The organism is Pseudarthrobacter chlorophenolicus (genome assembly GCF_000962805.1).
Lineage (GTDB): Bacteria > Actinomycetota > Actinomycetes > Actinomycetales > Micrococcaceae > Arthrobacter > Arthrobacter chlorophenolicus_A.
In genome coordinates this window covers 1-114,238 of record NZ_JZTW01000012.1, presented here as the reverse complement: position 1 = coordinate 114,238, position 114,238 = coordinate 1, and the positions used below count along the sequence as shown (strand labels likewise).

General features: G+C 65.5%; 106 protein-coding genes, 7 tRNA genes, 1 other RNA gene and 1 riboswitch (1 of these 115 cut by a window edge). Of the genes, 38 read left to right on the top strand and 76 right to left on the bottom strand.

Features of this window, described 5'->3' with window-relative positions; genetic code table 11:
- The 3 genes from UC32_RS13335 to UC32_RS13325 all read right to left on the bottom strand — a co-directional run.
- Positions 1-893: the 5' portion of a flotillin family protein gene (locus UC32_RS13335; RefSeq protein WP_045731679.1), read on the bottom strand. It extends 658 nt beyond the left edge of the window; 893 of the gene's 1,551 nt are visible here — the first part of the coding sequence; it begins with the start codon at positions 891-893; its stop codon lies off the left edge, out of view.
- A gap of 132 nt (positions 894-1,025) precedes the next feature.
- Entirely contained in the window at positions 1,026-1,838 is an 813-nt protein-coding gene (locus UC32_RS13330) for an IclR family transcriptional regulator (RefSeq protein WP_045731678.1), read from the bottom strand.
- A gap of 40 nt (positions 1,839-1,878) precedes the next feature.
- On the bottom strand, positions 1,879-2,712 hold the full coding sequence (locus UC32_RS13325) for an NAD-dependent epimerase/dehydratase family protein (protein ID WP_082072115.1): 834 nt from the start codon (positions 2,710-2,712) through the stop codon (positions 1,879-1,881).
- A gap of 100 nt (positions 2,713-2,812) precedes the next feature.
- Here UC32_RS13325 and UC32_RS13320 point away from each other — a divergent pair, with 100 nt between their 5' ends.
- From UC32_RS13320 to UC32_RS13270, 11 genes are all read left to right on the top strand, one after another.
- Positions 2,813-4,138, top strand: a complete 1,326-nt coding sequence (locus UC32_RS13320) for an ABC transporter substrate-binding protein (RefSeq protein WP_045731677.1) — start codon at positions 2,813-2,815, stop codon at positions 4,136-4,138.
- Positions 4,135-5,085 (top strand): carbohydrate ABC transporter permease, encoded by a 951-nt coding sequence (locus tag UC32_RS13315; RefSeq protein WP_045731676.1) that lies wholly within the window; start codon positions 4,135-4,137, stop codon positions 5,083-5,085. Before UC32_RS13320 ends, UC32_RS13315 begins: the two co-directional genes overlap by 4 nt.
- Positions 5,082-5,993, top strand: coding sequence for a carbohydrate ABC transporter permease (locus UC32_RS13310; RefSeq protein ID WP_045731675.1), 912 nt, complete (start codon positions 5,082-5,084; stop codon positions 5,991-5,993). The genes UC32_RS13315 and UC32_RS13310 overlap by 4 nt, the downstream gene beginning before the upstream one ends.
- Positions 5,994-6,028: 35 nt before the next feature.
- Complete coding sequence (locus UC32_RS13305) at positions 6,029-7,318, top strand: glucarate dehydratase family protein (protein ID WP_045731674.1); 1,290 nt, start codon at positions 6,029-6,031, stop codon at positions 7,316-7,318.
- Positions 7,312-8,499 carry a hypothetical protein gene (locus UC32_RS13300; RefSeq protein ID WP_045731673.1) on the top strand — a complete coding sequence of 396 codons (1,188 nt, stop codon included), beginning with the start codon at positions 7,312-7,314 and terminating at the stop codon, positions 8,497-8,499. Before UC32_RS13305 ends, UC32_RS13300 begins: the two co-directional genes overlap by 7 nt.
- Before the next feature lie 79 nt (positions 8,500-8,578).
- Positions 8,579-9,610 (top strand): NADPH:quinone reductase, encoded by a 1,032-nt coding sequence (locus UC32_RS13295; RefSeq protein ID WP_045731672.1) that lies wholly within the window; start codon positions 8,579-8,581, stop codon positions 9,608-9,610.
- Positions 9,611-9,772: 162 nt separating this feature from the next.
- Complete coding sequence (locus UC32_RS13290) at positions 9,773-11,479, top strand: peptidoglycan D,D-transpeptidase FtsI family protein (protein ID WP_235423666.1); 1,707 nt, start codon at positions 9,773-9,775, stop codon at positions 11,477-11,479.
- A 46-nt stretch (positions 11,480-11,525) separates the two neighbouring features.
- Positions 11,526-12,218 (top strand): histidine phosphatase family protein, encoded by a 693-nt coding sequence (locus tag UC32_RS13285; RefSeq protein ID WP_045731670.1) that lies wholly within the window; start codon positions 11,526-11,528, stop codon positions 12,216-12,218.
- Between the two features lie 23 nt (positions 12,219-12,241).
- Positions 12,242-12,793: a DUF3090 domain-containing protein gene (locus UC32_RS13280; protein ID WP_045731669.1), complete on the top strand. Its 552-nt coding sequence runs from the start codon at positions 12,242-12,244 to the stop codon at positions 12,791-12,793.
- The gene (locus UC32_RS13275; protein ID WP_045731668.1) at positions 12,793-13,557 is read left to right on the top strand and encodes an SCO1664 family protein; all 765 of its coding nucleotides are present in this window, start codon (positions 12,793-12,795) and stop codon (positions 13,555-13,557) included. The genes UC32_RS13280 and UC32_RS13275 overlap by 1 nt, the downstream gene beginning before the upstream one ends.
- A gap of 300 nt (positions 13,558-13,857) precedes the next feature.
- Positions 13,858-14,394 carry a hypothetical protein gene (locus UC32_RS13270; protein ID WP_235423662.1) on the top strand — a complete coding sequence of 179 codons (537 nt, stop codon included), beginning with the start codon at positions 13,858-13,860 and terminating at the stop codon, positions 14,392-14,394.
- 401 nt (positions 14,395-14,795) lie between these two features.
- Here the strand turns inward: UC32_RS13270 and UC32_RS13265 are convergent, their stop codons facing one another.
- The 11 genes from UC32_RS13265 to UC32_RS13215 form a co-directional block, all read right to left on the bottom strand.
- Entirely contained in the window at positions 14,796-15,194 is a 399-nt protein-coding gene (locus tag UC32_RS13265) for a hypothetical protein (protein ID WP_045731666.1), read from the bottom strand.
- Between the two features lie 60 nt (positions 15,195-15,254).
- Positions 15,255-16,001 carry a PspA/IM30 family protein gene (locus UC32_RS13260; protein WP_045731665.1) on the bottom strand — a complete coding sequence of 249 codons (747 nt, stop codon included), beginning with the start codon at positions 15,999-16,001 and terminating at the stop codon, positions 15,255-15,257.
- Positions 16,002-16,123: 122 nt separating this feature from the next.
- Complete coding sequence (locus UC32_RS13255; protein ID WP_045731664.1) at positions 16,124-16,702, bottom strand: hypothetical protein; 579 nt, start codon at positions 16,700-16,702, stop codon at positions 16,124-16,126.
- Between the two features lie 270 nt (positions 16,703-16,972).
- The gene (nrdF, locus tag UC32_RS13250) at positions 16,973-17,947 is read right to left on the bottom strand and encodes a class 1b ribonucleoside-diphosphate reductase subunit beta (RefSeq protein WP_015937302.1); all 975 of its coding nucleotides are present in this window, start codon (positions 17,945-17,947) and stop codon (positions 16,973-16,975) included.
- A complete protein-coding gene (locus UC32_RS13245) occupies positions 17,944-18,735 on the bottom strand; it encodes an NUMOD3 domain-containing DNA-binding protein (RefSeq protein ID WP_045731663.1) in 792 nt (263 codons plus the stop codon). Before UC32_RS13245 ends, nrdF begins: the two co-directional genes overlap by 4 nt.
- Before the next feature lie 32 nt (positions 18,736-18,767).
- Entirely contained in the window at positions 18,768-20,888 is a 2,121-nt protein-coding gene (gene nrdE, locus UC32_RS13240) for a class 1b ribonucleoside-diphosphate reductase subunit alpha (RefSeq protein ID WP_045731708.1), read from the bottom strand.
- A gap of 20 nt (positions 20,889-20,908) precedes the next feature.
- Positions 20,909-21,379, bottom strand: a complete 471-nt coding sequence (gene nrdI / locus UC32_RS13235) for a class Ib ribonucleoside-diphosphate reductase assembly flavoprotein NrdI (protein WP_045731707.1) — start codon at positions 21,377-21,379, stop codon at positions 20,909-20,911.
- Between the two features lie 103 nt (positions 21,380-21,482).
- Positions 21,483-21,728, bottom strand: coding sequence for a glutaredoxin-like protein NrdH (gene nrdH, locus UC32_RS13230; RefSeq protein WP_015937305.1), 246 nt, complete (start codon positions 21,726-21,728; stop codon positions 21,483-21,485).
- Positions 21,729-22,127: 399 nt separating this feature from the next.
- Positions 22,128-23,498, bottom strand: coding sequence for a class I SAM-dependent methyltransferase (locus tag UC32_RS13225; RefSeq protein ID WP_200896384.1), 1,371 nt, complete (start codon positions 23,496-23,498; stop codon positions 22,128-22,130).
- The gene (locus UC32_RS13220; protein WP_045731705.1) at positions 23,495-24,259 is read right to left on the bottom strand and encodes a DUF1365 domain-containing protein; all 765 of its coding nucleotides are present in this window, start codon (positions 24,257-24,259) and stop codon (positions 23,495-23,497) included. Before UC32_RS13220 ends, UC32_RS13225 begins: the two co-directional genes overlap by 4 nt.
- Before the next feature lie 14 nt (positions 24,260-24,273).
- Positions 24,274-25,671, bottom strand: a complete 1,398-nt coding sequence (locus UC32_RS13215; protein WP_045731662.1) for an NAD(P)/FAD-dependent oxidoreductase — start codon at positions 25,669-25,671, stop codon at positions 24,274-24,276.
- Between the two features lie 158 nt (positions 25,672-25,829).
- Between UC32_RS13215 and UC32_RS13210 the strand changes: the two genes are divergently transcribed.
- Both UC32_RS13210 and UC32_RS13205 read left to right on the top strand, forming a co-directional pair.
- On the top strand, positions 25,830-26,747 hold the full coding sequence (locus UC32_RS13210; RefSeq protein ID WP_045731661.1) for a LysR family transcriptional regulator: 918 nt from the start codon (positions 25,830-25,832) through the stop codon (positions 26,745-26,747).
- A 45-nt stretch (positions 26,748-26,792) separates the two neighbouring features.
- Entirely contained in the window at positions 26,793-27,299 is a 507-nt protein-coding gene (locus UC32_RS13205) for a DUF2004 domain-containing protein (protein WP_015937310.1), read from the top strand.
- Between the two features lie 63 nt (positions 27,300-27,362).
- Here UC32_RS13205 and UC32_RS13200 read toward each other — a convergent pair whose 3' ends face one another.
- The 7 genes from UC32_RS13200 to UC32_RS13170 form a co-directional block, all read right to left on the bottom strand.
- A complete protein-coding gene (locus UC32_RS13200; protein ID WP_045731660.1) occupies positions 27,363-28,325 on the bottom strand; it encodes a methylenetetrahydrofolate reductase in 963 nt (320 codons plus the stop codon).
- 342 nt (positions 28,326-28,667) lie between these two features.
- On the bottom strand, positions 28,668-29,510 hold the full coding sequence (locus UC32_RS13195; RefSeq protein WP_052690586.1) for a hypothetical protein: 843 nt from the start codon (positions 29,508-29,510) through the stop codon (positions 28,668-28,670).
- Positions 29,507-30,457: a vWA domain-containing protein gene (locus UC32_RS13190; protein ID WP_045731659.1), complete on the bottom strand. Its 951-nt coding sequence runs from the start codon at positions 30,455-30,457 to the stop codon at positions 29,507-29,509. The genes UC32_RS13195 and UC32_RS13190 overlap by 4 nt, the downstream gene beginning before the upstream one ends.
- Positions 30,454-31,464, bottom strand: coding sequence for a vWA domain-containing protein (locus tag UC32_RS13185; protein WP_045731658.1), 1,011 nt, complete (start codon positions 31,462-31,464; stop codon positions 30,454-30,456). Before UC32_RS13185 ends, UC32_RS13190 begins: the two co-directional genes overlap by 4 nt.
- Positions 31,455-31,925, bottom strand: a complete 471-nt coding sequence (locus UC32_RS13180) for a hypothetical protein (RefSeq protein ID WP_045731657.1) — start codon at positions 31,923-31,925, stop codon at positions 31,455-31,457. The genes UC32_RS13185 and UC32_RS13180 overlap by 10 nt, the downstream gene beginning before the upstream one ends.
- On the bottom strand, positions 31,915-32,808 hold the full coding sequence (locus tag UC32_RS13175; RefSeq protein ID WP_045731656.1) for a DUF58 domain-containing protein: 894 nt from the start codon (positions 32,806-32,808) through the stop codon (positions 31,915-31,917). The genes UC32_RS13180 and UC32_RS13175 overlap by 11 nt, the downstream gene beginning before the upstream one ends.
- 10 nt (positions 32,809-32,818) lie before the next feature.
- Positions 32,819-33,826 carry an AAA family ATPase gene (locus UC32_RS13170; RefSeq protein WP_045731655.1) on the bottom strand — a complete coding sequence of 336 codons (1,008 nt, stop codon included), beginning with the start codon at positions 33,824-33,826 and terminating at the stop codon, positions 32,819-32,821.
- Positions 33,827-33,976: 150 nt separating this feature from the next.
- Here UC32_RS13170 and UC32_RS13165 point away from each other — a divergent pair, with 150 nt between their 5' ends.
- Positions 33,977-34,180: a hypothetical protein gene (locus tag UC32_RS13165; RefSeq protein ID WP_015937318.1), complete on the top strand. Its 204-nt coding sequence runs from the start codon at positions 33,977-33,979 to the stop codon at positions 34,178-34,180.
- 29 nt (positions 34,181-34,209) lie between these two features.
- On the opposite strand, the gene UC32_RS13160 is transcribed toward UC32_RS13165, so the two are convergent.
- The 3 genes from UC32_RS13160 to UC32_RS13150 all read right to left on the bottom strand — a co-directional run bounded on the left by UC32_RS13160 (position 34,210) and on the right by UC32_RS13150 (position 37,906).
- Positions 34,210-35,412, bottom strand: coding sequence for an ROK family transcriptional regulator (locus UC32_RS13160; RefSeq protein WP_045731654.1), 1,203 nt, complete (start codon positions 35,410-35,412; stop codon positions 34,210-34,212).
- Between the two features lie 164 nt (positions 35,413-35,576).
- Positions 35,577-36,749: a class I SAM-dependent methyltransferase gene (locus tag UC32_RS13155; protein ID WP_045731703.1), complete on the bottom strand. Its 1,173-nt coding sequence runs from the start codon at positions 36,747-36,749 to the stop codon at positions 35,577-35,579.
- Between the two features lie 74 nt (positions 36,750-36,823).
- Positions 36,824-37,906: an FAD-dependent oxidoreductase gene (locus UC32_RS13150; protein ID WP_045731653.1), complete on the bottom strand. Its 1,083-nt coding sequence runs from the start codon at positions 37,904-37,906 to the stop codon at positions 36,824-36,826.
- A gap of 80 nt (positions 37,907-37,986) precedes the next feature.
- Here UC32_RS13150 and UC32_RS13145 point away from each other — a divergent pair, with 80 nt between their 5' ends.
- The gene (locus UC32_RS13145) at positions 37,987-39,339 is read left to right on the top strand and encodes an SAM-dependent methyltransferase (RefSeq protein ID WP_045731652.1); all 1,353 of its coding nucleotides are present in this window, start codon (positions 37,987-37,989) and stop codon (positions 39,337-39,339) included.
- Positions 39,340-39,397: 58 nt separating this feature from the next.
- On the opposite strand, the gene UC32_RS13140 is transcribed toward UC32_RS13145, so the two are convergent.
- From UC32_RS13140 to UC32_RS13080, 13 genes are all read right to left on the bottom strand, one after another.
- Positions 39,398-39,470: transfer RNA gene (locus UC32_RS13140), tRNA-Ala, on the bottom strand.
- A 210-nt stretch (positions 39,471-39,680) separates the two neighbouring features.
- Positions 39,681-39,753, bottom strand: a tRNA-Ala gene (locus UC32_RS13135).
- Positions 39,754-39,867: 114 nt separating this feature from the next.
- Positions 39,868-40,257 (bottom strand): ribosome silencing factor, encoded by a 390-nt coding sequence (gene rsfS / locus UC32_RS13130; RefSeq protein WP_045731651.1) that lies wholly within the window; start codon positions 40,255-40,257, stop codon positions 39,868-39,870.
- A 37-nt stretch (positions 40,258-40,294) separates the two neighbouring features.
- Positions 40,295-41,746, bottom strand: a complete 1,452-nt coding sequence (locus UC32_RS13125; RefSeq protein ID WP_045731650.1) for a hypothetical protein — start codon at positions 41,744-41,746, stop codon at positions 40,295-40,297.
- Positions 41,747-41,753: 7 nt separating this feature from the next.
- A complete protein-coding gene (gene nadD / locus UC32_RS13120; RefSeq protein WP_268157358.1) occupies positions 41,754-42,404 on the bottom strand; it encodes a nicotinate-nucleotide adenylyltransferase in 651 nt (216 codons plus the stop codon).
- 13 nt (positions 42,405-42,417) lie between these two features.
- Complete coding sequence (locus tag UC32_RS13115; RefSeq protein WP_045731649.1) at positions 42,418-42,657, bottom strand: hypothetical protein; 240 nt, start codon at positions 42,655-42,657, stop codon at positions 42,418-42,420.
- Between the two features lie 79 nt (positions 42,658-42,736).
- Entirely contained in the window at positions 42,737-44,113 is a 1,377-nt protein-coding gene (locus UC32_RS13110) for a glutamate-5-semialdehyde dehydrogenase (protein WP_045731648.1), read from the bottom strand.
- Between the two features lie 26 nt (positions 44,114-44,139).
- Positions 44,140-45,291: a glutamate 5-kinase gene (gene proB / locus UC32_RS13105; RefSeq protein ID WP_045731647.1), complete on the bottom strand. Its 1,152-nt coding sequence runs from the start codon at positions 45,289-45,291 to the stop codon at positions 44,140-44,142.
- Entirely contained in the window at positions 45,281-46,870 is a 1,590-nt protein-coding gene (gene obgE, locus UC32_RS13100; protein ID WP_045731646.1) for a GTPase ObgE, read from the bottom strand. The genes proB and obgE overlap by 11 nt, the downstream gene beginning before the upstream one ends.
- A gap of 113 nt (positions 46,871-46,983) precedes the next feature.
- Positions 46,984-47,247 carry a 50S ribosomal protein L27 gene (gene rpmA / locus UC32_RS13095; protein ID WP_009372867.1) on the bottom strand — a complete coding sequence of 88 codons (264 nt, stop codon included), beginning with the start codon at positions 47,245-47,247 and terminating at the stop codon, positions 46,984-46,986.
- A gap of 60 nt (positions 47,248-47,307) precedes the next feature.
- The gene (gene rplU / locus UC32_RS13090; protein ID WP_015937330.1) at positions 47,308-47,616 is read right to left on the bottom strand and encodes a 50S ribosomal protein L21; all 309 of its coding nucleotides are present in this window, start codon (positions 47,614-47,616) and stop codon (positions 47,308-47,310) included.
- A 333-nt stretch (positions 47,617-47,949) separates the two neighbouring features.
- Positions 47,950-49,506 (bottom strand): bifunctional hydroxymethylpyrimidine kinase/phosphomethylpyrimidine kinase, encoded by a 1,557-nt coding sequence (gene thiD, locus UC32_RS13085; protein ID WP_152642616.1) that lies wholly within the window; start codon positions 49,504-49,506, stop codon positions 47,950-47,952.
- Positions 49,489-49,587, bottom strand: a riboswitch (TPP riboswitch). It overlaps the preceding gene by 18 nt.
- 115 nt (positions 49,588-49,702) lie before the next feature.
- A complete protein-coding gene (locus UC32_RS13080) occupies positions 49,703-53,128 on the bottom strand; it encodes an Rne/Rng family ribonuclease (protein WP_045731645.1) in 3,426 nt (1,141 codons plus the stop codon).
- Between the two features lie 438 nt (positions 53,129-53,566).
- Here UC32_RS13080 and UC32_RS13075 point away from each other — a divergent pair, with 438 nt between their 5' ends.
- Positions 53,567-54,238: a vitamin K epoxide reductase family protein gene (locus tag UC32_RS13075; protein ID WP_045731644.1), complete on the top strand. Its 672-nt coding sequence runs from the start codon at positions 53,567-53,569 to the stop codon at positions 54,236-54,238.
- A 98-nt stretch (positions 54,239-54,336) separates the two neighbouring features.
- On the opposite strand, the gene ndk is transcribed toward UC32_RS13075, so the two are convergent.
- From ndk to ileS, 4 genes are read right to left on the bottom strand one after another with little or no spacing between them, the layout of a single operon-like run.
- Complete coding sequence (gene ndk / locus UC32_RS13070) at positions 54,337-54,750, bottom strand: nucleoside-diphosphate kinase (RefSeq protein ID WP_015937334.1); 414 nt, start codon at positions 54,748-54,750, stop codon at positions 54,337-54,339.
- A 51-nt stretch (positions 54,751-54,801) separates the two neighbouring features.
- Entirely contained in the window at positions 54,802-55,260 is a 459-nt protein-coding gene (locus UC32_RS13065; RefSeq protein ID WP_045731643.1) for a DUF4233 domain-containing protein, read from the bottom strand.
- Between the two features lie 3 nt (positions 55,261-55,263).
- The gene (locus UC32_RS13060; protein WP_045731642.1) at positions 55,264-56,622 is read right to left on the bottom strand and encodes a bifunctional folylpolyglutamate synthase/dihydrofolate synthase; all 1,359 of its coding nucleotides are present in this window, start codon (positions 56,620-56,622) and stop codon (positions 55,264-55,266) included.
- 3 nt (positions 56,623-56,625) lie between these two features.
- Entirely contained in the window at positions 56,626-59,967 is a 3,342-nt protein-coding gene (ileS, locus tag UC32_RS13055; RefSeq protein ID WP_045731641.1) for an isoleucine--tRNA ligase, read from the bottom strand.
- Between the two features lie 378 nt (positions 59,968-60,345).
- On the opposite strand from ileS, the gene UC32_RS13050 reads away from it, so the two are divergent.
- On the top strand, positions 60,346-61,392 hold the full coding sequence (locus UC32_RS13050) for an endonuclease/exonuclease/phosphatase family protein (protein ID WP_045731640.1): 1,047 nt from the start codon (positions 60,346-60,348) through the stop codon (positions 61,390-61,392).
- A 48-nt stretch (positions 61,393-61,440) separates the two neighbouring features.
- On the opposite strand, the gene UC32_RS13045 is transcribed toward UC32_RS13050, so the two are convergent.
- Positions 61,441-62,202, bottom strand: coding sequence for an SDR family oxidoreductase (locus UC32_RS13045; protein ID WP_045731639.1), 762 nt, complete (start codon positions 62,200-62,202; stop codon positions 61,441-61,443).
- A 149-nt stretch (positions 62,203-62,351) separates the two neighbouring features.
- On the opposite strand from UC32_RS13045, the gene valS reads away from it, so the two are divergent.
- A complete protein-coding gene (gene valS, locus UC32_RS13040) occupies positions 62,352-64,970 on the top strand; it encodes a valine--tRNA ligase (RefSeq protein WP_045731638.1) in 2,619 nt (872 codons plus the stop codon).
- Positions 64,971-65,315: 345 nt separating this feature from the next.
- Here valS and UC32_RS13035 read toward each other — a convergent pair whose 3' ends face one another.
- The 6 genes from UC32_RS13035 to UC32_RS13010 all read right to left on the bottom strand — a co-directional run bounded on the left by UC32_RS13035 (position 65,316) and on the right by UC32_RS13010 (position 70,581).
- A complete protein-coding gene (locus tag UC32_RS13035) occupies positions 65,316-65,930 on the bottom strand; it encodes a mycothiol-dependent nitroreductase Rv2466c family protein (RefSeq protein ID WP_045731637.1) in 615 nt (204 codons plus the stop codon).
- Between the two features lie 72 nt (positions 65,931-66,002).
- Positions 66,003-67,283: an ATP-dependent Clp protease ATP-binding subunit ClpX gene (clpX, locus tag UC32_RS13030; protein ID WP_045731636.1), complete on the bottom strand. Its 1,281-nt coding sequence runs from the start codon at positions 67,281-67,283 to the stop codon at positions 66,003-66,005.
- A gap of 177 nt (positions 67,284-67,460) precedes the next feature.
- Positions 67,461-68,120, bottom strand: a complete 660-nt coding sequence (locus UC32_RS13025) for an ATP-dependent Clp protease proteolytic subunit (RefSeq protein WP_015937343.1) — start codon at positions 68,118-68,120, stop codon at positions 67,461-67,463.
- A 40-nt stretch (positions 68,121-68,160) separates the two neighbouring features.
- Positions 68,161-68,781, bottom strand: coding sequence for an ATP-dependent Clp protease proteolytic subunit (locus UC32_RS13020; RefSeq protein ID WP_045731635.1), 621 nt, complete (start codon positions 68,779-68,781; stop codon positions 68,161-68,163).
- A gap of 247 nt (positions 68,782-69,028) precedes the next feature.
- Positions 69,029-70,423, bottom strand: coding sequence for a trigger factor (gene tig / locus UC32_RS13015; protein ID WP_045731634.1), 1,395 nt, complete (start codon positions 70,421-70,423; stop codon positions 69,029-69,031).
- Between the two features lie 83 nt (positions 70,424-70,506).
- Positions 70,507-70,581 (bottom strand) — tRNA-Pro (locus tag UC32_RS13010).
- 131 nt (positions 70,582-70,712) lie between these two features.
- Here UC32_RS13010 and UC32_RS13005 point away from each other — a divergent pair.
- Positions 70,713-70,786: transfer RNA gene (locus UC32_RS13005), tRNA-Gly, on the top strand.
- 76 nt (positions 70,787-70,862) lie between these two features.
- Here UC32_RS13005 and UC32_RS13000 read toward each other — a convergent pair.
- The 3 genes from UC32_RS13000 to UC32_RS12990 form a co-directional block, all read right to left on the bottom strand.
- Positions 70,863-71,816 (bottom strand): Fpg/Nei family DNA glycosylase, encoded by a 954-nt coding sequence (locus UC32_RS13000; protein WP_045731633.1) that lies wholly within the window; start codon positions 71,814-71,816, stop codon positions 70,863-70,865.
- On the bottom strand, positions 71,816-72,310 hold the full coding sequence (locus UC32_RS12995) for a ribose-5-phosphate isomerase (RefSeq protein ID WP_045731632.1): 495 nt from the start codon (positions 72,308-72,310) through the stop codon (positions 71,816-71,818). The genes UC32_RS13000 and UC32_RS12995 overlap by 1 nt, the downstream gene beginning before the upstream one ends.
- 79 nt (positions 72,311-72,389) lie before the next feature.
- On the bottom strand, positions 72,390-73,409 hold the full coding sequence (locus UC32_RS12990) for a hypothetical protein (protein WP_045731631.1): 1,020 nt from the start codon (positions 73,407-73,409) through the stop codon (positions 72,390-72,392).
- 176 nt (positions 73,410-73,585) lie between these two features.
- On the opposite strand from UC32_RS12990, the gene pepN reads away from it, so the two are divergent.
- Positions 73,586-76,138: an aminopeptidase N gene (pepN, locus tag UC32_RS12985; protein WP_045731630.1), complete on the top strand. Its 2,553-nt coding sequence runs from the start codon at positions 73,586-73,588 to the stop codon at positions 76,136-76,138.
- Between the two features lie 18 nt (positions 76,139-76,156).
- Positions 76,157-76,630: an OsmC family protein gene (locus UC32_RS12980; protein ID WP_045731629.1), complete on the top strand. Its 474-nt coding sequence runs from the start codon at positions 76,157-76,159 to the stop codon at positions 76,628-76,630.
- Here the strand turns inward: UC32_RS12980 and UC32_RS12975 are convergent.
- Positions 76,627-77,643 carry an NAD-dependent epimerase/dehydratase family protein gene (locus UC32_RS12975; RefSeq protein ID WP_045731628.1) on the bottom strand — a complete coding sequence of 339 codons (1,017 nt, stop codon included), beginning with the start codon at positions 77,641-77,643 and terminating at the stop codon, positions 76,627-76,629. The two genes, UC32_RS12980 and UC32_RS12975, sit on opposite strands and share 4 nt — an antisense overlap.
- A gap of 66 nt (positions 77,644-77,709) precedes the next feature.
- Here UC32_RS12975 and UC32_RS12970 point away from each other — a divergent pair, with 66 nt between their 5' ends.
- Positions 77,710-78,396, top strand: coding sequence for a mechanosensitive ion channel family protein (locus UC32_RS12970; RefSeq protein WP_045731627.1), 687 nt, complete (start codon positions 77,710-77,712; stop codon positions 78,394-78,396).
- Between the two features lie 2 nt (positions 78,397-78,398).
- On the top strand, positions 78,399-78,848 hold the full coding sequence (locus tag UC32_RS12965; RefSeq protein WP_045731626.1) for a globin: 450 nt from the start codon (positions 78,399-78,401) through the stop codon (positions 78,846-78,848).
- Between the two features lie 4 nt (positions 78,849-78,852).
- On the opposite strand, the gene UC32_RS12960 is transcribed toward UC32_RS12965, so the two are convergent.
- Positions 78,853-79,512: a hypothetical protein gene (locus tag UC32_RS12960; protein WP_045731625.1), complete on the bottom strand. Its 660-nt coding sequence runs from the start codon at positions 79,510-79,512 to the stop codon at positions 78,853-78,855.
- Between the two features lie 63 nt (positions 79,513-79,575).
- Between UC32_RS12960 and UC32_RS12955 the strand changes: the two genes are divergently transcribed.
- Complete coding sequence (locus UC32_RS12955) at positions 79,576-80,556, top strand: acyl-CoA thioesterase (protein WP_045731624.1); 981 nt, start codon at positions 79,576-79,578, stop codon at positions 80,554-80,556.
- Between the two features lie 123 nt (positions 80,557-80,679).
- On the opposite strand, the gene ettA is transcribed toward UC32_RS12955, so the two are convergent.
- From ettA to UC32_RS12940, 3 genes are all read right to left on the bottom strand, one after another.
- Entirely contained in the window at positions 80,680-82,362 is a 1,683-nt protein-coding gene (ettA, locus tag UC32_RS12950; protein WP_015937356.1) for an energy-dependent translational throttle protein EttA, read from the bottom strand.
- 61 nt (positions 82,363-82,423) lie between these two features.
- Positions 82,424-82,843, bottom strand: coding sequence for a DUF6993 domain-containing protein (locus tag UC32_RS12945; RefSeq protein ID WP_045731623.1), 420 nt, complete (start codon positions 82,841-82,843; stop codon positions 82,424-82,426).
- Positions 82,844-83,167: 324 nt separating this feature from the next.
- Positions 83,168-83,722, bottom strand: a complete 555-nt coding sequence (locus UC32_RS12940) for a single-stranded DNA-binding protein (protein ID WP_045731622.1) — start codon at positions 83,720-83,722, stop codon at positions 83,168-83,170.
- Positions 83,723-83,929: 207 nt separating this feature from the next.
- On the opposite strand from UC32_RS12940, the gene UC32_RS12935 reads away from it, so the two are divergent.
- A tRNA-Arg gene (locus UC32_RS12935) sits at positions 83,930-84,002 on the top strand.
- A gap of 117 nt (positions 84,003-84,119) precedes the next feature.
- On the opposite strand, the gene UC32_RS20080 is transcribed toward UC32_RS12935, so the two are convergent.
- Positions 84,120-85,154 carry a TM2 domain-containing protein gene (locus tag UC32_RS20080; protein ID WP_052690584.1) on the bottom strand — a complete coding sequence of 345 codons (1,035 nt, stop codon included), beginning with the start codon at positions 85,152-85,154 and terminating at the stop codon, positions 84,120-84,122.
- A 165-nt stretch (positions 85,155-85,319) separates the two neighbouring features.
- Positions 85,320-86,495 carry an ROK family protein gene (locus tag UC32_RS12925; RefSeq protein WP_235423665.1) on the bottom strand — a complete coding sequence of 392 codons (1,176 nt, stop codon included), beginning with the start codon at positions 86,493-86,495 and terminating at the stop codon, positions 85,320-85,322.
- Between the two features lie 197 nt (positions 86,496-86,692).
- On the opposite strand from UC32_RS12925, the gene xylA reads away from it, so the two are divergent.
- Together xylA and xylB are read left to right on the top strand one after the other, a co-directional pair.
- Positions 86,693-87,880: a xylose isomerase gene (gene xylA / locus UC32_RS12920; RefSeq protein ID WP_045731620.1), complete on the top strand. Its 1,188-nt coding sequence runs from the start codon at positions 86,693-86,695 to the stop codon at positions 87,878-87,880.
- Between the two features lie 93 nt (positions 87,881-87,973).
- Complete coding sequence (gene xylB, locus UC32_RS12915) at positions 87,974-89,392, top strand: xylulokinase (RefSeq protein ID WP_045731619.1); 1,419 nt, start codon at positions 87,974-87,976, stop codon at positions 89,390-89,392.
- A 112-nt stretch (positions 89,393-89,504) separates the two neighbouring features.
- Here the strand turns inward: xylB and UC32_RS12910 are convergent, their stop codons facing one another.
- Genes UC32_RS12910 through UC32_RS12900 form a run of 3 tightly spaced genes read right to left on the bottom strand, consistent with a single transcriptional unit; the run spans position 89,505 to position 92,724 of the window.
- Entirely contained in the window at positions 89,505-90,344 is an 840-nt protein-coding gene (locus UC32_RS12910; RefSeq protein ID WP_045731618.1) for a sugar phosphate isomerase/epimerase family protein, read from the bottom strand.
- Complete coding sequence (locus UC32_RS12905; protein WP_045731617.1) at positions 90,341-91,555, bottom strand: dihydrodipicolinate synthase family protein; 1,215 nt, start codon at positions 91,553-91,555, stop codon at positions 90,341-90,343. Before UC32_RS12905 ends, UC32_RS12910 begins: the two co-directional genes overlap by 4 nt.
- Positions 91,555-92,724, bottom strand: a complete 1,170-nt coding sequence (locus UC32_RS12900; protein WP_015937364.1) for a Gfo/Idh/MocA family protein — start codon at positions 92,722-92,724, stop codon at positions 91,555-91,557. The genes UC32_RS12905 and UC32_RS12900 overlap by 1 nt, the downstream gene beginning before the upstream one ends.
- Before the next feature lie 170 nt (positions 92,725-92,894).
- Between UC32_RS12900 and UC32_RS12895 the strand changes: the two genes are divergently transcribed.
- Positions 92,895-93,983, top strand: coding sequence for a LacI family DNA-binding transcriptional regulator (locus UC32_RS12895; RefSeq protein WP_045731616.1), 1,089 nt, complete (start codon positions 92,895-92,897; stop codon positions 93,981-93,983).
- Positions 93,983-94,759 (top strand): alpha/beta hydrolase, encoded by a 777-nt coding sequence (locus UC32_RS12890; protein WP_045731615.1) that lies wholly within the window; start codon positions 93,983-93,985, stop codon positions 94,757-94,759. Before UC32_RS12895 ends, UC32_RS12890 begins: the two co-directional genes overlap by 1 nt.
- Positions 94,760-94,821: 62 nt before the next feature.
- Here the strand turns inward: UC32_RS12890 and UC32_RS12885 are convergent, their stop codons facing one another.
- Entirely contained in the window at positions 94,822-95,721 is a 900-nt protein-coding gene (locus UC32_RS12885; RefSeq protein WP_045731614.1) for an aldose 1-epimerase family protein, read from the bottom strand.
- A gap of 114 nt (positions 95,722-95,835) precedes the next feature.
- Between UC32_RS12885 and UC32_RS12880 the strand changes: the two genes are divergently transcribed.
- Positions 95,836-96,549 carry a DNA alkylation repair protein gene (locus UC32_RS12880; protein WP_045731613.1) on the top strand — a complete coding sequence of 238 codons (714 nt, stop codon included), beginning with the start codon at positions 95,836-95,838 and terminating at the stop codon, positions 96,547-96,549.
- Here the strand turns inward: UC32_RS12880 and mptB are convergent.
- Positions 96,546-98,102, bottom strand: a complete 1,557-nt coding sequence (gene mptB / locus UC32_RS12875; protein WP_200896383.1) for a polyprenol phosphomannose-dependent alpha 1,6 mannosyltransferase MptB — start codon at positions 98,100-98,102, stop codon at positions 96,546-96,548. The genes UC32_RS12880 and mptB overlap by 4 nt on opposite strands.
- A 156-nt stretch (positions 98,103-98,258) precedes the next feature.
- On the opposite strand from mptB, the gene orn reads away from it, so the two are divergent.
- From orn to def, 3 genes are all read left to right on the top strand, one after another.
- Positions 98,259-98,885, top strand: coding sequence for an oligoribonuclease (orn, locus tag UC32_RS12870; protein WP_082072112.1), 627 nt, complete (start codon positions 98,259-98,261; stop codon positions 98,883-98,885).
- A gap of 129 nt (positions 98,886-99,014) precedes the next feature.
- Positions 99,015-99,087 (top strand) — tRNA-His (locus UC32_RS12865).
- A 136-nt stretch (positions 99,088-99,223) separates the two neighbouring features.
- Positions 99,224-99,796, top strand: a complete 573-nt coding sequence (def, locus tag UC32_RS12860; protein ID WP_045731610.1) for a peptide deformylase — start codon at positions 99,224-99,226, stop codon at positions 99,794-99,796.
- A 17-nt stretch (positions 99,797-99,813) separates the two neighbouring features.
- Here def and UC32_RS12855 read toward each other — a convergent pair whose 3' ends face one another.
- The 5 genes from UC32_RS12855 to rnpB all read right to left on the bottom strand — a co-directional run bounded on the left by UC32_RS12855 (position 99,814) and on the right by rnpB (position 103,700).
- Positions 99,814-100,611, bottom strand: a complete 798-nt coding sequence (locus UC32_RS12855; protein WP_045731609.1) for an HNH endonuclease family protein — start codon at positions 100,609-100,611, stop codon at positions 99,814-99,816.
- Positions 100,612-100,724: 113 nt separating this feature from the next.
- A complete protein-coding gene (locus UC32_RS12850) occupies positions 100,725-100,934 on the bottom strand; it encodes a hypothetical protein (RefSeq protein ID WP_045731608.1) in 210 nt (69 codons plus the stop codon).
- A gap of 75 nt (positions 100,935-101,009) precedes the next feature.
- Positions 101,010-102,488 (bottom strand): glyceraldehyde-3-phosphate dehydrogenase, encoded by a 1,479-nt coding sequence (locus UC32_RS12845; protein ID WP_082072111.1) that lies wholly within the window; start codon positions 102,486-102,488, stop codon positions 101,010-101,012.
- Positions 102,489-102,727: 239 nt separating this feature from the next.
- Positions 102,728-103,270 (bottom strand): TspO/MBR family protein, encoded by a 543-nt coding sequence (locus UC32_RS12840; RefSeq protein ID WP_045731606.1) that lies wholly within the window; start codon positions 103,268-103,270, stop codon positions 102,728-102,730.
- 44 nt (positions 103,271-103,314) lie between these two features.
- Positions 103,315-103,700: RNase P RNA component class A (rnpB, locus tag UC32_RS20085), an RNA gene on the bottom strand.
- A gap of 56 nt (positions 103,701-103,756) precedes the next feature.
- On the opposite strand from rnpB, the gene UC32_RS12835 reads away from it, so the two are divergent.
- Complete coding sequence (locus tag UC32_RS12835) at positions 103,757-104,521, top strand: YaaA family protein (RefSeq protein ID WP_045731605.1); 765 nt, start codon at positions 103,757-103,759, stop codon at positions 104,519-104,521.
- An 81-nt stretch (positions 104,522-104,602) separates the two neighbouring features.
- Here the strand turns inward: UC32_RS12835 and UC32_RS12830 are convergent, their stop codons facing one another.
- On the bottom strand, positions 104,603-105,340 hold the full coding sequence (locus UC32_RS12830; protein ID WP_045731700.1) for a zinc ribbon domain-containing protein: 738 nt from the start codon (positions 105,338-105,340) through the stop codon (positions 104,603-104,605).
- A gap of 114 nt (positions 105,341-105,454) precedes the next feature.
- Positions 105,455-106,378, bottom strand: coding sequence for a Nif3-like dinuclear metal center hexameric protein (locus UC32_RS12825; RefSeq protein WP_200896382.1), 924 nt, complete (start codon positions 106,376-106,378; stop codon positions 105,455-105,457).
- Between the two features lie 101 nt (positions 106,379-106,479).
- Between UC32_RS12825 and msrA the strand changes: the two genes are divergently transcribed.
- The 3 genes from msrA to epsC all read left to right on the top strand — a co-directional run bounded on the left by msrA (position 106,480) and on the right by epsC (position 108,629).
- Positions 106,480-107,004 (top strand): peptide-methionine (S)-S-oxide reductase MsrA, encoded by a 525-nt coding sequence (gene msrA, locus UC32_RS12820; protein WP_045731603.1) that lies wholly within the window; start codon positions 106,480-106,482, stop codon positions 107,002-107,004.
- A gap of 64 nt (positions 107,005-107,068) precedes the next feature.
- A complete protein-coding gene (gene cysK / locus UC32_RS12815; RefSeq protein WP_045731699.1) occupies positions 107,069-108,004 on the top strand; it encodes a cysteine synthase A in 936 nt (311 codons plus the stop codon).
- A 40-nt stretch (positions 108,005-108,044) separates the two neighbouring features.
- Positions 108,045-108,629 (top strand): serine O-acetyltransferase EpsC, encoded by a 585-nt coding sequence (gene epsC, locus UC32_RS12810; RefSeq protein WP_043793992.1) that lies wholly within the window; start codon positions 108,045-108,047, stop codon positions 108,627-108,629.
- 107 nt (positions 108,630-108,736) lie between these two features.
- Here the strand turns inward: epsC and gndA are convergent, their stop codons facing one another.
- A complete protein-coding gene (gene gndA, locus UC32_RS12805; RefSeq protein ID WP_045731602.1) occupies positions 108,737-110,173 on the bottom strand; it encodes an NADP-dependent phosphogluconate dehydrogenase in 1,437 nt (478 codons plus the stop codon).
- Positions 110,174-110,376: 203 nt separating this feature from the next.
- Between gndA and UC32_RS12800 the strand changes: the two genes are divergently transcribed.
- Positions 110,377-111,102 carry a FadR/GntR family transcriptional regulator gene (locus tag UC32_RS12800; protein ID WP_045731601.1) on the top strand — a complete coding sequence of 242 codons (726 nt, stop codon included), beginning with the start codon at positions 110,377-110,379 and terminating at the stop codon, positions 111,100-111,102.
- A gap of 186 nt (positions 111,103-111,288) precedes the next feature.
- Here the strand turns inward: UC32_RS12800 and UC32_RS12795 are convergent, their stop codons facing one another.
- The 5 genes from UC32_RS12795 to UC32_RS12775 all read right to left on the bottom strand — a co-directional run bounded on the left by UC32_RS12795 (position 111,289) and on the right by UC32_RS12775 (position 113,727).
- Positions 111,289-111,579 carry a hypothetical protein gene (locus UC32_RS12795; protein WP_045731600.1) on the bottom strand — a complete coding sequence of 97 codons (291 nt, stop codon included), beginning with the start codon at positions 111,577-111,579 and terminating at the stop codon, positions 111,289-111,291.
- Positions 111,580-111,702: 123 nt separating this feature from the next.
- Positions 111,703-111,775 (bottom strand) — tRNA-Val (locus tag UC32_RS12790).
- A gap of 115 nt (positions 111,776-111,890) precedes the next feature.
- Positions 111,891-112,766: a Sir2 family NAD-dependent protein deacetylase gene (locus UC32_RS12785; protein ID WP_045731698.1), complete on the bottom strand. Its 876-nt coding sequence runs from the start codon at positions 112,764-112,766 to the stop codon at positions 111,891-111,893.
- Positions 112,767-112,816: 50 nt separating this feature from the next.
- A complete protein-coding gene (locus tag UC32_RS12780) occupies positions 112,817-113,311 on the bottom strand; it encodes a peroxiredoxin (RefSeq protein WP_045731599.1) in 495 nt (164 codons plus the stop codon).
- On the bottom strand, positions 113,308-113,727 hold the full coding sequence (locus UC32_RS12775) for a DUF3052 domain-containing protein (RefSeq protein WP_045731598.1): 420 nt from the start codon (positions 113,725-113,727) through the stop codon (positions 113,308-113,310). The genes UC32_RS12780 and UC32_RS12775 overlap by 4 nt, the downstream gene beginning before the upstream one ends.
- Between the last annotated feature and the right edge of the window lie 511 nt (positions 113,728-114,238).

Here is a 114,238-nt window from a genome sequence, read left to right as displayed (position 1 = left end):
CGGACCTCGATGTCGAGTTCCTTCTCACGGAGTTCCGCCTGGCGCGCCACTACCTGCTGGTTCTTCAGGATGATCGCTTCCTGCTGGTCAGCCTGTGCCAGCGGGCCGGCAGCATCGGCCTCAGCCTGGCGGGCATCGGTTTCCTGCTTGAGTTCAGCACGGCGGAGCGCCAGCTTCTGCTCCGCCTCGGCCGTCTTCTGGTCCGCGAGGGCTTTCGCCTCAGCTGCCTCGCGCTGTGAATTGGCCTCGGCGATGCTCGCATTCCTGGCCACCAGCGCAGCTTCGGGGCGCCCCAGGTTCTTCAGGTAGCCGCCGGTATCGTCCACGGACTTGATCTGGAAGGTGTCGATCACCAGGCCCTGGTTGGTCATGGAGTGTTCAGCTTCCTCCTTGACCGAGGCCGCGAACTGGGCGCGGTCCTTGATGATCGCGTCAACGCTCAGTGTGCCAACAATCGAGCGCAGCGAACCGGAGAGGGTTTCCTGCGTGTAGTGGTCAATGGCGTCCTGCTGGTCCAGGAACCGCTGGGCGGCTTTGCGGACCGAGACCTTGTCGCCTCCGACCTTGACCTGGGCGACACCTGTCAGCTTGAGCTGGATGCCGTTGTTGGAAATCGCTTCGATGGTCACCTCAACCTGGCGCGAGGACAGCGAGATGTGGCTGACCCGCTCGGTGATGGGATTGACGAATGCCCTGTTGTTGATGATGACCCGCGACTGGTCATCGGAGGTTTCGTTCGTCGTGTTCGGATCGCTCTTGCCGGTAATCAGCATCGCCTCGTTGGGCTTGGCGAACCTGATGCTCTTGGTATAGAAAATGAATCCCGCGATGAGCAGCACCACCACTGCTGCGGCGGCGATCAGGACGATCACCATGGTTCCCCCAATAATCATGTCTCCCCTTATTCACATGTTGAATTTCTCCAGTCACTTTACGTGGCAAAGCCTGCCACGGGAATCCTGCCGGTGCGGTGGCGGGTTTAGGGCACCGCAACGGGACTGCCAGGACGTACGACGGCGGGCGGACTAGCGGATGCCGGCGGCACGCAGGGTGCGCGCCAGTTCCGCAGCCGCGGACTGGAGCGTCGCCACGGTCTCGGCGAGGACATCCTCAGTGGCCAGTTCAACCGGAATCGAACAGCTCATGGCGTCCGTTCCCGGAATGCGGTACGGGACCACGACGCTGACGCAGCAGAGCCCCACGGTATTCTGCTCCCATTCCACCGCGTGCCCCGACTTCCGGAATTCAGCCAGTTCGGTTTGCAGGGCGTCGAAGCCGGACACTGTCTTGGGCGTCAACTGGGCGTAGGGGCCCGGTCCAAGCCGCTGCCGCACTTCATCGTCGGTGTACTCGGAGAGGATCGCCTTGCCCAGCGCCGTCACCTGCGCAGGAAGCTTACGGCCAACGCGCGATGAGAGCCGGCGGCGGTCTACCGCCTGGCGAGTCGCCAGGTAGATCACGTCCGAGCGGTCCAGCCGGGCATAGTGGGTGGTGAAGGTGGTTGCATTGCGCACTTTTTCGAGGATGCCGGAGACGTGCTCCATGACGGGATCCCGGTCAAGGTAGGCCGTGCCGCACAGCAGCGCGTGCGTACCGATCCGGTAGGCGCCTTCGGGAGTCTGCTCTATCCAGTTCAGTTCAAGCAGAGTCAGCAGGAGCCAGTGAAGGCTGGACCGGGGGTACCCGGTCAGCTTGAAGATCTCCGCCGTGGTCAGCGGCTGTGGCGCTGCCGCCACGAGTTCGAGGATCGCTATGGTCCGCTCGGCGGACTTGACCAGCTTCACGTCGCCGCCGGAAGTCTCCGCCCGCGCGCCGTCCTGTACATCGAGCGACGCCATCAGCGCTCCCCCTTCCGCCGCGATCCGGGCCTGGCGAACATCATTTGGCTGCCAGGGCCGGGTAGTTGTCCATTCCTACCTTATGGCCGCTGCCGGCCCATGCCCCGCCAAGAAGCGCGGCGAACCCGTCTTCCGTGGCAGTGTCGATGCCGCCAGCGAACACCTCGGCATCGTCCTGCGGCTCGAAGCCAATGGCGCGGCCAGCTTCCAGGTTGGCCCATCCGCGCGTGTTCGCCGATACCGCCCAGACCACATGATGGCCCGGCGCGCCCCTGTCACTGAGGGTGGCCTGCACCAGGCGGAACGAATCCGCAGGGGACAGCCACGAACCCAGCGTCCGCACGTTGCCCGGCCGTTCACCGCCGGTACCAATCCGGGCACTGACCACTTTCATGCCGAACTTGTCTGCGTAGAGGCTCCCCAGCGCCTCCACCGCCGCCTTGCTGACGCCATAGTAGGTGTCCGGACGCGGGGTAAGCACCACGTCCGGAGCCGCGGCCGCGGTCGGATGGAACCCCACGGCGTGCGTGGAGCTCGCCAGGAGGACGCGTTCGACGCCGTTGCGCCGTGCCGCTTCGAGGGTCACCTGGGTGCCGGTGATGTTCGTCAGCACGATCTCCTCCCAGGTTTTTTCACGGTGCAGTCCGCCCAGGTGCACCACGGCCGTGGTTCCCTCCAGCGCGGCGTTCATGAAGGTGGGGTCAGTTACCGAGCCGACGTGCATCGTTTCGTTCTGCAGCAGCCGGGGGGCTTCGGCCAGGTCCAGGAGCCGGACGGCGTAGCCGGCTTCCGCGAGGTAGGGCCGCAGCAGCGTGGCCATCATTCCGGCGCCGCCGGTAATCGCGATGCGGGCGCCCGTGGATTCTGCGGACAAGATTCCTCCAGTTGTTGACAGCCTGTGATCCTAATCATACTCTCGTGAAGTACGTTTCACATAGTAACAGGCATTCATATATGTAAAAAGGAGAATCAGAGTGGATTCGAAAGTGAAGACCCGTTCCCGCACTGCCGTGGCCCTGACAGTGGCGTCCGCAGCGCTACTGACCGGATGTGCCGGCGGCAGCGCGGCACCGGCGGCAAAGGACGACGGGCAGCCCATTGAAGTCTGGGCACGCGCCGGGACCGACGCCGCCACCACCTACGCGGCGATGTTCAAGGAGTTCACTGACAAGACCGGCGTGCAGGTCAACTTCCAGGGTGTCCCCGACCTTGACCAGCAGCTGCAGACCAGGGCCGCTTCCAAGAAGTTGCCGGATATCGTCATCAACGACTCCGCGGCCCTGGGCAACTACACCTCGCAGGGCTACCTCCAGAAGATCGACAAGTCTTCGGTGGCGGGCAACGACACCATCGCCGACTCCCTGTGGAACGAAACCACGGGCCTGGACGGCGCCACCTACGGCGTGCCGTTCTCCCGCCAAACCATGGTGACCATGATCCGCAAGGACTGGCGCGAGAAGCTCGGCCTGCCCATCCCCACCACCCAGGAAGAACTGGCAAAGCTCGCCACCGCCTTTGCCACGCAGGACCCGGACGGCAACGGCCAGGCAGACACCTACGGCATGACCGTTCCGGGCTCCACCGAACGCGGCTACCTCGGCTGGTGGGCCTCTTCCTACCTGTGGCAGGACGGCGGCTCCTACCTCAAGGACGAGGGCAGCGGAAAGTTCTCCGCCTCCGCATCCTCGGCGAAGGACGGCGTCACCTGGATCAAGCAGCAGTTCTGCACACCCGGCAACACCCAGCCCGGCGCACTGACCGCGGCCACCAGCGTCGCCTCCCCCTTCTTCCAGACAGGTAAGGCCGGAATCATCCTCACCGGACCTTACAACTTCTCCTCGTTTGATACCGCGCTTGGGAAAGACGCCTACGAAGTCATCGAAAGCCCCAAGGGCACCGAGGACAATACGGTCCTCGCGGAGGGTGAAAACATCTACGTCACGGCCAGCAACGGCAAACCGGACCAGACCAAGAAGGTCATCGACTTCCTGGTATCGGCCGATGGCCAGAAGTCAGGCATGACAGCCGGCAAGCAGCCGGTGGTCCGGGTTCCGGTGAACTCCGGCGTCGACGCCGCCGCCGTCTACAACGATCCGCGGTGGGCCGTTGTCCAGGACGCCCTCAAGAATTCATCCAAGGCATTCCCCTCCGCCATCAACTTCGTACCCATCAAGCAGGCCGCCGCCGAGGCCCTGAACAAGATCGTCTCAGACTGCGGAGCGGACAACATCACGTCCGGACTCAAGGATCTGGATGCTGCCATCGACAACGAGCTCGAAAGCCAGAACGCCAAGTCATGACCACCACACCGACAAGGCCGGCGAGCCTTCCGGCCCCGGCCCGGCGTAACGGCCCGGCTCCGCAAAGCAAGGTGCGCCGCAACGCTAAACAGGCGCTGGCCATCTGGCTCTTCCTGGTGCCGGCCGCCGTGCTGGGGCTGTACTTCAAGTTCATCCCGATGGCGGAGGGCATCAGGCTGAGCTTCTTCAAGGTCCAGCCGTTCCTGGGCGATGTGTTCGTGGGATTCGACAACTACCTTTCCGTGCTGACCGATGCCCGGTTCATGGAAGCACTGGGACACACTGTGGTACTCGGCGCCACCCAAACGCTGGGCGCGCTGGTAGTGGGCTTTGTGCTGGCACTGCTCCTGGAGGGCCAAGCCCGCTCCCTGTGGATCCTGCGCACCACCATCTTCCTTCCGGTGGTGACGGCGCTGGCCGTGGTCGGCGAAATCTGGCGCATCCTCTACTTCCCCACCGCTGACGGGCCGCTGAACAGCATCCTCGGCTGGGTGGGACTCGGACCCCTCCAGTTCCTCAATGGGACGGACACCGCGCTCTGGTCCATCGCCGTCGTGGGTATCTGGTCCGGTGCGCCATACAACATGGTGATTATCCTCGCCGGCCTCACCGGCGTCGACCGCTCACTCTACGAGTCCGCCGGAGTGGATGGCGCCACGATCTGGCAACGCCTGCGGTACATCACCCTCCCGGCGCTTCGCCCCTCGCTGGTCATCGTCCTGACCCTCGCCGCTATCCGCAGCCTCCGCAGCTTTACCGAGGTCTACGTGCTCACGGGCGGCGGCCCCGCCGGCTCAACGGAAGTCTGGATGACACGCATGTACTCACTCGGATTCCAGCGCAATGACATCGGTGTGGCATCCGCGGCCGCGGTGCTCCTGCTGGTGGTCACCCTGCTGCTGACCGTCGGCACCCAACTCCTGGCCAAGAGGAAGGCAGCACGATGAGCCAGACTGCTGTGAAAACCACACAACGCACCCCAAAACCGTCCGCCGGCGCCCGCTTCGATACCGCACTGGGCTGGTCGCCCCGGTTCGGGCCGAACATGGCCCTCCGGATAGTCCTGTGCGCCCTGGTGTTCTGCATCTTCGCGCTGCCCTTCGTGGCCATCATCTCGGGCGCCTTTGACCGCAATTCCAGCCCCACGGACATTTCCCTGCTGCCCAAAACCTTCACGCTGCAGAACTTTGAAGCCGCCCGGCAACAGGGCCTGTGGGGCTACCTGCTCAACTCCCTGGTAGTGGCAGGAGGCGGGCTCCTCCTGCAAATGACCGTCTCCGTCTTTGCGGCCTACAGCCTGAGCCGGAAGAAATTCCGGGGCCAGGCACTGGTACTGCTCCTTGTCCTCATGACGATGATGCTCCCGGAAGAAATCATCGGCATCCCGCTGTCGCTGGTGCTGGGCGATCTCCCGCTCCTCGGAATCAGCCTGCGGGGCACGGTGCTGGCTGTCATCCTCCCCGTCGGGATCTGGGGATTCTCCATCTTCATCATGAGCGAGTTCATGAAGGACATCCCGGCCGAGATCGAGGAAGCAGCCCGCCTGGACGGCGTCGGCGAATTCAGGATGCTGTTCGCCATCATCCTGCCGCTGTGCAAACCCGCCCTCGGCGTAATTGGAATCTTTGGCTTCATGATGGTGTGGGACCAGTACCTCCTCCCCCTGATCGCCGCCAACGATCCCAGCGACTACACCCTGACCGTGGCGCTCGCGGTCCTCCGCAATGACACCACGGTGGGCCCGGGCGTCCTGCTCGCCGGCGCACTGATGGCCATGATCCCCAGCCTCCTTGTCTACCTCTTCCTGCAACGGTCCATGATCCGTGGCATCACCTCAGGCGCCACCAAGGGCTAGGGCCTGTACCGCCTCCCACATACGAAAGAAGCTCAATGACCGCCAGCACCACCGTTACGGCACCTTCGACGCCCACGGCTACCGACCTCGCAATCACAGACATCACCATCACCCCCATCGCCTTCTCCGATCCGCCGCTGCTGAACGCCGTAGGAGTCCACGAACCCCTGGTCCACCGGGTGGTCATCGAAGTGCGGACCGCCAACGGCCTCCTCGGCCTGGGTGAATGCTCGGGAGGCAGCAACCGCCTTATAAACCTGGCGGCGGGAGCCAACGCCATCAAAGGTGTCAGCATTTTCGAAACCACCAGGATGGAACAACTCATCAACCAGGCCCTGGACCCGGGGCTCGGCGCATTTGAACGCGCCGCAGTGTTCTCCGCCTTCGAGGTAGCCGCACTGGACATCCAGGGGCACGCCACAGGCCGGACCGTCAGTGAACTGCTCGGCGGCACCGTCCGCGACGAGGTCCCCTTCAGCGCCTACCTCTTCTACAAATGGGCAGAACATCCCGCGCTGGACGGCAAGCCCGCCATCACCGATGGATGGGGCGAAGCCCTGGACCCGGCAGGGATCGTCCGGCAGGCAAAGAAAATGATCTCCGAGTACGGCTTCAAATCCATCAAGCTCAAGGGCGGAGTCTTCCCTCCCGCGCAGGAAATCGAAGCCATCCGGGCACTGCGGGAGGCGTTCCCCGAAATGCCGCTGCGCCTTGATCCGAACACCGCCTGGACAGTGGAAACATCCCGGTGGGTTGCCCGCGAAACGGATGGCCTGCTCGAGTACCTGGAGGATCCCACCCCGGGCCTTGAAGGGATGGGCGAGGTAGCGGCCACGGCGGCAATGCCCCTGGCCACCAACATGTGCGTGGTGGCTTTCGAGCACATCCGCCGCAGCGTCGAACTCGGCTCCGTCCAGGTCATTCTCGGTGACCACCACTACTGGGGCGGCCTCCGCCATACACGGGAACTGGGCGCCATCTGCGAAACGTTCGGGCTGGGACTGTCCATGCATTCAAACTCCCACCTGGGCATCAGCCTCGCGGCGATGGTCCACGTGGCCGCCGCCACCCCAGCCCTCACCTACGCCTGCGACACCCACTACCCGTGGAACGGGCACAACGACGTGGTCAAGCCCGGCACGTTGCGTTTCGTGGACGGCAGCGTCCGCGTCCCCACCGGCACCGGATTGGGCATTGAACTGGACCGTCAAAAGCTCGCCGAACTGCACCAGCAGTATTTGGACGCCCGCATGACGGCCAGGGACGACACCGGGTACATGCAGCGGTTCGTCCCCGAATACACCGCGGAACTGCCGCGGTGGTAGGCGCCGAAACTCCACACGTCACGGGCTACCTCTATCCCTGGGACGTACTCGGCGACCCGCAGGCGGCCGGCTGGGTCAAAAATACGGGTGTGGACCGGGTGGCGCTGGCCGCCGCCTACCATTCGGTACGGGCGGGGACGCCGCGGCACCCTGCCCGGCGGGTGGTGGACGCCCGTTCCGCAGCCCTTTACGTTCCTGCGGGCGAGGCATTCCGGGACGACGCCCTGATCCCGGGCAGTGCGGCAGGGTGGACGGGGAGAGAAAACTCCTTCGGGGCCGCCGCCGCGCAGTTGCGGAAGGCCGGACTTCCCGTGGATGCGTGGACGGTCCTGACCCATTCGAGTGCTGTCGGCAGCCGGAATCCCGGGCTGTGCGTGCAGAATGCCTTCGGCGACGTGTATACGTATGCGCTGTGCCCGTCCCAGCCACGGGTCCGCAGATACGCCGCGTCGCTGGTGGAACAGGTCCTTATGGAAGGAAAGCCTGACGGACTGGTCCTGGAAGCTGTGGGAGCCTTGGGATTCGGCCATCAGAACCGGCATGAAAAGACTGAAGGGGCCGAGTACTCGCCCTGGGTGCAGGCGCTGCTTTCCCTCTGCTTCTGCGATGCCTGCACCGAAACCTGTAGGTCGCGCGGCCTGGACGTGGCCGGGCTCCGCTCCCGTGTGCAGGAGCTGGTCCTTGCCGCAGACGATCCGAACATGACACCGGCTGGGGCCCGCGAGGCCGCAGAATTCGTGCCGCTGCTGCAGGTCCGGTGGGACGCCGCTGCAACCCTGCTGGACGGGTGTCTTGGTGCAGTGGAATCAAGCGGCTTGAGCCTGCGCCTGTCCATTCATGCCACGCCCGACCCCTGGGCCACGGGCCCCTTCGTGCCGGCGGAGGTGCTGCGCCGGAGCCGGCTCTGGCCAGCGGCCGGTGACCTCACCGCCGTCGTGCCCTGCTGGGGAGAAGCCGCTCAGTGCTCCGAATGGCTGGAAGCCATGGCGGACACGGGCGTACGCACGGGAGCCTACGTCCTGGCTCTACCGCCGAAGACGTACGACGGCGGCGGGCTGGCTTCGGAGTGGCGCGCCCTTGCGGAGGCGGGAGCCGGCGAACTCCACGTCTATCACCTGGGGCTGGCCTCGAACCGCCGGCTTGGCGCCATCGGCGGAGCGGTCACCATGCTCCGCCAATGACGGAGCAGTGCGGCGCACTGGTGTTCGGTAGGTTGGTGCCGTACGGCAGGGCCAGATTTCGTCGAGGCATGGAGAACAAGTGAAAGCGATCGTATACGAAGAGACCGGCGCGTCGTCGGTGCTGCAACTGCAGGACAAGCCACTAAGCGATCCGGGTCCCGGCGAGGTCCGGGTCCGGCTGGTTGTTTCCGGGGTGAATCCCACGGATTGGAAGTCCCGCGCCGGCAGCGGGCAGGGCAGCACGAAGCTGAAGGCGCCAAAGGTTCCGAACCAGGACGGCGCGGGAATTGTAGACGCCGTCGGTCCCGGGGTGACGGGCTTCAGCGCCGGTGACCGCGTCTGGCTTTGGGACGTGGCCTGGGGCAGCGACGAAGGTACGGCCCAGGAGTATGCCGTTGTTCCCTCGGCAAAAGTGGTTGCCCTTCCCGCTGGTGAATCCTTTGACACCGGTGCCTCCCTGGGCATCCCGGCCCTGACAGCGCACAGGGCCCTGACCTCCAGTGAACATGGACCCGGCCGTCTCTCCCCCGGATCGTTGACCGGACGGACCGTCCTCGTCACCGGCGGTGCAGGAGCCGTAAGCCACGCCGCAATCCAGCTGGCCCGCTGGGCCGGAGCTACCGTGATAACCACCGTCAGCGACGACCGGAAAGCCGGCCTCGCACGCCTCGCAGGAGCGCATCATGTGCTCAACTACCGCACCGAAGACGTAGTTGGCGCTGTCAACGCCTTGGTTCCGGAGGGCGTGGACACCATCGTGGACGTCAACGCACCGGCGAACCTGGCATCCGACGTCGAGATCCTCAAGCCGTGCGGGACCATCGCCATCTACGCGGCGAATCCCGGCGAATCGGTGGCAGTGCCCGTCAGGGAAAGCATGGGCAAGAACATCCGGTACCAGTTCATCCTGACCTACACCGTCACTGATGGGCAGAAGCAGGATGCGGTGGCTTCCGTGGCCGAGGCGCTCGCGGCAGGCGCGCTTCGCGTCGGTGAGGACCACGGCCTGCCGCTGACACGTTTCCCGCTTGCGGAAACCGCATCGGCGCACGACGCCGTCGAGCAAGGGGCCATCGGGAAGGTGCTCATCGACGTCGCGCCGCTTCCCTGACGGACGGTTCCGCGGCGGCCGGGCGTGCCAAATCTCACATTCCCGGCCACGCCGGACCGCCGGGGGCCGCCGTGCGGGGACCGCGGCTAACGTGGACGGGTGCGAATCCATGACGTGTCCAGCCCGCGATCCACCGCCCGCGTCCGCTTGGGATTCTGCTTCATGGTGGCGCTGCTCCTGGTGGTCGCCGGCCGGGTGTTCGTGGTCCAGGGCTTTGATCCCGAGAGTTACGCGTCCAAGGCTGCGGACCGGCGGACCCAGGTATCCGCGCTCGCCTCCGAGCGTGGCGCCATCCTGGACATGAACGGCACGGTCCTGGCCCAAAGCACCGTCCGCTACGACATCGTGGGCACACCAAAGGTCAACACCACCACGGAGACTTTTCGTCAGGTCGACGATTCCGGCACGGTACGCACGGTCACCCGGGACCAGGGCCTCCAGGAACTGGCCAACCTCCTGGAGATGCCTGAGCCCGAAGTCCGTGAACTCATGACCGGCGATGCCCTGTTCACCTATCTCGCCAAAGCAGTGGACCCCGGCGTCGAACGGGCGGTTATGGACCTGGGCGTTCCTGGCGTGGAGTCGAGGCCGGTCAAGAAGCGTGCGTACCCGCAAGGGGCGGTGGCCGGCAGCATAGTTGGCTTCACCAATGACCAAGGCGGCGCCGCCGGCCTCGAACTGACCCTGGACGAACAGCTGACGGGCCGGGATGGCGAACGGACCTACCAGACCGGCGCCGACGGGATCATCATCCCCACCGCTCCCCTGGAGGTGGTGCCTGCCACCAACGGACAGTCGGTCAAGCTCACCATCGACACCGATCTGCAGTACGCGGCGCAGGAAGCGCTGGAAGCCCAGGCCGGAAAGCTCAGCGCCGACTGGGCAAACCTGATCGTGGTCGAAGCCAAGACCGGCAAGATCCGGGCCATGGCGGAAACCAATTCGGTCGACCCCAACGACCCCGGAGCCACCGCACCGGAAGACCGCGGGGCGCGGTCCGTGCAGGCCGCCATTGAGCCAGGGTCAACCGAAAAGGCCATCACCGCAGCGGCCGCCATCGAAGAAGGGCTCGTTAGCCCCGATTCCCGCCTCGTCATTCCGTCCGGGTACACAGTGAACGGGCAGTTCTTCAAGGATTCCTTCGAGCACGGCACGGAGAAACGGACCTTTGCAGGCGTCATCGGTTCCTCGATGAACACGGGCACCGTCATGGTTGGCCAGGACCTGAGCCGGGAACAGCGCTATGACTACCTCAAAAAGTTCGGCGTCGGCTCCAGCACGGGAATTCCCCTCCCCGGCGAATCCGCGGGGCTCCTGGCCAAGCCGGACCAGTGGGACGGCCGGCAGGAATTCGCCGTCCTCTTCGGCCAGGGCGTATCGCAGACTCCCCTGCAAACCACCATGGCGTTCCAGGCAATCGCCAACGACGGCGTCCTGCTCAAGCCGCGGCTGATCGAGTCCTACCTCGACCCGGACGGCACCGAACACCCGGTAGAAGCGGAGTCCGGCAGCAGGGCGGTCAGCGAAGCGACGGCACGGCAAACACGCGACATCCTCGAGAGTGTCGTTACCGCTGGTGGCGCCAAGGACATCAAGGTTCCGGGGTACCGGGTTGGCGGCAAGACCGGCACTGCCGAAGCCGTGGCCGATTCGGGCAAGGGCCTGGACGGCTATACAGCTTCGTTTGTGGGCATGGCACCGATGGATGATCCGCAGTACGTCGTCATGGTCAATGTCCAGCGGCCGGCCGGGAACATCTACGGAATTTCCACGGCGCCGGTATTCAACAACATCATGACCAGGGTCCTCAGCAAATTCGATGTCCCCCCGTCCAGGACCCCGTCAGTCAGCCTGCCCCAGAAGTACTGAAGCATGTGCAGCCGGTTGGACGGGCCAGTCTGGTTAGGCTGGGTGGATGGCAACAGTTATCCTTGTGCGGCACGGCCGCACCACCGCCAACGCGTCCGGGATCCTGGCCGGGCGGGCTGCCGGCGTGGGCCTGGACCAGACCGGACTTGGGCAGGCGGCTCTTGCCGGAGACCGCCTGGCCGTATTGCCCCTGGCGGGGGTGGTGTCCAGTCCGCTTGAGCGCTGCCGGGAAACCGCCCAGTTCATCCTTGGGCGCCAGGCAGGCAGTCCCGCCGCGCCGGTCGAAGCCGACCTCACGGAATGTGACTACGGGCAGTGGCAGGGCCGCAAACTCAGTGACCTCGCCACCGAAGACCTGTGGAGTGCAGTGCAGTCTCAACCGTCCACTGTTATCTTCCCGGGCGGTGAATCAATGGCTGGGATGCAGGCCCGGTCAGTGGCAGCAATCAGGCGCCATGACGCGGCCTTTGAAGCCAGTCACGGCCCGGGAGCCGTGTGGGTGGCAGTGAGCCACGGCGACATCATCAAATCAATCCTGGCCGACGCGCTTGGCATGCATCTGGACCTCTTCCAGCGCATCAACGTGGGTCCTGCCTCCATCTCGATAGTGCACTACGGTCCGGCGCGGCCAAGCGTCCACGCCACCAACACCGATGCAGGGGATCTCGGGTGGCTCGCCCACGGGATCACTTCCGGCGATACGCCGGTGGGCGGCGGCGCGGGACAGGCTGCCACGTAGGCCCATGTGCCTAAAATACTGATATGCCCACACTTTTTCACGAATTTGCCTGGCCTGACCGGGTGGTCATCGGCACCATCGGCGTCCCGGGGGCACGCACGTTCTATCTGCAGGTCCGCATGGGTAAACAGATAGTCAGTATCGCGTTGGAGAAGCAGCAGTCAGCCGAGCTGGCGGAAAAGATCGACGACATCCTCGATCAGCTCGGCACCATCGAGGGCAATCCGTTCAGCGTTCCCGCAGGTACACCCGTGGAACTGGTTGACAATGACCAGCTCGAGACGGTCGAGGAGCAGTTCCGGACGGGCGCCATGAGCCTGGGCTGGGACCCGGCAACCGCGCAGATCGTCATTGAGGCCTACCCCATTATCGAGATCGATGCTGATGCCGGCGAGATACCCGACGTGGACGACGCCGAAGTCCCCGAGATGCTGCTGGTACGGATGCCGGTGGGTACCGCACGCGCATTCGCCAAGCGCACGCGTGAGATCGTGGGCGCCGGGCGCCCCGCCTGCCCGCTCTGCGGCTACCCCGTAGACCCCGAAGGGCACGTCTGCACCCTGCCCGAGGCCTGATGCCCGCCGACCTGTCCGCCGGCGCACTGACCCTCACCGGGAGAATCACGACGGCGTCGAATGCCACCTTCGTGGGGAGCATCGGCGACACGACCGTTGTCTACAAGCCGATCGCCGGAGAGAAACCGCTGTGGGACTTTCCCGACGGTTTCCTCGCCCACCGGGAGGTCGCCGCTTACCTGGTCTCGGAGGCATTCGGCTGGAACATCGTGCCGCGCACCTGGCTGCGGGACGGTCCGCTGGGTGAGGGGATGGTGCAGCTGTGGCAGGAGCCGGACCCCGACCAGAAGGCGGTGGACATCTTCTCTCCGGAGGACGCGCCCGGGACCGGTTGGCGCCACGTCCTCGAAGGCGAGGATGAGACCGGACGGGAAGTCGCCCTCCTCCACGAGGACTCTTTGGCGCTGAGGCGCATGGCCGTGTTCGACGTCGTGGTGAATAATGCCGACCGCAAGGGCGGCCACATCCTCGCCATCGCCGGCGGGCACCGGCACGGCGTGGACCACGGGCTGACCTTCCACACGGACCACAAGTTGCGCACGGTGCTGTGGGGCTGGCTGGGCGATGACCTGAGCAACGAGGAGCTGCAGGGAATTGAGCGGGTCGCCAAGGGCCTGGACGGGGACCTGGGCCGGGACCTCGCGGACCTGCTCAGCGACGATGAAATCGCATCCCTTGCCATGCGCTGTACCCGGTTGCGCTCCGCGGGCCGGTTTCCGGCTCCGAGGGGCGGCATGCCCGCGGTCCCGTGGCCGCTGTTCTAGGGCGATACATCACTTCGCCGGCGCGTGCGGCTGCTTCCACCAGGTCTTCTTGAGGTGAGCAAGGACCTGGGTAGTCCGACGTGGCCACCGACGGGCGCGTGGCTAGACTGGGTGGGTTAGGACGGATTGGGGGATCCACGGCGGTTCGCCGCTTCCGCTGGTCAGTCACAGCCAGCGCAGCAAAGGACTCGGATGACCTTCTTCCAGGATTTGCCCGTACCCGAACCGCCCCGCCGTGGCCGCACCGTCCGATACGTTCCACCCGAATGGGCTGGCGCCCCACGACATGAGCTGCCAGATGTGGTCCATCTTGGCCGGTTCCTGCACCGGTCCCCGGCCTTCATTATGGCGGTCGAGTCGGTCAAGGTGTACTCCACCGGCTGCCTTTTCGATCTGTCGTGGAAGTTGCGCCGGCGGAACGAGAGCGACGAGCAGTGGGACGAACTGAACGCATCGTTCTTCTCCCAACCGCACGCCAGATGGGCCAGGCCCCGTCAGCCCCTGGCAACACTGCTCTGCGGGGTCCAGCTTGCTGACGGATCCAAAGCCTCTTCCGGGGCGATGCTCAACAGGCCTCATCCAGCGCCGAACGCACCTAGTCCGGACCCTCCGGTGCTCCTCTTCCAGGGACAGGGCGGTAACGGTGGAGACGACGAGATGTCCTCCAGCGGAACGCTCTGGCTGTGGCCGCTGCCGCCAGCCGGGGACCTGCGACTGGTCACCCAGTGGACCGACATGGGTATGCCCGAGACCTCCATCACCCTCGACGGCGGGCACCTCCGGGACGCCGCCGCACGCGTTCAGCCGTACTGGCCCGAGGAGGACCAGCAGCAATGAACCCACTCGACAACCCGGTCCTGTTCGCGGTCTTCGCATGGGGACATGGCCGCCGGAGATCCCAGAAGGCGGTTACCGAACTGCCCGGGCAAGGACAGTAGCGTGAAGCGAAGGAGGTCACCGTCCTGGCCTTTAACCGAGGTGTGGGCCTGGCTTGTTGCCATTCTCGTCGTCCTGATATTTCTCCTGCCATGGTCCCTCCTCTGGGTGGGACGCTGTGTTGACTACGCGCCAGGCTACGGAGAAAGCTTCTGTGAAAGTGGCCCAGTGATTGGCGTCCCGGCAGCGACTGTCATAGCAGTCCTGTCTCTTCTTCTGATCCTGTACTGCCTGTACCGGATAGTCCGCATCCTGATTCAACGCAAGAGAAACTGACACTCGCCAATGCAACCATGAAAGGCTTAGGAGGCTGCGGACTCCACGGTTTCCCGGATTCTCCGAAGCGTTTGCGGCCTTGCTGCGATCTCGATAGACCCGCCATCTGATTCGGCACTGACGACCTGGAAACCGGGCGGCACATTATGCCGGTTGTCGTCGCGATCCGCATACCGCGGCGCTGAAAAGGCGGTAAGTCCGGTCAGAGCCTTCATGCGGCCAATATGTACAAGGTCTTCGTATATGGCTGGCTGGAAATCGATCCGGCCCGGCGCCGGATCGGCGATGCCCATCTGCCAGATGGTGCTGAGCGAACCGGGCCTCGCGTCGGGATACCGCAGGAACATGAGCGCCTGTCCCCGGTCGTCGAGTCGGGCGTCGGTCTTCCGGAACCGCCTCTGCGCGAACAACGTAAGTGCGGCCACCGCCAGTCCCTAGAGGATGCCGTTGGCGACTGCGGTGCAGGATAGAGTGCCCGAGAACCTTCAGTTACCCGGTGCTGTCCCCTGGCCGTCGATGGCTTTCCGGTCCATCGATTTGAGGGCAGCGAGGCGGGCTTCCACTTCGGTCTGCTCCCCGAGGTCTTCAAGGGAGGCGAACTGGGCGTCCAGGGAAGAGGCAGCGAGTTCCTGCTGGCCGCGGACAGTTGCTTCCTGGCGACGGATGCTTTCCTCGTACCGGCCAATGGCCGACGTCGGGTCTCCGGTGTCGAGGGCTTTGAGGGCGTCGCTGACCTGGGACTGGGTGGCGGCGACCCTGGCCCGGTTGACCAGCTCGTTGCGCTTGGCGGTCAGTTCGCCGAGCTTGCCGCGCATCTGGTCCAGGCCGTTCTTCAGCTTGTCGACCACCTCGTTTTGAGCCGCCAGGCCCGGCGCCTGGGCCTTGGCGGTGGTCTCGGCGGACATCTGTCGCTGAAGCGCAAGCCGGGCGAGGGCGTCGAACTTGTCCGCGTCGCTGTTGCCGGCGGCCCGGAACTCGTCTGCCTTGCGGGAGGCTGCGATGGCCTTATTGCCCCAGGAGTTCGCGTCCTCAATTGCCCGTTTGTGGTCGTTCTCGGCCATCCGGAGGTTACCGATGGTCTGTGCGATGGCGGCCTCGGCTTCACGGATGTTGTTCGAGTAGTCGCGGACCATCTGGTCCAGCATCTTCTGCGGGTCCTCCGCGGAGTCCAGGACGGCATTCAGGTTGGCTTTGGCGAGCTGGGCAACGCGGGCGAAAATACTCTGCTTCACAGGGGTCTTTCTCTTGGGGACGGCATTCGCATCCTACGTGTCCGGCGGCGGCCGCGGCCAATGCCCTCCACAGCAGTAACGGATGGAGGTAGGTCTCACCATCCGCGATGTTCATGTAGCGCCTACTGGCCAATGGCCACTTTCTGGGCCCCGCACGTGAGCTGCAGGCCGGTGGCATCACTGTGCAGCTGGCAGTCCTGGTCCTTCACCCGGGGCCAGCCACCCAGCTCGTCAGCGCGGCGTGCCCACTGGTAATGGAGATCGTCGTGCAGGGTGTAGATGTCGACGGTGTCCCCGTCGAAACCGTCCTGGACCAGGAGAACGGACTGGCCGTCAGCAGCCGCGACTTTCACATCATCGCCGATACCTACTGCGCCGAGGATCGCGAAGATGAGGACGATGCCGAGGAAGGGCAGTGCCGCGGCGGCGGCCAGTCCCGTCATCCAGCCAACCGTGCGCCGCAGGATCTTCTTAGGGATGCGGCCGATCAGTGAAGGGACCACGAGTAGCAGCCCCGCGGCGGCCAGAAAGGAAGCCACGATCATTAGCCCGTAGACAACGTTGGACGCCCGCACTCCGATGTACAGGAGCAAGCCTTGGTCAGCAGCGGCGCGGTCCGCAACGTGCAGCCCCAGGCCACCTCCGGTCACAACGGCGGCAGCCAACAGCAAGGCAACACCCCAGATCTCGCGGCGTTTCACGGGCCGCCTGGACTGGCAACTGTCGGCACGTCAGCCCGATTCCGCACATCCTCCATCGACCGTGCCATCGCGACGTGGAGCGCATGAAAAATTGCACGGCTCATGGACTGAAGCCTATCTGGCTCCAACCACTCACTGAGTCAACTCCAAAGAGGGCACCGGAATCAGGGCATCATCTCAGACCTTCGCCCGTCGTCGAATAGAAGCAGATGGCCCCCGGAGTATCCCGGGGGCCATCAGCTTATGTCTGTGCTGTTGAAGACGAAGAGACTAGAAGTCCCAGTCCTCGTCCTCGGTGTTCACGGCCTTGCCGATCACATAGGAGGAACCGGACCCGGAGAAGAAGTCGTGGTTCTCGTCCGCGTTCGGGGACAGGGCCGAGAGGATGGCCGGGTTCACGTCGGTGACGGAAGCCGGGAACATGGCCTCGTAGCCCAGGTTCATCAGCGCCTTGTTGGCGTTGTAGTGCAGGAACTTCTTGACGTCCTCGGCCAGCCCGACGCCGTCGTACAGGTCATGCGTGTACTGGACCTCGTTCTCGTACAGCTCGAAGAGCAGTTCGAACGTGTAGTCCTTGATTTCCTGGCGGCGTTCCTCGGAGACGGTCTCCAGCGCGCGCTGGAACTTGTAGCCGATGTAGTAGCCGTGCACGGCTTCGTCGCGGATGATCAGGCGGATCAGGTCGGCGGTGTTCGTCAGCTTGGCCCGTGAGGACCAGTACATGGGCAGGTAGAAGCCCGAGTAGAACAGGAAGCTCTCCAGCAGGGTGGAGGCCACCTTGCGCTTCAGGGGGTCGTCACCCTGGTAGTAGTCCATGACGATCTGGGCCTTCTTCTGAAGGTTCTCGTTCTCGGTGGACCAGCGGAACGCCTCGTCGATCTCCTTGGTGGAGGCCAGCGTGGAGAAGATCGAGGAGTAGCTCTTGGCGTGCACGGACTCCATGAACGCGATGTTCGTGTAGACGGCTTCCTCATGCGGTGTGAGGGCGTCCGGGATCAGGGAGACGGCGCCGACGGTGCCCTGGATGGTGTCCAGCAGGGTCAGGCCGGTGAACACGCGCATGGTCAGCTGCTGCTCGACAGGGGTCAGCGTGTTCCACGACTGGACGTCGTTGGACAGCGGCACCTTCTCCGGCAGCCAGAAGTTGTTCACCAGGCGGTTCCAGACGTCCACGTCCTTATCGTCCTGGATGCGGTTCCAGTTGATGGCCTCGACGTGGCTAAGGAGCTTTACTTTCTCGGTCATGACTCCGACTCGCTTTCTGAAGAGAGACTTGGTTTGGCTGAGTCCTCGACGCAGTACTTGCAGTCGGCTTTCTCGATGCCTTTGTTGATGTGATGTCTGGTGTGTGCGTTTCGCTGGCTGGAAGGCATTGGCCGGCCCTTCCGTACTGCCGACATTTTCGCACGGGTTTCGGCGCTGGCCTTCTTCCCGAAGTTCGGGTTCCCGGCGCCCTTCTTGGCCTCGGAAAGCAACTGTCGGGTTTCGGCTGAAACCGTATGCCGAAAGCTTGGATGCTCCGCTCCGAACCTGCCATAATTCGGGTTGGCCGTGCCGGAATTCGTGCCTTTGCGGTCCTGGGACCACCTGTTGCGCTGCTCTAGGCTGTGCTTTCCGCCGTAGAAGGGGTTCGCTGCGCCCGGCCGGCTCGACCCCTTACGACCGGTGCCGCGGACACTGGCAGCTTCCCGCATCTCCTCAGTCCACACAACTCCCGTGGGACCAAGGCCGCCATCGGAAAGATTCAGCAGGCGATCGCCCTCGCGGCGCAGGTAGCTGATCCAGTCCATCTCGGCCTGGCCCAGATCCTGCAAGCCCTCGATCCAATCCACTTCGTCCGCGATCAGGTCGGCGGGATCGTGCTTGCGGACCCAATCGTAAAACGGCATTTTTCGGCCCTCCGCTGCTGCCCGGAGGTGTTGATGGAAACGACGACTGGCCGTCTTGGTAGTGATACCGACGTAGCGGTACTCGACCTCCCGCCGAAGCCGGATGCCGTAGACCAAGCCGCCTGTCGCCGTCGTCGTTTCCATTTCTCCCCTAGAAGAAAATCAACTTATTATGGTTACAACATGCAGGAAACGCAGTTTTCCACTTCCGTTCCCTCCAGCGCGAGCTGGCGGAGACGGATGTAGTAGATGGTCTTGATGCCCTTCTTCCAGGCGTAGATCTGGGCCTTGTTGATGTCGCGGGTGGTGGCGGTGTCCTTGAAGAACAGCGTCAGCGACAGGCCCTGGTCCACGTGCTGGGTGGCAGCTGCGTAGGTGTCGATGACCTTCTCGTAGCCGATCTCGTACGCGTCCTGGTAGTACTCCAGGTTGTCGTTGGTGAGGTAGGGCGCCGGGTAGTACACGCGGCCCAGCTTGCCTTCCTTGCGGATCTCAATCTTGGACGCCACCGGGTGGATGGAGGAGGTGGAGTTGTTGATGTAAGAGATCGAGCCGGTGGGCGGAACAGCCTGCAGGTTCTGGTTGTAGATGCCGTGCTCCATGACGGAAGCCTTCAGCGCCAGCCAGTCAGCCTGCGTGGGGATGTGCACGTCCTTGAAGAGCTCGCGGACCTTTTCGGTCTGCGGCACCCATTCCTGCTCCGTGTACTTGTCGAAGAACTCACCCGAGGCGTACTTGGACTTCTCGAAGCCGCCGAACGTCTGGCCGGTCTCGATGGCCAGCAGGTTGGAGGCGCGGACAGCGTGGAACACCACCGAGTAGAAGTAGATGTTGGTGAAGTCCAGGCCCTCTTCCGAACCGTAGTGGACCCGTTCGCGGGCCAGGTAGCCGTGCAGGTTCATCTGGCCGAGGCCGATGGCGTGGCTCTGGTCGTTGCCCTTGGCGATGGACGGCACCGAGGTGATGTTGGACATGTCGGACACTGCGGACAGTGAACGGATGGCCGTCTCGATGGTCAGGCCAAAGTCCGGCGAATCCATGGTCTTCGCGATGTTCAGCGAGCCCAGGTTGCAGGAGATGTCCTTGCCGGTGTCATCGTAGGACAGGTCATCGTGGTACGTGGTGGGCTGGGAAACCTGGAGGATCTCCGAGCACAGGTTGGACATGATGATCTTGCCGTCAATCGGGTTGGCCCGGTTCACGGTGTCCTCGAACATGATGTACGGGTAGCCGGACTCGAACTGGATCTCGGCAAGGGTCTGGAAGAACTCGCGGGCCTTGATCTTGGTCTTCTTGATCCGGGAGTCGTCCACCATCTCGTAGTACTTCTCGGTGACCGAGACGTCGGAGAACGGCATGCCGTAGACCTTTTCGACGTCGTAGGGCGAGAACAGGTACATGTCCTCGTCCTTCTTGGCCAGCTCGAACGTGATGTCCGGGATGACGACGCCCAGCGAGAGGGTCTTGATGCGGATCTTCTCATCCGCATTCTCGCGCTTGGTGTCCAGGAACCGGTAGATGTCCGGGTGGTGCGCGTGCAGGTACACGGCACCGGCACCCTGGCGGGCACCGAGCTGGTTGGCGTAGGAGAAGCTGTCCTCGAGGAGCTTCATCACGGGGATGACGCCGGAGGACTGGTTCTCGATCTGCTTGATGGGCGCGCCCACCTCACGGATGTTGGTCAGCGCAAACGCCACACCGCCGCCACGCTTGGACAGCTGCAGGGCGGAGTTGATGGACCGGCCGATCGATTCCATGTTGTCTTCGATGCGCAGCAGGAAGCAGGAGACCAGCTCTCCGCGCTGCTTCTTGCCGGCGTTCAGGAACGTGGGCGTGGCCGGCTGGAAGCGGCCGTCGATGATCTCGTCCACCATCTGGAGGGCAAGCTGCTCGTTGCCGCGGGCCAGGTGCAGGGCCACCATGCACACGCGGTCTTCATAGCGCTCCAGGAAACGCTTGCCGTCGAACGTCTTCAGCGTGTAGGACGTGTAGAACTTGAACGCGCCCAGGAAGGTCTCGAAGCGGAACTTCTTCTTGTACGCGCGGTTGAAGAGATCGCGGATGAAGTTCATCGTGTACTGGTCGAGCGTCTCGCGCTCGTAGTAGTCGTTCTTGACCAGGTACTCGAGCTTCTCTTCCAGGTCGTGGAAGAACACGGTGTTGTTGTTAACGTGCTGCAGGAAGTACTGGTGCGCAGCCTCGCGGTCGGCGCCGAACTGGATCTCTCCGTTCGGGCCGTACAGGTTCAGCATCGCGTTCAGCTCGTGATAGCCCAAACCCTTGTAGGCGGCAGGCATCTCAGGCTTCTGGGCCATGGTTACTTCTGTGTCTGCGACAGTCGTGTCCAAAACGTGTCCAATCCTTGGTTGACCCGGGTGACGTCTTCCGGCGTTCCCATAAGTTCGAATCGATAAAGGTGGGGTACCTGGCATTTGGCGGCAATGATGTCTGCCGCCAGGCAGTAGTTGTCCCCGAAGTTTGTGTTTCCGGCGCCGATCACCCCGCGGAGCAGCTGCCTGTTCTGCGGGTTGTTCAGGAACCGGATGACCTGCTTGGGGACGGACCCCTCTCCCCCGGTGCCACCGTAGGTGGGCACCACCAGCACAAACGGCCGGGTGGCGAGAAGGGGTGCGTCCTTCGCATAAAGCGGGATCCGGGCCACTTCCCGGCCGAGCTTCACAACAAAGCGGCCGGTGTTCTCGGAAGTCGAGGAAAAGTAGATGAGCTGGCTGTCGGTCCGGACTGCGTCGGTTTCATCCGAGGCCCGGACCGGAGGGGACACCTCCACGCGCTGAGCCGCGTGGTTGTGCAGGGCCCTGCGTCCCTGCTGGGCTGCTGGTGCTGCGATGGAAGTCACCTCAGCTGGCTGGTTTGAAGGAAAAGCGGATTCCCTAGGCCACGGAAGAAACTGCGGAGAGCGCCAGTTCCTCGATCTTGTCCGGGCGGAAGCCGGACCAGTGGTCCTGGTCGGTGACTACAACGGGAGCCTGCATGTAGCCCAGCGCCTTCAGGCGGTCGAGCGCCTCGGCGTCCTGGGAGATGTCAACGCTCTGGTAGGTGATGCCCTTTTTATCAAGAGCGCGGTAGGTGGCGTTGCACTGAACACAAGCAGGCTTCGTGTAAACCGTTACGGTCATTGTCCCTGTCCCCTTAGTCGAAATCTTCGCTGGTCCGGTGTCCCCGTCCAAGCTGTATGTCGATACTACATGTAGTGCAGACGCCTCTTAGGAACCCCTAGATGATGTATTACAAGTATGTCATTTAATGCACCGTTAATCCACAGGCGGGCCCCTTCAAAATGTCCGGAATCCCGGCGATTTCGTGGACACCATCCACACCCTGTGGAGTACTTAGCCACATTTAAAGCCCAGCGTGTCGGGGAAAAGACGGCGTGTCGCGGCCGCCGGCGCGACCGTTCCGGACAGACAAAAGGGGGTCCCGAAGTGACCTTCGGAACCCCCTTGGGTGAGCAAACGCACGACGGCGGCAGGCCGGCGTCGTGCGCCCCCCCCAGCTTTCACCCGGGGAAGGTAGCGTTAGAGCTGCGCCTCCCGCCGGTCCAGCACGATCTGCTGGACATCCAGGTAGCCGGACTGGAACCCGGCACGCGAGTAGCAGAGGTAGAACAGCCACATCCGCTGGAACACCGCGTCGAAACCAAGCCCGCCCACCTCGGCGGACCTGGCCAGGAAGCGTTCCTCCCACAGCCGGAGGGTGGCAGCGTAGTGGTCACCCATCCCCATGCGCTCCCGCACGCGGAGGGTGGTGTGCTGCTGCGTGACCCCTTCGATGGCCCGCACGGACGGCAGGAACCCGCCCGGGAAGATGTACTTGTGCACCCAGGTGTAGGCGTTTCGCGTTGCCAGCATCCGGCCGTGGGGCATGGTGATCGCCTGGATGGCCACCTTCCCGCCCGGAGCCAGGACACGGTCGATGGTCTGGAAGTAGATGGGCCAGTACTCGTAGCCCACTGCCTCGATCATCTCCACGGACACCACGGCGTCGTACTCGCCTTCCACCGCACGGTAGTCCTGCAGCGCCACAGTCACCTGGTCGGAGAAACCGGCCTCGGCGATGCGGGCCTGGGCCAGCTCCTGCTGCTCGCTGGAGAGCGTCACGCTGTAAACGGTGGCACCGCGGGCTGCGGCCCGCAGGGCAAGTTCGCCCCACCCGGTGCCGATTTCCAGGAGCCTGGTTCCCTGGCCCACGCCTGCCTTGTCCAGCAGCCTGTCGATCTTCACCTGCTGCGCCTCCGCCAGCACTCCGAAGTCCACTGTCTCCAGCGGTCCCGCAGCCGGGGGGAACAGCGCCGACGAGTAGCTCATGGTGGTGTCAAGGAAGTTGGCGAACAGCTCGTTGGACAGGTCATAGTGCCGTGAGATGTTGCTTCGCGTGTTCTGCTCGGCATTCCGTTCCTGCCGGGGCGTGCGAGGCAGGTACAGGGAGCGGAGCTTCTGCAGCGGCATGGGGATCAGGCTGTCCACGGACGCTGCGAAGACCTCCAGGACGGCGGCCAAATCGCTGGCTTCCCAGTCGCCGGCCATGAAGGATTCGCCCAGTCCGATCAGTCCGTTGTCACCGATCCGGACCTCGAACGCTTCCGGCCGGACCATGGTCATCACCGGCGCGTCGGGTCCGCCAGTGCCCAGGACAGTTCCGTCCGGGTAGGCCACGCGGAGGGGAAGCCGTTTGGCGGCTCCTTTGAACAGCAGGCCTGCCGCCTTGCCTGCCACGGCAGCTTTGGCGCCCGACGGCGGCTGCGCAACTCCCGGCCAGATCTCCGGATCGATGGTGGCGGGCGATGCCGGCACTCCGGTGGGCGTCCAGGCCGCGGGGCCGTTGCCCCCGGCCGGTGCGCCTGCCTTGGGGTGGGCTGCGGCGGTGCCGTTGTCGTCCGTCATTGTCATTGAACTGCCTCCTGTGAGGTGTGGTGTGGCTTGGTGACGACGGGCAGGCGTCTTGCCCAGAGTTTAATGCCCTGCACCCTGATCAGGGCGGATACCAGCAGCGGCGCGGCCGGTACCTGGATGGCGGCAGCGATGATGTTCCTGGCGGTGGCGGGACGCCGCCGCCCGTCCATGGTGGCCACGAAAGGCCGCTGGCCTTCGCGCTCCAGCACGATCGAGACCGCCAGCCGCTCCCCCGGCGCCGGCAGTTTCATCCGGTACTGCCCGTCAATGTCGTTGAAGGGTGAAACGTAGAACGCTTTGGGCACGGACGCCCGGCCCGCCTCATCCGTCCGGAGCAGGTAGCAGTGGCGCTCACCGTACGTGTTGTGCACTTCGGCAATCACGCATTGGAGGCCGCCGTCGCTCCGGTAGCACCAGAACAGGGACAGCGGGTTGAAGACGTAGCCAAAAACCCGGGCGCTGGTAAGCATGTGGATGGCACCGCCGTCCGGCTCGATGCCCTGGGTCCGCAGGTAGCGTTCCACGTTGGCGCGGATGCTGTCTTCAGGGTTGCCCAGGTGGTCGCCGGCGTGGAACCCGGCCAGCGGCCGCAGCAACGCGGGCATGCGGGGCAATCGGTCGACGTCGACGAACCAGCTGTAGCTCCGGTAGGTGAACGCGTTTTTCAGCGGGCTTTGCCGGACGTGTGAAATCGAGGTCCGGTAGATGGCCGGCGCAGGGGCCGCGGCACCATGCGTGGTGGCTGGGGCGGCGTTCATGGCTACACCGTAGCTCACGACGGTTCCGCCGCCCGTGCGAACTCGCGCTCCCCCTCATCGGCAGCATCCGTGGGGCCGGCGTTGACGGGAGCCCACCGGCGGCCCAGCTTTTCCGCGGCGCGGACTCCGGCAAGGGCTCCGTCTTCGTGGAAACCCCACCCAAGGTAGGCGCCGGCAAAGGCGACTTTGCCGTCGCTCAGGGCGGAAATCGCCTCCTGTGCCTTCAGGGATTCGGGCGTGTACTGGGGGTGCTCGTACACCATCCGTTCCAGCACGGTGCCGTCTTCGATGAGATCGGACTCGCCGAGGCTGACGAGGTAGGGGCGGCCGTCCTGCGGTTCAAGACGCTGCAGGCGGGTGAGGTCGTAACTGACCAGGACCCTGTCCGGCCGGGCATCACAGGACGGCAAGCGGTAGTTCCAGGAAGCCCTCGCGTTGTCCGCGGACGGCAGCACGGCCGGGTCGCGGTGGAAGACCGTATGGTTCACGGAGTAGGGCATGCCGCCCAGCGCTTCCTTCTCCTCCGGGGTGGCGTCGGCGAGGAACCCGAGGGCCTGCGCCGGGTGGGTGGCGATCACGACGGCGTCAAAGTCTTCCAGCGTGTCTCCAGCTGTGAGCTCCACGCCTGCGTCGTGGCGCCGGATGGCGGTAACAGGCGTGTTGAGCCGGATATCCGGCAGCGTCGCCGCCAGTTTTTCCACGTACCGCGCCGAGCCGCCGGTAACCGTCCGCCACTGCGGCGAGCCCTTGAGGCCGAGCAGTCCGTGGTGGCCAAGGAAGGTAAACAGGTAGCGGGCAGGGTAGTTCAGTGCCGTGGTGGGATCGCAGGACCACACCGCACTGACCACAGGGGTCATGAAGTGTGAGATGAAGTACTGGCTGAATTTTTCGCGGGCCAGGAAGTCGCCGAGCGTGGGTTCCGGGGTGTGGGCGTGACCGCTGACGGCCGAAACCGGGGCAGTCTTCAGCAATGCGCGGGCTCTGCGGTAGAACCGGGTCACTTCCAGCAGCATCAGCAGGTAGCGTCCCCGCAGCAGGCTTGAAGGCTTGGCTATGATGCCGCGGGCTCCGTCACGTGCCCCCGCGTATTCCAGGCCACAGCCGTCACATCGGATGGACATGCTCATCTCGGAGTCCTGGGTTTCGACCCCGAGCTCTGCGAACAGCCGCAGGAGGGTGGGATAGGTGCGTTCGTTGTGGACGATGAACCCCGTGTCCACACCCATCAGGGAGCCGTCCGGCTGGGGCATGTCGTGGGTGTGGGCGTGCCCGCCAAGGCGGGAATCGGCCTCGAACAAGGTGACGTCGTCCTGCCGGTTGAGGACGTAGGCGGCGGTCAGGCCTGCCACTCCGCTGCCGATGACGGCGACACGCCGCCTCTCGCCCCCACTCGCTGCTGGGTTAGGTGACAATCCACGCTCCTCTGCTGAACATCTGCCGCTGGACGGCTATACAAACGGCAATTCGGCGCCGGACCTGGAGCGGATGGGCGGATTACCGCCCTTTTTGTCCAACCCTACGGGCGCGGCACCCGGACTTAAGGGCACGGCACTCGGAGTACTGTTGGCTGGTGGTCAATCCGGTACACCTGAAGACACTGATGGAGGTCACCCGCCTGGGCTCGTTCGCAGCAGCCGCGGCGACCCTGGGCTATACGGCTTCGGCCGTGTCCCAGCAGATGTCTGCCCTGGAGCGGGACACGGGCACCATCCTTTTCCAGCGTTCGGCGCGCAGCGTGGTGCCTACGGAGGCCGCCGTCGTCATGACCCGGCACGCGGCCAAGGTGCTCACCGACATCGAGGCCCTGATGGCCGCCGCGTCGAAGACCCAGGATGCCGCGAGCCAGGAGCTCCGGCTGGGCATTTTCCCCAGCCTTGCCACCTACGTGCTCCCCCGGATCCTGAAGAATCCGGCCTGGAAGAATCTCGGCATCGATCTCCGCGTCTCCGTGGCTGAACCGGGACAGACCATCCAGGGGCTGCGGGCGGGAGGAGACCTGGACCTCGCAGTGGTTTTCCAGGTGGGGCAGACGGGGGTGGCGTGGCCCGCCACTATTAACAGGCAATGGATTGGCGACGACGACTTCCGGGTGGTCCTTCCGCGCGACTGGGGCTTCCGGCCGGATGCAGGGGTGGCAGCCGAACACCTGTCCGAACTGCCGTGGATCATGCACCATCCGGGCACCAGTGACGCAATGGTGATCGAACGGCTGTTTGCCGGCTGCAACCTCCACCCCCGCGTAGTGGCGCACAGCGACGACTTCCATGCCAGCCTCGAGATGGCGGCCGCCGGGCTGGGTGCAGCGCTGGTCCCCGAACTGGCGCTGCGGAACAAGCCCACCGGCGTCGTGGTGCTCGACGTCCCTGAAATCCGGCTTGCGCGCAACGTTTTCGCGCTCCTGATCAATGACCGGAAAACAGCCAGGGTGCAGCTGTTTGTCGACCTGCTGGCGGAGACGTTGGCCGGGATGCGCACGGCCGTGAATTAGGCCTGAACGCTGGAATGCGCTGCGCCGGGGGGCTATGTTGAATCTATGAACAAGGTAGCCAGCCAGCATTTTGGCGAGATTGAGCTCAATCACGGCAGGGATCACCTCTTCGCCGCCAAACATGAGCTGCGCGGCCACCCGCTCAAGATCGACCTGAATGTCACCGCGCACGACCACTTCGATGAAGCGGCCCTGCGCAAGGTGGACTACCGGCTCCGCTTCCTGCCGGAACTTGTTGACGAGGTGCGCGAGATGATCGCGGAGGAACTCGACCAGGAAGGCACCAGCCCGCAGGAGTACCTGCACTTCCACTGCAACGCCCTCAAGGATGAGCACCTGCAGAAGGTGTTCGGCGTGGAGGAACGCAGCCAGCTCACCAATGACGTCTTCCTCAAGGCCCTGAAGCTGGGCCATCTGGCCATCTACCCCGGGCAGCCTGAGCGCTACTTTGTCCTGGACTTCACCCTGGGCGAGCACTTTACGGACGAGGTGCTGGTCGCCTCGGCCGACGAAGACGGCGTGGTTGACGACGAAATCGTCTGGGAATCCTGACTTATTTTTCTGCGGGTTTCGACGGGCTCAACCACCGGTGGTTGAGCCCGTCAGGCCCGGGGCTCAGCTGGCGAGCTCCGTCCGGACGGCGGCGTTGCGGCTGCCCGCACGGCTGTGCCGGGGAAGGGACAGCTTGTCCAGCACCTCCAGCGCGCTCTGGTGCTCATTGAAGGTGTAGAGGTGGATTCCGGGAGCACCGGCATCCAGTGCGGCGTTGGCCAGGTCCACGGTGGCATCGACGCCGACGCGGACGCGCTCAATGTCCGTATCGGCCGCGGCCAGACGCTCAATGAGTTCCGCCGACGGTTCCACGCCGGCAAGTTCACCCAGCCGCTCTACCCGGCGAAGGCTGGTGAACGGCATGACACCCGGGATGATCGGGATGGTCACTCCGGCGCGGCGTGCCCGGGTAAGGAGGTCCGAATACTGCGAAGAGTGGAAGAACACCTGGCTGATGGCGAAATCCGCACCAGAGCGCTGCTTCGCCAGCAGGACCTCGACATCGTGTTCCTCGCTGGGTGATTCAGGATGCCGGGCGGGGTACGCCGCGACTCCCACTGCAACCTTGCCCGCACACAGCAGGGCCGACCGGCGCTGCTCCACTCGGCGGATCAGTTCGATCAGGTCCTGGGCGTAGCGCAGGGAGCCGTTGACGGGCTGGCTTGCATCGTTGGGAAGGTCGCCGCGGAGGGCGAGGATCCCGCGCACGCCGGTGTCCAGCAGCTGGCCGATGACGCCGGCGAGCTGCTCGGGGGTGTTGCCCACGCAGGTGAGGTGCGCCAGCGGCCGGAGGGTGGTTTCCTGGAGGAGCCGGTCTATCAGCTCGATGGCCGTGTTCCGGTTCGACCCGCTGGCACCGTACGTGACGGAGACGTAGTCCGGTTCCGTGGTTTCCAGTTCCCGGATGGTGGTCCACAGCGTCTCGGCAGCGGCCGGCGAACGGGGTGGAAACAGTTCGTAGGAGAGCGCCACCGGGGCTGCGTCTGGAAGGTTTGGCTGTGCGTCAGTAAGGCTTGGCGGTGACATTTGCGTCCTCAGCTTTGGGCCATTGGAGCTCCCTGCGGATGAAGCTGCAGTGAAACGGCAATGGATTTGAGTTTGGGAAACACGGAAGAACTCCACAGGGACGCAGCCGCGAAGGCCACGCCTGTGCTGAAGTTGTCCGTGAGCAAATGTCAGGCCCACATGGGGGCACCCACACCCTCCGAACGGAGGATCGCTGACACATTACCAAGGTAACTTGCCTACGACTCTATGAGCGGGCCGGCGGCCCGATCAAGCAGGCTCCGAATTAAGACTCACTTTTACGCCCTGTTCCGGTGCCCCGCTGAAGATTGTTCGCTCCGGCTGACCCACGCCGCCGCTGGTCTACCAGGGCCGGTCCGGACCCTGGTTGTACCCGGTGTCGTTGAGGTAGTCCTCCCGTTCCCGTCCGCTGTTGCGTTCGCGCTGGGACTGCCTGGCGCTTTCCTCGAGTTGTTCCAGCTGGCTTTGCTGCGGCGGGTCCGCCTCTTTTTCAGCGGGGCCAGGATCCTCTGTGGGCTGTTGTGCAGCGCTGCCATCATTGCCGGCGGCTTCCAGTTTCCCGGCCAGGCGGCCGCCGGCTTCGTCCAGCCGCTCCCCTGCGGAACCATCACCTGTCCCCGAGGCACCGGTAAAGCAGCCGTCGGGTGCCGCTTTGACGACGCCCAGCGCGTCGGAAAAAAGCGCCGCGGCCGACGCCGGATCATCCGCGCGCAGCTTGTCGTCGCCCAGGCGTTCGGTCGCCAACACAAGGTTCACCCTGATGATGCAGGAATCGGAGTCCCCGGCTGCGGCTCCGGGAACCAGCTCCAGGGCTTCCGCGAAACGCTGCCGGGCAGCGTCGAAGTTCCCGCCGAGGACTTCGGCGTCCCCGGCGGCGAACGGGGCCTTATGTGGCTCAGGAATATTGAGGGGCTGCAGCCAGCTGGCAGCGGACCCGGCAGCAGCGGCATCCCTGGCGTCAAACGCCGCGGCTGCCTGTCCGCCGAGGACGCCCAGGCTCAGGAGCTTGGCGGCGATGCTTAGTACCAGGATGACCGGAACGGCCGAGCCCACCAGCAGCAGGCGCCGCCTGCGCAGCCGCCCAGTGCCCTGGCGCTGCTCCTTTCCGTTGCCCCGGTCCACGCCGGCCACTCCCGTGGTGTGGTGCTGGGGCCCGTTGGGCGGCAAGGTTTTGGTGGCGGTCATGGGACGCGTTCCCCGCGTTCCGCTGCCTTGGCCGGGGCGGGAGGCGCTGCACGGGGCAGTTCCCGGTACCGGCGGATGATCATTACCGCATCCGGAAGGGCGAGGGCGAAGGCTCCTGCCGCAAACAGCCAGTACAGCTCCGTCCGGCCTTCCAGGGAATCGCCGCTTCGCTCGAGGCTTCCTGTTCGGGCCTCCTGCATCATGGGGCCAGCGGGGTCTCCGGCTTGCCGGTGGACGTACGGTACGCCCAGTTGCCCGGCAACGTCCTGCAGCCGCGGCTCATCGATGCGGGACAGTGCGTCCGCCCCGCCACCGTCACGAACGTAGGGCGCGTCCGTGGTTTCACCCGGATCACCGGAGTTTTCCTTCATGCGGGCACCGGCGGCGGTGCCGTACCCCAAAACCGCTCCCCCGGCCACCAGGCTGCCGTCCAGGTTGAAGCGTTCCGGCTCCTTGCCGCTGGTCTGCTCGCCGTCACCCAGGTAGAACACCAGCCGCGGGCGTTCCGGGTGGCTCTCACGCGCAGCGTCGAGGCGCTCGGAAAGGACCTGGCGGGCGGCCGTGATGCTGCTGCCCTTGGCGAAGGAGGTTACCTGCGGCTCAAGGACGGTGACCATTGTCTGCAGTGCCAGGGTGTCGGTGGTCAGGGGCATGCGGACGAAGGCTTTCGTGTCGAAGGTGATCAGCGAAAACCGTGCCCCGGGCAGTTCCTTGGCAATGGCCATGATGTCCTGCCGGACACCATCCATCCGCGGGGCTGAGGTCCCGTAATCTTCGGCCACCATGCTGGTGGTGGTGTCCACCACGAAAAAGACATTCAGGTCCGCGGTGGCGGCCTGCGAGGTACCGCCGGGCAGGGCGGGGCGGCACAACGCCGCGGCCAGGAACACCGCCAGCAGGCCGCGGCGCAGCCAGTGGCGGCTACCCGTGAGCCGGATCCGGGTCATAGCCGCATCCTCCACAGGGCCGCGCCGAGCGTTATTCCGGAAAGGACGGCCACCCCCAACGGCAGGACCGGCTGGTCCGAGACCACCGCCCTGGGGGCGCCTTTCAGTGCGGTGGCTTCTGTTTCCTGCACAGCGGTGACGATTCCCGGCACCGCTCCCGGATTGTCCAGTGCATAGTACGAACCGCCCGTGGATTCCGCTGCCGTCCGCAGCTGCGCCCCCGGCTGTCCGGGATCAGAACCGTAGTCCAGGTCCCCCGGGTTCAGTGCGTACACGCGCACCGTTCTGTCCTGGGCCAGTGCCGCAGCCTGCGGAAGCGTCAGGATCGGGTTGCCGGATACATAGTTGTCAGTGGCCAGGACCACCGACCGGGAGCGCTTCGCTTCGGGGCTGTCCGCCCTTGTGTCGCTGTCCTGGGTGCGGGGGAACCCGCTGAGGCAGGAGGCCAGCCCGTCGCCAATGAGCGAGGAGCCGCGACCGCCCCAGGTGCCGTCCAGGAAACCGGAACCTCCGGGTTTGCCGTCGAAGGCGTCGCGTGCGAGCAGCAGCTGTTCGCGGGCATAGCCGTAGTCGTCCGTCAGCGGGAAGACCTGGCTGCCGGTGCTGTCGAAGATGGTCAGGCCAATCCGTTCACCATCGAATTCGCGGGCCAATTCGGCGAAGACTTCCACCACGGCAGCGTCGGCACTGCTCATGGAGCCTGAGACATCCAGGCACAGCATGATGTCACGGTTGCGCTGCTCCGGCACCGTGGTGGTGAGCTGGACGGGTCGCGCCGCTGCAACAGCGGCTGACGCCAGCAGCGCAGCGCAGGCGAGCCCGGCCACGGCGAGCCACCGTCGGTGGCGCCGTAGGGCGTCCTGGTACTCGGGCAGCATGGTGAGGCGGTCGCTGTGGGCGGCAGGCCGGCGTCGGACGTCTGGCTTTCGTCTCCGGATGGCGGTCCAGGCTGCTGCGGCGGCCGCCACTGCCGCTGCGGGGAGGACCCACCAGAACATCAGCTCCATGTCCGCACCGTCTCCCGGGCCACGGCCGCGGCGGCCGAGACGGGTGGCAGCGGTTCCGGACCGAATTCCCCCGGGTAGATGGCGCCGACCGCGGCGGCGGCCGCGGGCAGGGGGTGCCGTTCCAGGTCGGCTCGCGTCATCCGCGGGGCATCCACGCCCGAGGCGTCGCGGACGAAACGGCGCAGCAGGTGGCTGATGTCCTGATGGGCGGCACGGGCCTCCGTGGTTCCGGCGGCGGCGTCCTGTTCGGCGTCGTTGATGCGCTGGATGTAGGCGGCTTTAAGCGCAGCGAGGTCCGTCAGCTGGGCAGGCCGCTGGTTGTCGGCGGCGGGCCTTTGCCGGCGGGTGGAGGCGAAAACGAAGACGTACCAGGCGGCCACGAGCACTATCAGGGCGAACCCGGCCCACATCCATGCCGGGCTGTACTGGAGGGGGCCGAAGAAGGCGGGCTCATCCTGCACGGCGGTGCCTTTCCAGGAGCGCGAAGAGCGCGCTGACCACATCACGGCTGCCGTCCACTGTCCCCTCGGTGATGCCGGTCCGCCGCAGCATGGTGTTCCGGGCGGCATCCCGTTCGGCGGCGGCGTTGGCGTAGGCGGCGGCAATGGCCTCCGTGGCGGCAATGTGCATTGGGAGGACAACTGAGTCGCTGACGCTGAAGAACCCGGCGCCGCTACTGGGGGTGGCTCCGGAGGGCACCAGATCCGCGTCCCTGATGGTAAGCCAGAGGATTTCGTGCTGCGCCCGGAGCCTGCGGAGGAGCTGCTCCAGGGCGGGGGACGCCGGGATTTCGTCCGCGACGACGAAGAGGAGGTTGCGTCCTTTGACGGTGCGAGCCACGTGGTCCAGCTGGTCCTCGATCCTGCTGGGGGCGGCGTCCAGCCCGGCATGGGAGTCGACGTGCCGGAGGAGCCGCTCGAGGTGGGCTTCGCCGGCCTTCGCGGGAATGGTGCCGGTGGCGGCAGAGTCACCGCTGACCAGCCCCACCACGTCGCCGTGCCGGTACGCCAGGTAGCCGGCCACGCCCAGGGCCATGACGGCGATGTCCTTCTTAACCTCGCCTGACCGCGAGACAGCTGCCATGTTCCGCCCTGTGTCAGCGACCAGGATGAGTGTTTGCCGCCGGACTGCGACATAGCGGCGGATTAAGGGCGATCCGTGCCGGGCCGAGGCTTTCCAGTCGATATCGCGGACCTCGTCACCCGGAACGTAGGCGCGCAGGTCATCAAAGTCGAGGCTGCGTCCGCGGAAGACTGAACCGTACTCGCCGTCGAGCATTCCCCGGGCTTTGCGGTGGGCGAAGATGGCCATCTTCGATTTCACCCTGGGCAGGAGGCTGGTCATCCCGGCGGCCTCAGGGGGTCTGGACGGCGGCGACGACGGCGTCGATCACCGTTTCAACCGGCACCTGCTCCGCGACGGCGTCAAAGTTGAGGATGATCCGGTGGCGCAGCACCCGGTGCGCCAGGGCCTTGACGTCCTCCGGAATAACGTGGTCGCGGCCGTGCAAAAGGGCCACGGCCCGGGCGGCCTGGCTGAAGGCGATGCTGGCACGGGGGCTGGCGCCGAACTCGATGAAGTCCGCCAGCCGCCGGTCAATGTACTGGCCCGCATGACGGGTGACGAACACCAGGCCCACGATGTAGTTGACAATCGCGGGGTCGAGGTAGATGCGCCGGACCAGGTCCTGCGCTGCCCTGACCGCGTCCAGCGATACGGCGGCAGCCGGCACCTGCTCCGGGTTGAAAACGTCGGCGTCGATGCGCCTGATGATTTCCGCCTCTTCCGCCGGCGACGGATAGTCCAGCACGTCCTTGAGCATGAAGCGGTCCATCTGGGCTTCGGGCAGCTGGTAGGTGCCCTCCTGCTCGATCGGGTTTTGCGTGGCGAGCACCAGGAACGGGGACGGAAGTTTGTAGTCCTGGCCGCCGATGGACGTCTGCCGCTCCTGCATGGCTTCGAGCATGGCACTCTGGGTTTTGGCGCTGGAGCGGTTGATCTCGTCCAGCAGCACGATATTGGCGTGCACCGGGCCAAGCTGTGTCACGAAGGTGCCCTTGGCGGCGTCGTAAATCTGCGTTCCCACGATGTCGCTGGGCAGGAGGTCCGGGGTGCACTGGATGCGGCTGAATCCGGCGCTGACCGCCTCTGCCACAGTTTGTGCCGCGGTGGTTTTGGCCAGCCCTGGAACGCTTTCGAGCAGGACGTGGCCGCCGGTCAGCAGGCCCACCAGCAGGGATTCGCGGAGCCTGGCCTGGCCCACAACCTTGGCCTCAAAGCTGCGGGAAATGCCGGCCACCACCTGCTGCGCCCGGGCCAGTTCGGCCGGTTCGATTCCTGCGGACGCGCTGGTTTGAAGCACTGGATTCCCCCTGGTGGCTGATCGTGGCGCGGTGGGCCTGCCCGTCACGCTCCGCCAGCAATCCTATCCACATCCGGTGCGCCACGTCCCGGCAGCGCGGCCTGATGGGGACCCCTCCCCATCCAAGGCACGCAGGTCTATCCTTTTGCCATGAGCGAGCTTCCAGCCAGTTACAAGGAATTTCTTTCCGACAAAAGCGAGCTGTTCATCAGCACAGTAAAGCCTGTCCTGCAGCAGTCGGCAGCGGACAAGCTCCACGGTGTCCGGGTCACCTACAACCCCGGATCCACCGGCCACCAGGCGCATGTGGATGACACCCTGCCGTTCGGTGTGGTCTTCGAAGACATCGACTGAAACGGCGGATCCTGCGGGGCGCGGCGCCCCTAATTTTCCAGCAGGAGCCGCTGCGCCCGTGGCGCCAGGGTGTGTTCCAGGACCAGTGACGCTGCCCCGATCGCACCCACATCCTCACCCACTCCTGTGCCCACCACTTCGATGGGGTGGATAAGCCGGGCGGCGCTGTTCGCCTCGAGCAGCGGAGGCACCTTGGCCAGGAACCGGTCCGCCATACCGCTCCAGAAGGGGCCGCCGAACACTACCCGCTCCACGTCCAGGGTGTTGGTCACCACGGAAATGGCGCGGGCTACCAGTGTTGCGGATTTGTCGATGATGGCCATGGCGCGTTCGTCGCCGGAGTCGGCCAGTTCGCACAGCCTCGCGAAGCTCTGCTGGACCTCCGCGCCGCTGTTGCCGGGCCTGGTGCCGTTCAGGATGCCTGCGGCCTCCGCTTCAGCCACCAGGACCTGCGGGATGCAGGACGATTTAACACAGCCTCGCAGCCCGCAGTCGCACGGGGGGCCGTCCGGGTCCACCATGATGTGGCCAATCTCCCCGGCGTTGCCTGACGTGCCGCGGATGACTTCGTCGTTCAGGACGATGCCGCAGCCGATGCCGGTACCCATATACATGAACACGAAGCTGCCGGCGCCGCTCGGGCCGCCGGCCCAGGTTTCGGCCACAGCGGCGCTGGTGACGTCCTTGTCCACCAGCACGGAGTAACCGGTGGCCTCGGACAGGGCATTGCGCAGCTCCACCCGGTCCCACCCCGGAAGCAGCGGCGGGTCCACCACGGTTCCGTTGTCCAGGTCGATGGGACCGGGCGCAGCCACGCCGAGTCCGGCAATCCGGTCCTGGTCCACGCCGGATTCCTCCACCACCCGGGCAACCTGGGCGGCGATGGTGGCGATGACAGCTGACGGATCGTTGCCGCCGGGAGTGTCGATCCGCGCGTGCTGGACGACTGATCCCACCAGGTCCATGACCACGAAGGTGGTCACGGCGGGGTCGAGGTGGACGCCGACGGCATACATGCCCTTGGGGTTGAGGCGGAGGATGGTCCGGGGCTTGCCGGGACCGCTGCCTTCCTTGCCGGCTTCGACAATCAGGTTCTGGTCCAGCAGGCGGCGGGAGATGTTGGAGATGGTCTGCGGCGACAATCCCACGATCTGGGCCAGCTCAACCCGGCTGAGTCCGCCCGAGGTCCGGCGGATGGCGTCAAGGATGACTGTGAGGTTGAAATCCCCCATCCGTGGCAGGTTGGTTCCGCGCCTCGGTGAGGACTGGCGGATTTCAGACACGGTTACCCCTAAACGTCTTGGGCCACGTAGTTGTGGTGCTGCTTGAATCGTACGTTACGCGTGGGCACAGACCCATAGCCGGGTTGGCTGCCCGGCGTGGCGGCGGCCCATGGCTATTCGGGGGACCGCCGGACACTGCGCGTGACGGTGAATTTGGGGTTGCTCCCCTCCACGGTGGTGGGCCCGACCGCCCGTTCCAGGGTGGGCAGATAGGCCAGGTGCCTGTTGTAGACGGTCCAGAGTTCACCGCCGGGAGCGAGGACCCGCCCGGCCGCCTCAATCAGCTTCAGGCCGGCCCCCGCGTGGACCCCTGCGCCTACGTGGAACGGCGGATTCAGCAGGACCAGGTCGGCGCTGGCGCCGGCCATGGTGCCCAGGGCATCATCCTGCAGCGTGCTGATCCGCCCGTCGAGCCCGTTTGCCCGGGCCGTGGCGAGTGCGGAGGCTACGGCCGCGGCCGACTGGTCCGTGGCGGTCACCTCCGCCTCCGGGTATTCCCTGGCGTACATGGCGGCGAGGATTCCTGTCCCGCAGCCGAGGTCCACCGCGTGCCGGGCCGCTTTCATGGCCGGAAGGAAGGTCAGCAGGAACCGGGTGCCGATGTCCAGTTTGGGGCCAGCGAACACGGCTCCGTGGGCTGCCACGTCCAGGCCGAGTTCGTCGAGGTGCACGACGACGGGAAAGGACGTGGGCGGCTGGGACGCCTTCGCGTGGGAAGCCACTATGACGCGGGACTTTTGCTTGGCCAGCTGGGGCTGGACCGAGTCGAAATACCGTTCGAGGACGCCGTTCATGCCGAGCGACATGTGTTTCACCCGCCCGCCGGCGAGCAGCACGGCCCCGGGGGCCGCATGGCGGGCAACTGCGGCGGCCACTTCATCCAACTCGGCCAGGGTCTTCGGCAACTGCAGCAGTACGGTGTCCGCCCCGGCGAGGAGTTCGGCGCCGAGCGGCAACTGGCGGAACTCCGGCACCCGGCCGCTGCCGGCGTCGTCCGTCTCCTGTGTTGCCCGCCAGGCGAGGGTGTTCTGCCGCAGGGCTCGTTCGCCGGTGACCAGGTCCTGGTGCACGCGCAGCGCGGCCGGTTCCAGCATCTCAAGGGCGCCCAGTGTGAGGGCGCCGTAGCGGTCGCCGATGACGGTGACCGCACTGCCGGGGCGGACCGTAGCTGCGGCGGTTTCCAGCAGGAGCCTGTCCGTGGCATCCCACGCCTGCAGGTTGGGGGCCTCCACGTCAGGGTGCCGCCGAAGGACCCCGAGGATCCGGTCAAGACTGTCTGTTGCCACGTGTTCCCTGCCGTTGTTCGCTAGCTGCGGGGTGTCCTCCACCCGCGCATTGTTCGTTGTCCGCTCCCCCGGGGTCAGCCCCAAGGTACCGGCTCCGCTGCCGGCGCCAATCCGGGCAGCTTAAGAATCGCCGCAACTGCCGCCCGGCCGGCCCGGTTGGCGCCGATGGTGGACGACGACGGGCCGTAGCCCACTAGGTGGACGCGCGGCTCGGCTGCCACCTGTGTCCCGTCCATGGCGATTCCACCGCCCGGCCCGCGAAGGTGCAGCGGAGCCAGGTGTTCCAACTCTGCCCGGAACCCGGTGGCCCAAAGGATGACATCCGCCGCGAGGAATCCGCCGTCCGCCAGCCGGACGCCGCCGGGCTCGATGGCGGTGAACATGGGCTGCCTGTCGAGGGCGCCGCGGGCCGCCGCGGCCCGGAGCGCCGGGGTCCGGATCAGTCCGGTCACCGACACCACGCTTTGCGGCGGCAGGCCTTTCCGGACCCGCTCCTCGACGAGTGCCACGGCGTCGTGCCCGGCACGGGCGTCGAATTCGTCGTCGCGCCAGACAGGCTCGCGGCGGGTAAACCAGCTGGTGGAGGTGACCTGGGAGATTTCGTCGAGGAGGCCGACAGCCGAGATGCCCCCGCCCACCACAATGACATGCTTGCCGGCGAATTCGGTGGCGGAGACGTAGTCCGCGACGTGCAACTGCCTGCCACGGAAGGTGTTCCGGCCCGGGTAGATGGGCCAGAACGGCCTGGTCCAGGTGCCGGTGGCGTTGATGAGGGCCAGGGCGCTCCAGTCCCCGATGGACGTGTCCACGCGGAGCCTGCCTGCGGGGTCGTCGTCTTCGCGGCTGACCGACGAGACCTTGACGGGCCTACGGACTGTCAGCCCAAGTTCCTGTTCGTAGTCTCCGAAGTAGCGGGTGAGGAATTCCGAACTGGGTTCGCGGGGGTCCACTGCGGGCTTGGCGATGCCCGGCAGGTCGCTGATTCCGTTGACAGTGCCCATGCGGAGGCTCTTCCAGCGGTGGCGCCATGCGCCGCCTGGCCCGGCCTCGGCGTCGAACATCTCATATGCAAGCCCTCGGCGCTGCAGGTGGAAGGCGGCGGATAGTCCGGCCTGCCCCGCGCCGATCACCACAACATCGGTTCGGGCAGCAATCACTCCCCCATGATAGCCGGGCGGGACGTCCGGGCCTTAGGGTGGGCCCATAGAGGCCCGGCCAGCGATTCCGGAGGACGAAAATGGCACCAACAACACGCAGCACGGCGGACAACAGCGGGGGCAGTGCGGCCAGGCTGGCCAAGGCTTTGGCTATTGTCCTTGGCACGCCTGACGTGCCCTTGCGGCTGAAAGCCTGGGATGGGTCCGAAGCAGGACCCCAGGATGCTCCCGTCCTGGAATTCCGGTCGCGTCGGGCGCTGCGGCGGATCCTGTGGTCGCCGGGCCAGCTGGGACTCAGCCGTGCCTACGTGGCCGGGGAACTCGACGCACCGGGCGACATTTTCGCCGCCTTCACGGCCCTGAGTTCGGCGGGCAACTTTGCAGAGCCCGGGCCGTTCCGCCGGCCGACCGCTTCCGAGCTGCTGACGCTGGCGGCGACGGCCGTGCGGCTTGGCGCGGTGGGACCCAACCCGTCGCCTCCACCTGAAGAGGCCCGCGTCGCCCGTAAAGGCCGGGTGCACACCCGCCGCCGCGACGCCGCGGCAATTTCCCACCACTACGACGTCGGCAACGACTTTTACGCCCTGGTCCTGGGCAATTCAATGGTCTACTCCTGCGCCGTCTGGCCGTACGCACCTGGTGCAACCGGAGAGACCGGCACCGGCGGCAGCCGGGCCGGCGCCGACGGCCTGGATGCTGCGCAGGAGGCCAAGCTGGATCTCGTGTGCCGGAAGCTGGGTCTGCAGCCCGGGATGCGCGTGCTTGATGTGGGCTGCGGCTGGGGCAGTTTTGCCCTGCATGCGGCGGGAAAATACGGTGTCACCGTACTGGGCGTGACGTTGTCTTCGGAACAGGCCAACCTGGCACGGAAACGGGCAGCTGAGGCTGGCCTGACCGAGAAAGTGGAGATCCGGGTCCAGGATTACCGGGACGTGGCGGACGGGCCGTTCGACGCAATCAGCTCCATCGGAATGTCCGAGCATGTGGGGCGTGAGCAGACGCCCGGCTACGCCTCCGCCCTGTATTCCCTGCTCCGGCCCGGCGGCAGGCTCCTGAACCACGCGATTTCCTGGAACGCCGGACCCACCGACCCGGATCCCGACTCATTCATTCCCCGGTACGTGTTTCCTGACGGGGAGATGATCAGCCTGGGCGAAATGGTGGTGGCGCTCGAGGGATCGGGGTTTGAGGTCCTTGATGTTGAAACGTTGCGGCAGCACTACGCCTTGACGCTGCGTGCGTGGGTGCGGCGGTTGGAAGAGAACTGGGACCGGGCTGTGGCCCTGAGCAGCCTTGGCCGCGCCAGGGTCTGGCGGCTGTACATGGCCTCGAGTGCCATCGGTTTTGAGAACGGCCTGACCGGGGTAAACCAGGTCCTGGTGCAACGTCCCGGCGGCACCGAACCCCCGCTTCGCCGCACGGCGTGGATATAGTCCCACCACCGGATACGACAAAGGGAACCATCACAGGTGATGGTTCCCTTTTGTTCCGTGGAGCTGAGGGGACTCGAACCCCTGACCCCCTGCATGCCATGCAGGTGCGCTACCAGCTGCGCCACAGCCCCGGAAATCTGCTGTTCCGGTCGGTTTCTCCGGAGCAACCTGACCAGCTTAATGCACTTTCCGCGTACCACCAAATCGCCCCTGCGAACGGGCCGCCGCAGCGTACGGAGGCTGCCTGCTCCGTCTCTCCGCGTGGACCTCCGGACGCCGCACCACTTCCGGGGACACAAAAAAATCCGCCGGAATCATGATGATTCCGGCGGATTATCCGGTGGAGCTGAGGGGACTCGAACCCCTGACCCCCTGCATGCCATGCAGGTGCGCTACCAGCTGCGCCACAGCCCCGAACTGCTGCCGCTCCTTGGAGCGTTTTTCGGGTTTCCCCGAAGCAACTCCAATATCTTAGATCAGCGGTTCCGAGAATTCCAAATCGGGAATACTCCGCGGAGCGGCGCGGGTTTATTCGCCTTCCGACGTGGCCGCGGCAGCGTCTTCCAGCTGCAGGTCCACCACCGGGCAGTCTTTCCAGAGCCGCTCGAGCGCGTAGAAGACACGGTCCTCTTCGTGCTGGACGTGGATGACGATGTCGGAGTAGTCCAGGAGGACCCAGCGGCCGCCGGAACGGCCTTCGCGGCGGACGGGCCGCAGGTCCTGCTTGGCAAGTTCTTCTTCGACGCCGTCCACGATGGCGTTCACCTGACGCTCGCTGGGAGCTGATGCGATGAGGAAAACGTCCGCCAGTGCCAGGCGTTCGCTAACGTCCAGGGCAACAATGTCTTGGGCAAGTTTGTCCGCGGCAGCCTTGGCGGCGTCGCGGGCAATGGTGATGGATGTATCTGATGCAGTCACTGGACTCCTCGTTGATGGAAAAACAGGGGGCGGCAGGTCAGGGATTCATGCCGCTGATGATAAGGACGACGCCGGACACCAGGGCCACGACACCGAAGGCCAGGATGCAGAACTGGAGGATGCGGTTGCGCCTCGCGCGGCCCAGGCCCGCGGTGGCTGCATCCAGGGGTTCCAACCCGTAGGCCGAGCTGGCCGGGACCCGCGGAACGTCCTCGAAGGTCGCCTGGCTGTCCGGGAAGACTACTGGCTTGGGCCGGGTGGCCGCCTTAGCCGCCGCTTCCGCCCGCGCAATGACCTGCGACCGGCCGGACACCGGATCGGCGGCACGGCCAGTCCTGGCAGCCGGCTTCTTCTTGCCCCCACCGGCTGCAGGAACCTTGGTTCCCGGCCGGGTGGTGACCGGAACGTGGGATGTTGCCGGCGGCTTCATGACGGGACGGTCTACGCCGGGAACCTGGACGAATTCCAATGGCGTGACCATAGCCAGGTTGCTTGTGGTGGACGGGCCCGGCCGGTCCTTGGGCGAATTTGCCTTTGGCTCGTTTGCCTTCGGCTGGGAAGCCGCAGGCGCAGCTGCCTTGGGTGGCGGGTTCCCGAAGTGCGCGGCCTTGGGCTGGGCCTGCTTCGACGCCGCATCCGCGGCCTGGTTCTCGCCGGGGGCTGACGTTCCGCTTGTCTGCTCCGCGAGTTTCTGCCGGGCCATAGCGCGCCGGTTCAGCACCGCTGCGCGTTCCGCCAGGGCGATCTGCTCGGCGAGGATCTCCGGATCCACCGCCTCCGGATCCATGGAGGCGATGTGCTCCATCTTGGCGATCTGGTTCTTGGCCTGCTCAGCGATCAGGGAACGGGCGGCCAGGGCCTGTTCAACGGTCATCCCTGCGGGACCGGAAGGAACGCCGGCAGCCTTCGGTGCTGGTGTGCCGGACGGCGCACCCGATGCCGCCGGCGCCTTGCCCTCTCCCCCGGCGGACTGTGCAGCCTTACTGTCGCCGATGGGTCCAGGCCGTGAAGGCGTCTTCGACGGGACAACAGGCGGAGTGGAGGCCGGAGGCACCACCGGGTTGGCCGCCGTGAGGGCCTGCTCCTTGAGCTGCTGCAGGCGGAGCTGGCGGCGGGTGGGAGGACCGCCCGCGGCAAGCTGGCCTTCCTTTTCCTCCAGGTCCTTAATAGTGCGCAGGGCGGCCCTGTCCCGGGCGCGGATTTGCGAAGACCGCTGCGTGTGGGCCGGCACCGCGGCGGGCTGGTCCTCGGGCCGCTGGTCCTCGTCGGGAGCAGCTGCGGGCTTCGCCGCTGCAGGCTTGACGGGAGCAGGCCCCGTGGCGGCCACGGGCTTTTGGGGCTTCCCAGCTGTCCCGGCCTGCGCGGCGGCTGCCGGATTCGCGGTTGGCGAAAGCAGGTCCTTACCCGTGGGGGCAGCCGACTCTTGGGCGGCGTCCCGCGCCCTCCGGAGTTCCCGGCGGCTGCGGATGGGGGGCTGTTCCTGGCTCATTGAGAACTCATTCAGTGCTGGCTCGTTCGCGTGCTTCGGAAGATTGATCGTCCCCGGCTGCCGGGGCGTACAGGCCATACTTCGCGATGTACTGCACCACGCCATCAGGCACCAGGTACCAAACGGGATCATTTCCCGCCACCCGGGTGCGGCAGTCAGTGGAAGAGATGGCCATGGCCGGCACTTCGAGGAGGCTGACGTCGTCGCGCCCCATGCCGTCAAGGACGTGCCCCGGACGGGTGACTCCAACGAAATGGGCCAGGGACCACAGTTCGTCGATGTCCTTCCAGGACAGGATCTGCGCGAGGGCGTCAGCGCCGGTGATGAAGAACAGGTCCGCATCCGGCCGCTGCGCGCGAAGATCGCGCAGTGTGTCGATCGTGTAGGTGGGACCGGGACGGTCCACATCCACCCGGCTTACCGTGAACCGCGGATTGGAAGCGGTGGCGATGACGGTCATGAGGTAGCGGTGTTCCGGCTCGGTGACCCTTTTGTGGGACTTCTGCCATGGCTGTCCGGTGGGGACAAAGACGACCTCGTCCAGGTCGAATTCTGCAGCCACCTCACTGGCGGCAACAAGGTGGCCGTGATGGATGGGATCGAACGTCCCGCCCATCACGCCCAGCCGAATCCGGCCCTTGTCACTGCTCCGGCGCAAAGTGCGGGAAATGTTAGTGGCCCTGCCCGTGATCGTGCTTGTTCGGGTGCTGGCGGTGCGGGTCCGCGTGCTCCTCCGTGGCGGTGTGGCGGTTGCCCAGGTTGTTGTAGGACAACGTGACGAACATCATGACCAGGAGGATCGCGAACATGACGATGCCGAAGACCCACGGCTCAGCCCACAGCGGCGCAAGTTCCTCGTGTTCTGCTTCGCCTGCTGCGGCGATGGTCGTGGCGATCTGCTGGAACAGCATGTTCTCCCCTAGGTTCAAGTATTTTGGGGCAGCGGACTTTCCCGCTGCTTTTTGGCGTCTGGTCTATGTTACCGCGTTGCTACCCGCGGACTTGGCCCTCACCCTGGACGATCCACTTGGTGGTGGTGAGCTCGGTGAGGCCCATGGGTCCGCGGGCGTGCAGCTTCTGGGTGGAAATGCCCACTTCGGCGCCGAGCCCGAGCTCTCCGCCATCGGTAAACCGGGTTGAAGCGTTGACGATCACGGCAGCAGAGTCCACCTCGGCGATGAACCGTTCGGCATTGGCGAGGTCGTTGGTGAGGATTGCCTCGGTGTGGCCCGTGGACCACTTGCGGATGTGGCGGACTGCTTCGTCCAGGCTGTCCACCATTGCTACGGCGAGGTCGAGGTCCATGTACTCCGTGCCCCAGTCCTCGTCCGTGGCGGCGTCAGCAGCTATCGAAGACGGCAGGGCTGCCCGGACCCGTTCATCGGCATGCAGGCGGACACCGGCCTTGCTGAGCGCTTTGGCTACGGCGGGAAGGACGGCGGACCCGGAGTGGACCAGGAGGGTTTCCACGGTATTGCAGACGCTGGGCCGCTGTGTCTTGGCATTGAGGAGGATCTCCACCGCCATGTCCTCATTGGCTGATTCGTCGATGAAGATGTGGACGTTGCCCTCGCCCGTTTCGATGACCGGTACGGCGGAGTTGGTTACCACCGACTGGATGAGGTCACGGCCGCCGCGCGGAATCAGTACGTCAACCCTGCCGCGGGCACGCATCAGGACGGTGGCACCGGCCCGGCCGTACTGGTCCACTGTCTGGACGGCGTCGGCGGGCAGTCCCACTGACTCCAGGGCTTCGCGCAGCACCCTGACCAGGACGCCGTTGGTTGCCTCCGCTGCGCTGCCGCCGCGCAGGATCACTGCGTTGCCGCTCTTGAGTGCAAGTCCTGCGATGTCCACGGTGACGTTAGGCCGGGCCTCGTAGATTGCGGCTACAACACCCATGGGAACGTTGACCTGGCGCAGGCGCAGTCCGTTCGGAAGGGTCTGGCCGCGGACCACGTTGCCTACAGGGTCCGGTAGGTTGGCGAGGTTCTCCAGGGCAGCAACCAGGCCGTCGATGCGGGCGTCGGTGAGGGTAAGCCTGTCCAACAGTGCCGCCGATGTACCGTTGGCTTTGCCGTTGGCGACGTCGCGCGCGTTGGCATCGAGAATGGCGCGGGTGTTGGCCTGCAGCGCAGCCCCCACGGCGCGCAGGCCGCGGTCCTTCCAGGCCCGGTTTGCCATGGCCATCCGGCGGGCGGCGTGGCGCGAACGGTCGGCGATGGCGTGAACCGCAGCCTCAACGTCGGCCTCCGGGAGGTTCCGGTCGCGTGATTCCGGTGCTGCTGCAGGCGTGGCCGGCTGCGCGCCGGCGGCAGCAGCGTCTACGGAGGTGTCAGCAGTGTTGGAAATCAGCGCTTCAGTCATGCTTCAAGTTTAGGCGAGGCCCCGGATCAAACCAGCACCAGGTCGTCAACATGAACAACTTCACGGTCGTAGCCGGTGCCGAGTTCCTCGCCGAGGTCGCGAGTGGACCGTCCCAGCATGCGTGGCAGCTCGTCGGAGGAGTAGTTGACCAGGCCCCGGGCCACGACGGTGCCGTCCGCACCTGCGATCTCGACGGCGTCGCCCGCTTCGAAGGCCCCGTGCACGGCGGATATACCGGCCGGCAGCAGCGAGGTCCGGTGGTGGCGGACGGCCCGGACGGCGCCCTCATCCAGGACCAGCCTGCCCTGGACAGAGGCAACGTGGGCAAGCCACAGCAGGCGGACCGGTTTGCGGGCACCGTTGATGGTGAACCAGGTGCCAACGTCCTCGCCGTTGAGTGCGGCGGCAGCGTTGGGCGTGGAGGTCACCAGGGCGTGAATGCCGGATCCTGCGGCCATGCTGGCCGCCTCGACTTTGGTGAGCATGCCGCCGGTGCCAACCCCGGCTTTGCCGGTTTTGCCGATGGACACTCCCTCGAGGTCGTGCGGTCCTGCCACCACGGGAATGCGCTTCGCCCCGTGGGCCGGCGGACCGTCGTAGAGGGAGTCGACGTCGGAGAGCAGCACCAGCGCGTCCGCGCGGACCAGGTGCGCCACGAGGGCAGCCAGACGGTCGTTGTCGCCGAAGCGGATTTCGTGGGTGGCCACGGTGTCGTTCTCATTCACCACAGGAACCACGCCAAGGTTCAGGAGCCGGTCCAAGGCCCTGAAGGCGTTGGTGTGCTGGCTCCGCCGCATCAGGTCCTCTGCGGTGAGCAGGACCTGGCTGACGGTGACGCCATGGGCTCCAAACGCCTGCGTGTACCGGGCCATGAGGAGTCCCTGCCCCACACTGGCGGCAGCCTGCTGGGTGGCAAGGTCCCGGGGACGCTTCGGGAGGCCAAGCGGTGCCAGCCCGGCAGCGATGGCGCCGGAGGAAACCAGGATGATCTCGGTGCCGCTGTTGCGCTTGGCCGCCAGGGCGTCCGCGAGGGCCGTGAGGGACTCCTCGGAAATTCCGCCCTTGATGCTCGTCAGTGAGGAGGAGCCCACTTTCACCACAACCCGGCGGGCGCCGGCCAGCGCGCTCCTGTCCACGGAACCGGAAGCCGGTTCCGTGGCTATGGACTTAGGACTCATCGCGGGAGTCCAGGCCACTTTCCTTAGTGGGCTTGGCCGCGCGCCGTCCACTGACGGACTCTGTCCAGATGCCGGCCTTGCGTTCGGCCTCGAGTTCGGCGCGGGCTGCGGCCTTGGCATCCCGGCGTTCCTGCTGCTCCTCGCGCTTCTGGCTGCGGGTGGGGCGGTCGCCGGTGTCGGCGAAGCGGATGTCGGTGCCGCGCGGCGACGCCAGCAGTTCGGCACCCGCCATCATGGTGGGCTCCCAGTCGAAGACCACGCCATCGTCTTCACCGATCACCACGGTGTCACCGGGCTTGGCGCCCATCTTGAAGAGTTCGGTTTCCACGCCCAGCCTTGCCAGCCGGTCCGCCAGGTAGCCAATAGCCTCTTCGTTGGTGAAGTCTGTCTGCTTGACCCAGCGCACAGGCTTGTCGCCGAGGACGCGGAACAGCGGCTCGTGGGCCTTCTCCTCGCGGCGGATCCGGAATCCGGTTTCATTGACGGCGCGCGGACGCAGCACGGTGGGGGTAACCTTCGGCGGAGCGGCTTCAACGGCATCCCGTGCGGCCTTGACGATCTCGGCCATGGCGAAGCCGAGCTGCCGCAGGCCCTCGTGGCTGGTAGCTGAGACCTCGAAGACCCGGTAACCACGGGACTCCAGCTCAGGGCGGACGAATTCAGCCATGTCCTTGCCGTCCGGCAGGTCCACCTTGTTCAGTGCCACGAGGCGGGGACGGTGGTTCAGCGGGACCACTTCGCCGTCCTGGCCGGCGTAGCTCATGTCCACCGCATACTTTTCAAGCTCGGTCTCGATGATGGAGAGGTCGGACAGCGGATCGCGTTCGGATTCGAGCGTGCCGCAGTCCAGGACGTGCACCAAGGCGGCGCAGCGTTCCACGTGGCGGAGGAAGTTGTGGCCAAGGCCCTTGCCTTCGCTGGCGCCTTCGATGAGTCCCGGGACGTCCGCGATGGTAAACCGGACGTCGCCTGCCTGGACAACGCCCAGGTTGGGGATGAGGGTGGTGAACGGGTAGTCGGCGATCTTCGGGCGGGCGGCTGACATGGCGGCGATGAGGCTGGACTTGCCGGCGGACGGGAATCCCACCAGGGCGATGTCTGCAATGGACTTCAGCTCAAGGACGATATCGCTGGATTCACCCTCGATGCCGAGCAGGGCGAAGCCTGGCGCGCGGCGCTTCTGCGACGAGAGGGCAGCGTTGCCCAGCCCGCCCGGCCCCCCGGCGGCGGCGACGTATTCGGCGCCCTCCCCCACGAGGTCTGCCAGGACGGTGCCGTCCTTTGACTTCACCACGGTGCCGTCAGGGACGGGCAGGACCAGGGTTTCGCCGTTCTTGCCGCCGCGCCAGTCGCCCATGCCGGGACCGCCGTTGGTGGCGTGCCGGTGCGGGGCGTGGTGGTAGTCGAGGAGGGTGGTGGTCTGGTGGTCCACGCGGAGGATGACGTCGCCGCCGTTGCCGCCGTTGCCGCCGTCGGGCCCGCCGAGGGGCTTGAACTTCTCACGGTGGACGGAAACGCAACCGTGGCCGCCGGTACCGCCGGATACGTGCAGTACTACCCGGTCTACAAAGCTGGCCACGTAATTCTCCTCAGTGTCGTGTGGGCGCCCATGGACGCCCTATCGATTGTAATGCGCTTAAAAGAACAGTGGAGCGGGCCAACTGGCCCGCTCCACCGCTTCAGAACTGGTTGTTACTCTGCAGCTGCAGCAGCAACGATGTTGACGACGCGACGACCGCGGCGGGTACCGAATTCAACGGCGCCCGGGGTCAGTGCGAACAGGGTGTCGTCGCCGCCGCGGCCAACGCCGGCGCCCGGGTGGAAGTGGGTGCCACGCTGGCGGACGATGATCTCGCCGGCGGAAACTACCTGGCCGCCGAAGCGCTTGACGCCGAGGTACTGTGCGTTGGAGTCACGACCGTTGCGAGTGGAGCTCGCGCCCTTTTTATGTGCCATTTGAAATGCCTGCCTTTAAATTCTGGGGAATCTGCTGAAAACCTGAACAGTAACCGGAAGTTACTTGATGCCAGTGATCTTGACCTTGGTCAGTTCCTGACGGTGACCCTGGCGCTTCTTGTAACCGGTCTTGTTCTTGAACTTCTGGATGACAATCTTAGGACCACGGAGGTCCTGGAGGATTTCAGCCGTAACGGTCACCTTGGCCAGGTCAGCAGCGGCAGTGGTGATCTTGTCACCATCAACCAGGAGCAGTGCGGGCAGCTCGATGGTGCTGCCAGCCCCACCGGCGACGCGGTTCAGGGTAACGAAGTCTCCAACGGAAACCTTCTCTTGGCGGCCGCCTGCGCGGACAATCGCGTACACCACTTGGGAACTCACTTCTCTCGACGTTTATAACTAAAATTGCGTGCGGCACCCGATGCACTTGCTGGCTGGGTTCCCGCTGTGCCTCAACGCCGTGGATTTCCCGAAGGTCTCCATGAGTTATCCCGCAGGACTGCCTAGTGTTTTCCACGTTGGCATGCTCCCGGGGTCATAACCCAAGTGTTGGCGTAAGCACCGAAGATCCAGAATACGCTAATTCCGTCTCCGGTCGCAAATGAGGCTGGCTCCGGCGGGTCGGCTGTGATAGGAACCACAGACATCGTCCGCCACCGGGGCCGTGCCACACCATAGTACCGGCAGCGCGGCCCGTTGGCTTCAGGAATGGAGCCGCGGCGCGTCGAAGAAATCCACTTCCAGCCGGCAGGACTGCCGGAATGCGGTGGCCATGGCCTGCCGCTCGAGATCGGAGGCCTTCCGTGCCGCGTCGTCCACCACAGCTGTGGCCCGGCGCGTTGCCTCCGCAAAGTCCTCGTCGGCATAGGTCCGGAGCCACTCGGCGTAGGGGTGCCCTGCCGGTTCTCCGTCCGCCAGGAACCTGGCATGGAGCGTCTTCCCGGCTTCCGCATACAGCCAGAAACACGGCAGGACAGCTGCCGCCAGGACCGCATAGCTGCCCGACGCCGAAGCTGCGGTCAGATGGTCCACGTAGGCCTTGGTGACAGGCCCCAGTTGGGGACTGACGGTGCGGGTGCTCAGCCAGGAACGGTGCAGTTCCGACTCCACTTCGAGGCATTGCTGGGCAGATCCCGCCCAGAACAGCTGCTCGGATTCCGTAGGGGCCAGCGCGCTGGCCCGGGCGAGGACGCGCGAGTACCCGTTCAGGTAGATGGCATCCTGCGCAAGGTAATACGCGAACTCGCTTTCCGGAAGTGCCCCCGAGGCCAGGCCCTGGATGAAGTCCAGGGCGTAGATCGACTCAAGGTGGGCGTCGGCATCCTCCCGCAGCTGCGCCGTGAAGCCGCCTGGCCGAAGGGCTTGGCTGATGTGGTGGAAATGGTGCACAGGCCCGTTGCCGCTTCCCACCTCCAGCGCAGCAGACGCCGCCAACGCCCCTGCAAGCCAGGGTTTCACTTCCCGAAGGGCTGCTTCCCAGTTGCCTACCCGTGCCTGGACTGTTGCCATGGCGGAGGACAGGGAGCAGCCGGTGCCATGGCTGTTGCGCGTGGCCACCCGCTCCCCCGGGACTTCGATGATGTCCGCGGACAGCGTGCCGGCCGGGCCGATCAGGGCGTCGGGGCAGCTGCTGTCCTGCAGGTGGCCGCCCTTGACCAGCACGGCAGTTCCGGTGGCATCTGCAAGCCGCCTGCCCTGTTCCAGTGCCGCCTCCCAGGTGTCCTGTACATCTTCTTCCAGAAGCATGGCCAGCTCTGCCAGGTTGGGGGTGACCAGGTGGGCAAGCGGCACCAGGTTGCGGAGCGCGGCTTCGGCGCTCTCCTGCAAAAGCCGGTCGCCGCTGGTGGCAACCATGACGGGGTCCAGGACCACGACGGCGGGGCGCACCTTCTCCAGCCAGGCGCGCACGGCGGCGATCACCCCGGCGTCGCCCAACATGCCAATCTTGACCGCGTCGATGTGGATGTCGTCGCTGATGGCCGCCAGCTGCTGTGCCAAAAAGGATGCCGGCGGAACGTGGACGGCGCTAACACCGCGGGTGTTCTGGGCCGTGAGGGCAGTGATGGCGGCCATGCCATAGCCGCCGTGCGCCGCGATGCTTTTGAGGTCCGCCTGGATGCCGGCACCACCGGAAGGGTCCGAGCCCGCGATGGCAAGGACGCGGGGCACGTCCCGGCCGGCAGCCGGCAGTGAGGGCAAGGAGGGAGTGGGCAGCGGGGTGGCTGCGGGCGTGGCAAGGGTCGTAGACAAAAGAGACATCCCTTCGCCGGTACTAACCGGACAGGTTCAACGGGTGTGGATCTCAGCCGGGCCTGGTGCGCGGCACCCCGTGTCGGTCCCCAGCCTAGCCGGTGGACGGCAGTCAACCGAAAGGTGACTGAACCTGTTAAGTGCCCTGCTGGGGCCGTTGCCTGTTAACGGCAGATGGCCGGGCATCTGCCGTTCAGGGGTCCGGTCAGAGCTCGGAAGCGGGAACCCCTACGCCCAGGATGATGGGCGCATCGGCTTTGGCTGCCTGTTCTGCCGGCGCGGCAGGCTCGGGTGCCTTGGCGGCATGGGAGTGGCCTTCGCTGGCCGACGGGACGTTCTCGTGGTGTTCCACGGTGGTCTCGTTGGCAGCGCCCTGTGCCCGGCTTGCGCTGCGGTTACGCCGCGGACGGCGCTGCCGCGACAGGTCCGGGGCCGCTGCAACAGACTGCTGGGGTGCCGCAACCACTGCCTCCGCCGGTTCGGGCGTGGCCGGCGCGGCTTGGGCCGTGCCGGACTCCTGCGACTGGCTGCCAACAGGCGAAGCCGGCTGGCCCAGGTGGGCGAACGCTTCGGCCAGCCGGTCGAGCGACAGTGCAGGTGAGGACTGCTGGTCGTCTGCGTGCTCAACGAAGGGCAGTGCGACCTTCTCGCCGCCGAACGTCAGGACAGCCGCGGGGCGTGCCGGCGTCCCGTCGTCGTGCTTCTCCGTGGTGCCCGCGTCCTGCAGGGCAGGGGCCTGCCGTGCAGCCACCTCGTCATCGTGCAGGTGTGCGGCATGCGCAGCAGCGGCAATGTTCGCCAGGGCCAGCCTGGTGGCTTCAGCCTTGGCGTGGCGTTCGGCCTCGTGCGGGTCCGGCTGGACGGGGTGGGCGGCCACGGCTGCAGGTGCGGGTGCCGGTTCGGCCGCCTGGCCGCCCCGTCCCCGGCGGCGCTTGCGTTCGCCGCGGTTGCCTTCCTGGTTGCCGTCGGTGCGCTGGCCCTCATGGCGCTGACCCTCGCTGCGGTTGCCCTCGTTCCGGTTCCCGATGGTGCGGGCATCCGAACGGTTATCTGAGCGGTGGACGTGCTGTTCAGCCGCCACAATGTTGGCGCGGCGGTGCTCCACGGGGTCGTCGTGGGTGACGACGCCGCGGCCGGCGCAGGCTTCGCACTGCTCGCCGAAGACTTCGAGGAGCCCGGTGCCCATGCGCTTGCGGGTCATCTGGACAAGTCCCAGCGAGGTGACTTCCGCCACCTGGTGCTTGGTCCGGTCACGGCCCAGGCATTCCACCATGCGGCGCAGGACAAGGTCGCGGTTCGATTCCAGGACCATGTCGATGAAGTCGATCACGATGATGCCGCCGATGTCGCGCAGCCGCAGCTGGCGCACCACTTCCTCGGCCGCTTCGAGGTTGTTCTTCGTGACGGTCTCTTCGAGGTTGCCTCCGCTGCCGGTGAACTTCCCGGTGTTGACGTCCACCACGGTCATGGCTTCGGTCCGGTCGATCACCAGCGAACCGCCGGAGGGCAGGAAGACCTTGCGCTCGAGGGCCTTGTGGATCTGCTCATCAATCCGCCAGGCAGCGAAGATGTCCTGGTCCTTGGTCCACTTTTCGAGGCGACCCACCAGGTCCGGAGCCACATAGGTGACATAGGCCTCGATAGTGTCCCAGGCTTCCTCACCGGAAACGATCAGCTTGGAGAAGTCCTCGTTGAAGACGTCACGGACCACTTTGATGGTGAGGTCGGGCTCGCCGTACAGCAGCTCCGGAGCCAGGACCTTGGTGGAGGAGGACTGGCTTTCGATGCCTTCCCACTGGGCACGGAGCCGGTTGATGTCGTGGGTCAGCTCCTCCTCGGACGCCCCTTCAGCCGCCGTGCGCACGATGACGCCCGCTTGCTCCGGGAGGCGGTCCTTGAGGATGCGCTTGAGCCTGTTCCGCTCGACGTCGGGCAGCTTGCGGGAGATTCCGGTCATGGAGCCGCCGGGGACGTACACGAGGTAGCGGCCGGGCAGCGAGATCTGGCTGGTCAGCCGGGCGCCCTTGTGGCCCACGGGGTCCTTGGTCACCTGGACCAGGACGGTGTCGCCGGACTTCAGCGCGTTCTCGATGCGGCGCTGCTTGCCTTCAAGGTTGACGGCTTCCCAGTTCACTTCGCCCGCGTACAGGACGGCGTTGCGGCCGCGTCCGATGTCCACGAAGGCGGCCTCCATGGAGGGCAGCACGTTCTGGACCTTGCCCAGGTAAACGTTGCCGATCAGCGAGTCCTGCTGGGTCTTGGACACAAAGTGCTCGGCCAGGACGCCGTCCTCAAGGACACCGATCTGGATTCTGTCGTCGCGCTGGCGGACAATCATCTGCCGGTCCACGGATTCGCGGCGGGCCAGGAACTCCGCTTCGGTAATGACAGTGCGGCGGCGGCCTGTGTCCCGGGATTCGCGGCGGCGCTGTTTCTTGGCTTCCAGCCGGGTGGAACCCTTGACGCTGGTCACCCGGTTGCTGGCGGGCGCCTCGCTGACGGCACGCGGTGCGCGCACGCGGGTAACGGTGTTGGGCGGGTCGTCGTCGTTGCCGCCGGTCAGTTCAAGGTCCTGGTCACCGCGGCGGCGACGCCGGCGACGCCGGGACGTCACCCCGTCCTCCGCCGGACCGGTTTCTTCCCCGTCTGATTCGTCAGCGGCGTCGTCCGCGTCGGAGCCTTCGGTTCCGGCGTCCTCGCGTTCGTCCAGCCGGCTGCGTCCCCGGCGGCCACGGCTGCGGCGCCGGCGGCGGCCGGAGGATTCCTCGGATTCGTTGTCCTCGGCGTCGTCTTCGTTCTCGCCCTGTTCCGCTGCGGCGGGCGCAGCGGGGCGGACAACGGTGCTCAGGTCCGGCGCCTGGAACAGCATGGAGGTGGGCGAGGCGGGCTCGAGGAACAACGAGGCGAACGCGCCAGGTTCCTCCCCTGCCGGGGCAGCTGCGGCGGCTTCGGCCGGCGCGGCAGCTGAGTCTCCTGCTGCAGCGGGAACCGCCGTGCCCTGGGCCTGCGCCGGCCCGTCAGTGGCTGCGGCTTCGTCAGCGTCGGGTTCCTGTTCTGCAGCCGTGGTTACTGCCGCCTGCACGGCCGCTTTCCGGGCTGTGGCACCCCGGTCCGCCGTTTCAGCGTCCAGCGCGACAGCGGTGACGGGCTGTTCCTGTGCAGCGGCAGGCGTTTCCGCGGTGGCCTGCGTTTCTGCAGGGTCCCCCGCAGGGGCAGCCTTCCTCGTGGCAACCCTGCGGCGGCGGACCGGCTTGGTCTCGGCGGGTTCCACGAGTACTTCACCGGCCGCAGTCGCTTCTTCGGCGGTAGCCGCGTCAGCGGCCGCACCGGAGTCGGCAGGTTCTGCATCGGTGGCGAACGCGGGCAGCGGCTCGGCGGCGTCTGCCTTCTTCTTGGCCCTGGGCCGCCGGGCGGCGGCCTTGGCCGGGGCTGCGGGGGCGTCCGCAGTTTCGGGCGTCGCAGCGGCGGAGGGGGCTTCGTCCGTGGCCACGTCAGCGGCGGGGGCTGCGGCTACTGCGTCATCGGCTTTCGGCGCTGCCTTGCGTCGGGTCCGGGGAGCCTTTTTGGGTTCGGCCGCGGCTTCCACAGCCGGTTCAACCTCGTTAACGGAAAGCTCTGTTTCATTGTTCATCTGTGGCAACACTCCTGCCCCTGACGTACCGCCACATCCGGCACCCATTGGGGCACATATTGTCAAAACCCGCAGGCGCTGACAGAAGTCAAGTGGATACTCCCAGGTTCGCACCGGCATTGGGGTGCGGCAGCCCGTAGGAGCCAGCGGAACGTTCTGAAACCCGTTGTTCTACACGTCACAACCAGGTGCCGTCCAATGGAGTTGCGGGAGTGTCGGAAAGATCCGAAGCCTGCCCTGCTCGTCATTGGCGGTCTTGGGAACAAACCACCGGACCGGAGGCCGAATGTGGTTCGGCTTCCAGCCACGTTCATTCTCTCATACGCGGGGTAAATCACGCGGGAAGGTGCCGGAAGCTTTCTGTTTCCTGGGCGTTCCCTCCAGCCGCCGGCGTTACAATCAGGCTCAGGAGCACCGGACGAAAAGGACGCCATACCAATGCCCAGCATCTCCCCCGTCAACGGCACGCAAGCCCAGGAGCGGGCCACCACCACGGACAGCACCCAGGTGGCAAACACGCCAATGATGGCCAGCAACCGGCCCTTCGGCTGGCTCCTGGTAATCACCGGAGCTATCGGCTGGCTCGCTTCCGGAACACTGGTCCTGGAAAAGCTCGCAGTGCTGCAGGATCCCAACCACACCACCGTGTGCGATGTGAATCCGTTCATCTCCTGCGGCGAGGTGATGAAGACCTGGCAGAGTTCACTCTTTGGCTTCCCCAACATGTTCATCGGGATCGTGGCGTTCGCCATCATCATCACCGTGGGTATGGCCCTGCTGTCCGGCGCCACGTTCGCGCGCTGGTACTGGATCGGGCTGCAGGTAGGCGTCACGCTCGGCTTCGTCTTCGTGGTGTGGCTGTGGTCCCAGGCCCTGTATGACATCCATGTCCTGTGCCCGTTCTGCATGATCGTCTGGGCCGCGATGATCCCGCTCTTCATCTGGACCACCATCCGCAACATCTCGGCCGGGGTCATCCCAGTCCCGTCCGGCGCCGCCCGCGTCGTGGCCGATTCGGGCTGGATCATCGTGGCGCTGATCTATGTGGGCGTCATTGCCAGCATCTTCTTCGCCTTCATCCAGGTGTTCGCCGGCACGTCAGGCTTCTAACCGCCCAGCCCCCTCGAAGTAACAGATAAGGCCAATGTTCCGAAGAACATTGGCCTTATCTGTTGGCTCGCGCAGCCACGGCTGCGCGGTGGCGGATCCTAGAACCAGATCTTGATCTCGCGCTCAGCGGAGTCCGTGGAGTCTGACCCGTGCACCAGGTTCTGCTGGACCTTCAGTCCCCAGTCCCGGCCGAAGTCGCCACGGATGGTGCCCGGGGCCGCGGTTGTGGGATCGGTGGTGCCGGCCAGTGACCGGAAGCCTTCGATGACGCGGTGGCCTTCAAAGATCGCTGCAACCACGGGCCCGCTGAGCATGAACTCCACAAGCGGCTCGTAGAACGGCTTGCCCACGTGCTCCTCGTAGTGCTGCTCCAGGAGCTCGCGGGTGGCGTCCACCTTTTTGAGTTCCGCAAGGGCGTAGCCCTTGGCTTCGATCCGGGCCAGGATGGCGCCGGTGAGGTTACGGGCGACGCCGTCGGGCTTAATCAGGACGAGGGTGCGCTCAGTAGTCACAACTGCTCCAATGCGTTGGTGGGGTTTCGGGTCAAGTCTACGGGGACTGCTCTACTGGGCCGGACCGGATCCGGCGGCCTGGTCCGGGTTTGCTGCTTCCCACTCGGCCTGTTCACGCTCGCGTTGCCCGGCTTCGCGGTCCAGCCTGATTCCCGTGCGGATGCCATACCACCAGCAGATGGCAAACAGTGCGCCCACCAGGAACATGGCAGGTTCGAAAATTCCGGTAAGGATCAGCACCACCTGCAGCACCCAGCCCAATCCGATGCCCCAGGGCTTGCGGAGGAACGCGCAGGCCAGCACCATGACGACGCTCAGGGCTATCCCGACACCCAGGATGAGCGCCGGAGGAAACTCGCCGCGCCGCAGGCCGAACACTGCCAGGGTGGCAAAGAACATGACGAACGCCTCCAGCAGGAGGACCGTCGAGGCGAACATGACCTTGGTGGAGCGCCGCTTCTTGGGCATGCCCGGGCGCCATTCGCGCTGGGCTTTGGTCAGCCTGGCCATGGGCTACGCCTCCGTCTTTCCGAGCAGGATGCGGGCCTCGGCCACGAGGGTGATGGAGCCGGTGACCAGCACGCCGCCGGAGAGGTCGTCGTTCGCTTCAGCCCGTTCCACCGCCCATTCCAGGGCGTCGTCGAGCTTTTCCTCCACGTGGACGTTGTCCTCGCCAAAGCCGAGGTCAATGGCCAACTCCGCCAGTTCGGCGGCCGGCACGGCGCGCGGTGAATTGGACTGCGTGAAGCAGTATTCCTCTGCCACGTCCCCCAGGGATTCCTTGAGTTCACGGAGGATCTCCTCCGCGTCCTTCTCCTTCAGAACGCCCACGACGGGGACCAGCCGGGAGAAGGTAAAGGCCTCCTTCAGGGCCGCGGCCGAAGCCTTGATGCCGTCAGGGTTGTGGGCCGCGTCCACGATGATGGTGGGCGCAGACCGCACCACTTCCAGCCTGCCGGGCGAGGATGCGGCAGCGAAGCCTTCCTGCAGGACGTCGAAGGGCAGTTCCTTTTCGCCGCCGAAGAACGCCTCCAGGGCTGCCACGGCCACGGCGCCGTTCTGCGCCTGGTGGGCGCCGTGGAGCGGCACCAGCAGGTCCGGGTAGCGCCCGGCGATGCCCTGGATGGTGACCATCTGGCCGCCCACGGCAACGGTGCGGGATTCGACGCCGAACTCCACGCCCTCGAAACGGAACGGCACGCCGACTTCCTTGGCTTTTTCCAGCAGGACCTGCGCGGCGTCCAGGGGCTGCGCGGCGCTGACCAGGAAGCCGCCGGGCTTGATGATGCCGGCTTTTTCGTGCGCGATGTCTTCGGTGGTGTCCCCCAGCAGGTCCGTGTGGTCCAGCGAAATCGGGGTAATTACCGAGACCTGCCCGTCGCCCACGTTGGTGGCGTCGGTGATGCCGCCCAGGCCCACTTCGATGATGGCTACGTTGACGGGCTGGTCGGCGAAGATGGCGAAGCCCAGGATGGTGAGGCACTCGAAGTACGTCAGGCGGGGCTGCCCCTCCGCCTCCAGCTCGGCATCCACGATCTGCAGGTAGGGACGGATCTCGTCCCAGATCCGCACGAACGTTTCGTCGGAGACAGGGTGCCCGTCAATGCTGATCCGTTCCGTGACCTTGGACAGGTGCGGGCTGGTGTACCGCCCGGTGCTCAGTCCTTGGGCCCGCAGCACCGACTCGATCATGCGGGATGTGGAGGTCTTGCCGTTGGTTCCGGTTATGTGGATGATCGGAAAGGCTTTGTTGGGCTCACCGAGGACATCCATGGCGCGGAACAGCGGGGCGAGCCGGGGCTCCATCTTGTTTTCCGGTGCACGCCCAAGAAGTTCGGCGTAGACACTTTCAACGGAAAATTCGTCAGTCATGCCTCAGGCCTCCACTTTTTCAACGACGACGGCGGGCTCGGGCACATCTGCCGGTTCGGCCGTCAGGTCTACAGTCAGTGTCTCCCCCTTGACCAGTTCCGCGTTTGCCCGCAGGGCGTCCACGACGTTCTGCGCGGCAGTGACGGTGGTCCGGATTCGGTCGCTGACGTTGAGCCCGGCGTCCTTGCGGGCCTGCTGGATGGCGCGGACCATATCGCGGGCCAGGCCTTCGGCTTCAAGCTCCTTGGTGACCTCGGTGTTGAGGACGACGAAGCCGCCGCCGGGCAGGACTGCGACAGCAGACGACGCGGAGGAAGCGGCAGCACCGCCGTCGGACTCTGCAACCACCGTCTCCAGGGTGTATTCCTGCGGCTCAAGCTGCAGGCCCCCGGCGGTGACGACGCCCGAGTCATCGACAGACCAGTCGCCTGACTTTGAGCCCTTGATGGCCAGCTGGACGTTCTTGCCAAGGCGCGGCCCTGCGGCGCGGGCGTTGACCACCAGCTTCTGCTGGATGCCGAACTCCTCCGGGGAGGCAGTGGCGGCGTCGAGGAGCCGGACGGAGCGGATGTTCAGTTCGTCCGCGACGACGGAGGCGAAGCCTTCCAGCGAGTCCGCACCGGGTGCCACTACGGTGAGTTCCTGCAGCGGCAGGCGGACACGCAGGTTGGCGGCCTTGCGGAGCGAGGATCCGGTGGAGCAGATCTGCTGCACCTTGTCCATGGCGTCAACGAGGCCCGGGTTGGCCGGGAAGAGGCTTGCCTCCGGCCAGTCGGCCAGGTGCACGGAACGGCCGCCGGTCAGGCCGCGCCAAATTTCCTCGGTGACCAGCGGCAGCAGAGAAGCCGAGGCCCGGGACACGGTTTCCAGCGCCGTGTAGAGGGCGTCGAACGCGTCCACGTCCTCGTCGAAGAACCGCTGGCGGCTGCGGCGGACGTACCAGTTGGTGAGCATGTCCAGGTAGCTGCGCAGCGCGTCGCAGGCACCCGAGATGTCGTAATCGTCCAGCCGCTCCGTCATGGTGCGGACCAGGTCTCCGGTATTGGCCAGGAGGTACTGGTCCAGGGTGTCCGCGTAGCCGTCGTAGCGGAGCTTCGCGTCGTAGCCGTCGCCGCCCCCGGCAGCGTTGGTGTAAAGCGTGAAGAAGCTGTACACGTTCCACAGCGGCAGGATGACCTGGCGGACGCCGTCGCGGATGCCCTGTTCGGTGACGATCAGGTTGCCGCCGCGCAGGATGGGGCTGGACATCAGGAACCAGCGCATGGCGTCGGAACCGTCGCGGTCCAGGACCTCGGAGACGTCCGGGTAGTTGCGCAGGCTCTTGGACATCTTCTGTCCGTCGGAGCCGAGCACGATGCCGTGGCTGATGACGTTGCGGAACGCAGGCCGGTCGAACAGAGCGGTGGACAGGATGTGCAGCATGTAGAACCAGCCGCGCGTCTGGCCGATGTACTCCACGATGAAGTCCGCAGGGTTGTGGGTATCGAACCACGCTTCGTTCTCGAACGGGTAGTGGACCTGGCCGTACGGCATGGAGCCGGAATCGAACCAGACATCCAGCACGTCCTCCACGCGCCGCATCACGGACTGCCCCTCTTCGGGGGTGCGGGGATCGTCCGGGTTGGGCCGGGTCAGTTCGTCGATGAACGGCCGGTGCAGGTCCACCTGGCCGTCTTTGTTCAGGGGCAGCCGGCCAAAGTCCGCTTCGATCTCCGCGAGGGAGCCGTAAACGTCGGTGCGCGGGTATTCGGGGTCGCTGGACTGCCACACCGGGATGGGGCTGCCCCAGTAGCGGTTGCGGCTGATGGACCAATCGCGCGCGTTGGCGAGCCACTTGCCGAACTGCCCGTCCTTGACGTTGCCCGGGATCCAGTTGATCTCCTGGTTCAGTTCGGACATGCGGTCCTTGAACTTGGTGACCTCCACGTACCACGAGGAGACCGCACGGTAGATCAGCGGGTTGCGGCACCGCCAGCAGTGCGGGTAGCTGTGCTCGTAACTGGCCTGGCGGACCAGCCGGCCCTGGGCGCGGAGCACCTGGGTGATGGGCTTGTTGGCCTCGAAGACCTGCAGGCCGGCGATGTCGTGGAGGTCGCCGTGCTTGAACAGCGGCAGGAACTTTGCGCCTTCGTCGACGGAGAGGACCACGGGGATGCCCGCTTCCTCACACACCTTCTGGTCGTCTTCACCATAGGCGGGAGCCTGGTGGACGATGCCGGTGCCGTCAGTGGTGGTCACGTAGTCGGCCACAAGGAAGCGCCAGGCGTTCTCCATGCCGTACTTTTCGTTGTCGCTGAAATCGTCCCAGAGCCGCTGGTACTGAAGTCCCTCAAGTTCGGTACCGGTGTGGGTGGACACCACGGCCGCTTCCGCATCTTCGAATCCGTCGTAGCCGAGGTCCTTGGCGTAGGCGGAGATGAGGTCTGCAGCCAGCAGGAAGGTGCCGGCCACAGGGGCATCGGCGGATGCCGCTTTGATGCCGTTGGGCCCGGCGGGCAGCACGGCGTACGTGATGGAAGGCCCGACGGCGAGCGCGGCGTTGGTGGGGAGGGTCCACGGGGTGGTGGTCCAGGCGAGGGCCTGTACCCCTGCCAGCTGGCGGGAGAGCTCGGAATCGCCCGCGAGGATGGGGAACGTGACCGTGACGGTCTGGTCCTGGCGGTTCTTGTAGACGTCGTCATCCATGCGCAGCTCGTGGTTGGACAGCGGTGTCTCGTCCTTCCAGCAGTACGGCAGGACGCGGTAGCCGTTATAGGTGAGGCCCTTCTCGTGGAGCTGTTTGAAGGCCCAGAGGACGGACTCCATGTACTCAACATTGAGCGTCTTGTAGTCGTTGTCGAAGTCCACCCAGCGCGCCTGGCGGGTGACGTACGCGCGCCATTCATCGGCGTACTTCATCACGGAGGCGCGGCAGGCATCGTTGAATTTGTCGATGCCCATGGCTTCGATCTGGGTCTTGTCGGTCATGCCCAGCTGCTTCATGGCTTCAAGTTCAGCCGGGAGGCCATGGGTGTCCCAGCCGAAGCGCCGCTCAACACGCTTGCCGCGCTGGGTCTGGAACCGGCCCACCAGGTCCTTGGCGTAGCCGGTCAGCAGGTGGCCGTAGTGCGGGAGGCCGTTGGCGAACGGCGGACCATCGTAGAACACGAATTCGTTGCTGCCGGGTTCGCCGCCGGGCAGGTCGGCGCTGCGCTGGTCGATGCTGGCCTGGAAGGTGCCGTCCCGGTCCCAATACTTCAGGATGCGTTCTTCGATCTCCGGAAACTTCACGGAGGCGGAAACGCCTGCGCGGCCGTCGGATGGGCCGCCGCTGGTGGAGGCTGAGGCCTTGGGATAATACGTCATTCTCGACATCCTGGGTTGAGCTGGGCGAACCGGCAGTTGCCGGACACTTTCCGGGATGCGAGGACGGCTTGCCGTGCGGTCCTGGGACTGCACGCTTACCGCGGTACCACCTCACTTACCGGCGCGGCGTGTTCCACAGGAACGGTGCTGCCCCGGCCACTCATTACTGCTGTAACGGGCTTACCCGTCCGGTTCTACCGGCACCCCCGCGGACGGCGGATGATGCGTTCTTCCGGAAGCTCACCGGTGATTGCCGGGTCATAGCCTTTGACGAGTCTACTATCGGGTCCACGTGCATTTCCATTCCCCGGGGTTGCCCGTTGCCGGCGTACCGGTCAGCCGCGGTTTCCGGCGCCGGCAGTGCCTAGACTCAGTCCCATGACTGCTTCAGGCCAGCGGGTCCCCTCGCGCCTCTCCAGGGTGTGCATGTGGTTGTCGCTCCTGGCCGCAGTGCCGGTGCTGGTGATGTCCGTTTTCCGGGCTGTCGGCGGGGAGTGGCCGGTGCTGGTGGTCCAGTTGCTCGCCTTCACGCCGTGGCTGGCGGTACCGGCGGGCGGTGCCTTGGTCCTGTCATTGTTCGGACGCCGGAGGTGGCCGCAGCTGGTGGCGGCAGCGCTCCTGGTGTGCCAGCTTTTCTGGCTCTTTCCCCTGGACATCGCCCGCCCCAGGAGCGCCGCTGCCGCAGCGCCGGCGGCGTCGCCTGCAGAGCAGCAGCCGCCGGCCACGGTGGAGCTGACCGTCATGAGCATCAATTCCCTGTTTGGCAGGGCTGATGCTGCCACCATTGTCCGGCTGGTGAGGGAGAAGAAGGTGGCGCTCCTCGCCATCCAGGAACACTCACAGGGCCTGCAGGATGGCCTGGCCGCCGAAGGCCTCGACGCGCTGCTGCCCCACCGGATCAGCCAGCCCACGGATGACGGCGCAGGGTACGCCTTTTACTCCAGCCATCCGCTGGAGCCGGTGGGTTTGCTGCCGGACACCCCGTTCCTGATGCCGACGGTCAGGCTCACGGCCGGCGGTTCAGTTGGAGGCGGTGCCAGCGCCGTCCTGGAACTGACCAACGTCCATACCCTGCCCCCGGTGGACACCCGGGTGGGCCAATGGCGGAGCGACCTCAAGGCCTTGTCCCGGTTGGCGGAACGGCCCGGCCACAGGCTGCTGATGGGCGACTTCAACGCCACGTACGACCATGCCGAGTTCCGCAACCTTCTCCATGCCGGAGAGGAACGCCTGGTGGACGTGGCCGCCGCCTCCGGGTCCAGGCTCCTGCCAACGTGGCCCATGGATGGCACGCGCCTGCCCGGCATCGCCATCGACCACATGGTGACAAGTCCCCGGGTTGGCAGCAGTGGCTACCAGGTCCACAGGGTACCGGGCACGGACCACGCGGCCATCCTCGCGACGGTGGCGGTTCCGGCCGCCTGAAAGCCCAAGCATGCTGTGGAGCCATGGCCCCCTGGCCCTCCGGCGGGCTCAGCCCTTGCGGATCAGCTTGTGGTTGGCGGCCTGGGCCACAGGGCGGATGACTATTTCGTCCAGGTTGACGTGGTGCGGGACGCTGACGGCGTAGCGGACGACGTCGGCCACGTCTGCGGCGGTCAACGGCTTTTCCACGCCTTCGTAAACTTTGTCTGCAGCCTGTTCGCTGCCCAGGCGGTTGAGCGCGAATTCCTCGGTCTGCACCAGGCCTGGCGCCACTTCGATCACCCGGATGTTGTTTTCCACTTCCTCCAGCCGAAGCGCGTTGGTGAGGGCATGTTGGGCGAACTTGGCCGCGTTGTAGCCGCCACCGCCTTCGTAGGCTGCAATGGCGGCAGTGGAGGTCAGGTTCAGCACCGTTCCCTCGCCGTTGGCACGGAGCATCGGTAGAAATGCACGGGTCAGTTTCATGGTGCCCAGCACGTTGACCCGGTACATCCACTCCCAGTCCGCGGTGCTGGCTTCCGCCACCCGGTCCGCCCCGCGGGCGCCGCCCGCAATGTTGATGAGCGTATCGATGCCGCCGGCAGCGGTGACCTTTTCCACCAGCCGGGACACGTCGTCGTCCTCGGCAATATCGGCGGGGACGGCGACGGCGCCGGTCTCCGCTGCCAGCGACGCGAGGCGGTCTTCACGGCGGGCTACGGCGAATACCGTCCAGCCTTCCGCGCGCAGTGCGCGCACCGTCGCCTCACCAATACCGGTGCTTGCACCGGTCACCAGCGCTGCCTTGCTGTGCTGCAAATCCTCAGTCATGGCACCACCCTAACGGCAGGTTCCCGCATCAGGCGGACCGTGCGTTACACAGCGTCAAGCGGGCGCCCTGCGTGCCGGACCTGGGGCGGGATGCTGCCCGGGCCCAGGTCGTTTCTCCGGGATTGAACGGAACATGAAAGAATTGCCCAATGGCTGAAGACACGCAGGGTACAGACACGCCCGCCACCGCCCCCATTAACGTTCCCGACAAGCCCGCCCTTGAGGGCCTCGAAGCTGCTTTGACGCAGCGCTGGCTGGAAGAAGGAACCTACAAGTTCAACCCGGACACCACCCGGGAGCAGGTCTACTCGATCGATACTCCCCCGCCGACGGCATCGGGCTCGCTGCACGTGGGACACATGTTCTCGTTCACCCAGACTGACGTCCAGGCACGCTACATGCGCATGACCGGCAAGAACGTCTTCTACCCCATGGGTTGGGATGACAACGGTTTGCCCACCGAGCGCCGCGTCCAGAACTACTACGGTGTGCGTTGCGATCCCGCCATCCCCTACAAGGCTGACTACGCGCCTCCCGCACAGCCGGCCAAGAACCAGCGCGATTTCGACGTCGTTTCGCGCCAGAACTTCATCGAACTGTGCGAGGAACTCGCCGTTGAGGACGAGAAGGTCTTCGAAAACCTGTTCCAGACCCTGGGCCTGTCCGTCGACTGGAACCTGACGTACCGCACCATCGACGACACCTCCCGCGCCGTATCCCAGCGCGCGTTCCTGGCCAACCTGGCCGCCGGTGACGCCTACATGGCTGAGGCACCCACCCTGTGGGACGTTACGTTCCGGACCGCCGTCGCCCAGGCCGAGCTGGAGGACCGTGAGGTTCCCGGCGCTTACTACCGCTACCCCTTCTTCACCGAAGCCGGGGACAAGATCTTTATCGAGACCACCCGCCCGGAGCTCCTGGCCGCGTGTGCGGCACTGGTGGCAAATCCCGACGACGAGCGGTACCAGCCTCTGTTCGGCAAGACCGTGCGGTCCCCCCTCTTCGACGTGGAGCTTGAGGTCAGGCCCCACCCGCTGGCCAAGGCCGACAAGGGCTCCGGCATCGCCATGGTGTGTACGTTCGGCGACCTCACCGATGTCACCTGGTGGCGGGAACTCCAACTGCCCACCCGGGCCATCATGGGCCGCGACGGCCGCATCCTCAACGAAACCCCGGACTGGATCACCACGGAAGCCGGCAAGGAAGCATACGCTGCGATCGCCGGCAAGACGGCGTTCTCCGCGAAGGAAGCAGTGGTGGAACTGCTCGGCGCCGCAGGCCTGCTGGACGGCGAGCCGAAGAAGATCACCCACCCGGTGAACTTCTTCGAAAAGGGCGACAAGCCGCTTGAGGTTGTCACCTCACGCCAGTGGTACATCCGCAACGGTGGCCGCGACGAAGAACGCCGCGAACGCCTGATCGCCAGAGGCCAGGAAATCGACTTCCACCCGGCCTTTATGCGCTCACGCTATGAGAACTGGATTGCCGGCCTAAACGGTGACTGGCTGGTATCCCGCCAACGGTTCTTCGGCGTGCCCATCCCCGTCTGGTACCCGCTGGACGCCCAGGGCAACCCGGACTACGACAACCCCGTCCTGCCGTCCGGTGACATGCTGCCCGTGGACCCCGCGGCGGACGCGGCCCCGGGCTTCGACGAATCCCGGCGCGACCAGCCCAACGGCTTCACCGGCGACGCGGACGTCCTGGACACCTGGGCCACGTCCTCGCTGACACCGCAGATCGTTGGCGGCTGGAGCCGGGACGAGACCCTGTTCAGCAAGGTCTTCCCCTTCGACCTCCGTCCGCAGGGACACGACATCATCCGCACCTGGCTGTTCTCCTCTGCTGTCCGTGCGGATGCACTGCAGAAGACCGCGCCGTGGAAGCACGCAGCCATCTCCGGCTGGATCCTGGACCCGGACCGCAAAAAGATGTCCAAGTCCAAGGGCAACGTGGTGGTACCCACGGATGTCCTCAATGAATACGGCTCGGACGCCGTCCGCTACTGGGCGGCCTCGGCCCGTCTGGGTGCCGACACCGCCTACGAGATTGCCCAGATGAAGATCGGCCGCCGCCTGGCCATCAAGCTCCTGAACGCTTCAAAGTTCGTCCTGAACCTTGGCGCCACGGAAAACTCTGTGGTGTCCGGCGATCTCTCGGTGCTGACCAACAAACTGGACCGTGCTTTGCTGGCCCAGTTGTCCGACGTCGTCGCCCAGGCCACGAAGGCGTTCGACAACTACGACTACGCCCGGGCACTGCAGCTGACCGAAACATTCTTCTGGCAGTTCACGGACGACTATGTGGAGCTCATCAAGGACCGTGCCTACGGTGCGGCCGGCGAAGCGGAGCAGGCATCGGTACTGGCGGCCCTGGCCACCACGCTGGATACGTTGTTGCGCCTGTTCGCGCCGTTCCTGCCGTTTGCCACCGAGGAAGTCTGGGGCTGGTGGCGCACGGGCTCGGTTCACCGCGCCGCGTGGCCGGCCAGTGTCGAGGTTGACGGCGATACCACCATGCTGGCCACAGTCGGTAATGCGCTCAGTGGTGTCCGCAAGGCGAAGTCCGAGGCCAAGGTGAAGCAGCGGACCGAGGTCCTCTCTGCGACCATCAGCGCCTCGGAGGCTATGACCGCCCAGCTGAAGGCCGGCCTGTCCGACCTTAAGGCGGCGTCCAATGCCCGGGAGATCACCCTTCTGGTGGGCGAAGGGGAACTGACAGTCAGCGATGTGACCCTGGCTGCGCCGGAGGAGACAGCGGCCGTTTAGTCCGGCCACGCCCTGTTCCAGGGCAAAGGGGAAGCCCCATCAGCGTTTTGCCGTTGGTGGGGCTTCGACTTTTCGGCCATCTGGTGACGATCTTGATGGTCTGGCAGGATCCGGGGATTTCCAGGTCTTCCTACCCCGTCACTGGTAGCTCGTACCCGGCTTCGCCAAAGGCTGCGTCGAATACATTTCACTGGATCTTTGGTTCCTGCGTCCCCCTTCTTTCGAAGTTGGTAAGAACTATTTTGATCCTGCGCGCAGGAGAGCACAAGGGCCCCGGAAGAACTACATGGCAGTAGTTCTTCCGGGGCCCTTTGAGTACTTCCGCGGCAGTTGCCGCGTACCGGCTCAGCCGAATTCGGGACGTTCGGTGCGGCTGCGCTTCAGCTCGAAGAAGTGCGGGTAGGAGGCGATGGCCGTGGTGGCATCCCACAGCTTGCCTGCCACTTCACCGCGCGGGATGCGGGTGAGGACCGGTCCGAAGAATGCCGTTCCGTTGAAGGCCACCACGGGAGTGCCGACGTCCTGGCCCACCAGGGAAATGCCTTCTTCGTGGCTGGCCCGGAGCTTGGCATCATAGGCGTCGGACTCCGCAGCCTCTGCCAGGGAGGCGGGTAGCCCGCACTCGGCCAGGGCCTTGGTGATGACGACGGAACGGTCCTTCTCGCCGCCCTCGTGGATCAGGGTGCCCATGGCATCGTAGAGAGCCTTGACGGTGCCGTCTCCGTGTTCCTGCTGGGCGGCGATGATGACCCGGACCATGCCCCACGCGTTGTCCATGGACTCACGGTAGTCGGGGTCGAGGTCTCGTCCTTCGTTCAGGACTGCCAGGCTCATGACGTGCCAGACGGTTTCGATGTCGCGGACGGCTTCCACCTCCCCGATCCAGCGTGAAGTGATCCAGGCGAACGGGCACAGCGGATCAAACCAGAAGTCGGCCCGGTTCTTGGCGGTTTCAGTCATGGCTAATCCTTCAGGTAGGGGTGGCTGCGCAGGCGGCAGCCACGGCTGACGGGGTGTTGCGGGCACCGCGGCTCAGGCGGACTTCCGCCGCTTGGTCACGTGCGGGATCATAGTGGGCTCGGCGCCGCGGAGGACAACTTCCTCGGTGATGACCACGCTGGCCACGTCTTCCCGGCTGGGGAGATCGAACATCACCGGAAGCAGGACTTCCTCGAGGATGGCGCGCAGGCCCCGGGCTCCGGTGCCGCGTTCCAGGGCCTGGTCCGCGATCGCTTCCAGGGCGCCGTCGTCGAAGACCAGCTCCACGCCGTCAATCTGGAACATCTTCTGGTACTGCTTGACCAGGGCGTTCTTGGGCGTGGAAAGAATCTGGATCAGGGCGTCCCGGTCCAGGTTGGACACAGTGGTGATGACCGGCAGGCGGCCAATGAACTCTGGAATCAGGCCGAACTTGAGCAGGTCCTCCGGCATCACTTCGCCGTAGGAGTCCACCTTCTTGCTGGCTTCGTTCAAGGGTGCACCGAAGCCGATGCCCTTGCGGCCGGACCGGGATCCGATGATCTCTTCCAATCCGGCGAAGGCACCTGCAACGATAAACAGGACGTTGGTGGTGTCGATCTGAATGAATTCCTGGTGCGGGTGCTTCCGCCCGCCCTGCGGCGGCACAGAGGCAACAGTGCCTTCGAGGATCTTCAGGAGCGCCTGCTGCACACCCTCACCGGAAACGTCGCGGGTGATCGACGGGTTTTCGCTCTTCCGCGAGATCTTGTCGATCTCGTCGATGTAGATGATGCCCTGCTCGGCCTTCTTGACGTCGTAGTCCGCGGCCTGGATGAGCTTCAGGAGGATGTTTTCGACGTCCTCGCCCACATACCCGGCCTCGGTCAGTGCGGTGGCGTCGGCGACCGCGAACGGCACGTTGAGGCGGCGGGCGAGTGTCTGGGCGAGGTAGGTTTTTCCGCAGCCGGTGGGGCCGATCAGCAGGATGTTCGACTTGGCGATCTCGACGTCGTCGTGGTGGCCGCCGTCGCCGAGGTTCCCGGACTTCGGGGCGTGGCCGGCCTGGATGCGCTTGTAATGGTTGTAGACAGCGACGGCGAGGGACCGTTTGGCCGGTTCCTGGCCAATGACGTATTCCTGCAGGAAGTCGAAGATCTCCCGCGGCTTGGGCAGTTCAAAGCTGCCAAGGTCGGCTACCTCGGCGAGTTCCTCTTCGATGATTTCGTTGCACAGTTCGATGCACTCATCGCAGATGTAGACACCGGGCCCGGCAATGAGCTTCCGCACCTGCTTTTGGCTCTTTCCGCAGAAAGAGCACTTCAGCAGATCCGTGCTCTCGCCAATCCGAGCCATATGTGAACCCCTTTAGTATCCTGCTGCCGCGCAGCTTGCACCGTTGCTGGAATCTTCCCCGGACCGTGCGGGCCGGTTTGTGACAACTTCCACTCTAGGTCACATTGGCTCCCAAGGGTGGAAGGAAAAGGCCGGCGGGGCCAAAATGAACTGGCCCCGCCGGCCTTTTGGGTGCTGCTACCTCGTAATTGCCTGAGGTTTGATCTTGCGTGAATCCAGGACCTGGTCGATCAGGCCGTAGGACTGTGCCTCTGCCGCGGTCAGGATCTTGTCGCGCTCGATGTCGTTGTTGACCTGCTCGGACGTCCGGCCGGAGTGGTGGGCGAGGGTGTCCTCGAGCCAGGACCGCATGCGCATTACTTCGGCTGCCTGGATCTCCAGGTCCGATGCCTGTCCGCCCTGGCCGCCGGACAGGGCGGGCTGGTGGATCAGGACGCGGGCGTTGGGCAGTGCCAGGCGCTTGCCCGGGGTACCTGCGGCAAGCAGGACGGCTGCGGCGCTGGCGGCCTGGCCCAGGCACACCGTCTGGATCTCCGGGCGGATGTACTGCATGGTGTCGTAGATGGCGGTCATCGCCGTGAACGAGCCGCCGGGAGAGTTGATGTAAAGGGTGATGTCGCGGTCCGGGTCAGTGGACTCGAGCACCAGCAGCTGGGCCATGATGTCATCGGCCGAAGCGTCGTCCACCTGCACGCCGAGGAAGATGATGCGGTCCTCGAAGAGCTTGGTGTACGGGTCCTGGCGCTTGAAGCCGTAAGGTGTGCGTTCCTCGAACTGCGGCAGGACGTAGCGGCTGGACGGAAGATTACCGGCAGACCACCCGAAGTTGTAGTTCATAGTTATTGCTCCTGATCGAAAGGGTTCTGGTAGCCGGGAATTAGTTCTCGGAGGACGACTGGCCTGAGCCGCTGGAGGTTCCGCCACCGCCGGAGACGGAGCCGGCGTGCGCGGCGATCTTGTCGAAGAAGCCGTACTCGAGCGCCTCGGCGGCCGTGAACCACTTGTCGCGGTCGTTGTCCTTGAGGATGGTCTCAACGGTCTGGCCGGTCTGGTCGGCGGTCAGCTCTGCCATGACCTTCTTCATGTGCAGGATGAGCTCAGCCTGGATCTTGATGTCCGAGGCGGTGCCGCCGATGCCGCCCGAGGGCTGGTGCATCAGGACACGGGCGTTGGGGGTCGCGTAGCGCTTGCCCTTGGTGCCGGAGGAGAGCAGGAACTGCCCCATGGACGCGGCAAGGCCCGTAGCCACTGTGACGACGTCGTTGGGGATGAACTGCATGGTGTCATAGATAGCCATGCCGGCCGTCACGGATCCGCCGGGAGAGTTGATGTAAAGGTAGATGTCCTTCTCGGGGTTCTCGGCGGAGAGGAGCAGCAGCTGTGAGCAGATGGCATTGGCGTTGTCGTCACGCACCTCCGACCCGAGCCAGATGATGCGCTCCTTCAGGAGTCGGTTGTAAATGTAGTTGTCCTGGGCTGCGGGATCGACGGTCGCCATCCGGGGGGCCTCTTGGTGCTGTGACATGTTTACTTACCTCTCGCTGGTGACTGTGACATCACTGAAAATCACTACTTGGACACTAACCGGTTTCACCGACATTTTGTTCGCGCCCCCGCGGCTGTTCGCTGACGGCGCACGATGCCGGCACCCGTCGCCCTGAAGCGGGGTTTCAACGCGAACGGCCCCCGGATCAGAAGATCCGGGGGCCGTTCGTCCACGTCTGTGCGGAGGCTATGACTGGAGGCTATGCCTTGGCTTCAGCCTTCTCGTCCTCGGCGGGAACCTCAGTGGCTTCGCCTTCTGCGGATTCAGCCTCGGTAACCTCGGTGGCCGGAGCTTCCTCTTCGCCGCCGGGGCGGACGAAATCGCTCAGGTCAACGGTGTTGCCTTCGGAGTCGGTGACCGTGGCCTGGCCCAGTACAACTGCCAGTGCCTTGCGGCGGCGGACCTCGGAAACCATCATGGGAACCTGGCCGCTCTGATCGATGATCTGGGCGAACTGGTTGGGGTCCATGCCGTACTGGCTGGCCGTGGTGACGATGTAGTCGATCAGCTCGTTCTGGCTGACGTCGACCTCTTCCTTCTCGGCAATGGCGTCGAGGATGATCTCGTTCTGGAACGCGCGGGCGGTGTTCGCACGCACTTCCTCGCGGTGCTCCTCGGTGTCGTGCTCGCCGTCACCGTGGCCGTTGCCTTCCTTGAAGTGGGCCTCGAGCTGCTCTTCGACAACGCTGTCCGGCACGGGGACCTCGACCAGCTCAACGAGCTTGTCCAGGACCTTGTCGCGGGCCTCGACGCCCTGCTCCACAACCTTGGACTCAGCAGCCTGCTTGGCCAGGTCTTCGCGCAGTTCGGCGAGGGTGTCGAACTCGGAAGCCAGCTGTGCGAAGTCGTCGTTGGCCTCGGGAAGCTCGCGCTCCTTGACGGCCTTGACGGCAACCTTCACCTGAGCGGCTTCGCCGGCGTGGTCGCCGCCCACCAGCGTGGTGTCGAAGATCGCGTCTTCGTCGGCGCTGAGGCCGGTAACGGCCTCGTCCATGCCCTCGAGCATGGTGCCGGCGCCTACCTGGTAGGACAGGCCGGCAGCGGAGTCAACCTCTTCGCCGTCGATCGTGGCGGTGATGTCGATGGTGAGGAAGTCGCCATCGGCGGCCGGACGGTCCACGGACTTCAGCGTGCCGAAGCGGCCGCGGAGTTCATCCAGGGCCTTGTCCACGTCTTCGTCGGAGGACTCGGCGGCAGCAACCTCAACCTTGATGCCGGCGTAGTCGGGCAGCTCGATCTCGGGGCGGACGTCAACCTCGGCAGCGAACTTCAGGCCGCCGTCGGTGGCGGAGGGGTCCGGAACCTCGGTGATCTCAACCTCGGGACGGCTCAGCGGGCGGATGCCGGATTCCTGCACGGCAGCCTGGTACCAGCCGTTGAGGCCATCGTTGATGGCGGTTTCGAGGACATAGCCGCGGCCGACGCGCTGGTCGATGAGCTTTGCGGGGACCTTGCCCTTACGGAACCCGGGCACCTGGATCTGCGAAGCTACGGTCTTGTAAGCCGAGTCGATGCTGGGCTTCAGTTCCTCAAAGGGAACCTCAACGTTGAGCTTGACCCGCGTGGGGGTGAGGTTCTCGACAGCGCTCTTCACGGTCTAAGTACTCCTGGGATTGTGGGATGGGTTTCTGCGGAACGCATATGTTCCTGCCCGATCCGAGTGGCCGGGCCGCAGAGTCGGGGTGACAGGATTTGAACCTGCGACTTCCTGCTCCCAAAGCAGGCGCTCTAGCCAAGCTGAGCTACACCCCGTAAGTGCACAGGCAAGTCTACGGTGATACGCGTCGCGATTGCACATTTGACACGTAGGCCATGGATTAGGTTTAGTTATATCCGGCTTGAACAGCCAGCCCGAAGATTCCGCAAAAAACGGAGCTTCTTTCGGGGACGTAGCTTAATGGTAAAGCCTCAGTCTTCCAAACTGATTACGCGGGTTCGATTCCCGTCGTCCCCTCCATTGAAAAGGACCCCTCACCCGAGGGGTCCTTTTGTATGTGGTGGCATGTGTGTGGCGGGTTGTATATGACGGGCCATCACGAGTGTTGGCAGACCGGGCACCAGTACAGGTTCCGCCCCACCAGTTCGGCAGCCAGGACCATGGTGCCGCAGACCCGGCAGGGCAGCCCGTTCCGTTTGTAAACGTAGTGCGCGTCGGCACGGACAGGTATCGACGCGGTTTTGGCCGGCAGCGACAAGGTGCCGTCCGCGTTCCTGACCCTGCCGGTTTTTCCGTTGCGACGGGTCCAGTATTTTGCGGAGGTGGTGATGATGCGGCCATCCGCCACCCCGTCGGACATGAGGTTCACGACGTCGCGCCACAGCTTGCGCGCGGCGGCGTCACCGAGTGCCCCGCCGGGCAGGTAGGGGTCCAGCCGCTGCCGGAACAGCACCTCTGCCCGGTAGACGTTCCCCACTCCGGCGATGATCTTCTGGTCCATCAGGAGAGCGGCTATCGTGGGCTTCCGGCCGGCCAGGTTCGCGGCGAAGCGGCCGGCGTCGCCCCGGAGGTTACGGAGCGGGTCCGGGCCCAGCCGGCCCAGGACGGCCCGCACCTCGGCTTCGGTGATGGTTTCGCACGTCGTGGCACCGCGGAGGTCGGCCCAGCCATGACCGCTGGCCAGCCGGACGCGGACGGCTCCGACGGGAGCGGGCGGCCCCGCGTAGGAGGCCCCGGCGTCGTCTCCGGCGGGCGACTCCTGCTCCCCTACCCTGCGGGGCGCTCCGATGCTGGAAGATCCGCTGAACGTCCGGTCACCGCCAAAGCTCCATGCGCCGTACAGGCCGAGGTGTACGTGCAGCACCAGGGCATTGTCGAAGTGCAGGAACAGATGCTTGCCGTGTGCTTCGGCGGCCACCATGGTGTGGCCGTCCAGCAGGGCTGCGCCCCCGCTGAACCTGCCCTGCGGGCTGGTGACAGCGAGACGCTCCCCCGTAAAGACGTCCCCGAACTGGCGGGCCAGCCGGCGGACGGAGTGGCCTTCGGGCACTATTCGATGACCTCGCCGGTGGTTTCGTAGGCCGCGATCTTACCAATCCGGCGGACGTGCCGTTCGTCGTTGCTGAACGGCTCGGCCAGGAACGCCTCGATCAGCCCGGTGGCTTCCTCCACCGAGTGCTGGCGTCCGCCGACGGCCACCACGTTGGCGTCGTTGTGCTCACGCGCCAAGGTGGCGGTGGAAAGGTTCCAGGCCAGTGCTGCCCGGACGCCCTTGACCTTGTTGGCGGCGATCTGCTCGCCGTTGCCCGAGCCGCCCAGCACGATGCCCAGGGCGTGGATGCCTGCCTGCTGGTCGGCCACGACAGCGAGGGCTGCGTTGATGCAGAAGGACGGGTAGTCGTCCTGGGCGTCGTAGGCCTTGGGTCCGTGGTCCACCACGTCGTAGCCCTTGGCGGTGAGGTGGGAGACCAGGTGGGCGCTGAGCTCCATTCCTGCATGGTCGGTGGCGATGTGGACCCGCGGGAAGGAAGGGGATGAGGTCACGTTCAGGTTCCGTTCGGTTTGGCGGCACTGGCGGCCGGCAGGGTGGGTGCCGGCCCGGGAAACAACACGGACAAGGATACTAGGAGCCGGGGCCTTGCCCGCCGGATGACGGGCTGCCTCCCTTACGGGCCCTGGCGGCCACCCGGGTAAGGACGTCGGCAAGGCGCGCCGCCGATGCCTGGCTGCCGCCGCTAACGGCAAGGCGCCGGCCGTCGGTCTTGCTGACGACGACGGCGGGGCCGCTGCCAACGAGCATGGCGTCGGTGCCGCCGTGGTGCCGGTAGCCCCACCCGCCGTAGTCTGCTGCCTTCAGGTCTGCCGCGCTGGCGGCGGTGATGGATCCGGCCGGAACATCCATGACCGGGACGACGCCGGCCAGGAGGACCTTCAGCCCGTACCTGTCCGCCTTCACCCGGGCGAAGAGGAAGCCCGCTCCCACCACCGCGAGGAGCACCAGGAGGCCTCCGAGCCAGGGCAGTGCGATGGCGATGAGCGCAGCGGGAAACAGTGAGGCGATGCCGATCATGACGAAGACCGAGCTGCGCGCGTGCACCCACAACCGGACGGTGTCGGCCGTCAAGTCGGGGTCGGCTTCACGGATCAGGGCGCGCCGCAGCGCCCGGTCGTCGTCCACGGACCAGTGTTGGTCCGCTTTGTAGACCATGGCCAGGGTCACCCCCAGCGAAACCGCCGCCCCGCTCCCCAGCGCCAGGACTGTCAGGTCGACGTGCGAGTTGCGCGCATCGGTGACTCCTGCCTGGCCCACCAGGCCGGCAGCGAGCACGGTGGTCACGAAGAGACTCAGGAACAGCCCGACGCCCATCATGATCCGGCGCATTACGGCCGGTCTCCCCAGCGGCAGCGCCTGCGAGAGGACCAGCCAGCCCGAGGCGAGGATCAGGGCTGCTCCCCCGCCTGCATAGGCGCCGAACGGGGCGAAGGCGGCTCCGCCGTCGTCCGTCCACTGGATGGCGAGCGGCTCCGGAAGGTCACGCCGCAGCAGTGACGCGCAGAAGACGAAGGCACCGGCCAGGACCACGGGGAAGCCGATGGCGAAACGCAGCGCCTTCCGGTCCACCCTGTCCAGAATCTTTCCCATGGATTAACGCTACCCCCGCCCGCGGTTGCCCCCGGAGGGTCGGGAGCGAATGGTGTGGCCGAGACGTGACCTGCGCAACGTGCCAGGGGCCGGGCAGTGCGAGAATGATCAGAGCCGGAGCCGGCTACCGCCGGCGCCGCAGCAGCCCACGTCTTCTGGAGGTCTCCTTGCCAGGCATGAACCTGACGCGCGATGAAGCCCGCGCCCGCGCCGAACTGATAACCGTCGAGTCCTACGAGGTCAGCCTGGACCTGACCCGGGGCAGTGAAGTGTTCGGCAGCACCACGACGGTGAAATTCGGAGCCGCTGCCGGCGCTGAGACCTTTATCGACGCCGTGACGCACACGGTCCACAGCGTCACCCTGAATGGCCGGAGCCTGGACCCGGCCGCCGTGGCCGACGGCGTGCGGATCCAGCTGGCCGGCCTGCAGGAACACAATGAGCTCACAGTGGTGGCGGATGCCCCCTACATGAACACCGGTGAGGGCCTGCACCGTTTCGTTGACCCCGTGGACAGCGAGGTGTACCTGTACACGCAGTTCGAAGTGCCCGATTCCCGCAGGATGTTTGCCGTCTTCGAGCAGCCGGACCTCAAGGCGACGTTCGCCTTCACCGTCACGGCACCCTCGCACTGGGACGTCATCTCGAACTCCCCCACGCCCACACCCGCCGAGGCCTCCGCCTCCGGGGACGGCGGAGCCCGCTCGGTGTGGACTTTCGCTCCCACGCCCCGGCTGTCTTCCTACGTGACAGCCCTGATTGCGGGCCCCTACCAGTCGGTCCGCAGCGAGGTCACCAGCTCCGACGGGCGGGTCATCCCCCTCGGCGTTTTTGCCCGGAAGTCGCTGATGCAGTACCTGGATGCGGACAACATCTTCGAACTCACCCGGCAGGGCTTCGGCTTCTTCGAGGCGCAGTTCGGCTGCCCCTACCCGTTCGAAAAGTACGACCAGCTGTTCGTGCCGGAATTCAACGCCGGCGCCATGGAAAACGCAGGTGCCGTGACCATCCTGGAGGGCTACGTCTTCCGGAGCAAGGTGACGGGGGCGCAAATTGAACGGCGCGCCATCACGGTACTCCACGAGCTCGCGCACATGTGGTTCGGCGACCTGGTGACCATGCGGTGGTGGAACGATTTGTGGCTGAACGAGTCCTTCGCCGAGTACATGTCCCACCTGGCTGCTGTGGAGGCCACATCCTTTACCAGCGCGTGGACCACTTTCGCCTCGGTGGAGAAGTCCTGGGCCTACCGCCAGGACCAGCTGCCCACCACCCACCCGATTTTTGCCGAGATCAACGACCTGCAGGACGTTGAGGTGAACTTCGACGGCATCACCTACGCCAAGGGCGCCTCCGTCCTGCGGCAGTTGGTGGCCTGGGTGGGTCCGGAGCAGTTCATGGCGGGCGTCAGGGAGTACTTTGCCAAGCATTCCTGGGCCAACACCGAGCTGCGCGACCTGCTGGTGGAGCTCGAAAAGGCCAGCGGCAGGGACCTGGACAGCTGGGGCCGCCAGTGGCTGGAAACCGCGGGCGTGAACACGCTGGTCCCCGAGCTTGACGTGGATTCAGACGGAACGCTGCGGTCCTTTGCCATCCTGCAGTCCGCCGTGCCCGAGTGGCCCACCATCCGTCCACACCGGCTGGCAGTGGGCTTCTACAACCTGAATGCCGCCGGCAAGCTTGAACGCGTGCACCGTGAAGAACTGGACGTCGACGGCGAACGCACCACGGTCCCGGCCCTGGCCGGGCTCAAGCAGCCGGACCTCATCCTGGTCAACGACGACGACCTCGCCTACGCCAAGGTCCGCCTCGACCCGAAATCCCTGGCCACCGCCACAGCCCACCTGAAGGACTTCCGGGAAAGCCTGCCCCGCACGCTGGTCTGGAATTCGGCGTGGGACGCGGCGCGTGACGGCGAAACTCCGGCGCGTGCCTACGTGAAGCTGGTCCTCGCCAACGTCGCCGCAGAGACAGATTCCTCCGTCATCCTGGTGCAGCTGCGCCAGCTGGCCACCACGCTGAACTTCTACGTGGCCGAGGCACACCGCGAGGCCACTACGTCCGAGGCCGCGGACCGTCTCTGGGAGCTGGCCCAGGAAGTTGCCGGCGGTTCCGATGCGCAGCTCCAGTTCGTTAAGTCCTTTGCCCTGCTGGCCGGCAGCACCTCCCAGCTGGACCGGGTGGCCGGGCTCCTGGACGGGTCAGCCGTTTTGGAGGGGCTCACCGTGGACCAGGACCTGCGCTGGGAGCTGGTGGCTTCCCTGGTGGCCGGCGGCAGGCTCGGCCAGGAGGGGATCGACGCCGAGCTGGAGCGGGACAAGACTGCCAGCGGGCAGAACGCCGCGGCCCTGGCCACGGCGGCCATCCCCACCCCCAAGGCCAAAGCCGCCGCCTGGGAGTCGATCGTGGTCAAGGGCGATCTCTCCAATGCGTTGCAGGGTTCTGCTGTCGCCGGGTTCATGCGGGTGCTGGACCGGTCTCTGCTGGAACCATACGCGGAGAAGTATTTCGCCGCCGTCCCGGGCATCGTGGCCACCCGCACGCACGCACTTGCCCAGCAGATCGTCGTCGGGCTCTACCCGGCGCTGCTGACCAGCCAGGCCACGGTGGACCGCACGGACGCATTCCTGGCGTCCCTCCCCCCGGAGAGCGCCGCACTCCGCCGCATGATGCTGGAAAACCGCGACGGCGTGGCCCGGGCCCTGCGCGCCCGCGCCGCGGACGCCTGACAGGAAGGGACCGCAGCCATGGGCCTGCACGAACACAAGTACGCGCTGACCGTCCAGTGGACGGGTAACCGCGGTGAGGGGACGTCGTCCTACCGCGGCTACTCGCGGGACCACGACGTCGCCATTCCGGGCCTGCCGGTCTTGAAAGGCTCGGCGGACCCCACCTTCCACGGCGACCGTGAGCGGTACAACCCGGAGCAACTGCTGCTTGCCGCACTGGCGCAATGCCACATGCTCTCCTACCTCCACGTCGCGGTGAAGCATGGCGTAGTGGTCACGGATTACCGGGATGATGCCACCGGGGAGCTGGTGCTGAATCGGGACGGGAGCGGCCAGTTCCAGAGCGTTACCCTGCATCCACGGGTTACCGTGGCGGACCCGGGGCAGGTGGAACTGGCGGCGTCACTGCATCATGAGGCGAACCAGGTCTGCTTCATTGCCCGCAGCGTCAACTTCCCGGTAGGCCACGAACCCGTCACGGAGGTAGCCTAGGGGACCTTGCCGGCGCTGGCCTGCCCTCCCACCCGGAGCAGGCGGGCCAGCCTGGTTTCGGTCTCCGGTGCCAGCCCGGCATTGCGCGGCCGGTTCAGGCCCCGGGCGCGCTCATCCCGCAGGACGTCAGCAATGGTTTCCCGCCAGGGGCGCAGCACCATACCCGCTGCTTTAGCCGCCTGGTTGCTGCGGGCCATGAAACCGTCGTGGCCGGGTGGAAGCCACAACGGCAGCGAATCCGGCCCCGACCAGTACGCGATGCCTTGACCCGCGAGCCACTCAGGCGGGGCATCCAGGATAGGCCCGGTGTGGCCTGCGGCCTCCCGTGATGCCGCCACGTACGCGGAGAAGGGCACCTGATTCCCCAAAGCGTTCAAGGCGCCGGTAATTCCCAGTCCGGCAGCTTTGAGGATCCATGCCGCGAGGTCCCGGACGTCGATGACCTGGGTGGGTGCGGTGTTGATGTCCGGGACCACCACCGGCGTGTTGTCCCGGGCGAAGCGGGCGGGCCAGTAGCCGTAGCGGTCGGAGCCGTCGCCCGGACCGGCGATAAGGCCCGCACGGACAATATGGGCCTTGCCACCGGCTATCTCCGCGGTGGCCGATTCAATGGCTGATTTGGACTCGCCGTAGGTTTCCGGCGTCGAGGCCTCCCCGTCGGTCAGCGGCTGCAGCAGTGCCGCCTCCTCCGCGGCGCCGGGGACCGAATGGTCCGCATAGACCGAACAGCTGGACACCAGGGTCCAGTGGGCACTTCGTGCGGCGAGGCTTTCCAGCGCGTCGCGTGCCAGGGCCGGATCGCGTGCCACCTCGATCACGGCATCCCATTCCCCCGCCGCGTCGTCGTAGGCGTTCGCGCCCAGTGAACGGTCTGCCTGCAGCCACACCGCACCCTCGGGCGGCCGTCCGGATGTGCCCCTGGCAAGGCAGGTTACGCGCTGGCCTGCGGCTATGGCCTGGCGGGCGATTTCTGCTGACAGGAAGGCGGTTCCGCCCAGGACGAGGATGCGCATTGCTCCACGCTACGGCGCTAGGGTTGAAGGTGAACAGAGCCAAGTTTCAAGGAGTATTTCCCGCATATGGTCAGCATGTTGTCAGTTCTTCCGTCCGCCACCACCGATCCGGACGGCATCAGCATTACCGGGATTGTGATCAGCCTGGGTGTGGGCGTCGCCGTCTGGCTGGTGGCGACGTTCGTCATTTCGCGCATCACCTCACGTGTGGCAGCCGGGAGCAACTTCTTCAAGAAGCGCACCTTCAAATGGGTGGCTCCGGCACTGCGGGCGCTCGACCACGAGCGGCGGGTACAGCGGGCGGAAACCATCGGTTCGCTGCTGAACAGCGTTGTGGGCGTACTGGTGGTGGTCATCACCGGCATGTACGTGCTGCAGAACCTGGACATCAATATTGCACCGCTGCTGACCAGCGTGGGCATCCTGGGTGTGGCCATCGGCTTCGGAGCGCAGCAGCTGATCCGCGATTTCCTGGCCGGAATCTTCATCACCATTGAAGACCAGTTCGGCATCGGCGACGTCATTGAAACCAGTGAGGTGGTGGGAGTGGTGGAATCCATGGGCCTGCGCATCACCCGGGTCCGGTCCGACGACGGCGCCATCTGGTACCTGCGCAACGGTGAGATCCTGCGGGTGGGCAACCGTTCGCAGGGCCGTTACGTGCCGCTGCATGAAGGGCCCACCGGCACCACCGACCAGAGCTCCGACCACAGTGCCGAGAACACGAAGACCGAGCAGAAAGCCGGAGAGTAGCCATGAGCCTCCCCATTGAGCCGCAGCGGCCGCAGCTGATGCAGAACGACCCCTTCAGCCAGCCGGCCTACACCGACAGCTTTTACGACGCAGTGGGCGGCCACGACACGTTCGTCAAACTGATCGATGTGTTTTACGACGGCGTCGCCACCGATCCTCTGCTGCGCCCCATGTACCCGGAAGAGGACCTCGGGCCTGCCAAGCGGCGCTTCCTCATGTTCCTGGAGCAGTACTGGGGCGGGCCCACCACGTACGGTGAGGAACGCGGCCACCCCCGGCTCCGGATGCGGCACATGCCGTTCAAGGTGACGCCTGAGGCAAAGGACCGCTGGCTGTTCCACATGCGTGCGGCAGTGGACGCGCTGGAACTGCCGCCACTCTACGAGGGCACGCTGTGGGAGTACATGGAGCGCGCGGCGCTTTCCATGATCAACAGTCCGTCGGGCGGGTAACGGGCTAGAGAAGTCCGCTGCCGGTCCGGGCCAGGACGTGGCCGCGGCTGCCGGAGAGGCGGAACCAGCGGCCTGCCCGGTAAAGCTTCTGGTCGCCGTCGGCGAGGAAGCCCAGGGCCAGGGCGGCAAACGCAGCACCGGCCGGCAGCCCGGTGGAGTCCAGTTCCCGGCCCCACACCGCTGCGCGGGCGTTGTTCACCATCAGTGCTCCGGGATTGTTGGGCACGGCGCCGGCCACCTCGCCAATGCCGGCCTCCGCGGCGGACTTAAGCTCCGCGTCAGCAACTGAACCCAGCAGCTCCCAACCACCCCGGGGGGCACCCACGCCCGTCCACGATTCGGTGACGGTGGTGGGCGGAACCGGCAGTTCGACGTCGTCCGCGCCTGCCCGGGCCAGCCGGTCCAGGACCGCTGCCAGCGGCACGGTGACATCGGTTTCCGACGGCGCGGCCAGCTCCATGGTGCGCAAGCCAAGGATGGTGGGGGTGGCTTCGCCCAGGGTCCGCGGCCGCAGCACGCAGACGTAGGCTGCCAACACGGAACCGGCAGCCTGCAGCCGGATCGCGCCGTCGTCAATCGCTTTGGCGCGGGTCGCAAAGGTCTTCAGGTCGGCAAGATCCCGCGGGTCGGCGAAGCGGAAGGACGAAGTAAGAAGATCAGACACACCTAGAACACTACCGGCTGCGCCTTGTTTGAGCGGTGCCGGGGGTCCGTCTAGAGTCAGACCATGACTGAAGCCGAAGCCGGAATCCTGGCTCTTCCCGGCGGCGACCCCACGTCGTCGCTCATCAAACTCCTGGACCTGGGCGAGCTGGAAGGCGCGCGGACGGACGAAGATATCTTCCTTGGCCCGTCCCAGCAGCAGCCGCACCACAGGGTGTTCGGCGGGCAGGTGCTGGCACAGTCGCTCGTCGCGGCCACGAGGACGGTGGAGGAGGACCGCGCCGTCCACTCCATGCACGGGTACTTCCTCCGGCCCGGCGACGCCAACAAGCCCATTACGTTTGGTGTCCAGCGGCTCCGGGACGGCCGGTCATTCTCCGCCCGGCGGGTCCACGCCTACCAGGAAGGCACGCCCATCCTGTCGATGATCGCGTCCTTCCAGACTGAGGATGAAGGCATCGAGCACGAGTCGGCGATGCCGGCCGGAATCCCCGACCCCGAGACCCTTCCCACCACGGCAGACCTGCTGGGGAAGTTCGACCACCCCGTGGCACGGCACTGGGCCTACGAGCGGCCGTTCGACATCCGGCATGTCAATCCCCCGCTCTATGTTTCGGCGTCGGGCGGGAAAGAGGCCACCAACGCCGTATGGATGAAGACTTTCGGCCCCATGCCGGACAACCCGAACCTGCACCGTGCTGCCCTTGCCTACGCCAGCGACTACACGCTGCTGGAATCCATCCTGCGGCGCCACGGCCTCAGCTGGATTACGCCAGGCATGAACGTGGCCAGCCTGGACCACGCCATGTGGTGGCACCGCCCGGCCCGCGTGGACGAGTGGCTGCTCTACGTTCAGGAATCACCGAGTGCCCAGTCAGCCCGGGGCCTGGCGACAGGAAAGATCTTCAACCGGGCCGGCCAGCACGTTGCGTCCGTCGCCCAGGAGGGCATGGTCCGCGTGCCCTCGGACCTGAAAAGCAAGGTAGCGGGGGCCGTCCAGTCCAAGATGCTGGAGCACCAGCTCCGTAAGGCCGGCCGGGCTTAGGGCCTGGCAGCCCGGCTTTTCGCCCCTTGGGGGCTTCACCGCATGGCAGAGGCCGGCGCAGGTGGACCATAGTCCACCCGCGCCGGCCTCTTTGTGCCCGGGGCCGCGGCCCCGGCGCATGACTTAGTCGCGGGTCAGGCGGCGGTGCGTCACGCGGTGGGGCTTGGCGGCATCGGGGCCGAGTCGCTCCACCTTGTTCTCCTCGTAGGACTCGAAGTTACCCTCGAACCAGTACCACTTCGACGGGTTTTCCTCGTCGCCTTCGTAAGCCAAGATGTGGGTGGCTACCCGGTCCAGGAACCAGCGGTCGTGCGAAACCACCACGGCGCAGCCGGGGAATTCGAGCAGTGCGTTCTCCAGGCTGCTGAGGGTTTCGACGTCGAGGTCGTTAGTGGGTTCGTCAAGGAGCAGCAGGTTGCCGCCCTGCTTGAGGGTCAGCGCCAGGTTCAGCCGGTTGCGCTCACCGCCGGAAAGCACGCCGGCCTTCTTCTGCTGGTCCGGGCCCTTGAAGCCGAATGCGGCGACGTAGGCGCGGGACGGCATTTCGACGTTGCCCACCTGGATGAAGTCCAGTCCGTCGGAAACGACCTCCCACAGCGTCTTGTTGGGATCGATGCCGCCACGGCTCTGGTCAGCGTAGGAGATCTTGACGGATTCGCCGATCTTCAGGTCGCCGCCGTCGAGCGGTTCCAGGCCCACGATGGTCTTGAACAGAGTGGTCTTGCCGACGCCGTTGGGCCCGATGACGCCAACGATGCCGTTGCGCGGCAGGGTGAAGGACAGTCCGTCGATGAGCGTCCGGTCCTCGAAACCCTTCTGGAGGTTCTTGGCTTCCAGGACAACGCCACCAAGGCGCGGTCCCGGCGGGATCTGAATCTCTTCGAAGTCCAGCTTGCGGGTCCGGTCGGCCTCGGCGGCCATCTCCTCGTAGCGGGCCAGACGGGCCTTTGACTTGGTCTGGCGGCCCTTGGCGTTGGAGCGGACCCACTCGAGTTCTTCGGAGAGTCGCTTGGCCTGCTTGGCGTCCTTCTTGCCCTGGACTTCCAGGCGGGCGCGCTTCTTTTCGAGATACGTGGAGTAGTTGCCCTCGTACGGGTACAGGTGGCCGCGGTCAACCTCGGCGATCCACTCGGCCACGTGATCCAGGAAGTACCGGTCGTGGGTCACGGCCAGCACTGCGCCGGGGTAGCTGGAGAGGTGCTGTTCGAGCCACAGAACGCTTTCGGCGTCGAGGTGGTTGGTGGGCTCGTCGAGCAGCAGCAGGTCCGGCTTCTGCAGCAGAAGCTTGCATAGTGCCACGCGGCGGCGTTCACCACCGGAGAGGTTGGTGACGTCGGCATCTGCCGGCGGGCAGCGGAGGGCATCCATGGCCTGTTCCAACTGGGAGTCGAGGTCCCAGGCATCTGCGGCGTCGATGGCTTCCTGGAGCTTGCCCATCTCTTCGAGGAGGGTGTCGTAGTCAGCGTCGGGGCTGGCCATTTCCTCGGAGATTTCGTTGAAGCGCTGGATCTTGCCGTAGATCTCGCCCACGCCTTCCTGGACGTTACCCAGAACGGTCTTCTCCTCATTCAAAGGCGGTTCCTGGAGCAGGATGCCCACGGTGTAGCCGGGGCTTAGCCGGGCCTCACCGTTCGAGGGGGTGTCCAGCCCGGCCATGATCTTCAGGATGGTGGACTTACCGGCCCCGTTCGGACCCACAACGCCGATCTTGGCGCCCGGGAAAAAAGACATGCTTACGTCATCAAGGATGAGTTTTTCGCCAACGGCTTTACGGGCCTTGGTCATTGTGTAGATAAATTCCGCCATGGTTCCAAATCTAGTGGGTTGGCGGGCATAACTCACATTTGCGTTGGAGGGGCCACCGGCCTCATGACCCCACGAAGCACTTGCCGCTCGCGAGAACGGGAAGGACCGTTACGGTGACGGACCCTTCGCGGACCTGGCCGATCACGCAATCCTTCCCCTGCAGCACGGCGGCTTCGATGGCATCAGCCTCCAGCCCTGTTGGTGTCCGGCTCTGCGATACCTGAAGCACTGCCGGGGCGATACCAGCCGCTGTCAGCACCTCGGTGACCTGTGCAGTGGCGGGTTTTGGCGTGCCCGCGGCCAACCCGGTAAGGCTCTGGGTAACGGTGCGTTTCATGGCTTCGGTGGCGGCCTTGTCCGTGTCAGAAGTGGTGGCCAGCGCCGGTCCGCTTTGCGTGGCCGCTGCTTCCGGCGAGGCGGAGGGCGGGGTGCTTCCTGCCTGCTGTTCCGCAGCCGGCTGGCTCTGTGCCTGCTGGTCCACGGCCGGGTTGTCCCCGCCGGAGACGGCTGGGGAAGGGCCACTAACGCACCCCGATAAAAGCAGCACCAACGCTGCTCCCGTTATTGCCGTGAGACGGGAGGTTCCAGAGTGCCGCATGGTGCCATTCTGCCATGTGCCAGGCCGCCGTAAGGGCGCGGCGAGGACATGGCGGTGTCCGACGGTCCACTGGCTGGTAGGGCTCGCCATATCCGGCTACGGGCTCCCGCTGCATGGCGGCGGCATGTGGCGGGCGGACGGAATGCAGCCGGGGGGTGCCGCGTTCCGCCCGCCCGGGACTGGCAGGACGCTGAACTCTGATGGGCCCTAGACTTCGGCGAGTTCCCCCGTTTCGAGGTCGAGGGAAGCGAGGTCGCCGTTACTATCCTCGATGACAACGGCCTGCTGGGCTTCGTCGTCGGGATGGTCGAAGTCGTCGTCTTCCGGCTCGCCCTGGGACGGGCCCATGGCTGACTGGGGGTCGTCGGGTACGGCGGGCGGCTCCACCAGTGACAGCGAGGGCCTGGACGAGGTGCGGGTGAAGTTTGCCGAGCCGAGGGAAAGGTCGTGGCCCACAGCATCGGCGTAGATGACTGTCGAATGGTAGACACGCCCGTCCTTCTCCCAGGTGCTGAGCTTCAGTTTCCCGACCACGATGACCGGCTGGCCCTTCCTGATGCTGCACCCGATGGTCCCGGCAAGTTGGCGGTAGCCGTGGACGGTAAACCAGTTGGTGTGCTCGTCCACCCAGGCCTTGGCGGACTCATCGAAGCGGCGCGAGGTAACCCCTACGCGGAAGGATGCTTTCGCGGTGCCCCGCCCGGTGGTGGAACTCGTTACATCCGTGGCCACGAAGCCACGGATGGTCATTAGGTCTTTCATCTTTCACGTCCTGTCTCAATGGTGGTGCCGTTGCAGGCAGTACCAGCATGGCGCCGCCAGACGGCAGGCAGGAAAGGCAAGTTGGGCTATGTGCATAAGGCACCGGCGCAGCCGGCTGTGGAGGGAGAGTCACCTGCCGATGACGGCACCGGGACCCGGGGCAGGGTAAACTTTTTGAGGCACTGGCCGAGAGGCCGGAGACCGGATGCCTCAGTAGCTCAGGGGATAGAGCAGCGGCCTTCTAATCCGCCGGTCGGGGGTTCGATTCCCTCCTGGGGCACCGAAAAGCGGTCCTGGCCTGCACCCGCAGGCCAGGACCGCTGTGCTTAACCAGCGGCAGGACTCCGGTCATGTGATTTCGTCCTTCTGAACGCTGGGGGCGGTGCTTCCCAGCCCACTAATCCCGCAGGTTCGCCGCGCTAAGCGAGACCACTCCTGCCTGCGGGACCGGGGCGGGGTCCACCGCCCAATCACCGTCGGAGATGATCTGGACATACCCCGGGGTGGTGAGCTTCACTGTGCCGGAGAATTTGCCCGTGGTTTCGACGGGGACTTCGGTGAGCTCAGCACCAAACCCCCACACAACAAAGCGGCCTTCACCGCCATTGGTGAGGGCGACCTCGGTTCCCTCGGTATCGAGATACAACACGGCATCACCGCGGCCTTCGACGCGGCCATCCCATGCCGTGATGTCTGACAGATCCCGCACCGTCAGGGACCAGTTACCAGCCGCCGTTACCTCGAATTCATCAGTGACGGATCCATCGAAAATGTCGATTAGGTGTTCCCCGAGATATGGTCCGTTGGCATCAACCAGAGCGCCATCAAGTCCGTTGGCCCGCAGCACTGTGCTGCCGGTGCAGTCGTCGCACCGGAAGGTCACCACAGCCGGCAGCCCGTCAAGCTCCAGGGTGGTCACGCGGTCTGACCCGAAACCTGTTACGGTCTGGGTGGCCACCGTGGTGAACTGGCCCATCGGGCCATGGGTCGGCACAGGCGGCGACACCAAGGCGGACTCAGCATGCGCGCTGCCAGGTGCCGGCGTTGCAGATGCGTGCAGGGCTGCAACAAAGAAGATCACCCCTGCAACCGCTGCGGCAACGAAGTTCAGAACGACAACGACACCGGTAACCACAAACGCGGGTACCTTATGGCGCCCGTAGCCGCGAACGGGAAGCCCGAGAGCGTCGGTTTGCCTGTTCGCCAGCACCAGGACAAGGTCCACCAGCGTCCAGACCCCAAATCCGCCCAGGGTGAGCAGCTTTGCTGTCGCCGTGCCGGTCCGGCCGAGGTAGAACCGGTCCGCGCCCACGCCACCCAGGAACAGGGCAAAGAGCCACGTGGCGACGAAGGACCTGCTGCTGACAATTGGAGCTGAGCCATACTCCTGTACTGCGTGCGCGGAGACGTACTCCGACTGATTCTGATGCATCGATCCGTGTTCTTTCCGGCGCCACCGCCCGCCCCAAAACGTTGACGTGGAGACCCACACCAAGTGGATAATACATTCCCGAAATCAGTCGAGGGCCAGCACGGGCGCAACTGTCGCTTCCGTGTCCCCCGGCCGCCCCGTGGGGATCCTTGCCCCGGATCAGTCCTACCTCTGCAGCAAGTGGGGCGCATCCACCAGTGAGCGCAGGACACTTCCTGCGGCGCCCAGGAGCGCGCCCTCCTCACCCACTGCGGAGGTGACAACATGCTCAGCGGCCAGCTTTCCTGGCGCGTAGGTGGAAAGGCTCCGCAGCAGCGGCGCGTGCATCCACTGATCAAGGACGGCAAAGTGTCCGCCGAGCACCACCGATCCGATGTCCACCACCCGCGCGGCTGATGCCAGGGCAACGCCCAAATAGGTGCCCGCACGTTCGACGGCGGATATCGCCCGGGCGTCCCCAGCGGCGAGCGCTGCAACGAGTCTGCCCATGGCGGCGGAGCGGCTCTCGCCGACACTCTGCACGCCCGCGGCAGCAAATATCGCATCCTGGCCGGCAACTGTTTCCAGGCAGCCCGTCCCGCCGCACGAGCAACTCTTTCCTCCCGGGTCCACCACCACGTGTCCTACCTCGCCTGCGTGGCCGGCGGCCCCAGTGAAGAGTTCGCCGCCCAGGACCAGGCCGCCACCAACGCCCACTTCACCGGAGACGAACAGGAAGTCGGCGTCGTTGCCGGGCCTGTGCCGGAGTTCAGCCAAAGCTGCAGCATTGGCTTCATTGAACAGTGCGGTGGCCAGCGGCACTTCCGGAAGTAAGGCAGCAAGGTCAAGTTCGACGTCGGTCCACCCCAGGTTCGGGGCGGTCAGGATGCCCGCCCCTCCGGGGCCCACCAGCCCGGGCACGGCGAGGCCGCCACCGAGGATTTCCACGCCCCGCTCCCCCGCGTCACTTCGCGCTTTGGCCGCCAGGACAGCCAGCGCCTCAAGGACGGTTTCCGGCTGGCTTTCCCGGTTGTCGCGTTCCCGGACCTCCAGGAACACGACACTCCCGGACAAATCCATCACACCGGCGGCTATGTAGTCGACGTTGATTTCCATACCCATCACGGCCCGCATGGTGTTCAGGTCCAGGCCCACCCCGGGCCGGCCGCGTTCCCCCCGCGCGTTGAGTCCGACTTCGCGCACCAGGCCTGCATCGAGAAGGTCCATCACCATGCTGGAGACCGATGCCTTGGTCAGGCCGGTGGCGGCAGAAACCTGGGCCCGGGTGGGAAATGCGCCCCGGGGCGCACCCGCGATGGCACCGAGGACCAGGGACAGGTTGCTCCTGCGCACATCGCCCATGCTCCCCGGGGCCGCTGGCCCGTGGGGAGGCGGAGCCGGAACAGGCAACCTCATGGCACTCCTCGCTGCGGATCCCGCCCTAGAAAACTGGTGGTCCGCAACGCCGGACCCTTGACCCCAGCCTACGTCCGGACATAAAGTTCAGGCAATAAACTAAAGATCCGCACATCGCGGACCATCGATCGCAAGGACGCATCATGACTCTCTCGCCCAGCCCTGCCGACAAGTTCACCTTTGGCCTTTGGACGGTGGGCTGGACCGGCGCCGACCCGTTCGGCGTGGCCACCCGTGCGGCCCTCGACCCGGTGGAAGCCGTCCATAAGCTGGCGGACCTCGGCGCTTACGGCATCACCTTCCACGACAACGATCTGGTTCCCTTCGATGCTCCCGCCTCCGAGCGCGAACTGATCCTCAAGAACTTCCGCGCGGCTCTGGCTGACACAGGCCTCAAGGTCCCCATGGTCACCACCAACCTGTTCAGCCACCCGGTGTTCAAGGACGGCGGCTTTACCTCCAACGACCGTTCCATCCGCCGTTTCGCACTGTCCAAGGTCCTGCGCAACATCGACCTTGCTGCCGAACTCGGAGCCGAAACGTTCGTCATGTGGGGCGGCCGCGAAGGCAGCGAATACGACGGCTCCAAGGACCTGGCAGCCGCACTGGACCGCATGAAGGAAGGCGTGGACACTGCCGCCGGCTACATCAAGGAGAAGGGCTACAACCTCCGCATCGCCCTCGAACCCAAGCCCAACGAACCCCGCGGCGACATCTTCCTGCCCACGGTGGGCCACGGCCTGGCCTTCATCGCCCAGCTGGAACACGGCGACATTGTGGGCCTGAACCCGGAGACCGGGCACGAGCAGATGGCAGGCCTGAACTTTACCCACGGCATCGCCCAGGCGCTGTGGGCCGGCAAGCTCTTCCACATAGACCTCAACGGCCAGCGTGGCATCAAGTACGACCAGGACCTGGTGTTCGGCCACGGCGACCTGACCAGCGCTTTCTTCACCGTCGACCTGCTCGAGAACGGCTTTCCGGGCGGAGGCCCAACCTATGACGGCCCCCGCCACTTCGACTACAAGCCCTCCCGTACCGACGGCTATGACGGCGTCTGGGAATCCGCCAAGGCAAACATGGCCATGTACCTGCTGCTGAAGGAACGAGCCCTGGCCTTCCGCGCCGATCCCCAGGTTCAGGAAGCGCTCAAAGCCTCCGGCGTCTTCGAACTCGGTGAGTCCACCCTGGGCGCAGGAGAAAGCACCGCCGACCTGCTCGCGGACGCCGCATCCTTTGAAGACTTCGACGCCGACAAGGCCGCCGAACGCTCCTTCGCCTTCGTCCGGCTCAACCAGCTCGCCATCGAGCACCTCCTCAACGCCCGCTAACTCCCAGCCGCCTTTCTAAAATAGTCAGCCGCTGTCGCCGCCCCCATGTCATGTGCGGGTGGCGACGGCGTTTCTCCAGAAAAGAAGCATTCCATGCCATTAGTTGCCGGAATAGACAGCTCCACACAGTCCTGCAAAGTGGTGATCCGCGACGCGGACACCGGTGCACTGATCCGCCAAGGACGGGCATCGCACCCCGACGGCACTGAGATTCACCCGGACCACTGGTGGACTGCCCTGCAGGAGGCCATCGGCCAGGCGGACGGGCTCGACGACGTCGCTGCCATCTCGGTAGGCGGCCAGCAGCACGGCATGGTCTGCCTGGACAGCGGTGGCGAAGTGGTCCGGCCGGCGCTTCTCTGGAACGACACGCGAAGCGCCGGCGCCGCCGCGGACCTCATCAAAACGGCGGGCGACGGCGATGCTGCCGCCGGCGCCCGCTACTGGGCGCAGGCCACCGGGACAGTCCCGGTAGCGTCCCTGACGCTGACCAAGCTGCACTGGCTCAGGGAAAATGAGCCGGAGAACGCAGCCCGGGTTGCCGCAGTCTGCCTCCCCCACGACTGGCTGACCTGGCGCCTGGCCGGGTACGGGCCGGGGAGCGGCACGGAAGGGCTTGATGCGCTGGTGACGGACCGCTCCGACGCTTCAGGCACCGGGTACTACTCGACGGCGGAGGGCACATACCTTCCGGACGACCTGACCGCATCGCTCGGCCACGCACCAACACTGCCGCGGGTCCTTGGCCCGTTGGAGGCAGCGGGCCGGACGCCGGCCGGAAGCCTGCTCGCAGCAGGCGCGGGCGACAACGCGGCGGCCGCCCTCGGTGCCGGCGCCGCGCTGGGCGACGTCGTGATGTCGCTGGGCACCTCCGGCACCGTGTTCGCGGTGTCGGATACCCCGACGTCCGACGCCTCGGGACTCGTGGCCGGATTTGCCGACGCTGCGGGCCACTACCTGCCGCTGGTCTGCACGCTGAACGCCACCCGCGTCTTCGACGCCACCGCCGCGTTGCTTGGCGTCAACCTTGAAGAGTTCAACAACCTTGCCCTGTCCGCGGAACCGGGGGCCGGCGGCCTGACCCTGGTCCCCTACTTCGACGGTGAGCGCACCCCCAACCTGCCCGACGCAAGTGGTTCCCTGCACGGCATCACCCGGACTAACTACACGCCGGAGAACCTGGCGCGCGCCGCCGTCGAAGGGGTGATCTGCTCCCTCGCCGACGGACTGGCAGCTCTGGAGGACCAGGGAGTGGAAGCCAAGCGGATCCTCCTGGTGGGTGGCGGGGCCCAGTCAGCGGCCGTACAGCAAGCGGCGGCCCGGCTGCTGGGGCTCCCCGTGGCCGTCCCCAGTCCGGGCGAATACGTCGCCGATGGCGCTGCCCGCCAGGCCGTAGCGGCACTTACCGGACGCTTCCCGCAGTGGACGCGCGACGCCGTCGAACTCCCCGGGGAAACAGACGACGGCGGGGTGCTGGCCAGGTACCGGGAGCTCGCGTCCCGGTACCTCTGAACGGCAGGAAGCCGAAGGCCCGGACCGCAGGCGGTCCGGGCCTTCCGTATGTGGGACGCGGGCCCCTGCCGTGACGTAGCAGGGGCCCGCGGGTCTGGGCGGCTGTGCCGCGTCAGGCGTACGGGAGGACGAGCTCCGCGTAGCGGTCCTTCACCGTGGACAGGACGGTGTTGCCGTCCGTGTCCCAGATTTCCTGCCTGAAAATCTCCACCTCGATGTCACCGGTATAGCCGGCGTCGCGGACCCAGGTGCCGATGGTGGCGAAGTCCACCACACCGTCGCCCATGTACCCGCGCGACAGCAGCGGATCGGCTGCGATGGGCATGTTGAAGTCGCAGACCTGGTAGGAAGCGATGCGGTCTTCCCGGCCGGCGCGTTCAATCTGCGCTTTCAGTTCCGGATCCCACCAGACATGGAACGTGTCGACGGCGACGCCCACCGCCGAGGAGTCGAACGGCGCAGCGAGATCCAGGGCCTGGCCCAGGGTGGAGATGAGTGCGCGGTCCGCGGCGTACATGGGGTGCAGCGGTTCAAGCACCAGCCGGACGCCGTTTTCCTCGGCGAAGGGGACGAGGTCCGCCAGCCGGTCCGCCACACGCTGCCGCGCCGCCACTACGTCCTTCTCCCCCGGCGCCAGTCCGCCGACCACCAGGAAGAGTTCCCTGGTGTCCAGTGCCACGGCCTCCAGGATGGCTGCGCGGTTGTCGGCGAGCGCGGCCGCCTGCCCCTCGGCGTCGGCGGCGGTGAGGAACCCGCCGCGGCACAGCGAGGACACGCGCAGTCCGGCGTCCTTGATCAGCCGGGCAGCCTTGTCCAGCCCGGCCTCCTCGACGCGGTCACGCCACGGGCCGATGGCGGGAATGCCGGCGTTGACGCAACCCTCGACCACCTGGGCCAGTGACCATTTCTTAGTGGTGGCGCTGTTGATGGAGAGGCGCGAAAAGTCGCTCACACGCCCACCCCGTTGATCCGCAGGAAGTCGGACATCCGGAAGGCTGCCAGTGCAGGATCCCTCAGGAGGCCGGCCTGGTCCGCCAGTTCGAACGTGGTGGCCAGGTGCTGGACCGAGCGGCCCGAATGCAGGCCGCCCACCATCTGGAACCCGGGCTGCTTGCCGTTCAGCCAGGACATGAACGCGATGCCCGTCTTGTAGTAGAACGTGGGAGCACTGAAGATGTGCTTGCCCAGCTCCCGGGTGGAGTCCAGGATCTCCCGGGCCTTGGCGGCGTTTCCGGCGTCGTAGTTCTGCAAGGCCACGGAGGCGGCCGGGTAGATCGCCGCGAAGATGCCCAGCAGCGCGTCCGAGTGGTGCGTGCCGTCCCCGTCGATGAGCTCCGGGTAGTTGAAGTCATCGCCGGTGTAGAGGCGGACACCTTCAGGCAGGGCTGCGCGCAGGGCCACCTCGTGACTTGCATCGAGCAGGGAGACCTTGACGCCGTCGACCTTGTCCGCGTTGTCCTTGATGAGGCCCAGGAAGGTCTCGGTGGCGGTGGGAACGTGGTCCGAACCCCAGTACCCGGCGAGGGCGGGATCGAACATGGTGCCCAGCCAGTGCAGGATGACGGGCTGGTCCACCTCCTGCAGCAGGGTGGCGTACACGCGCAGGTAGTCCTCGGGACCGCTGGCAACCTTGGCCAGGGCACGGGATGCCATGAGGATCACCTTGGGACCGGCCTCGGAGATGACGGCGATCTGTTCGCGGTAAGCCTCAAGGACAGCCTTGAGTCCGGCGTTGCCCGCGGGCAGGGAGTCGATGTCCAGCTGGTCGGTGCCTGCGCCGCAGGACACGAGGTCACGGACGGACTTGCCCGCCGTGGCCGCATTGTTCGCTGCAACCACGGACGCCGCCTCGACGCCGGTGCGCTTGATCAGCTGCTGGGTGGCTGCCCAGTCAAGGCCCATGCCCCGCTGCGCGGTGTCCATGGCATCGGCCACGCCGAGGCCGTAGGACCACAGTTCGTGCCGGTAGGCCATCGTGGCATCCCAGTCGAGGCGTGCCGGGGCACCTGGGGTGTTGTCGGCAAGGACCTCGGGGATGACGTGGGCTGCGGCGTACGCGCGCCGCGCCGTGAGGGGCGCCGAGGGGCGGGCCCACGTGGTGCCGCCCTGCAGGCGGTATTCCCTAGTGCCGCCGTCGTGGGAGGGAAGGATGAGGGATGTCATTAGAGCGTGATCTCCGGGATGTCGATGGTGCGGCGTTCGTCATTGGACTGCAGGCCGAGCTCTGCAAGCTGGACACCCCGGGCTGCAGAGAGCAGGCCGAAGCGGTGCTCCCGGCCAGCGACGACGTCGCGCAGGAATTCCTCCCACTGCAGCTTGAAGCCGTTGTCCAGCTCGGCGTTTGCCGGAACTTCCTGCCACTGGTCGCGGAAGGATTCGGTGACGGGCAGGTCGGGGTTCCAGACGGGCTTGGGGGTGTGGGCACGCTGCTGGGCAACACACTTGTTGAGCCCTGCCACAGCGGATCCGTGGGTGCCGTCGATCTGGAATTCCACCAGCTCGTCGCGGTAGACGCGGACGGCCCAGGACGAGTTGATCTGGCCCACCACTGCGTCTCCAGCGGGGGTCTCAAGCTCGAAGATTCCGTAGGAGGCGTCGTCAGCCGTTGCCTTGTATTCCTTGCCGGCCTCGTCCCAACGGGCGGGGATGTGCGTGGCGGTCTTGGCGCTGACACTCTTGACCTTGCCGATAATGCCTTCGAGGACATAGTTCCAGTGGCAGAACATGTCCGTGGTCATTCCGCCGCCGTCTTCCTTGCGGTAGTTCCAGGACGGGCGCTGGGCAGCCTGGACGTCACCTTCGAACACCCAGTAGCCGAACTCGCCGCGGATGGAGAGGATGCGGCCAAAGAAGCCTTCGTCCACCAGGCGGCGGAGCTTGACCAGGCCCGGGAGGTACAGCTTGTCGTGGACGACGCCTGCGGTGACGCCTGCTTCCTTACCGATGCGGGCCAGCTCGATGGCCTCTTCCAGGGTTTCCGCGGTGGGCTTCTCGGTGAAGATGTGCTTGCCGGCCAGCATGGCCTTCTTCAGGGTGGCGGCACGCAGGCTGGTCATGGAGGCGTCGAAGATGACGTCAACGGTGGGATCGTTGATGACCGAGTCCAGGTCGGTGGTCCATTCGGCGACCTTGTGCTTCTCGGCCAGTTCACGGATCTTGGCCTCGTTGCGTCCCACCAGGATGGGCTCGACCTGGACGCGGGTGCCGTCTTCCAGGGTGAAGCCGCCGGCGTCACGGATCGGCAGGATGGAACGCAGCAGGTGCTGGCGGTAACCCATGCGGCCGGTAATGCCGTTCATGGCGATGCGGATCGTCTTTGTTTCGAAGCCCATGTGTCCTCCACGGTGAGTGAGCAAGTTTTACTCAAGCCTGATTGGGAAAGCGCATTCCCACTTGTTCCATCATGCACCGCCGCCAACAGACTTGGCAAGCGCTTTCCGGAAGAACTTTCAACTGCCATAATGTGGTGACCGTTATCTTCCCCCGACGTGCAGGAGTTGCTGTGGCCGCTAGTACCCTTACCGAGGTGGCCCGGCTTGCCGGGGTGTCTCCCGCCACCGCCTCCCGCGTCCTCAACGGCTCTGCGCGCAAGCCCGGCAAAGACATCGCCGAGCGAGTCCGCCAGGCGGCAGACTCACTGGGCTACATTCCCAACGCGCAGGCGCAGGGACTGGCCAAGTCGAGTTCCGGCCTGATTGGCCTCATAGTCCACGACATCGCGGACCCTTACTTCGCGGCGATAGCCAGGGGCGTCCAGGAGGCTGCGCGCGAACAGCGCCGGATGGTGCTGCTGGCCACCACGGGCGGGGCACCCGGGGAAGAAAAGGAAGCCGTTGCCGCCTTCGCAGCGCGGCGCGCCGACTCGATCGTGATCGCGGGCTCGCGCTCGTCGCGGGCTGAAGACGGAGACCAGAACGCAGAACTGGCTGCGGAGCTGGACCGCTACTGCCGCAACGGAGGGCAGGTCGCTGTGGTGGGACACCCTGTAGTTGGCGCCGCCGCGCCGGAGGGCTACCACGTGGTCTCCGTCCCCAACCAGGAACTTGCCGCAAAGCTGGCAGTGGAACTGGCCGCGGGCTGGGACGGCGACTTCGTCATCATCGGCGGCCCGGAAGGGCTCTTCACCTCCGATGACCGGATCCGCGGCTTCCAGGAGGGGCTCAGCCGCGCAGGCCGCGGCCCCGCCGAGGTCCTGCGGAGCTCCTTTAACCGGTCCGGAGGATATGACGCCGGCCTCAAGCTGGCGGCGCGGATCAAGGCCGGCGGAACCGGCCAAAGCGGCCGCCCCGCAGGCAACGGGCTGGGTATTTTCGCTGTCAACGACGTCATGGCCATCGGGGCGGCGGCCGCGCTACGGACAGAAGGGCTGCGCATACCCCGCGACGCACGGATCGCAGGCTTCGATGACATCGAGACACTGCGCGATTTCAGGCCTGCACTTTCCACTGTCAGCCTGCCGCTGGAGGAAATCGGCCGGCTCGCCACCAGGGCCACTGCACCACCCACGGCCGACGGCGACGAACAGGATTACGCACCGCTTCCGGTGACCGGCAAAGTCATGCTGCGCCGCAGCACGGAGACCGCGGACTGATGGCGCCGAACGGCCTGACCTCAGTTCCTGCCCGTTGCCACGATGACGGGTTGCTGCCCGCCGTGCTGGTGCTGCCGGGCGGCGGATACGCGCACCAGGCCGACCATGAGGCCGAACCCGTAGCCGAATGGCTCGCATCGCTGGGTATCCACGCATTTGTCCTGCGTTACCGGGTAGCTCCGCACCGGCACCCCGCTCCCCTCGTGGACGCCAAGGAAGCCATGCTGTACATCCGCAGTGGAGCCCACGGCCTGTCGGTGGACCCGCAACGGATCGGGGTACTGGGGTTCTCGGCGGGAGGCCACCTCGCTGCAACCCTGTCGACGGCGGTTTCCACGGGCGTCCCTGCCCTCGATGTCCCCGGCTCCGTGCCTGACCTGGCAGTTCTGTGCTACCCCGTGGTGTCCCTGTCCCGGGATGTGCACCAGGGGTCAGTGGACAACCTTGTGGGCGACGCACCCTCACCGGAACTGCTGTCTGCTCTTTCCGCAGACCGGCAGGTGACCCCTCAGACCCCGCCGGCGTTCCTGTGGCACACAGCCGACGACGCGGCGGTTCCCGTCAGCCACAGCCTGGGCTACGCGCAGGCGCTTTTCGACTCCGGCGTGCCTGCGGAACTCCATGTCTTCCCCCACGGCCGGCACGGCATCGGCCTCGCGGCCGGGGCACCGGGCGCTGAACAGTGGCCGGCTCTTTGCGCGGCCTGGCTGGAGCGCGCCGGCTGGACGTACGCCGCTCAGCCGGCCGCGCCCGCACCGGTGGCAGCCGCGCCCTGACCGGTTAGCGGGACCCCCGGTGCCCGGCAGCTGAAGCATCTGCTTTCAGGATGCCAGCCCTGTCAGCATGCCCGGATGGTCCACGAGCCCGAATGCGTGCCACCCGGCTGCAGATGGATCAGGTCGGGGCCCGAATTGAAAGCGTCCGGCGGACAGGTCATGGGTTCCACGGCCAGCCCCAGACGGTCTGGGCCCACAGGTTTATCGGCCGTGTGGACCTGGACCCATGGCCACTCCGGACCCCATTCGAGTTCGACGCCGGTCCCCGCCGGATCGTGCACCCTGACGCAGGCCATTCCGCTGGAATTCCGGGTTAAGCCAGTGAAGGCGTGGTCGATCCTTACGGCGCCCAGCCGGCGCGGGTTGCGGAAGTCGAAGGAGTGGTCTTCCACGGTCCGCATCCCGACAGGCAGGAGCCGGTCCGGCGTAACGTCCAGGTACTCTGCGGCGGGGAGTTCCAGCTGCCAGGCATCCAGGGGCGAAGGGCCGGCCACGAGGTAAGGATGCGGGCACACGCCATAGGGCGCCGGGACCGTACCCGTATTCCGGGCGTGGACCGTAGAGCGCAGGCCGTTTTCGCTGAGCAAGTAGCGCACGGTCAGGGTCAGGCTCCCGGGATAGGCCGGGGAAGCTTCGATCCGGCAGGTGAGTGTCACCGATGACGGCCCGGCTTCTTCGACGTCCCAGCGCAGGTCAGTTACAAGGCCATGGAGGGCCGCTTTCCGCTCCGGCTCATTGACGGGCGCCGAGTATGACGTTCCGAGGTAGCTGTAAGTGCCGTCGGCCAGCCGGTTGGGCCAGGGTGCGCAAATGACTCCGCGGTAGTCCGGAATGCCGCCGTCAGGCCCGAAGCCCACCACCAGGTCGCGGTCCTGGTTCCGCAGGTTCCGCAGGGCGGCGCCCCGGGAGGTAACGGTGGCGGTGTAGGGGCCAAACGCGATCTGGCATTCCGTGCCGGTCATGGCGTACCTCTTTAGATTCGTTGTTAGCGCTCACTAGCCTAGCTCATCCGCCTGTTACATGCTCCTGCGGAGTCATGGGCTGCGGTGGCCCGGCACGCTGGCTAAGGTTGCCTCATGGACAGCCCCGCCACTTCCAACACCGAAGTGCTTGCCGCCATCCGGTCTGAACTGCGGGAACATGCCGATCCCGTCCGGGCAGCTGGCGCGCAGGCGTATATGAGGTCGAGCCTGCCCTCGCTGGGCGTCCGGGTGCCTGAAGTCCGCCGGATCGCGAAGAACGCGGCAGCGGCTGCGCCGTTCCGGTCCGGAGAGGAACTGCGTGCCACCGTCCTCGATCTGTGGCGCCACTCCGAAGTGCGCGAGGAGCGGTACGCCGCCATTGATTTGACCGCGAACAGGATGGTGTCCCGGGACCTGCACATGCTGCCGGTCTACGAGGAAATCATCCGTACAGGTGCCTGGTGGGACTTCGTGGATGGCATATCGGGGCGCATCTTCGGCCTGCTTCAGGCCCACCGCGAGGAAATGACTGCGGTGCTGCACGCCTGGAGTACAGATGAGGACTTCTGGTTCAGGCGGGCCTCCATCATCGCCCAGCTGAAGGCTAAGGCCGCCACGGACACCGGGCTGCTGGCCGCGGTCATCGAACCCAATCTGGGGGACGGAGAATTTTTCGTCCGGAAGGCCATCGGATGGGCACTGCGGGAGTACGCCAAGACTTCCCCGGACTGGGTGGCAGCCTTCGTGGCAAAGCACTCCGCCGTCATCAGCCCCCTGGCCCGGCGGGAAGCGCTGCGCCGGCTTAACGGCCGCGCTGCGGGCCGCTAAATCACCGGGCGTTCAACAACCAGGCCGCCGGACTTGCGGAACAGCCGTTTTGTCGAAGGATCCCAGAAGATCAGGTAGAGGCCGAACAACAGGCCTGTCACAGCCGCCGCGACCCGGGCGAGGGTCAGCGCGAAGCCCAGGTCATCGGCTTGGAGGTACGGGAAAACTTCAAGCTGGTCCGAGATGGCGTAGATCATGAAGAAGGACACCACAAAGTAGAGCGCTTTGACCTGCCAGTCGTTGCGGATGCCGGTGACGGCAAAGAGCGGAATGAGCCACACCACGTACCAGGACTGGATGATCGGGGCCAGCAGGACAATGGCGGCGAATCCGAGCGTAAGCCGCCGCATCAGCCGGTCATAGTCGCCCCGCAGGATCAGCCAGGCCACAATGCCCACCGCCAGGAGCTTACCGGCGTCGAACACCCACCCTGCGAAAAGACTGCCGTCCAGTCCAAACGAATTGGCCAGCGAGGCCACGATCATCCCGATCAGGCCAACCGGGGCGTACCAGATCGCAATGCTTCCGGGGGCGGAGAGCCCGTTGATCCACCCGAACCCGAAGCCGTTCACCAGGCCCATCAGAACAAGGAGGCCGAGACTGATTCCGGCCGTCAGTGCCCAGAAGCAAAATTTTCGGACCCAGCCGGCATTTTGTCCGGCCCAGAGCAGGCCAATGAAGGGCAGGAAGACGATCGTGATGGGCTTGACCGCGATGGACAGAGTGACCAGGACAATGCCGCGCACCACCCGCTGCGTGGCGCAGTAGTAGAGGCCGGCCAGGGCCAGGCCGATCATAAGGGAATCGTTGTGGACACTGGCAATAAAATTGGTCAGGAACAGCGGGTTGGCCGCCGTCAGCCAGAGCGCCCGGTGCGGGTTGACGCCATGCAGTTCGGCCAGCTTCGGAACGTAGATGACGCACAGCACCACGCCCGCCACCGCCACCAGACGGAACAGCATCACGCTGGCCTCTGGCTGGACATTCGTTGACCAGACCACGAACTGCTCGATCCAGAGGAACAGCTGGCCGTATGGAACCGGGGCTTCGGTCCACATCTTGTCGGCGCCCAGCTGGAAGTAGTTGGACAGGGCCGAAATGCCATTTTCGTAAGGGTTGAACCCTTCAACCATGAGGCGCCCCTGGCCGATGTAGGCGTAAACGTCCCGGCTGAACAGCGGGACGCACACCACCATGGGCAGGCCCCATGCCAGGATCGCTTTGTGTGTGGCGCTGCGGGCCTGGGCGCCCCACACATGGACCTTCTGGCCCAGCCGCAGCCAGGCCCGCACCAGGAGCATGCCGCCCACGGCCAGGAGGATGATGGACAGTGCAACCCCGGCGGCCTCGGCGCGCATCCAGATAAAGAGGGGCATTCTGCGCAGTTCGGAGACGGGCGCCAGCCAACCCACCCCCAGCGATCCGGCCAGCATGAACATCGAGCCAATAAAGCCTGCAAGGATCGGCGAACGGGGATCGTCCATCTCGGCGCCGCCGGTGACGGCCGGTGCAGCGGCAGCCATTCCGCCAGCCGCGGGCAAAGGCGCCGTCATATCAGGGGTAGTCCAATCTTTGTGCGTTTTCGCAGGCCGCCGCCGCCGGCCGCAGGGCCTGTCCGGGGCGCGATTCCATGCAGCGGGATGACCCGCCACGTACTCGAAATCCTAGCACCGGCCGGTTGGCGGGAGGTGTAACGGTAGGCTGGTCCGGTGCCTATAACAAACGAAAGAATCGTCTGGATTGACTGCGAAATGACCGGTCTGGACATCAAGAACGACGCCCTGATCGAGGTGGCGGCGCTGGTCACCGACTCCGAGTTGAACATCCTCGGCGAGGGGGTCGACGTCGTCATCAAACCCGAGGATGCCGCCGTCGCCCAGATGAACGACTTTGTCCGGGACATGCACACCAAATCTGGGCTCCTCAAGGAACTTCCGGCGGGCAAGACCATGGCCGAGGCAGAAGCACTGGTGATGGAGTACATCGCTGAATGGGTGCCTGAGCCCCGGAAGGCACCGCTGGGCGGCAACTCCGTGGGAACGGACCGGGTCTTCCTGTCCAGGGACATGCCGGCGATCGTTGAGCACCTGCACTACCGCGTCATCGATGTCAGCACCATCAAGGAACTGTCCCGCCGCTGGTTCGCCCGCGCGTACTTCCAGTCCCCGGCCAAGAAGGGCGGCCACCGCGCCCTGGGTGACATCCGGGACTCCATCGACGAGCTCCGCTACTACCGGGACGCAGTCTTCGTGCCGGCCCCCGGGCCTGACAGTGCAACGGCGCAGAAGATCGCGCGGCGGATCACCAGCACCGAACCGGACCTTCCCGAAAAGTAATCTGCACCACGTTTTCAGGATTTTTTGCTGAAAAGGCCAAAAGTGGACAAAGCACCCCCAAAGAGCAGGTAAGCTATTTGAGTTGCCTTTCCAGAGGGCCGGAAAGCCGGTCACACTGCGGGGCACATGGTGGGCGTAGCTCAGTTGGCAGAGCGCCTGGTTGTGGTCCAGGAGGTCGCGGGTTCAACCCCCGTCGCTCACCCTCACCGGACGGTATTGCAGCCGTCCAAAGGAGGCCGCATCGGATTATTCCGGTGCGGCCTCCTTTCTTGTTTACCACCTCTTTTGCATCACCGCCCTGCGCGCGCTGCGGGGCCGCAAGCCGAAGGACAGTGAAGATGACCGTTCTGCCCATCACCATCTGGGGCGAACCCGTGCTGCACCGCCGGGCTTCCGAAGTGGAAGTTTTCGACGACGAACTGCGCACCCTGATTGCGGACATGTTCGAGACGAACGATGCCGCCAACGGCGTGGGGCTGGCAGCCCCGCAGGTAGGGGTGGGCAAGAGGATCTTCGTCTACAAGTACGCGAACGACGACGGCGCGCCCGCCAGCGGCGTACTGGTCAACCCGGTTCTCACGCTCTCAAAGATCTCCGGAGCTGCTCCCGACCCCGATGAGGAAGAGGAAGGGTGCCTGTCCTTTCCCGGCGACCAGTATCCGCTCAAACGCGCCGAGTGGGCACGGGTAGAAGGTTTTGATGGAAACGGCGAGCCCGTGAAGTTCGAGGCCACCGGCTGGTTTGCCAGGGTTATCCAGCATGAATACGACCATCTGGACGGCAAGCTCTACGTCAACCGCCTGATGGACAGGTATGCGCGCAAGGCCAAGAAGACGGCAAAGAAGAACGGCTGGGGCGTTCCCGGCCTGACCTGGCTGCCGGGCGTGGACCCGGACCCGTTCGGACACTGAGTCAGCGGCAGCCAACCTCAGGTCGCCCTGATGGTCTGCTGGCCGGGGCACGAGCCAAGGACCCGCTTCATCGCGTCCTTCTCGGCCTCCGTCACCCACAGCCCGTACGCCGCTTTGACGGACACCTGCCGCGCTACGTAGTGGCACCTGATGGACTTGTTCTTCGGAAGCCAGGTGGCGGCGTCGCCCGCACCCTTTTGCTGGTTGCTTGGGCCGTCTGCAGCAATGAGGTTCAGGGGATCATTCGCCAGGTTTTGCCGCTGGCGCGGGGTAAGGGCCTGGGCGCCCTTCTGCCAGGCGTCGGAGAGGGCCACCACGTGGTCGATCTGGACGGCTGCGCTGCTGTCCTGGCCGCGGCGGAATTCGATGGGCTTGCCCGTATAGGGTTCCTGGAAATGTCCGGCGGAGATCCTGCACTTCGAGCCCTCCGTAAAAACAGCGCCGGCCAGGTCCCGGCGCAGGATGTCATTGCGGGTGTCGCAGCCGTTGCGGTCAACGTCGAGCCAGGCCTGCCCGAAAGCTTCGCGGCTGTAGTTGTCCTTGCCCGCACGGCCCTTGACGGCGAGGGTTTCCAGCGCATCCGCCGCTGAGCCCGGAGGGACCTCGTGGACCGCCGCCACCGGTTTCATCCATGCAGGATCGAAGACGGGAGCCGCTGCAGGACCGTCCGCCGCGGGGGCGGAAATTTCAAATTGCCCGGCGGTGAAGAACCAGCCCAACAGCCCCAGTCCGGCGATGCCGCCCACCGCCAGCAGCACCCAGGCCTGCCGGGAACGGCGTCGCGCCCGCCGGTAGGCGGACCAACTGACGGTCACTGGACTGCAGTTCCGAGGCGGGGTTTGGGCACCACCTGAGCCTAGGTCACAGGGAACCGCCGCACCCGGATATCCACAGTGTGCAGGACAGGTGAGGGGTCACATCGTCACGGCTACAATTCCCGGGACACCCTCTGGAGGTCTTCCTCGGCGACGGCCAGCAGACTTTCCAGCTGCTGCACCCGTTCAGCGGTGACGTCGCCCGCAGCATGCGCGGCCCTTGCTCCGTCCAGCAACCGGAGCGCTTCCTTGTGATTGGCCTTGGCTACGTCAAAAGCGTGTTCCAGAGTGGTGTCGTGCTCAAGTGTCTGATCGTTTTCCATTCCCCAAGTGTGGGCCCGATTCCCGGCTGATTCCAGAGAACCAGCCGGGAATTCACCCAAAAGCAACGGGAAAGGTCAGACGGCGATGGCCGCCAGGGCCTTGGCGCTCTCCTTGGCCGGGAATGACGGCGGGTTGACGCCGGCCATTTCTTCCATGACGCGGACCACCTGGCAGCTGTAGCCGAATTCGTTGTCGTACCAGACGTAGACCACCAGGTTTTTGTCGGTGGAAACGGTGGCGAGGCCATCGACGATGCCGGCGCGGCGGGAGCCGACGAAGTCTGTGGAGACGACTTCAGGGGAATCGATGTAATCGATCTGCTTGCGCAGGTCCGAATGCAGCGACATCTCGCGGAGGTAGTTGTTGACCTCGTCCTTGGTGGTCCCGTTTTCCAGGCTCAGGTTCAGGATGGCCAGCGATACATCCGGGGTGGGGACGCGGATGGAGCTGCCGGTGAGCTTGCCGAGCAGCTCAGGCAGGGCCTTGGCAACTGCCTTTGCCGCTCCGGTTTCGGTGATGACCATGTTCAGGGCGGCTGACCGGCCCCGGCGGTCGCCCTTGTGGAAGTTGTCGATCAGGTTCTGGTCGTTGGTAAACGAGTGGACCGTCTCAACGTGGCCGTGGATCACGCCGAACTTGTCGTTGAGGGCCTTCAGCACCGGGGTGATGGCGTTCGTGGTGCAGGACGCAGCGGAGACGATCGTGTCCGTGTCCTCGATGGTGCCGTGGTTGATGCCGTGGACGATGTTCTTCAGCTCGCCCTTGCCCGGTGCGGTAAGGAGGACTCGGGCGGCACCCTTGCTCTGCAGGTGCTGGGACAGGCCCTCGGCGTCGCGCCAGCGTCCGGTGTTGTCCACCACCAGGGCGTTGTTGATGCCGTATGCCGTGTAGTCGATGGTGGCGGGGTCGTTCCAGTAGATGACCTGGATCCGGACGCCGTTGGCCGTGATGGTGTTGGCTTCCTCGTCGACGCGGATGGTGCCTTCGAAGGAGCCGTGCACGGAGTCGCGGCGCAGCAGGCTGGCACGCTTCAGCAGGTCATTGTCGGAGCCGCGGCGGACCACGATGGCGCGCAGGCGCAGGCCGTGGCCGCCCCCGGCCTTTTCGACCAGCAGGCGGGCGAGGAGCCGGCCAATGCGTCCGAAGCCGTAGAGGACGACGTCGGTGCTGGTGCGGTCGTCGCCGCCCCGCTTGCCCACGATGTCGGCCAGTTCAGCGCGGAGGAACTCTTCAAGGGTGGCGCCGTTGCCCTCTTCCTTGAACTTCTGGTTGAGCCGGGCGATGTCGATGGCCGCGGCGCCGAGTTCCAGCCCGGCCAGGGTGTTCAGCAGGGGTGCGGTCTCCTCGAGGAGGAGTTCGTCCTTGCTCATCCGGCGGGCGAAACGGTGTGCCTTGAGGATGTTCATGGTGGACTTGTTGATCAGGCTCCGGCCGTGGATGCTCGTGACCACGTTGTTTTCGCGGTACAGCCGGCCGATCACCGGAATCATGGCCTCGGCGAGGGCCTCGCGGCCCATCCACGTATCAAGACAAGAATCTGACGTCTGGCTCACAGAAATACCTTCCTCGGTTCAGCCGCATACGTCCTCGTATGCGGATGTAGGCCACCTGATGTTGTCCAGGGGCATCCACGCCTGCGGGGTTCGGCCCCCAGGCGCCTGGATCGTGTGCAAAGAAAAACCGCTGGATGCGAACGCAATTCCAGCGGAAGAACCCCTACGTCCGGAATCCATTCTAATTTGGCGCGGCCCGGGGAACAGGCCCGCCGGGCGTGAAATCACTCACACGGCGTTCAGTTGTGGAGTGCCGCGTAGAGGTTAAGGCTGCAGGAGAACAGCACCCAGGAGAAGTAGGGCAGTACCAGCAGCCCGGCCAGGCCATTCACCGGGCCGAACCGCAGGATCAGGAACACGAGGCACCCGGCCAGTCCGGTGAGGACCGCCAGCGCGGCCCAGAGCGCGCCCGGGCCCAGCAGGGGGTAAAGGCCAAAGTAGCTCAGCGGCCAGGCGGCATTGAGCACCAGCTGGATCAGGTAGCCGGCCATGGTGCCGCCGGTGAGCGCGCCTTTCCGCCAGACCAGCCAGGCGGCAACAGCGATACTGGCGTACAGCAGCAGCCACACCGACCGGAACATCCACTGCGGCGGCATCCAGGGTGCCTGTTCGGAAGCCGCGAACCAGCCGTGCATGTTCAGCAGGATCGGAACCGTGGCCAGCGCCCAGGCCGTGACGGAGAGGGCAAGGAACGCCAGCAGGCCCAGGACCTGCGTGGGCAGGTTGCGGGCCTGGGGGCCGGCGGCGCGGCCGGCCGGCTGCGGATCGGTATTTGCGGGCACGGTTCAGGATCCCCAACACATCTTCCAAGGTCAAACCGGTTGTGCGGATGGGACAGCCGGTACGCCGGGTTCTGTTCCCCCGTGCCGTTGCCGGCACGGAGGCGACGGCCATCCATCTACGGGTACCGTTGCCGGCACCCTCTAGCGGCCTACCCGGACACTCGGGCGGGCAGCCCTCAAACGTGCCCTGTCTGGCCTTGCTCCGGGTGGGGTTTACCTAGCCTTCCCGGTCACCCGGGAAGCTGGTGGTCTCTTACACCACCGTTTCACCCTTACCTGCTGCCTTCCGGTGACGGAAGACGCAGGCGGTCTATTCTCTGTGGCACTTGCCTGCGGGTTACCCCGAGTGGGCGTTACCCACCACCCTGCCCTGTGGAGCCCGGACGTTCCTCGAGCCACCTAGGTGACGCGCGGCCGCCTGGCTGTCCCATCCGATTCCAGTCTACCGGCGCCAGCGGCTGCTGTTACCGCCGGTAGGATCGGACGGTGCTGATTCTGCTCCCCCCTTCAGAAGGTAAGACCCCCGCGGTCAGCGGTGCCGCCGTCGACTGGTCGTCTTTGGGCTTTCCCGGCCTCAACCCTGCGCGGGCGAAGGTGCTGGAGGCTCTCGGAACCGTCAGTGCCCACGAGGACGCCCTCGACCTCCTGGGCGTGGGCGCATCGCTGCGTGACGACGTCGTACGCAACACCCGGCTGCACGCTGAACCTGCCGCCCCCGCGCACCGCATCTACTCCGGCGTCCTCTACGACGCCCTGGGCTACCGGACTATGACTCCGGCCCAGCGGCGCAAAGCCGATGAGTCGGTGCTTGTGGTATCCGCCCTGTGGGGCGCCATCCGTTTCGGCGACGCCGTGCCCGCCTACCGCCTGTCCATGGGGACAGCACTGCCCGACGTCGGACGCCTCGCCTCGTTCTGGAAGCCGCAGCTTTCCGAGGCCCTCGCCTCCGCCGTGGGGGACCAGCTGCTGGTGGACTGCCGGTCCAGCACCTACGCGGCCGCGTGGGCTCCCCCGGCAGGCCAGACGGTTTCCGTGAACGTCTTCACCGAAGCCGGCGGTGTGCGGAAGGTCGTGAGCCACTTTGCCAAGCACACCCGGGGCGAGCTGGCCCGGCACCTGCTCTCTCGCCGGGGCAAGGCGCCCTCAACGCCTGCCGGGCTGCTGAAGGCCGCACAGGAGCGGTGGGCGGCGGAGCTCGTGCCCGGAACTGCCCGCAAGCCGCACGCGCTGGACATCATCCTGCCGGGCTGAGGCCCCGCTGCCCGGCCCAACCCGGTAGCGCCACGCGGCGTTGTGGCTGGTCAAGACGGCTCTGGAAGCTGCGTGCGTGGGTCAGGCCCACTCTTCCGAGCGGACCAGGATGGCACCTGAGTCGGGGCAGAAGACGATGTCGTCACCGGAAGCAGCGGTGATCTCTGCGAGGTCGCCTGGGCTGAGCTTCATGCCCGAGGCTTCTGAGGTTCCGTGGAACAGCCGGGCAGCGCCAACGCCGCGTTTGGCGAGGGTCTTCTCATAAATGGCCAGCATCCCGGCGTCCAGTCCTGCGGCAAACTCGGAGCGCTTGCCCCGCACGTCTGCAGCCTCCGCGTCGACTGAGGCGAGCTCCCGGTCCAGTTCCGCGCGGATGCTGCCGAATGACCCCTGGATGTCGTCCACGATCTGCTGCTGCGCAGCCTGCCGCTCGCGGAGCGTGTCCAGGCGTTCCAGGACTTCCAGCTCCACGTCTTCGAGGTCTGAACGCCTCTTGTTGAGCGAGGCGATGTCCTTCTGGAGTGCCACCAGGTCCTTGGACAGACCGGTTCCGCTGTTCAGGCGCGCCTCGTCCCGCTCAATGCGTGTGGCCACCTGTTCAACATCAGCCTCGGCACGCTTCAGCTCGGCTTCGGCGTCGTGCACGGCAACTTTCGCGGCACCGAGTTCGCCGCTGGCCACGGAGAGGGCAGCCTCAAGGTCTTTGATCCTGGGATCGTTTTCCAGCGAGCGGCGGCGGCTGGCCAGTGCCTTGAGCTTTGCATCCAGGCCCTGCAGGTCGAGCAACTTGATTTGTTCCGCCGGTGCTGCCTTCGCCACTGTTACCTCCGCTTGATCCTTCCGGCCGGTGCCGGGCACCTTACCGGCGCTTCCTCGACTCTAGCGCCTGGCCCCTGTCCCTGCCCCGCCGGACTTCACCGGGTGCGGGATGGGTCAGCCCGGAGTGAGGATGAAATCCCAGGGATCGCTGTTGGTGGTGCTGACCTGGATGTCGACGTCGAGCCCTTGGTCTGCGAGGACGTTGCCCAGGGCTGCCGCGGCCGCAGGCAGCCACAGCCACTCACTGGCGAAGTGGGACACATCCACCAGGTAGGGGCGCCCGTTAAGCGCGGCTTCCCGAGCCTCCGACGCCGGGTGGTGCCGGAGGTCGGCCGTGACGTAGACGTCGGCGTTGCTGGCCCGGACTTCGTTGAACAGCGAGTCGCCCGCACCGCCGCAGACCGCGATCCGCCGGACCAGGCCGTCCTTGTCGCCGGAGACGCGCACGCCCCCGGCCACGGATGGCAGGATACCGAACACCCTGGCCGCGAAATCGCCCAGGCTCATGGCGTCCTCGAGGTCCCCTACCCGTCCGATTCCCTCCTCCGGCAACCCGTTGGCCGCCAGCGTCAGCGGGGCAACGTCCCGGAGGCCGAGGGCGTCAGCCAGCACGTCGGACACACCCCCGACGGCGGAATCACCGTTCGTGTGGACAGTCAGGAGGGCGGTTCCGGACTCGATCAAGCGGTGGACCGCCCGGCCTTTGGGAGTGGTGGCCGCGACGGACGTGACGCCTTTAAGAAGCAGCGGATGATGGGTGATCAAAAGTTCGGCGCCCCACTCGACGGCTTCCTCGATCACCTCCAGCGTGGGATCGACGGCGAACATCACCTTTGTGACCGGCGATGCGGGATGGCCCGCCACCAGGCCCACCTCGTCCCAGCCTTCGGCCAGGGATTCAGGCCACAGTTCCTCTACCGCGAGCAGCAGGTCGCCGAGGGTGGGAGCCCCGTCCGGCCCGTCGCCGGCCTGCCCGGCGGGTGGGGCGTCGCCGTCGTGCTCGTCCGGACCGGTAACGTCGGTGTCCACAGGTTCCATAGTCTTAGTTTTACCCCATCGCCCGGCAGGCGCAGGCATGCCACCGGTGAGAAGCGGGATGCGCGGGGAATCATCCGGCGCTGCCAACCATTGAAGAGGTCATGAAAACTTTTGTTCTTGGCGGAGGCTGCTTCTGGTGCCTCGACGCCGTCTACCAGAAAACGAAGGGTGTTACGGCGGTGGTGTCCGGCTATACAGGCGGCCACGATCCGTACCCGGACTACTACTCCGTGTGCAGCGGCACCACCGGTCACGCCGAAGTGGTCGCCGTGACCTTCGACGAGGAAATTATCCCGGCCGAGGTCATCCTGGACATGTTCTTCGCCCTGCACGACCCCACCACGCTGAACCGGCAGGGATATGACGTGGGTACCCAATACCGCTCCTCGATGTTCTACGAAACCACCGAGGAGAAGATCCTGTTCGAGGAAGCCATCGACCGGAACCAGGCCCTGTGGAGCCACCCGATCGTCACTGAGGTCAGCCGCCTCCCCCGGTTCCATGTTGCCGAGGATTTCCACCAGGACTACTACGCAAAACATCCCGAGCAGGGCTACTGCCAGGTCATCATCAACCCCAAACTTGCCAAGGCCAGGAAATATTACTCTGCGTGGCTTAACGCTTAGCCAGCATTACGCGGCCTCGTTAGGCTGACCTCAGTATTCACCCCTCAGAGATAGGCGTATGTACATGGCACGGATTTATGACGACGTAACGCAGCTGGTAGGCCGCACCCCGCTGGTCAGGCTGAACCGGCTCAGCGAGGGGCTGGGTGCCACCGTTGCCGTAAAGCTTGAGTTCTACAACCCGGCCAACAGTGTGAAGGACCGCATCGGTGTGGCCATCATCGACGCTGCAGAAAAGTCCGGTGCACTGAAGCCGGGCGGCACCATTGTCGAAGGTACCTCCGGCAACACCGGGATTGCCCTGGCAATGGTGGGTGCGGCCCGCGGCTACAAGGTCATCCTCACCATGCCGGAGACGATGTCCACCGAGCGCCGCGTGATGCTCCGCGCCTTCGGCGCCGAGATCGTCCTCACGCCCGGCTCCGAGGGCATGCGCGGCGCAGTCGAGAAGGCCCAGGAAATTGTGGCCAACACCGAAAACTCCATCTGGGCCCAGCAGTTTGCCAATGATGCCAACCCGCAGATCCACCGCGACACCACGGCCGAGGAAGTCTGGGCCGACACCGACGGCGCCGTGGACATCTTCGTCGCCGGCGTGGGCACCGGCGGCACCATCACCGGCGTCGGGCAGGTCCTGAAGGAGCGCAAGCCCGGCGTGCAGATCGTGGCCGTGGAGCCCAAAGACTCCCCCATCCTCAACGGCGGCGCCCCGGGCCCGCACAAGATCCAGGGTCTCGGTGCCAACTTTATCCCGGAACTTCTTGACACCAACGTCTACGACGAGGTCATCGACGCACCCCTTGAAGACTCCGTCCGGGTGGCCCGCGAACTCGGTGTGAAGGAAGGCATCCTGGGCGGCATCTCGTCCGGCGCCATCGTCTGGGCAGCCTTGGAGCTGGCCAAGCGCCCCGAAAACGCCGGCAAGTTGATTGTTGCAGTCGTTTGCGACTTCGGAGAGCGTTACATCTCCACGGTCCTCTATGACGACATCCGCGGCTGATCAGGCCGCGCAACCGCCCGTTTCCTGTAGAAAGAACTTTGTGGGCTTTTTCGCAAGACTAAAAGAGGACCTCGACGCCGCCCGGTCGCACGACCCGGCGGCGCGGGGTTCCCTCGAGAACTTTTTCGCCTATTCCGGGCTGCACGCCATCTGGATCCACCGGCTGACACACCGCCTGTGGCAGAACCCGGCGCTGCGTTTTCCCGCCCGGCTCATCTCGCAGCTGGGCCGGTTCACCACCGGAATCGAAATCCATCCCGGCGCCACCATCGGCCGCCGGTTCTTCATTGATCACGGCATGGGCGTGGTCATCGGCGAAACCGCCGAGATCGGCGAAGACGTCATGATCTACCACGGCGTCACGCTGGGCGGCCGTTCGCTGGCCCGGATCAAGCGGCACCCCACCATCGGTGACCGCGTGACCATTGGCGCCGGCGCCAAAATCCTCGGCCCCATCACCATCGGCCGGGACAGCGCTGTAGGTGCCAACGCCGTGGTGGTCAAGGACGCCCCGCCTGAGTCGATCGTCACGGGCGTACCTGCCAAATGGCGGCACCGTGACGCGCAGAGGGAGACCAAACCCGCCGTCGACCCCGCTGAGTACGACATCGAATACCGCATCTGACGCCCGGCGGGCGCGCGGCCAGGATTCCACGGCCGCCGGTACGCAAAAGGCGGGCAGTTCCAGGATCTTCCTGGGACTGCCCGCCTTTTGCGTTGGGTCAGCGGATGCTAGTGGGTATCTACCGCTTCGATCTCGGACTTGTCTTCGCCCCAGAGCGTGTGGAACGTGCCTTCGGCGTCCACGCGGCCGTAGGTGTGGGCACCAAACAGGTCGCGCTGGCCCTGGATCAGGGCGGCAGCGACGCGCTTGCGGCGCAGGCCGTCGTAGTAGGCCAGGGAGGACGAGAATACGGGCACCGGAATGCCCAACTGCACGGCGGTGGCCACGACGCGGCGCCAGGCCGGCAGTGCGTCCGCGATGGCTTTCGTAAAGGCCGGGGCAAACAGAAGGTTTGCCGGCTTCTCGTCGGCGGCGTAGGCCTTCGTGATGTCCTTGAGCAATTCGGCGCGGATGATGCAGCCGGCACGCCACAGGGAGGCGATCTCGTCCAGCTTCAGGTCCCAGCCATATTCCTTTGCGGCGGACGTCAGCATGTCCAGGCCCTGCGCGTAGGAGACGAGCTTGGAAGCGTAGAGCGCCTGGCGGACGTCCTCGACGAAGGTCTCCGGGATTTCAACGGCGGATTCGCCGCCTTCGAGCAGTTCCTGGCCCAGCTTGCGCTGGCCCGCCTGTGAGGAAAGGGCCCGGGCGAACACGGACTCGGCGATGCCGGACACCGGCGAACCCAGTTCGAGTGCGGAAATTACGGTCCAGCGGCCGGTACCCTTCTGGCCTGCAGCGTCCACGACGACGTCGACGAAGGGCTTGCCGGTTTTGGCGTCCACGTGGCCCAGGACCTCAGCGGAGATTTCGATCAGGAAGGAGGACAGGTCGCCCTTGTTCCATTCCGTGAAGATCTTCGATTGCTCGGCGGGCTCGATACCCGCGCCGGAGCGGAGCAGGTCGAAGGCCTCACCGATGACCTGCATGTCGGCGTACTCGATGCCGTTGTGGACCATCTTGACGAAGTGGCCCGCTCCATCGGTGCCAACCCAGGCGCAGCAGGGTTCGCCGTCGACCTTGGCAGAGATCTTCTCAAGGAGGGGGCCGAGGGCCTTGTAGGACTCCTTGGAGCCGCCGGGCATGATGGAGGGACCGTTCAGTGCGCCTTCCTCGCCGCCGGACACGCCGACGCCCACGAAGTGCAGGTCCTTCTTGGCCAGGGCTGCTTCACGCCGGCGGGTGTCCTCGTAGTGGGAGTTACCGGCGTCAATGATGATGTCGCCGGCTTCGAGAAGCGGCTCAAGCTGCTCGATCACGGAGTCAACGGGCTTGCCGGCCTTGACCATGATCAGCACCCGGCGGGGCTTCTCCAGCGAGTCCACGAGCTCCTGCAGGGTCTCCGTGCGGACGAAGTCGCCTTCGGAACCGTACTTTTCCAGCAGGGTGTCGGTCTTTTCCACGGACCTGTTGTGCAGGGCCACGGTGAAGCCGTTGCGGGCCAGGTTGCGGGCCAGGTTGGCGCCCATCACCGCGAGGCCGGTGACACCGATGTGTGCAGACATCAAAACTCCAATTCATTGCGTACGACGGAAAGTGCTGCAGGCCTGCCCCGGGCGGGCGGCGCTGCGCTGATCAAGCTGTCGGAATAAAGCATATATATTCTTCGGGTCACAGGAAAGTAACGCCCATCCAGTGGACCAGACCGGGCCTGCCGCGGTCCATCCCCGGAGCATGCCCGGCCGCTGCCGCGCACTAGGCTTGCAGCATGACAAGCAGCCTGCACCACCGTGCCATCGAAAACCTTGGCACCCGCATCATCTCGGGTGAATTGCCCGCAGGGCACCTCATGCTTGCTGAACAGCTCGAAGTCGAGTTGAAGGTTTCCCGCTCGGTGATCCGGGAAGCTGTCCGCGTGCTGCAGTCCTTGGGACTGGTGGAGACCACCAAACGGGTGGGCATCCGTGTCCTGCCCGCCAGCCGGTGGAATCCGTTCGATCCGCAGGTCATCCGCTGGCGGCTGGCAGGCAACGCCCGCGGCGCCCAGCTGCGGTCTCTCGCCGAACTCCGCGCTGCCGTAGAGCCCGTGGCGGCCGAGCTGGCGGCCCAGAATGCACCCGCGCCGCTGCGCTTGGAGCTGGTTGACGTTGCCTACGCCATGCGCGACGCCGGCAACAAGGGTGAGGTGCCACGCTTCCTTGAGCTCGACATCCACTTCCATTCACTGCTGCTCTCCGGCTCCGGCAACGAAATGTTCGCAAATTTGATGGGCCAGGTGGCGGAGACGCTGACAGGACGCACGGTCCACGGCCTCATGCCCGACCATCCGCACGAGGCAGCCCTGCAGTGGCACGTGGATGTTGCCGAAGCAATCTCCCGGGGCGACGCAGCCGCTGCCCGCGAGGCATCCGACCACATCATGCGCAGGACGATGTCGCAGATGTCCGAGTCCTGGACCGAACAGCCCCGGGTTTTTATTCCGGTGAAGCGCTAAGCCAACAGGCGGCAGGAGGCCGGCGCCATTTTCCAGTCCCCCGGCGACACACACTCCGGAACAACTTCTTGTTTCCGGAACTTCACTGTATATTCATCTCAGGCCCTCCACCGCGGCATCCCCCAATAGTCGCGGTGGAGGGTTTTCCAATGCCTGGAAATCCCCTCCCCTGCCTGTCCAGAACGCTCATGCGGCATCGGCAACAGCGACCCGCAGCCGCCATCCACCGCCGAGTCCGTCGCGCTCAAGCAGCATTGTGGTCAGCGCTGAGCCGGCGTTTCTTCCCAGGCGAACCTGGACCTGCAGGACCTCTACGTCCACCCTGCTGCGGCCCTTGGGCATTCTGCGGTGGGTCTCCCACCAATTGACCCGTTCGAACCACCTGACCGGTTCGGCGCCCACCAGCCACTCCCGGCCCCGGCAAACCACAGATGCAGGTATTCCATCGCCGCCGTCGCGGACTATCACGTGTTCCATGTTCTGTACGTTATGGCGAGGGACTGACAACGTGCGCCGGAGGAGTCCTGGCGGCATATTCCCAAAAGGGGAAGAAAAAACCCGCCTGGCCTGCTTCGCAAAGCAGGCCAGGCGGGTTATCTGTGGGTCCTACCGGGATCGAACCGATGACATCCACGGTGTAAACGTGGCGCTCTACCAGCTGAGCTAAAGACCCTTGCCAGTTGGAATGCTTTCGATAATCCGCAAACCAACGAACACAGACTCTACCTGACACCGGCGGCTAAACGCGAATCGGGAACCGGACCCCGGCTTCCGGTTGTTCCGGCCGGTCAGAGCGGCGGGAGACGTTCCGCCAACCAGATCAGTGACTCGCTCACTCCCGCCTCGAGCTTGATGGTGGCCTTGTCATCGCCCCGGGTCTCGCCACGGTTGATGATCACCACCGGTTTGCCGTCCCTGGCTGCGTGGCGAACAAAACGCAGGCCACTCATCACGGTCAGCGAAGAGCCCGCCACCAGCAGGGCTGCCGCCTCGTCAACCATCGCGTAGGAGCGCTCTACTCGATCCTTGGGCACGTTCTCACCGAAGTACACGAAGTCCGGTTTCAGTGTCCCGCCACATGCAGGGCAGACTGCGACGACGAAGCTGCTGATCAGGCCCAGGTCCTCCACTGTGGCGTCCGCATCAGGGGCCATCTCCACAAGTCCTGACTTCTCGGCTTGCTCCAGGAAACCCTGGTTGAGCTCACCAAACACGCCGGCCAGGAGCCTGCGGGAGTAGGTGCGGCCGCAATCGAGGCAGACCACCTGGTCATACCGGCCGTGGAGATCCACAACGTTGGTGCTTCCCGCATCCTCATGGAGCCGGTCCACATTCTGGGTGATAAGGCCTGTCAGGTAACCCCGGCGTTCGAGCTCTGCTGCTGCGAGGTGTCCAGGGTTGGGGTCGGCGTGGCGGAGATGGGACCAGCCGATATGGTTGCGCGCCCAGTACCGCTGCCTGTTGGCCGGGTCCTTGACGAATTCCTGGTAGGTCATGGGTGAGCGTGGCGGAGACCCCGGACCACGGTAATCGGGAATCCCGGAATCAGTACTCAGGCCCGCCCCAGTGAGCAGGGCGAACGGCGCTCCCGACAGGAGGTTCCGGATGTTGCCCAGTGCTTCAAGTTCCCGGCTGGAGGGGTGCGCCGGCTCGACGCGCGGCATGCTGGCGAACCCGGTGAGTCCGACCCCATGCCGCGGCTTCTCCACTGCCGTCAGGCCTGTTCCAGCCCGGCCAGCGCCGTGCGGTAGGAAGAGATATCGCGTGCCTGGCCACGCGGGTTGACCACGGTGTACCGGATGACGCCGCCGGCGTCGATGATGAACGTGCCGCGCTTCGCCATGCCGCTGTCTTCATCGAAGACACCGTAGGTGCGGGCAACGCCGCCGTGTGGCCAGAAGTCTGCGAGCAGGTCGAAGCTGTAGCCTTCCTGCCCGGCGTAAGCCCGGAGGCTGAACTTGCTGTCGACAGAGACGGCCAGGACGGCGGCATTCGAGTCCTCGAACGAGGCGAGGTTATCCCTGATCTCACAGAGCTCGCCCGTGCAGATGCCGGAAAAAGCAAACGGGTAGAAAACCAGGACAACGTTCTGGCCGCGGAACGACGATAGCCGGACCGGTTCGCCAAACTGGTTGGAAAGTTCAAAGTCCGGCGCCGGATCGCCCACCGCCAGCAGGGATGCAGCAGCAGGAGCGGGCGCTTGCGTCACTTGTTCTTCCTGCTGACCAGCCTTGTTGCGCTCCAGTCCTTGGAGACTCCGGCCGACGTCGTGACGTGCAGGCCAGCGGTGGGCGCTGCTTCCTGGATGTCAGCCGGCGACACGTATCCGTCCCGGCCGGACTTCGGCGTCAGGATCCAGACCACACCGCTTTCGCTCAGGGTCGTCAGTGAGTCCATCAGGCTGTCCACCAGGTCGCCGTCGCCGTCACGCCACCAGAAAATGACGGCGTCCGCCACTTCATGGTCATCCTCGTCGAGCATCTCTGCGCCGGTGAGGTCCTCGATGTCGTCACGCAAGTCGAAGTCGACGTCGTCGTCGTAACCGAACTCCTGAATCAGATCCCCATTTTTGAAACCCAATTTTTCCGCCACATTTACCGAAGTGGCGGCGTCGGCCTCGCTCACGTGTTCCTCCAATACGTTTCATATGCAACCTGCATAGTGATTTCCATTACTCCCAAGCCAACACCCTTTGTGCCTGCGCTTCAAGCTGGCATACCCGGAATTGCGCATATTCTGCGTCACATCGGGGGTTCCTGCCTGCGTCGCAGCGGCCCTTTGTCACACAACCAGTATGACGGCGAAATACAACTGTCGCGCCCAAGCCGCGGCTACGCATCGGCTTGCCCCGACGGTTAGAGTGGCTGATGACGACTATGCCTGCAGGACGACAACCTTGTAACTCCGTGCAGACGTAGAAGCTCTAGGAACCCTGCCCGGCACACATGACCGGGCTGATGTAACCGATACGTCGCACACGGCGTACGTTTGCCGGGCAGTCACCCTGCCTGGCCTGAGTGCGCCGATCTATGCGCGCAAAGAGAGGTTGGACGTGGCTGCAGGAGAAGATACCTCCCATATCCTCAGCGGGTTGACTGACCAGCTGCCTGATCGTGATCCGGAAGAGACTGCGGAG

Coding starts and splice junctions, on each gene's coding strand:
- UC32_RS13330 (WP_045731678.1), bottom strand. CDS start 1,838: ATGGCGTCGCTCGATGTACAGGACGGCGCGCGGGCGGAGACTTCCGGC.
- clpX (WP_045731636.1), bottom strand. CDS start 67,283: ATGGCTCGGATTGGCGAGAGCACGGATCTGCTGAAGTGCTCTTTCTGC.
- UC32_RS13115 (WP_045731649.1), bottom strand. CDS start 42,657: ATGCTGTTCCAGCAGATCGCCACGACCATCGCCGCAGCAGGCGAAGCA.
- UC32_RS13035 (WP_045731637.1), bottom strand. CDS start 65,930: ATGACTGAAACCGCCAAGAACCGGGCCGACTTCTGGTTTGATCCGCTG.
- UC32_RS13060 (WP_045731642.1), bottom strand. CDS start 56,622: ATGACTGACGAATTTTCCGTTGAAAGTGTCTACGCCGAACTTCTTGGG.
- UC32_RS12885 (WP_045731614.1), bottom strand. CDS start 95,721: ATGACCGGCACGGAATGCCAGATCGCGTTTGGCCCCTACACCGCCACC.
- UC32_RS12925 (WP_235423665.1), bottom strand. CDS start 86,495: ATGGGCGATGTGCGCAGGAGCAACCTGTCCCTGGTCCTCGGTGCCATC.
- UC32_RS13185 (WP_045731658.1), bottom strand. CDS start 31,464: ATGGAGCTGATGTTCTGGTGGGTCCTCCCCGCAGCGGCAGTGGCGGCC.
- rpmA (WP_009372867.1), bottom strand. CDS start 47,247: ATGGCACATAAAAAGGGCGCGAGCTCCACTCGCAACGGTCGTGACTCC.
- UC32_RS12880 (WP_045731613.1), top strand. CDS start 95,836: ATGGACAGCCCCGCCACTTCCAACACCGAAGTGCTTGCCGCCATCCGG.
- UC32_RS13075 (WP_045731644.1), top strand. CDS start 53,567: ATGCCCAGCATCTCCCCCGTCAACGGCACGCAAGCCCAGGAGCGGGCC.
- pepN (WP_045731630.1), top strand. CDS start 73,586: ATGAACCTGACGCGCGATGAAGCCCGCGCCCGCGCCGAACTGATAACC.
- xylB (WP_045731619.1), top strand. CDS start 87,974: ATGCCATTAGTTGCCGGAATAGACAGCTCCACACAGTCCTGCAAAGTG.
- xylA (WP_045731620.1), top strand. CDS start 86,693: ATGACTCTCTCGCCCAGCCCTGCCGACAAGTTCACCTTTGGCCTTTGG.
- UC32_RS13020 (WP_045731635.1), bottom strand. CDS start 68,781: ATGGCGACCGTCGATCCCGCAGCCCAGGACAACTACATTTACAACCGA.
- UC32_RS13025 (WP_015937343.1), bottom strand. CDS start 68,120: ATGAACTACAACTTCGGGTGGTCTGCCGGTAATCTTCCGTCCAGCCGC.
- UC32_RS12825 (WP_200896382.1), bottom strand. CDS start 106,378: ATGGAACCTGTGGACACCGACGTTACCGGTCCGGACGAGCACGACGGC.
- UC32_RS13195 (WP_052690586.1), bottom strand. CDS start 29,510: ATGACCGCCACCAAAACCTTGCCGCCCAACGGGCCCCAGCACCACACC.
- UC32_RS13280 (WP_045731669.1), top strand. CDS start 12,242: ATGCCCACACTTTTTCACGAATTTGCCTGGCCTGACCGGGTGGTCATC.
- UC32_RS13305 (WP_045731674.1), top strand. CDS start 6,029: ATGACCGCCAGCACCACCGTTACGGCACCTTCGACGCCCACGGCTACC.
- UC32_RS13220 (WP_045731705.1), bottom strand. CDS start 24,259: ATGAACGCCGCCCCAGCCACCACGCATGGTGCCGCGGCCCCTGCGCCG.
- UC32_RS12980 (WP_045731629.1), top strand. CDS start 76,157: ATGGGCCTGCACGAACACAAGTACGCGCTGACCGTCCAGTGGACGGGT.
- UC32_RS13310 (WP_045731675.1), top strand. CDS start 5,082: ATGAGCCAGACTGCTGTGAAAACCACACAACGCACCCCAAAACCGTCC.
- nrdF (WP_015937302.1), bottom strand. CDS start 17,947: ATGACCGAGAAAGTAAAGCTCCTTAGCCACGTCGAGGCCATCAACTGG.
- valS (WP_045731638.1), top strand. CDS start 62,352: ATGGCTGAAGACACGCAGGGTACAGACACGCCCGCCACCGCCCCCATT.
- ileS (WP_045731641.1), bottom strand. CDS start 59,967: ATGACGTATTATCCCAAGGCCTCAGCCTCCACCAGCGGCGGCCCATCC.
- UC32_RS13165 (WP_015937318.1), top strand. CDS start 33,977: ATGAGCGAGCTTCCAGCCAGTTACAAGGAATTTCTTTCCGACAAAAGC.
- UC32_RS13285 (WP_045731670.1), top strand. CDS start 11,526: ATGGCAACAGTTATCCTTGTGCGGCACGGCCGCACCACCGCCAACGCG.
- UC32_RS12905 (WP_045731617.1), bottom strand. CDS start 91,555: ATGACATCCCTCATCCTTCCCTCCCACGACGGCGGCACTAGGGAATAC.
- nrdE (WP_045731708.1), bottom strand. CDS start 20,888: ATGCCTGCCGCCTACAAGGGTTTGGGCTATCACGAGCTGAACGCGATG.
- thiD (WP_152642616.1), bottom strand. CDS start 49,506: ATGTCTCTTTTGTCTACGACCCTTGCCACGCCCGCAGCCACCCCGCTG.
- gndA (WP_045731602.1), bottom strand. CDS start 110,173: ATGTCTGCACACATCGGTGTCACCGGCCTCGCGGTGATGGGCGCCAAC.
- UC32_RS13080 (WP_045731645.1), bottom strand. CDS start 53,128: ATGAACAATGAAACAGAGCTTTCCGTTAACGAGGTTGAACCGGCTGTG.
- UC32_RS13200 (WP_045731660.1), bottom strand. CDS start 28,325: ATGTCACCGCCAAGCCTTACTGACGCACAGCCAAACCTTCCAGACGCA.
- UC32_RS20080 (WP_052690584.1), bottom strand. CDS start 85,154: ATGCATCAGAATCAGTCGGAGTACGTCTCCGCGCACGCAGTACAGGAG.
- UC32_RS12890 (WP_045731615.1), top strand. CDS start 93,983: ATGGCGCCGAACGGCCTGACCTCAGTTCCTGCCCGTTGCCACGATGAC.
- UC32_RS13175 (WP_045731656.1), bottom strand. CDS start 32,808: ATGACCAGCCTCCTGCCCAGGGTGAAATCGAAGATGGCCATCTTCGCC.
- UC32_RS12850 (WP_045731608.1), bottom strand. CDS start 100,934: ATGGAAAACGATCAGACACTTGAGCACGACACCACTCTGGAACACGCT.
- proB (WP_045731647.1), bottom strand. CDS start 45,291: ATGAGTCCTAAGTCCATAGCCACGGAACCGGCTTCCGGTTCCGTGGAC.
- ettA (WP_015937356.1), bottom strand. CDS start 82,362: ATGGCGGAATTTATCTACACAATGACCAAGGCCCGTAAAGCCGTTGGC.
- UC32_RS13225 (WP_200896384.1), bottom strand. CDS start 23,498: ATGACAATGACGGACGACAACGGCACCGCCGCAGCCCACCCCAAGGCA.
- UC32_RS12965 (WP_045731626.1), top strand. CDS start 78,399: ATGAGCCTCCCCATTGAGCCGCAGCGGCCGCAGCTGATGCAGAACGAC.
- UC32_RS13050 (WP_045731640.1), top strand. CDS start 60,346: ATGACTGCTTCAGGCCAGCGGGTCCCCTCGCGCCTCTCCAGGGTGTGC.
- nrdH (WP_015937305.1), bottom strand. CDS start 21,728: ATGACCGTAACGGTTTACACGAAGCCTGCTTGTGTTCAGTGCAACGCC.
- msrA (WP_045731603.1), top strand. CDS start 106,480: ATGAAAACTTTTGTTCTTGGCGGAGGCTGCTTCTGGTGCCTCGACGCC.
- UC32_RS12900 (WP_015937364.1), bottom strand. CDS start 92,724: ATGGGCTTCGAAACAAAGACGATCCGCATCGCCATGAACGGCATTACC.
- UC32_RS12940 (WP_045731622.1), bottom strand. CDS start 83,722: ATGAAAGACCTAATGACCATCCGTGGCTTCGTGGCCACGGATGTAACG.
- UC32_RS13045 (WP_045731639.1), bottom strand. CDS start 62,202: ATGACTGAGGATTTGCAGCACAGCAAGGCAGCGCTGGTGACCGGTGCA.
- UC32_RS12955 (WP_045731624.1), top strand. CDS start 79,576: ATGACTGAAGCCGAAGCCGGAATCCTGGCTCTTCCCGGCGGCGACCCC.
- UC32_RS13160 (WP_045731654.1), bottom strand. CDS start 35,412: ATGGGGGATTTCAACCTCACAGTCATCCTTGACGCCATCCGCCGGACC.
- UC32_RS13190 (WP_045731659.1), bottom strand. CDS start 30,457: ATGACCCGGATCCGGCTCACGGGTAGCCGCCACTGGCTGCGCCGCGGC.
- UC32_RS12800 (WP_045731601.1), top strand. CDS start 110,377: ATGACAAGCAGCCTGCACCACCGTGCCATCGAAAACCTTGGCACCCGC.
- cysK (WP_045731699.1), top strand. CDS start 107,069: ATGGCACGGATTTATGACGACGTAACGCAGCTGGTAGGCCGCACCCCG.
- UC32_RS13315 (WP_045731676.1), top strand. CDS start 4,135: ATGACCACCACACCGACAAGGCCGGCGAGCCTTCCGGCCCCGGCCCGG.
- def (WP_045731610.1), top strand. CDS start 99,224: ATGACCGTTCTGCCCATCACCATCTGGGGCGAACCCGTGCTGCACCGC.
- mptB (WP_200896383.1), bottom strand. CDS start 98,102: ATGACGGCGCCTTTGCCCGCGGCTGGCGGAATGGCTGCCGCTGCACCG.
- UC32_RS13145 (WP_045731652.1), top strand. CDS start 37,987: ATGGCACCAACAACACGCAGCACGGCGGACAACAGCGGGGGCAGTGCG.
- UC32_RS12990 (WP_045731631.1), bottom strand. CDS start 73,409: ATGGGAAAGATTCTGGACAGGGTGGACCGGAAGGCGCTGCGTTTCGCC.
- UC32_RS13205 (WP_015937310.1), top strand. CDS start 26,793: ATGAACAAGGTAGCCAGCCAGCATTTTGGCGAGATTGAGCTCAATCAC.
- UC32_RS13110 (WP_045731648.1), bottom strand. CDS start 44,113: ATGACTGAAGCGCTGATTTCCAACACTGCTGACACCTCCGTAGACGCT.
- UC32_RS13275 (WP_045731668.1), top strand. CDS start 12,793: ATGCCCGCCGACCTGTCCGCCGGCGCACTGACCCTCACCGGGAGAATC.
- UC32_RS12970 (WP_045731627.1), top strand. CDS start 77,710: ATGGTCAGCATGTTGTCAGTTCTTCCGTCCGCCACCACCGATCCGGAC.
- UC32_RS12785 (WP_045731698.1), bottom strand. CDS start 112,766: ATGCCGCGCGTCGAGCCGGCGCACCCCTCCAGCCGGGAACTTGAAGCA.
- UC32_RS13290 (WP_235423666.1), top strand. CDS start 9,773: ATGGTGGCGCTGCTCCTGGTGGTCGCCGGCCGGGTGTTCGTGGTCCAG.
- UC32_RS13065 (WP_045731643.1), bottom strand. CDS start 55,260: ATGGCCAGGCTGACCAAAGCCCAGCGCGAATGGCGCCCGGGCATGCCC.
- UC32_RS13245 (WP_045731663.1), bottom strand. CDS start 18,735: ATGGAAACGACGACGGCGACAGGCGGCTTGGTCTACGGCATCCGGCTT.
- UC32_RS12975 (WP_045731628.1), bottom strand. CDS start 77,643: ATGCGCATCCTCGTCCTGGGCGGAACCGCCTTCCTGTCAGCAGAAATC.
- UC32_RS13125 (WP_045731650.1), bottom strand. CDS start 41,746: ATGAGCCAGGAACAGCCCCCCATCCGCAGCCGCCGGGAACTCCGGAGG.
- UC32_RS12795 (WP_045731600.1), bottom strand. CDS start 111,579: ATGGAACACGTGATAGTCCGCGACGGCGGCGATGGAATACCTGCATCT.